At 74.1% G+C, this 115343-nt stretch carries 102 protein-coding genes, 4 tRNA genes and 2 riboswitches (2 of these 108 cut by a window edge); of the genes, 42 read left to right on the top strand and 64 right to left on the bottom strand.

The window, feature by feature from the left end:
- A protein-coding gene (locus tag QWY28_RS07160) for a winged helix DNA-binding domain-containing protein (protein WP_300951631.1) crosses the window boundary here: on the bottom strand, positions 1-1006 show its 5' portion. It extends 146 nt beyond the left edge of the window; the window shows 1006 of its 1152 coding nt (coding positions 1-1006); it begins with the start codon at positions 1004-1006; the stop codon falls past the left edge of the window.
- An 18-nt stretch (positions 1007-1024) separates the two neighbouring features.
- Between QWY28_RS07160 and QWY28_RS07155 the strand changes: the two genes are divergently transcribed.
- The 4 genes from QWY28_RS07155 to QWY28_RS07140 all read left to right on the top strand — a co-directional run bounded on the left by QWY28_RS07155 (position 1025) and on the right by QWY28_RS07140 (position 5817).
- Positions 1025-2029 carry an endonuclease/exonuclease/phosphatase family protein gene (locus QWY28_RS07155; RefSeq protein ID WP_300951630.1) on the top strand — a complete coding sequence of 335 codons (1005 nt, stop codon included), beginning with the start codon at positions 1025-1027 and terminating at the stop codon, positions 2027-2029.
- The gene (locus tag QWY28_RS07150) at positions 2026-3222 is read left to right on the top strand and encodes an MFS transporter (RefSeq protein ID WP_300951629.1); all 1197 of its coding nucleotides are present in this window, start codon (positions 2026-2028) and stop codon (positions 3220-3222) included. Before QWY28_RS07155 ends, QWY28_RS07150 begins: the two co-directional genes overlap by 4 nt.
- A 17-nt stretch (positions 3223-3239) precedes the next feature.
- A complete protein-coding gene (locus tag QWY28_RS07145) occupies positions 3240-4400 on the top strand; it encodes a sensor histidine kinase (RefSeq protein WP_300951628.1) in 1161 nt (386 codons plus the stop codon).
- 73 nt (positions 4401-4473) lie between these two features.
- On the top strand, positions 4474-5817 hold the full coding sequence (locus QWY28_RS07140; RefSeq protein WP_300951627.1) for a glycoside hydrolase domain-containing protein: 1344 nt from the start codon (positions 4474-4476) through the stop codon (positions 5815-5817).
- An 18-nt stretch (positions 5818-5835) separates the two neighbouring features.
- Here QWY28_RS07140 and QWY28_RS07135 read toward each other — a convergent pair whose 3' ends face one another.
- The 3 genes from QWY28_RS07135 to QWY28_RS07125 form a co-directional block, all read right to left on the bottom strand.
- On the bottom strand, positions 5836-6483 hold the full coding sequence (locus QWY28_RS07135) for a hypothetical protein (protein WP_300951626.1): 648 nt from the start codon (positions 6481-6483) through the stop codon (positions 5836-5838).
- Positions 6484-6494: 11 nt separating this feature from the next.
- Positions 6495-7022 (bottom strand): hypothetical protein, encoded by a 528-nt coding sequence (locus tag QWY28_RS07130; protein ID WP_300951625.1) that lies wholly within the window; start codon positions 7020-7022, stop codon positions 6495-6497.
- Positions 7023-7119: 97 nt separating this feature from the next.
- The gene (locus tag QWY28_RS07125) at positions 7120-9132 is read right to left on the bottom strand and encodes a TIGR03960 family B12-binding radical SAM protein (protein WP_300951624.1); all 2013 of its coding nucleotides are present in this window, start codon (positions 9130-9132) and stop codon (positions 7120-7122) included.
- 68 nt (positions 9133-9200) lie between these two features.
- Here QWY28_RS07125 and QWY28_RS07120 point away from each other — a divergent pair, with 68 nt between their 5' ends.
- The gene (locus QWY28_RS07120; protein ID WP_300951623.1) at positions 9201-10322 is read left to right on the top strand and encodes a calcium:cation antiporter; all 1122 of its coding nucleotides are present in this window, start codon (positions 9201-9203) and stop codon (positions 10320-10322) included.
- Positions 10323-10356: 34 nt separating this feature from the next.
- Here QWY28_RS07120 and QWY28_RS07115 read toward each other — a convergent pair whose 3' ends face one another.
- The 12 genes from QWY28_RS07115 to folC form a co-directional block, all read right to left on the bottom strand.
- Entirely contained in the window at positions 10357-11649 is a 1293-nt protein-coding gene (locus QWY28_RS07115; RefSeq protein ID WP_300951622.1) for an FtsX-like permease family protein, read from the bottom strand.
- Complete coding sequence (locus QWY28_RS07110; protein WP_300951621.1) at positions 11646-12359, bottom strand: ABC transporter ATP-binding protein; 714 nt, start codon at positions 12357-12359, stop codon at positions 11646-11648. The genes QWY28_RS07115 and QWY28_RS07110 overlap by 4 nt, the downstream gene beginning before the upstream one ends.
- Entirely contained in the window at positions 12356-12892 is a 537-nt protein-coding gene (locus QWY28_RS07105; protein WP_300951620.1) for a PadR family transcriptional regulator, read from the bottom strand. Before QWY28_RS07105 ends, QWY28_RS07110 begins: the two co-directional genes overlap by 4 nt.
- 75 nt (positions 12893-12967) lie before the next feature.
- Entirely contained in the window at positions 12968-14206 is a 1239-nt protein-coding gene (gene rodA, locus QWY28_RS07100) for a rod shape-determining protein RodA (protein ID WP_300951619.1), read from the bottom strand.
- Positions 14203-16338 (bottom strand): penicillin-binding protein 2, encoded by a 2136-nt coding sequence (gene mrdA, locus QWY28_RS07095; RefSeq protein ID WP_300951618.1) that lies wholly within the window; start codon positions 16336-16338, stop codon positions 14203-14205. Before mrdA ends, rodA begins: the two co-directional genes overlap by 4 nt.
- On the bottom strand, positions 16335-16847 hold the full coding sequence (mreD, locus tag QWY28_RS07090; protein ID WP_300951617.1) for a rod shape-determining protein MreD: 513 nt from the start codon (positions 16845-16847) through the stop codon (positions 16335-16337). The genes mrdA and mreD overlap by 4 nt, the downstream gene beginning before the upstream one ends.
- Positions 16844-17839 carry a rod shape-determining protein MreC gene (gene mreC, locus QWY28_RS07085; protein ID WP_300951616.1) on the bottom strand — a complete coding sequence of 332 codons (996 nt, stop codon included), beginning with the start codon at positions 17837-17839 and terminating at the stop codon, positions 16844-16846. Before mreC ends, mreD begins: the two co-directional genes overlap by 4 nt.
- Positions 17839-18867: a rod shape-determining protein gene (locus QWY28_RS07080; RefSeq protein WP_300951615.1), complete on the bottom strand. Its 1029-nt coding sequence runs from the start codon at positions 18865-18867 to the stop codon at positions 17839-17841. The genes mreC and QWY28_RS07080 overlap by 1 nt, the downstream gene beginning before the upstream one ends.
- A 274-nt stretch (positions 18868-19141) precedes the next feature.
- Positions 19142-19555, bottom strand: a complete 414-nt coding sequence (gene ndk, locus QWY28_RS07075; RefSeq protein ID WP_300951614.1) for a nucleoside-diphosphate kinase — start codon at positions 19553-19555, stop codon at positions 19142-19144.
- Positions 19556-19565: 10 nt separating this feature from the next.
- Positions 19566-20252 (bottom strand): pyridoxamine 5'-phosphate oxidase family protein, encoded by a 687-nt coding sequence (locus QWY28_RS07070; RefSeq protein WP_300951613.1) that lies wholly within the window; start codon positions 20250-20252, stop codon positions 19566-19568.
- A gap of 20 nt (positions 20253-20272) precedes the next feature.
- A complete protein-coding gene (locus tag QWY28_RS07065) occupies positions 20273-20650 on the bottom strand; it encodes a DUF4233 domain-containing protein (RefSeq protein WP_300951612.1) in 378 nt (125 codons plus the stop codon).
- Positions 20647-22035, bottom strand: a complete 1389-nt coding sequence (gene folC / locus QWY28_RS07060; protein WP_300951611.1) for a bifunctional tetrahydrofolate synthase/dihydrofolate synthase — start codon at positions 22033-22035, stop codon at positions 20647-20649. Before folC ends, QWY28_RS07065 begins: the two co-directional genes overlap by 4 nt.
- Positions 22036-22100: 65 nt before the next feature.
- Here folC and QWY28_RS07055 point away from each other — a divergent pair, with 65 nt between their 5' ends.
- Complete coding sequence (locus tag QWY28_RS07055) at positions 22101-23198, top strand: NAD(P)-dependent alcohol dehydrogenase (RefSeq protein ID WP_300951610.1); 1098 nt, start codon at positions 22101-22103, stop codon at positions 23196-23198.
- Here the strand turns inward: QWY28_RS07055 and QWY28_RS07050 are convergent.
- A complete protein-coding gene (locus tag QWY28_RS07050; protein WP_300951609.1) occupies positions 23176-24105 on the bottom strand; it encodes a GNAT family N-acetyltransferase in 930 nt (309 codons plus the stop codon). The two genes, QWY28_RS07055 and QWY28_RS07050, sit on opposite strands and share 23 nt — an antisense overlap.
- 79 nt (positions 24106-24184) lie before the next feature.
- Between QWY28_RS07050 and valS the strand changes: the two genes are divergently transcribed.
- Positions 24185-26818 carry a valine--tRNA ligase gene (valS, locus tag QWY28_RS07045; RefSeq protein WP_300951608.1) on the top strand — a complete coding sequence of 878 codons (2634 nt, stop codon included), beginning with the start codon at positions 24185-24187 and terminating at the stop codon, positions 26816-26818.
- A 7-nt stretch (positions 26819-26825) separates the two neighbouring features.
- On the opposite strand, the gene QWY28_RS07040 is transcribed toward valS, so the two are convergent.
- The 11 genes from QWY28_RS07040 to QWY28_RS06990 form a co-directional block, all read right to left on the bottom strand.
- Complete coding sequence (locus tag QWY28_RS07040; RefSeq protein WP_300951607.1) at positions 26826-27422, bottom strand: hypothetical protein; 597 nt, start codon at positions 27420-27422, stop codon at positions 26826-26828.
- Positions 27423-27530: 108 nt separating this feature from the next.
- Positions 27531-28112, bottom strand: a complete 582-nt coding sequence (locus tag QWY28_RS07035) for a hypothetical protein (protein ID WP_300951606.1) — start codon at positions 28110-28112, stop codon at positions 27531-27533.
- A gap of 167 nt (positions 28113-28279) precedes the next feature.
- The gene (clpX, locus tag QWY28_RS07030) at positions 28280-29563 is read right to left on the bottom strand and encodes an ATP-dependent Clp protease ATP-binding subunit ClpX (protein ID WP_300951605.1); all 1284 of its coding nucleotides are present in this window, start codon (positions 29561-29563) and stop codon (positions 28280-28282) included.
- 87 nt (positions 29564-29650) lie between these two features.
- On the bottom strand, positions 29651-30265 hold the full coding sequence (locus QWY28_RS07025) for an ATP-dependent Clp protease proteolytic subunit (protein WP_300951604.1): 615 nt from the start codon (positions 30263-30265) through the stop codon (positions 29651-29653).
- A 3-nt stretch (positions 30266-30268) separates the two neighbouring features.
- On the bottom strand, positions 30269-30874 hold the full coding sequence (locus QWY28_RS07020; RefSeq protein WP_300952283.1) for an ATP-dependent Clp protease proteolytic subunit: 606 nt from the start codon (positions 30872-30874) through the stop codon (positions 30269-30271).
- A gap of 153 nt (positions 30875-31027) precedes the next feature.
- Positions 31028-31522 carry an SRPBCC family protein gene (locus QWY28_RS07015; protein ID WP_300951603.1) on the bottom strand — a complete coding sequence of 165 codons (495 nt, stop codon included), beginning with the start codon at positions 31520-31522 and terminating at the stop codon, positions 31028-31030.
- On the bottom strand, positions 31519-32688 hold the full coding sequence (locus tag QWY28_RS07010; protein ID WP_300951602.1) for a lipase family alpha/beta hydrolase: 1170 nt from the start codon (positions 32686-32688) through the stop codon (positions 31519-31521). The genes QWY28_RS07015 and QWY28_RS07010 overlap by 4 nt, the downstream gene beginning before the upstream one ends.
- A 63-nt stretch (positions 32689-32751) precedes the next feature.
- Positions 32752-34158 carry a trigger factor gene (gene tig / locus QWY28_RS07005; protein ID WP_300951601.1) on the bottom strand — a complete coding sequence of 469 codons (1407 nt, stop codon included), beginning with the start codon at positions 34156-34158 and terminating at the stop codon, positions 32752-32754.
- 57 nt (positions 34159-34215) lie between these two features.
- A tRNA-Pro gene (locus tag QWY28_RS07000) sits at positions 34216-34288 on the bottom strand.
- A 36-nt stretch (positions 34289-34324) separates the two neighbouring features.
- Positions 34325-34395: transfer RNA gene (locus QWY28_RS06995), tRNA-Gly, on the bottom strand.
- Positions 34396-34508: 113 nt separating this feature from the next.
- Positions 34509-36767: a hypothetical protein gene (locus tag QWY28_RS06990; RefSeq protein ID WP_300951600.1), complete on the bottom strand. Its 2259-nt coding sequence runs from the start codon at positions 36765-36767 to the stop codon at positions 34509-34511.
- A 184-nt stretch (positions 36768-36951) separates the two neighbouring features.
- Here QWY28_RS06990 and QWY28_RS06985 point away from each other — a divergent pair, with 184 nt between their 5' ends.
- From QWY28_RS06985 to QWY28_RS06975, 3 genes are read left to right on the top strand one after another with little or no spacing between them, the layout of a single operon-like run.
- Positions 36952-38085 (top strand): glycosyltransferase, encoded by a 1134-nt coding sequence (locus QWY28_RS06985; RefSeq protein WP_300951599.1) that lies wholly within the window; start codon positions 36952-36954, stop codon positions 38083-38085.
- A complete protein-coding gene (locus QWY28_RS06980) occupies positions 38082-39557 on the top strand; it encodes a UbiA family prenyltransferase (protein WP_300951598.1) in 1476 nt (491 codons plus the stop codon). The genes QWY28_RS06985 and QWY28_RS06980 overlap by 4 nt, the downstream gene beginning before the upstream one ends.
- Positions 39475-42012 carry a hypothetical protein gene (locus QWY28_RS06975; RefSeq protein ID WP_300951597.1) on the top strand — a complete coding sequence of 846 codons (2538 nt, stop codon included), beginning with the start codon at positions 39475-39477 and terminating at the stop codon, positions 42010-42012. Before QWY28_RS06980 ends, QWY28_RS06975 begins: the two co-directional genes overlap by 83 nt.
- Positions 42013-42067: 55 nt before the next feature.
- On the opposite strand, the gene QWY28_RS06970 is transcribed toward QWY28_RS06975, so the two are convergent.
- Positions 42068-43234 carry a hypothetical protein gene (locus QWY28_RS06970; protein ID WP_300951596.1) on the bottom strand — a complete coding sequence of 389 codons (1167 nt, stop codon included), beginning with the start codon at positions 43232-43234 and terminating at the stop codon, positions 42068-42070.
- Between the two features lie 228 nt (positions 43235-43462).
- Entirely contained in the window at positions 43463-44005 is a 543-nt protein-coding gene (locus QWY28_RS06965) for a hypothetical protein (RefSeq protein ID WP_300951595.1), read from the bottom strand.
- 300 nt (positions 44006-44305) lie between these two features.
- On the opposite strand from QWY28_RS06965, the gene QWY28_RS06960 reads away from it, so the two are divergent.
- Positions 44306-45031 (top strand): class I SAM-dependent methyltransferase, encoded by a 726-nt coding sequence (locus QWY28_RS06960; RefSeq protein WP_300951594.1) that lies wholly within the window; start codon positions 44306-44308, stop codon positions 45029-45031.
- A gap of 22 nt (positions 45032-45053) precedes the next feature.
- Here QWY28_RS06960 and QWY28_RS06955 read toward each other — a convergent pair whose 3' ends face one another.
- The 7 genes from QWY28_RS06955 to metG form a co-directional block, all read right to left on the bottom strand.
- Complete coding sequence (locus QWY28_RS06955; protein ID WP_300951593.1) at positions 45054-46148, bottom strand: PP2C family protein-serine/threonine phosphatase; 1095 nt, start codon at positions 46146-46148, stop codon at positions 45054-45056.
- 76 nt (positions 46149-46224) lie between these two features.
- Positions 46225-47067, bottom strand: coding sequence for an Fpg/Nei family DNA glycosylase (locus tag QWY28_RS06950; protein WP_300951592.1), 843 nt, complete (start codon positions 47065-47067; stop codon positions 46225-46227).
- Positions 47060-47572 (bottom strand): ribose-5-phosphate isomerase, encoded by a 513-nt coding sequence (locus tag QWY28_RS06945; protein WP_300951591.1) that lies wholly within the window; start codon positions 47570-47572, stop codon positions 47060-47062. The genes QWY28_RS06950 and QWY28_RS06945 overlap by 8 nt, the downstream gene beginning before the upstream one ends.
- A gap of 12 nt (positions 47573-47584) precedes the next feature.
- Positions 47585-48454 carry an alpha/beta hydrolase gene (locus tag QWY28_RS06940; RefSeq protein WP_300951590.1) on the bottom strand — a complete coding sequence of 290 codons (870 nt, stop codon included), beginning with the start codon at positions 48452-48454 and terminating at the stop codon, positions 47585-47587.
- Between the two features lie 11 nt (positions 48455-48465).
- The gene (locus tag QWY28_RS06935; protein WP_300951589.1) at positions 48466-49035 is read right to left on the bottom strand and encodes an LURP-one-related family protein; all 570 of its coding nucleotides are present in this window, start codon (positions 49033-49035) and stop codon (positions 48466-48468) included.
- Between the two features lie 25 nt (positions 49036-49060).
- On the bottom strand, positions 49061-49348 hold the full coding sequence (locus QWY28_RS06930) for a hypothetical protein (protein WP_300951588.1): 288 nt from the start codon (positions 49346-49348) through the stop codon (positions 49061-49063).
- Between the two features lie 19 nt (positions 49349-49367).
- A complete protein-coding gene (gene metG / locus QWY28_RS06925; RefSeq protein WP_300951587.1) occupies positions 49368-51164 on the bottom strand; it encodes a methionine--tRNA ligase in 1797 nt (598 codons plus the stop codon).
- A 74-nt stretch (positions 51165-51238) separates the two neighbouring features.
- On the opposite strand from metG, the gene QWY28_RS06920 reads away from it, so the two are divergent.
- Positions 51239-51913 (top strand): GOLPH3/VPS74 family protein, encoded by a 675-nt coding sequence (locus QWY28_RS06920; protein ID WP_300951586.1) that lies wholly within the window; start codon positions 51239-51241, stop codon positions 51911-51913.
- Positions 51914-51928: 15 nt separating this feature from the next.
- Here QWY28_RS06920 and QWY28_RS06915 read toward each other — a convergent pair whose 3' ends face one another.
- Genes QWY28_RS06915 through QWY28_RS06905 form a run of 3 tightly spaced genes read right to left on the bottom strand, consistent with a single transcriptional unit; the run spans position 51929 to position 55603 of the window.
- The gene (locus QWY28_RS06915; RefSeq protein ID WP_300951585.1) at positions 51929-52543 is read right to left on the bottom strand and encodes a mycothiol-dependent nitroreductase Rv2466c family protein; all 615 of its coding nucleotides are present in this window, start codon (positions 52541-52543) and stop codon (positions 51929-51931) included.
- Between the two features lie 36 nt (positions 52544-52579).
- Positions 52580-53935 (bottom strand): chromate efflux transporter, encoded by a 1356-nt coding sequence (gene chrA / locus QWY28_RS06910; RefSeq protein WP_300951584.1) that lies wholly within the window; start codon positions 53933-53935, stop codon positions 52580-52582.
- Between the two features lie 30 nt (positions 53936-53965).
- Positions 53966-55603, bottom strand: a complete 1638-nt coding sequence (locus QWY28_RS06905) for a CHAP domain-containing protein (RefSeq protein ID WP_300951583.1) — start codon at positions 55601-55603, stop codon at positions 53966-53968.
- 124 nt (positions 55604-55727) lie between these two features.
- On the opposite strand from QWY28_RS06905, the gene pepN reads away from it, so the two are divergent.
- Positions 55728-58283 carry an aminopeptidase N gene (pepN, locus tag QWY28_RS06900; protein ID WP_300951582.1) on the top strand — a complete coding sequence of 852 codons (2556 nt, stop codon included), beginning with the start codon at positions 55728-55730 and terminating at the stop codon, positions 58281-58283.
- A 108-nt stretch (positions 58284-58391) separates the two neighbouring features.
- On the opposite strand, the gene QWY28_RS06895 is transcribed toward pepN, so the two are convergent.
- Positions 58392-58787, bottom strand: a complete 396-nt coding sequence (locus tag QWY28_RS06895; RefSeq protein ID WP_300951581.1) for a DUF5130 family protein — start codon at positions 58785-58787, stop codon at positions 58392-58394.
- The gene (locus QWY28_RS06890) at positions 58774-59136 is read right to left on the bottom strand and encodes a hypothetical protein (RefSeq protein WP_300951580.1); all 363 of its coding nucleotides are present in this window, start codon (positions 59134-59136) and stop codon (positions 58774-58776) included. Before QWY28_RS06890 ends, QWY28_RS06895 begins: the two co-directional genes overlap by 14 nt.
- Before the next feature lie 124 nt (positions 59137-59260).
- On the opposite strand from QWY28_RS06890, the gene QWY28_RS06885 reads away from it, so the two are divergent.
- Positions 59261-60304, top strand: a complete 1044-nt coding sequence (locus QWY28_RS06885) for a mechanosensitive ion channel family protein (protein WP_300951579.1) — start codon at positions 59261-59263, stop codon at positions 60302-60304.
- Positions 60305-60425: 121 nt separating this feature from the next.
- Here the strand turns inward: QWY28_RS06885 and QWY28_RS06880 are convergent, their stop codons facing one another.
- Positions 60426-60854, bottom strand: a complete 429-nt coding sequence (locus QWY28_RS06880) for an OsmC family peroxiredoxin (RefSeq protein WP_300951578.1) — start codon at positions 60852-60854, stop codon at positions 60426-60428.
- A gap of 112 nt (positions 60855-60966) precedes the next feature.
- Between QWY28_RS06880 and QWY28_RS06875 the strand changes: the two genes are divergently transcribed.
- Positions 60967-61359, top strand: coding sequence for a globin (locus QWY28_RS06875; protein ID WP_300951577.1), 393 nt, complete (start codon positions 60967-60969; stop codon positions 61357-61359).
- A gap of 3 nt (positions 61360-61362) precedes the next feature.
- Here QWY28_RS06875 and QWY28_RS06870 read toward each other — a convergent pair whose 3' ends face one another.
- The gene (locus QWY28_RS06870) at positions 61363-62049 is read right to left on the bottom strand and encodes an acyltransferase (RefSeq protein ID WP_300951576.1); all 687 of its coding nucleotides are present in this window, start codon (positions 62047-62049) and stop codon (positions 61363-61365) included.
- Positions 62050-62685: 636 nt separating this feature from the next.
- On the opposite strand from QWY28_RS06870, the gene QWY28_RS06865 reads away from it, so the two are divergent.
- Positions 62686-63555, top strand: coding sequence for a hypothetical protein (locus tag QWY28_RS06865; protein WP_300951575.1), 870 nt, complete (start codon positions 62686-62688; stop codon positions 63553-63555).
- Positions 63534-64142: an RNA polymerase sigma factor gene (locus QWY28_RS06860; RefSeq protein ID WP_300951574.1), complete on the top strand. Its 609-nt coding sequence runs from the start codon at positions 63534-63536 to the stop codon at positions 64140-64142. Before QWY28_RS06865 ends, QWY28_RS06860 begins: the two co-directional genes overlap by 22 nt.
- On the opposite strand, the gene QWY28_RS06855 is transcribed toward QWY28_RS06860, so the two are convergent.
- The gene (locus QWY28_RS06855; protein WP_300951573.1) at positions 64082-64942 is read right to left on the bottom strand and encodes an acyl-CoA thioesterase; all 861 of its coding nucleotides are present in this window, start codon (positions 64940-64942) and stop codon (positions 64082-64084) included. The genes QWY28_RS06860 and QWY28_RS06855 overlap by 61 nt on opposite strands.
- A gap of 68 nt (positions 64943-65010) precedes the next feature.
- Here QWY28_RS06855 and QWY28_RS06850 point away from each other — a divergent pair, with 68 nt between their 5' ends.
- Together QWY28_RS06850 and QWY28_RS06845 are read left to right on the top strand one after the other, a co-directional pair.
- Positions 65011-66225 (top strand): acetyl-CoA C-acetyltransferase, encoded by a 1215-nt coding sequence (locus QWY28_RS06850; protein WP_300951572.1) that lies wholly within the window; start codon positions 65011-65013, stop codon positions 66223-66225.
- Positions 66226-66353: 128 nt separating this feature from the next.
- Entirely contained in the window at positions 66354-66845 is a 492-nt protein-coding gene (locus QWY28_RS06845; RefSeq protein ID WP_439117233.1) for a MarR family winged helix-turn-helix transcriptional regulator, read from the top strand.
- A gap of 19 nt (positions 66846-66864) precedes the next feature.
- Here QWY28_RS06845 and QWY28_RS06840 read toward each other — a convergent pair whose 3' ends face one another.
- The 6 genes from QWY28_RS06840 to QWY28_RS06815 form a co-directional block, all read right to left on the bottom strand.
- Positions 66865-67668 carry an alpha/beta hydrolase family protein gene (locus QWY28_RS06840; protein WP_300951571.1) on the bottom strand — a complete coding sequence of 268 codons (804 nt, stop codon included), beginning with the start codon at positions 67666-67668 and terminating at the stop codon, positions 66865-66867.
- A 128-nt stretch (positions 67669-67796) separates the two neighbouring features.
- Complete coding sequence (ettA, locus tag QWY28_RS06835; protein WP_300951570.1) at positions 67797-69479, bottom strand: energy-dependent translational throttle protein EttA; 1683 nt, start codon at positions 69477-69479, stop codon at positions 67797-67799.
- 87 nt (positions 69480-69566) lie between these two features.
- Positions 69567-69989: a single-stranded DNA-binding protein gene (locus QWY28_RS06830; RefSeq protein WP_300951569.1), complete on the bottom strand. Its 423-nt coding sequence runs from the start codon at positions 69987-69989 to the stop codon at positions 69567-69569.
- A 171-nt stretch (positions 69990-70160) separates the two neighbouring features.
- The gene (locus QWY28_RS06825) at positions 70161-71810 is read right to left on the bottom strand and encodes a GTPase (RefSeq protein WP_300951568.1); all 1650 of its coding nucleotides are present in this window, start codon (positions 71808-71810) and stop codon (positions 70161-70163) included.
- A gap of 57 nt (positions 71811-71867) precedes the next feature.
- Positions 71868-73667 (bottom strand): dynamin family protein, encoded by a 1800-nt coding sequence (locus QWY28_RS06820; RefSeq protein WP_300951567.1) that lies wholly within the window; start codon positions 73665-73667, stop codon positions 71868-71870.
- Positions 73664-74785 (bottom strand): PrsW family intramembrane metalloprotease, encoded by a 1122-nt coding sequence (locus QWY28_RS06815; protein WP_300951566.1) that lies wholly within the window; start codon positions 74783-74785, stop codon positions 73664-73666. The genes QWY28_RS06820 and QWY28_RS06815 overlap by 4 nt, the downstream gene beginning before the upstream one ends.
- 90 nt (positions 74786-74875) lie before the next feature.
- Between QWY28_RS06815 and QWY28_RS06810 the strand changes: the two genes are divergently transcribed.
- Entirely contained in the window at positions 74876-76342 is a 1467-nt protein-coding gene (locus QWY28_RS06810) for an aminopeptidase P family protein (RefSeq protein ID WP_300951565.1), read from the top strand.
- A 112-nt stretch (positions 76343-76454) separates the two neighbouring features.
- Here the strand turns inward: QWY28_RS06810 and QWY28_RS06805 are convergent, their stop codons facing one another.
- Together QWY28_RS06805 and QWY28_RS06800 are read right to left on the bottom strand one after the other, a co-directional pair.
- Positions 76455-77882: a hypothetical protein gene (locus QWY28_RS06805; RefSeq protein WP_300951564.1), complete on the bottom strand. Its 1428-nt coding sequence runs from the start codon at positions 77880-77882 to the stop codon at positions 76455-76457.
- Entirely contained in the window at positions 77882-78313 is a 432-nt protein-coding gene (locus tag QWY28_RS06800; RefSeq protein ID WP_300951563.1) for a hypothetical protein, read from the bottom strand. The genes QWY28_RS06805 and QWY28_RS06800 overlap by 1 nt, the downstream gene beginning before the upstream one ends.
- A 138-nt stretch (positions 78314-78451) precedes the next feature.
- Between QWY28_RS06800 and QWY28_RS06795 the strand changes: the two genes are divergently transcribed.
- The gene (locus tag QWY28_RS06795; RefSeq protein WP_300951562.1) at positions 78452-79087 is read left to right on the top strand and encodes a hypothetical protein; all 636 of its coding nucleotides are present in this window, start codon (positions 78452-78454) and stop codon (positions 79085-79087) included.
- A gap of 196 nt (positions 79088-79283) precedes the next feature.
- Here the strand turns inward: QWY28_RS06795 and QWY28_RS06790 are convergent, their stop codons facing one another.
- Positions 79284-80438 carry an MFS transporter gene (locus QWY28_RS06790; RefSeq protein WP_300951561.1) on the bottom strand — a complete coding sequence of 385 codons (1155 nt, stop codon included), beginning with the start codon at positions 80436-80438 and terminating at the stop codon, positions 79284-79286.
- A 68-nt stretch (positions 80439-80506) separates the two neighbouring features.
- Here QWY28_RS06790 and QWY28_RS06785 point away from each other — a divergent pair, with 68 nt between their 5' ends.
- A complete protein-coding gene (locus QWY28_RS06785) occupies positions 80507-81088 on the top strand; it encodes a TetR/AcrR family transcriptional regulator (protein WP_300951560.1) in 582 nt (193 codons plus the stop codon).
- A gap of 22 nt (positions 81089-81110) precedes the next feature.
- On the opposite strand, the gene QWY28_RS06780 is transcribed toward QWY28_RS06785, so the two are convergent.
- Positions 81111-81533: a winged helix-turn-helix transcriptional regulator gene (locus QWY28_RS06780; RefSeq protein WP_300951559.1), complete on the bottom strand. Its 423-nt coding sequence runs from the start codon at positions 81531-81533 to the stop codon at positions 81111-81113.
- A gap of 120 nt (positions 81534-81653) precedes the next feature.
- Here QWY28_RS06780 and QWY28_RS06775 point away from each other — a divergent pair, with 120 nt between their 5' ends.
- Both QWY28_RS06775 and QWY28_RS06770 read left to right on the top strand, forming a co-directional pair.
- Positions 81654-82526: an aldo/keto reductase family oxidoreductase gene (locus tag QWY28_RS06775; protein WP_300951558.1), complete on the top strand. Its 873-nt coding sequence runs from the start codon at positions 81654-81656 to the stop codon at positions 82524-82526.
- Between the two features lie 74 nt (positions 82527-82600).
- Positions 82601-82677: transfer RNA gene (locus QWY28_RS06770), tRNA-Arg, on the top strand.
- Between the two features lie 64 nt (positions 82678-82741).
- Here QWY28_RS06770 and QWY28_RS06765 read toward each other — a convergent pair.
- Positions 82742-83086: a transglycosylase family protein gene (locus tag QWY28_RS06765; RefSeq protein ID WP_300951557.1), complete on the bottom strand. Its 345-nt coding sequence runs from the start codon at positions 83084-83086 to the stop codon at positions 82742-82744.
- Positions 83087-83418: 332 nt separating this feature from the next.
- Here QWY28_RS06765 and QWY28_RS06760 point away from each other — a divergent pair, with 332 nt between their 5' ends.
- The 3 genes from QWY28_RS06760 to QWY28_RS06750 all read left to right on the top strand — a co-directional run bounded on the left by QWY28_RS06760 (position 83419) and on the right by QWY28_RS06750 (position 88598).
- Positions 83419-83793: an STAS domain-containing protein gene (locus tag QWY28_RS06760; protein WP_300951556.1), complete on the top strand. Its 375-nt coding sequence runs from the start codon at positions 83419-83421 to the stop codon at positions 83791-83793.
- Between the two features lie 43 nt (positions 83794-83836).
- Positions 83837-87667, top strand: coding sequence for a SpoIIE family protein phosphatase (locus QWY28_RS06755; protein ID WP_300951555.1), 3831 nt, complete (start codon positions 83837-83839; stop codon positions 87665-87667).
- Between the two features lie 121 nt (positions 87668-87788).
- Complete coding sequence (locus tag QWY28_RS06750; protein WP_300951554.1) at positions 87789-88598, top strand: sigma-70 family RNA polymerase sigma factor; 810 nt, start codon at positions 87789-87791, stop codon at positions 88596-88598.
- Here the strand turns inward: QWY28_RS06750 and QWY28_RS06745 are convergent.
- The 5 genes from QWY28_RS06745 to QWY28_RS06725 are packed head-to-tail and all read right to left on the bottom strand — an operon-like array spanning position 88537 to position 92863.
- A complete protein-coding gene (locus tag QWY28_RS06745) occupies positions 88537-89781 on the bottom strand; it encodes a cytochrome P450 (RefSeq protein WP_300951553.1) in 1245 nt (414 codons plus the stop codon). The genes QWY28_RS06750 and QWY28_RS06745 overlap by 62 nt on opposite strands.
- A gap of 28 nt (positions 89782-89809) precedes the next feature.
- Entirely contained in the window at positions 89810-90544 is a 735-nt protein-coding gene (locus QWY28_RS06740) for a helix-turn-helix transcriptional regulator (RefSeq protein WP_300951552.1), read from the bottom strand.
- 26 nt (positions 90545-90570) lie between these two features.
- The gene (locus QWY28_RS06735; RefSeq protein ID WP_300951551.1) at positions 90571-91614 is read right to left on the bottom strand and encodes an adenosine deaminase; all 1044 of its coding nucleotides are present in this window, start codon (positions 91612-91614) and stop codon (positions 90571-90573) included.
- 15 nt (positions 91615-91629) lie between these two features.
- A complete protein-coding gene (locus QWY28_RS06730) occupies positions 91630-92367 on the bottom strand; it encodes a DsbA family protein (RefSeq protein WP_300951550.1) in 738 nt (245 codons plus the stop codon).
- A gap of 1 nt (position 92368) precedes the next feature.
- Positions 92369-92863, bottom strand: coding sequence for a MauE/DoxX family redox-associated membrane protein (locus tag QWY28_RS06725; protein ID WP_300951549.1), 495 nt, complete (start codon positions 92861-92863; stop codon positions 92369-92371).
- A gap of 101 nt (positions 92864-92964) precedes the next feature.
- Between QWY28_RS06725 and orn the strand changes: the two genes are divergently transcribed.
- The 14 genes from orn (at position 92965) to QWY28_RS06655 (ending at position 108507) form a co-directional block, all read left to right on the top strand.
- A complete protein-coding gene (orn, locus tag QWY28_RS06720; RefSeq protein WP_300951548.1) occupies positions 92965-93621 on the top strand; it encodes an oligoribonuclease in 657 nt (218 codons plus the stop codon).
- 44 nt (positions 93622-93665) lie between these two features.
- Positions 93666-93741: transfer RNA gene (locus QWY28_RS06715), tRNA-His, on the top strand.
- 157 nt (positions 93742-93898) lie between these two features.
- Positions 93899-93969, top strand: a riboswitch (cobalamin riboswitch).
- Between the two features lie 57 nt (positions 93970-94026).
- Complete coding sequence (gene cobN / locus QWY28_RS06710) at positions 94027-97647, top strand: cobaltochelatase subunit CobN (protein ID WP_300951547.1); 3621 nt, start codon at positions 94027-94029, stop codon at positions 97645-97647.
- Complete coding sequence (gene cobF / locus QWY28_RS06705) at positions 97644-98375, top strand: precorrin-6A synthase (deacetylating) (protein ID WP_300951546.1); 732 nt, start codon at positions 97644-97646, stop codon at positions 98373-98375. The genes cobN and cobF overlap by 4 nt, the downstream gene beginning before the upstream one ends.
- Entirely contained in the window at positions 98372-99853 is a 1482-nt protein-coding gene (locus QWY28_RS06700) for a cobyric acid synthase (protein WP_300951545.1), read from the top strand. Before cobF ends, QWY28_RS06700 begins: the two co-directional genes overlap by 4 nt.
- Complete coding sequence (locus QWY28_RS06695) at positions 99850-100599, top strand: cobalt-precorrin-6A reductase (protein WP_300951544.1); 750 nt, start codon at positions 99850-99852, stop codon at positions 100597-100599. Before QWY28_RS06700 ends, QWY28_RS06695 begins: the two co-directional genes overlap by 4 nt.
- 8 nt (positions 100600-100607) lie before the next feature.
- Positions 100608-100795, top strand: a riboswitch (cobalamin riboswitch).
- Positions 100796-100823: 28 nt separating this feature from the next.
- Positions 100824-101825 (top strand): ABC transporter substrate-binding protein, encoded by a 1002-nt coding sequence (locus QWY28_RS06690; protein ID WP_300951543.1) that lies wholly within the window; start codon positions 100824-100826, stop codon positions 101823-101825.
- Positions 101822-102871, top strand: coding sequence for a FecCD family ABC transporter permease (locus QWY28_RS06685; protein WP_300951542.1), 1050 nt, complete (start codon positions 101822-101824; stop codon positions 102869-102871). Before QWY28_RS06690 ends, QWY28_RS06685 begins: the two co-directional genes overlap by 4 nt.
- Positions 102868-103698, top strand: a complete 831-nt coding sequence (locus QWY28_RS06680; RefSeq protein WP_300951541.1) for an ABC transporter ATP-binding protein — start codon at positions 102868-102870, stop codon at positions 103696-103698. Before QWY28_RS06685 ends, QWY28_RS06680 begins: the two co-directional genes overlap by 4 nt.
- Positions 103695-104444, top strand: a complete 750-nt coding sequence (locus tag QWY28_RS06675; protein ID WP_300951540.1) for a (2Fe-2S) ferredoxin domain-containing protein — start codon at positions 103695-103697, stop codon at positions 104442-104444. The genes QWY28_RS06680 and QWY28_RS06675 overlap by 4 nt, the downstream gene beginning before the upstream one ends.
- On the top strand, positions 104437-105150 hold the full coding sequence (locus tag QWY28_RS06670) for a Crp/Fnr family transcriptional regulator (protein ID WP_300951539.1): 714 nt from the start codon (positions 104437-104439) through the stop codon (positions 105148-105150). Before QWY28_RS06675 ends, QWY28_RS06670 begins: the two co-directional genes overlap by 8 nt.
- Before the next feature lie 161 nt (positions 105151-105311).
- Positions 105312-106502, top strand: a complete 1191-nt coding sequence (locus QWY28_RS06665) for a glycosyltransferase (protein ID WP_300951538.1) — start codon at positions 105312-105314, stop codon at positions 106500-106502.
- Positions 106503-106518: 16 nt separating this feature from the next.
- Positions 106519-107727: a glycosyltransferase 87 family protein gene (locus QWY28_RS06660; protein WP_300951537.1), complete on the top strand. Its 1209-nt coding sequence runs from the start codon at positions 106519-106521 to the stop codon at positions 107725-107727.
- A gap of 249 nt (positions 107728-107976) precedes the next feature.
- Positions 107977-108507, top strand: coding sequence for a 4'-phosphopantetheinyl transferase family protein (locus tag QWY28_RS06655; RefSeq protein ID WP_300951536.1), 531 nt, complete (start codon positions 107977-107979; stop codon positions 108505-108507).
- On the opposite strand, the gene QWY28_RS06650 is transcribed toward QWY28_RS06655, so the two are convergent.
- The 3 genes from QWY28_RS06650 to QWY28_RS06640 form a co-directional block, all read right to left on the bottom strand.
- A complete protein-coding gene (locus tag QWY28_RS06650; RefSeq protein ID WP_300951535.1) occupies positions 108410-109771 on the bottom strand; it encodes a M1 family metallopeptidase in 1362 nt (453 codons plus the stop codon). The genes QWY28_RS06655 and QWY28_RS06650 overlap by 98 nt on opposite strands.
- On the bottom strand, positions 109768-113634 hold the full coding sequence (locus QWY28_RS06645; RefSeq protein WP_300951534.1) for a Pls/PosA family non-ribosomal peptide synthetase: 3867 nt from the start codon (positions 113632-113634) through the stop codon (positions 109768-109770). The genes QWY28_RS06650 and QWY28_RS06645 overlap by 4 nt, the downstream gene beginning before the upstream one ends.
- 237 nt (positions 113635-113871) lie before the next feature.
- On the bottom strand, positions 113872-114537 hold the full coding sequence (locus QWY28_RS06640; RefSeq protein ID WP_300951533.1) for a GntR family transcriptional regulator: 666 nt from the start codon (positions 114535-114537) through the stop codon (positions 113872-113874).
- A gap of 41 nt (positions 114538-114578) precedes the next feature.
- Between QWY28_RS06640 and QWY28_RS06635 the strand changes: the two genes are divergently transcribed.
- Positions 114579-115343: the 5' portion of an MFS transporter gene (locus tag QWY28_RS06635; RefSeq protein ID WP_300951532.1), read on the top strand. 504 nt of this gene lie beyond the right edge of the window; only the first 765 of its 1269 coding nucleotides appear in the window; the start codon lies at positions 114579-114581; its stop codon lies off the right edge, out of view.

The raw sequence follows: 115343 nt of genomic DNA, 5'->3' as shown, positions 1-115343 counted from the left end.
CGGCGACGGCGCCGGTGGCGTCCTGGACCCAGCAGCCGACGACCCGGCCGTTCCACCAGGCGGTGGTGCCGGCGTTGCCGTTGCGGTCGAACAGGGCGGGCGCGTGCGGACCGAGGTACCAGCCGCGCTCCTTCCACCCCATCACCGTGGCGTCCAGCACGGGCAGCAGGGCGACCCAGTCCTCCGGGCCCACGACCGGGTCGAGGTCCTCGGGCAGCAGCCAGCCGGCGCCACCGCCGTCGAGCCCCACCGGGACCGCACCGACGGCGGCGAGCGCCGCGCGGACCGCGCCCTTCGTCGCGCCCAGCCACCAGACCAGGTCGGCCTCGGTGCCGGGGCCGAAGGACCACAGCCAGCGCCGCACCAGAGCGGCGTACCCCTCGGCCGGCGGGAGCGGCGCCGGCACCTCGTCCAGCCAGTGCTCCAGCAGTGTCCAGCGCGGCCGGGAGACCCGCCAGTGCTGGGTGTTCGTCCCCCGGACCACCCGGGCCTCCGCGCCGAGGCCGGTGAGCACCCGCCCGGTGAACAGTGAGCCGCCGAGGGCGGGCACGGCAGCGCGGAGCTCGGCCGCGGTCAGCCCGGCGGGGTGCTCGGCCAGCAGCGCCAGGACGTCGGCGCGCACCGCCGCCCACCAGGCCTCGCCGTCGGCGGCGAGCCCCTCGACCACGACGTCCTTGACCACCCGGGACCGCTCGGTGGCCGCCACCCGCGCCGAGGCGCTCCCCCACGCCGCCGGGAGCAGCTCGCGCGGGTGGAGGAAGAGCGTGCGGCGCATCGCCAGCTGCTTGACCAGGGTCCGGTCGACCTCGACCGCCCGGTCGAGGTCGGCGCGCACGAAGCCGTCGACGCGCGCCCAGGCCGAGAGGTACGGCGTCGCCGGCTCGGTCGCGTGCAGGACCGTCATCGCCGAGGTCGCCGCCGCGACGTCGGCCGCCCGCGCTCCCGGCACCAGCCCGTGACGGACCGCGAGCCGCGCCCGGCGCTCGTCGTCGGTCACGTGGCGCACGGCGCCTATCCTGCACGAGTGCATCGCTGGGTCCACGGGCTCTTCGCGCTCGTCGCCCTCGCGACGATCGTCGCGCTCGTCGCGCTCTGGCCGCGGCCCGACGACGTGCCCGGCGGCCCCGGTCGACCGAGCGGCCTGCCCCAGCCCACCGGACCGACCGTCCCCAGCCCCACCGGCGGGCCCGGCGACCCCTCCGGCCCGCCCACCGGACCGGCCTCGCCCGGCGGCCCGACGCTCCCCACGGAGCCGACCCAGACCTGCGTCGACCCCGCGCCCGAGGAGCTCGCCGTCCTCACCTTCAACATCCACGGGGCCCTCGGCGGTGGCGGGCTGGACCTGGAGCGGATCGCCCAGGAGATCGAGGCCTGGGACGCCGACGTGGTGCTGCTGCAGGAGGTCGACCGCTACCGCGCCCGGTCGCGCTTCGTCGACGAGCCGACCTGGCTGGGGACCCGGCTCGACATGAACGTCGTCTTCGGCCGCAACGTCGTCCGCGCGCCCGAGCGCCGGGGCGCGCCACGCTCGGAGTACGGCACCGCCGTGCTCAGCCGCCTGCCGGTGCGCCGGTGGGAGAACCGGATGCTCCCCCGCCAGCCGGGCCAGGAGCAGCGCGGCCTGCTGCGCGTGACGCTCGACCTCGGCGGCCGGGCCCTCGACGTCTACGGCACCCACCTGCAGCACACCCGCGGCGCCATCCGGATCATCCAGCTCCGGGCGGTACGCCGCATGGTCGTCGCCCGCTCGGGCAGGACCACGCCGTTCCTGCTCGGGGGCGACCTCAACGCGACCCCGGACTCCCCGGCGATGGCCGTGGCCCGCTCGTTCGCGCTCGACCCGTGGCCCGCCGTCGGCCGTGGGGAGGGGCTGACGGTCCCGCCGCGGGTGCCGAGGCGGAGGGTCGACTACGTGCTGCACTCCCCCCACCTGCTCCCGACGAGCGCCCAGGTGCTGCGGTCCGCGATCAGCGACCACCGCGCCGTGCGCGTCACCTTCGACGTCCCCCGCCCCGGGTGCGGGCGGTGACCGCCGCGACCACCCGGCGTACCGCGCTCCTCCTGCTCGCCGGCGTCCTGCTGCTCTCGCTCAACCTCCGACCGGCGGCCGTCAGCGTCGGACCCGTGCTCGACGAGGTCCGCGACGCGTTCGGCATGTCCGGCGCGACCGCCGGCCTGCTCACCTCGCTGCCGGTGCTCGCGTTCGCGTTCTTCGGCGCGCTCGCCCCGAGCGTCGGCCGGGCCGTGGGGCTGCACCGGGTCACCCTGCTGGCGCTGGTCGCGGTCGGCGGCGGGCTGCTCGGCCGCGCCGTCACCGGGAGCGAGCCGGTCTTCCTGCTCCTGTCGCTGGTGGCGGTCGCCGGCATGGCGATGGCCAACGTGCTGCTCCCCTCGCTGGTCAAGCTGCACTTCCCGGACCGGATCGGGGCGATGACCGCGGCGTACACCACCGCGCTCGCCGTCGGCCTGACCGCCTCGCTCGCCCTCACCGTGCCCGTCGCCGACGCGTTCGGGGGCTGGCGCACCGGGCTGGGGCTGTGGGCGGTGCTGGCGCTCGTGGCGGCGCTGCCGTGGGTCGGCCTGGTCGTCCACGACCGCCGGCCCGAGGACGAGGAGCCGGCCCGCGTCGTGCGGTTCCTCGAGGTCGCACGGACCCCGCTGGGCCTGGCGATGGCGCTGTTCTTCGGGCTCCAGTCGCTGCAGGCGTACGCCGTGTTCGGCTGGTTCGCGCAGCTGTGGCGCGACAGCGGCTGGTCGCCGGCGGCGGCCGGCCTCCTGGTCGGCCTGGTCGCGGCGGTCAGCATCCCGCTCTCGCTGTGGCTGCCGCGGCTGCTCGCGGCGCAGGCACGACCTCTCGTCGTGCTGCTGGCGGTGATCGGCTGCTACCCCGTGGGCTACCTCGGCCTGCTCGTCGCGCCGTACTCCCTCGCGCCCCTGTGGGCGGTCCTCGTCGGCACCGGCTGCTGCACCTTCCCCCTGGTGCTGACGCTGGTCGGCCTGCGCTCGCGCACGCCCGCCGGCACCGCGGCGCTGTCGGCGTTCACCCAGTCCGCGGGCTACCTGATCGGGGCGACCGGCCCGTTCGCGGTCGGCCTGGTCCACGACGCGACCGGCGGCTGGGACTGGCCGGTCGCGCTGCTGCTCGTGCTCAGCCTGCCGCTGGCCCTCGTCGCGGCGTACGTGGCAAAGCCTCGTGCGATCGAGGACCAGCTGCACCGGTGACCCGGCACCATGGCCGCGTGCCCCGAACACCGGACCTGCGTCAGTACGACACCCTCGACCGGCCGCCCCGCGAGGACCTGGTCAGCGTCGCCGAGCTCGCCGCGTCGATCTGCGGCACCCCGATGGCCTCGGTCAACCTGATCACCGGCGGCGTCCACCACCAGGTGGCGACCGTCGGCATGGACCCCGGCGTGTGCCGGCTCGAGGACTCCATGTGCGGGGCGGTGCTCAAGGACGACCCGCCGGTGCTGGTCTCCAACACCCTGGAGGACCCGCGGTTCGCCCAGAACCCGTTCGTCAACGGCCAGCTCGGCGCGATCCGGTTCTACGCCTCGCACCGGATCACCGCCCCGGGCGGCGCGACGATCGGGACGCTCTGCGTCTTCGACCTGGAGCCTCGGACCCTCGACGGGCGCCAGCTCACCGCCCTCGGCACGCTCGCCGACCGGGTCGTCGACGTGCTCGAGCTCTCCGCGCGCAACCACCAGCTCGAGACCGTCTCGACCCGGCTGCGCGAGTCCAACGAGCGGCTCGCCGCGTTCGCCGGCCAGATCAGCCACGACCTGCGCACGCCGCTCACCGGCATCAGCATGGCCCTCGAGCTGCTCGACGAGGAGCTCGAGCAGCACCCCTCCTCGACGAACGCCGGACGCCTGGTCGCCCGCGCCCACTCCTCGGCCGGCCGGATGGGCGCGCTGCTCGCCGACGTGCTGCGCTTCGCCACGCTCGGCGGGGGCCTGGACACCGCGCCGGTCGATCTCGGCGCGCTGCTCGACGAGGTCCTCGCCGACCTCGAGCCCCTCGGCGACGCCGTCGTCGAGCACGGCGCGCTGCCGACGGTCCCCGCCGACGCCGCGCAGCTGCGGGCGGTGCTGCAGAACCTCGTGGGCAACGCCCTGAAGTACCGCCACCCCGACCGGCCGCCCCGGGTCTGCGTGACCGCCCACCGCGACGGCTCGGACGTCCGGCTGGAGGTCGCGGACAACGGCCGCGGCGTCCCCGCCGGGCAGACCGACCGGGTCTTCGAGCCGCTGGCCCGCGCCGACGCCTCGGTCGCGGGCCACGGCATCGGGCTGGCGACGTGCCGCCGGATCGTCGAGGCCCACGGCGGCTCGATCGGGCTCGACTCGGTCGAGGGCGAGGGCACCACCGTGTGGGTGCGCCTGCCGGCCTCCTGAGACCCACCTCACGTCGTAGGGTGGCGCCCAGGCCGTCGGGACCCGCACGACGCCGCACGCTCGGGAGGCGTCCATGACCGATCCGCTCCGGCCCCGGCTGCCCGCCGCACTCGCCCTCCTGGCCGCCCTCGTCGCCGGCCTGCTGCCGCTGGGCGCCGCACCCGCCTCCGCGGCGGCCGACCGCCCGGACCCCGGCGCGTTCACCGGCCACGCCTTCGACGCCCGGTGCGCGCCGACGCAGGAGGAGATGGACGCCTGGCTCACCTCCTCGCCGTTCTGGGCCGTCGGCATCTACCTCGGCGGCTCGACCATGGCGTGCCGGACCGATCCCGCGGACCCCGCCTCCGGGCAGCCGCACCTCGACGCGACGTGGGTGTCGCGCCAGCGCGCCGCCGGCTGGCGCCTGCTGCCGCTGTGGGTGGGCCCGCAGGCGTCGTGCAGCGGCTACGCCGACCGGATCGACCCCTCGTCCGAGGGTGAGTACGCCGCGGCCGGGGCGCAGGGTCGCGTCGAGGCCGCCGCCGCGGCCGGCCGCGCCCGCGACCTGGGGATCCCCGCGGGGAGCACGCTCTGGTACGACCTCGAGGACTTCGACGTGCGGGGCGACCACTGCCGCCGCTCCGCGCTGCGGTTCCTCTCGGGGTGGACCGAGACGCTGCACGACCTCGGCCACCGGTCCGGGGTGTACTCCAGCGTCGCGGCCGGCATCCACGCCCTCGACAACGCCGACAAGCTCTCGCCCGGCTCCTACGTAATGCCGGACCAGGTGTGGTTCGCCTGGGCCAACGGCCGGGCCGACACCGCCATCGACCCGCGCTGGGTCCGCGCCGGCAGCTGGGCCGGGGAGCGGGTTCACCAGTACGCGCTCGACGTCCGGGCGACGTACGGCGGGGTCACGCTCGACATCGACGCCAACGTCGTGCAGGTCGGCGGCGGCTCGGTCGCCCCGCCCGCGCGGCGTGCCTGCGGCGGGGTCCGGCTCGACCGGGCCGACTACCCCGCTGCCGGCAAGGGCACGCGCGGCGACGTCGTCCGGACCGCCCAGTGCCTGCTGAAGCAGCGCGGCGCCTACCGCGGGCGGGTCGACGGCCGCTTCGACCGGGACGTCGCCGCGGCCGTGCGCCGCCACCAGCGCACCGCCGCGCTGCCGGTCACCGGCCGGGTCGACCGGGGCACGTGGACGACCCTGCTCGCCGCTGGTTCCTCGCCCCTGCTCAAGCAGGGATCGGCCGAGGACGCCGTCCGCCGCCTGCAGCGCGCACTGAACGTCGCCACCGCCGCCGACCTGCGCGTGACCGGCGTCCTCGACGGCTCGACCGCCCGGTGGGTCTCGACCTACCAGCGGCAGACCGGTCTCGCCGACACCGGCGTCGTCGCGTCCGACACCTGGGCGGCGCTGCGCCGCGGGCGGGTCTGAGCCCCACCGCCGACCGGCTCAGTCCTGCGTGCGCTCGTCCCGCTTGGCGTCCACGAGGTCGTCGAGGCGGTCGGCGTCCTGACGGGCCTGGAGCGCCGCCTTCTTCGCGGCGCTGGCCTCGTCGATCTCCGACCTGACCTCGCGCTGGGCCGAGCGCTTCTCGGCCTCCGCGACCTCCTCGGCGGCCTGCTTGCGCTGCTCGGCGGTGGCGGCGCGTCGGGCGGCGCGCTCGTCGGCCGCCGCCTTCTTGGTCGCGGCGGCCTGCGCGGCCCGCGTGGCCGCCTCCTGCTTGCGGCGGGCCTCGGTGGCGTCGGCCTCCTCGAGGCCCGACTCGGCGCGCTCCTCGGCGGCCCGGCGCGCACGCTCGGCCTCCTGCGCCCCGGCCGCCGCGGTCCGCTGGGCCTCGGCCCGGCGCTCGGCGGCCTCGCTCTCGAGCTGCTCGGCGGTCAGCAGCTTGGCGGAGCGCTCCAGCCGCTCGGTGCCCCGGCGGGCGAGCACGCTGTTGTGCAGCACCGCGCCGGCGATCCGGTCGGCGGAGCCGATCGTCCGGTCGAGCGCGACCCGGGGCGCCGAGGTCTCCGGCAGCCGGCCGGCCAGGGTGCTGTCGACGACGGCCAGCGGGAGCCGCGCGATCTCGTAGGGAAGGGAGATGAGCCTGGTCAACATCGGTTGCTCCTTCACTCGGCCTCGGCGCGGAGCCGGGCTGCTTCCTGCTCGGCGGCGTCGGCCTCGCGCTGCAGCCGCTCGCTCTCGGTCTCGGCCCGGCGCTCGGTGGCGTCGGCGGAGGCGGCGATGCCGTCGGCCTCGCGCAGCCGCTGGTCGGCGACCCGGTCGGCCTCCTGCTCGGCCGCCTCGCGTCCCGCCTCGGCGAGCCGCTGGGACTCACGCGCGGCGGCGGCGTGCTCGGTGGCGCGCTGCTGCTCGGCGACGGCCTCCTCGCGGGCGGCCTGCGCCTGCGCCTGGCCCTTCTCGGCGGCTGCCTCGCGGCCGGCCTCGCGCAGCTGCGCGGCGGCCTCCTCCCGCTTGGCGTCCGCCACGGCCTCGTCGGCGACCGCCTGCTTGCGGTTGCGGGCCTCCTCCTGCTGGAGCTGGCCCTCCTCCACGAGGTCGTCGCGGCCGGCGACGGCGCCGGCTACCTCCTTGGCCTTGCCCGCGACACTGTCGAACAGTCCCTCGCGGGCCTCTGCTGCCTTGTCGTTGATCATGGTCGTCCGGTTCCCGGTCGCCAAGGCGACACGCCGGAGCGCGGGTGTGACCTGTGACATCCCGCCCGGCCGCCCCAGGACCGCCGGCGCGGGTCGTTCAGACGACGCTGAGCGGCAGCAGCTGGCGGCCGGTGGGGCCGATCTGGATCTCGGTGCCCATCTCCGGGCACACGCCGCAGTCGTAGCACGGCGTCCAGCGGCAGTCCTCGACCTCGACGTCGGAGGACCCGTCGGCGACGGCCAGGGCGTCCTCCCAGTCGGCCCAGAGCCAGTCCTTGTCCAGCCCGGAGTCGAGGTGGTCCCAGGGCAGGACCTCGTCGTAGCCGCGCTCGCGGGTGGTGTACCAGTCCAGGTCGACGACGCCACCGCCCTCGACGGGGGCCAGCGCACCGAGTGCCTGCTCGCACGCCGCGACCCAGCGGTCGTAGGAGAAGTGCTCGCTCCAGCCGTCGAAGCGGCCGCCGTCGCGCCAGACCTGCTCGATGACCCGGCCGACGCGGCGGTCGCCGCGGGAGAGGAGTCCCTCGATGATCCCGGGCTTGCCGTCGTGGTAGCGGAAGCCGATCGCGCGACCGTACTTCTTGTCCTCGCGGACGGTGTCGCGCAGCTTGCGCAGCCGCTCGTCGGTGGTCTCGTGGTCCAGCTGCGCCGCCCACTGGAACGGGGTGTGCGGCTTGGGCACGAACCCGCCGATGGAGACCGTGCAGCGCACGTCGTTGCGCCCGGAGACCTCGCGGCCCTTGGCGATGACGCGCTTGGCGAGGTCCGCGATCTGCAGCACGTCCTCGTCGGTCTCGGTGGGGAGGCCGCACATGAAGTAGAGCTTCACCTGCCGCCAGCCGTGGGAGTACGCCGCCGCGACGGTGCGGATGAGGTCCTCCTCGGTGACCATCTTGTTGATCACCTTCCGCATCCGCTCCGAGCCGCCCTCGGGGGCGAAGGTCAGGCCCGAGCGGCGACCGTTGCGGGAGAACTCGTTGGCCAGGTTGATGTTGAACGCGTCGACCCGGGTCGAGGGCAGCGAGAGCGAGACGTTCTGGCCCTCGTAGCGGTCGGCGAGCCCCTTGGCGACCTCGCCGATCTCGGTGTGGTCGGCGCTGGAGAGCGAGAGCAGCCCGACCTCCTCGAAGCCGGACTTGCGGATGCCGTTCTCGACCATCGCACCGATGGTCTCGATGGAGCGCTCGCGCACCGGACGGGTGATCATGCCGGCCTGGCAGAACCGGCAGCCGCGGGTGCAGCCGCGGAAGATCTCGACGCTGAACCGCTCGTGGACGGTCTCGGCGAGCGGCACCAGCGGCTTGGCCGGGTAGGGCCACGCGTCGAGGTCCATCAGCGTGTGCTTGGTGACCCGGAACGGCACGCCCGGGACGTTCGGCACCACCGACGAGATCGCGCCGTCGGCGCCGTAGGAGACGTCGTAGAACTTCGGCACGTAGACGCCGCCGCTGACCGCCAGCCGGCGCAGCAGCTCGTCGCGCGGGCTCGGCATGTCGCCGGCGGGACGGCCCTGGGCCTTCCACTCCCGGACCACCTCGGAGATCGCGAGCACGACCTCCTCGCCGTCGCCGAGGACGGCCGCGTCGAGGAAGTCGGCGATCGGCTCGGGGTTGAACGCCGCGTGGCCGCCGGCCAGCACGACCGGGTCGTCCCCGGTGCGGTCGGCCGCGTGCAGCGGGATGCCGGCGAGGTCGAGGGCGTTGAGCATGTTGGTGTAGCCGAGCTCGGTGGAGAAGCTCAGGCCCAGCACGTCGAACGCGCGCACCGGGCGGTGGCCGTCGACGGTGAACTGCGGGATCGGGCCGTGCTCGTCGCCCTCCCGCAGCACGCGCTCCATGTCCGGCCACACGGCGTACGTGCGCTCGGCGAGGATCCACTCGCGCTCGTTGAGCACCTCGTAGAGGATCTGGACGCCCTGGTTGGGCAGGCCGACCTCGTAGGCGTCGGGGTACATCAGCGCCCAGCGGACCGTCTCGCCGGCCTCCGTGCCGGCGCCGCAGTCCCAGTCCTTGACCGTGGAGTTGAGCTCGCCGCCGACGTACTGGATCGGCTTGGAGACCGAGGGCAGGCGGTGCTCGAGCCGCGGGAAGACGGACTCAGGGGCGGACATGGGTGACCTCTCGCAGGGCGGTTCCGGACCGGTCAAGCCTACGTGGGTGGACCGATAGGTTCGTAGTCGTGAGCTCCCCTGCCGTCCGTGGTCCCTTCCAGTGGTCGGTCGTCGTGCCCGTCGTCGCCCTCGTCGTCCTCGTCGCGACGTGGGTCAGCCACGAGCACTGGGCCGTCCTCGTGCTCATCGGCGCCGCGCTGGTCGGTGCCGTCCTGGCCGCCGTGCACCACGCGGAGGTCGTGGCCCACAAGGTCGGCGAGCCGTTCGGGTCGCTGATCCTCGCGGTCGCGGTCACCGTCATCGAGGTCGGGCTGATCGTGATGCTGATGACCAGCGGCGGCGAGGGCACCAGCACCTACGCCCGCGACACCGTCTTCGCGGCCGTGATGATCACCCTGAACGGCATCGTCGGCATCGCGCTGCTGGTGGGCGCCGTCAAGCACCACCTGGTCAGCTTCAACCCCTCCGGCACCGGCACGGCGCTCACGACGGTGATCGCCCTGGCCAGCCTGACGATGGTGCTGCCGAGCTTCACCACCTCCGGTGACGGCCGGGAGTTCTCCCCCTCCCAGCTGGCCTTCGCCGCCGTCGCCTCGATCGTGCTGTACGCCGGCTTCGTCTTCACCCAGACCGTGCGACACCGCGACTTCTTCGTGCCGGTCACCAGCGACGAGTACGGCCGGATCACCGGCCTGCTCGACGAGGACGGCGACGACCACGCCGACCCGCCGTCGGCCCGCGAGACAGCGCTCAGCCTGGTCATGCTCGTCGTCGCGCTGGTCTCGGTCGTCGGCCTGGCCAAGCTGCTCTCCCCCACCATCGAGGACGGCGTGACCAGCCTCGGCGCGCCGTACGCCGTCGTGGGCGTCGTCATCGCCCTGCTCGTGCTCGCGCCGGAGTCCATCGCGGCCGTCCGCAACGCCTCGCGCGACCGGGTCCAGGTCAGCCTCAACCTCGGCTACGGCTCCGCGATGGCCTCGATCGGGCTCACGGTGCCCACCATCGCGGTCGCCTCGATCTGGCTCGACGGGCCGCTCGTGCTCGGGCTGGAGACCACGCAGCTGGTGCTGCTCGCGATCACCGTCGTCGTCTCCGCCCTCACCGTCGCCCAGGGCCGCGCGAAGTCCCAGCAGGGACTGGTGCACCTGGTGCTGTTCGGCGCGTTCCTCTTCCTGTCCGTCGTGCCCTGACCCCCGCCGCCCGCGGGAACGGTCGGTCGCAGGGTCAGGCGGTCCGGAGGTGCTCCGGGTCCACGGCGTCGCGGACCCAGGGCCGCAGCGCCGTCGTCGCCAGCCAGGAGGCGAGCGCGCTGACGGCCGCGGTGGCCACGACCGCCACCGCGACCGGCCCGGGCGACCGGTCCAGCGAGACCGTCAGCCAGGCGTACCCGGTCGAGCCGACGACCGCGCCCAGCACCGCCAGCGGCACGGTCACCGCCAGGCACTCGACCCGCTGGGAGTCGCTGACCACGCGCGGCGGGACGCCGGTGGCGACGAGGGTGGCCATCTCCCGGCGCCGCTCGAGCACGGTCTCGGTCGAGTGGACCGCGAGCGACGCCGCGATCACCGCCAGCGCCAGCAGCGCGCAGCCGCCGGCGACCAGTGCGGGCACCTCGTAGTAGTCGCGGTCGCTGCCGACGTAGGTGTCGCGCAGGTCGACGAGGAAGACGGGGACGACGCCGAGCGTGAGGCCGACCGCCCCGACGGCAGCGGCGGCGCGACCGGCCGGGCCGGGGTCCGCGGCGAGGCGGCGGCCGGCGAGCAGCGCGGGCACCGAGCCGGCGCGGCGGACGAGCAGCCGCGCGACCAGGCCGGCGGCCGTCGGTGCGAGCAGGCCCAGCAGCGCGACGAGCAGGACGACCACCGCGAACACGCCGAGGTCGGAGTCGAACAGGTCGTCCCAGGACCACAGGGCGACGAGCAGGGCGAGCGGCACGAGCCACCACGGGCGTCGCCTCCGCGGCTCGGAGCGACCGGCGCCGGCCGGGCGCCGAGCCCCGACGAGGGCGCCGTACGCCGCCACGGCGGCCAGCACGAGGAGGGTCCACCACCCGGGGCCGGCTCCCTCGGGCAGGAGCGCGCCGCGGTCGCCCCGCCCCGCGCGGAGCGCCGCGTGGAGGACCAGCCAGCACGGGAGCCCGAGCAGCGCGCCGACCGCCGCGGGCGCCCCGACCTCGAGCGAGCCCCAGCGGCGCAGGTCGCCCCCGGTCGCGCCGGCCACGCGCAGCGCCTCGGTGCGACGCAGCCGCGAGGTCGACCCGAGGCGCACCGCCTGGTCGAGCAGGAGCAGCAGGGGGACGGTCATCAGCAGCAGCGCGAGCACGACGCCGGGTCGCGTGCCGGGGTCGGCGACCACGCCGATCGCTCCGCCGCGGCCGGTGCCGAGGTGGGTGCGCGGCAGCTCGACGACCGACGCAGCCGCGAGGAGCAGCGCCGTCGTCGCGGCCGTCGCGCCGACGACCAGCGCGAGCCGGCCGCGACCGCCGGCCAGCAGCAGGACGAGCCCGAGCCGCCTCACCTCCGCACCTCCGCCGCAGCGGTGGCGCCGTCGCGCAGCTCGACCTCGCGGTGGGCCGCCGCGGCGACCCGGTTGTCATGGGTGACCAGCACCAAGGCGCAGCCGTTCTCCTCGACGGCCCCCACGAGGGCGGCGAGCGCCTGCTCGCCCGCCAGCGTGTCGAGCGCCCCGGTGGGCTCGTCGGCGAAGACCACGGCCGGCTCGGTCACCAGCGCGCGGGCGATCGCCACGCGCTGCGCCTGGCCGCCCGACATCTCGGTCGGCCGCGACCCCGCCACCTCGGCCACGCCGAGCCGCTCGAGCCGGTCGAGCGCGGCCGCCTGCGCCTCCGCCCGGCCGCGCTTGTCGAGCAGGAGCGGCAGCGCGACGTTCTCCAGCGCGGTGAGCTCCGGCACGAGCTGGCCGAACTGGAGCACCAGGCCGACCTCCCGCCGACGCAGCCGCGTGCGTGCGTCGGTGGAGAGGTCGGAGAGCCGGTGGTCGCGGTAGGTGACGGTGCCGGCGTCCGGGGCGATGACCCCGGCCAGGCAGTGCAGCAGCGTCGACTTGCCGCTGCCCGACGGGCCGGTCACCGCGACGATCTCGCCCGCGGCGACGTCGAGGGATGCCCCGCGCAGGGCGACGGTGCGCCCGAAGGACCGGTGCAGGTCGCGGCCGCTGACGAGAGGGGTGGCGGTGGCGCTCGTGCCGGTCGGGTCGGTGTCGGTCATGGGGCGCTCCTGGGGGTCGGGCGGGTCGCCTGCTCGACGCGCGCCCTTGCGTCGTCGAGCCAGCGCAGGTCGGCGTCGAGGTGGGCGATGGTGTGGTCCAGGGCGATCCGGGCGCCGACGTCGGGGGCGGCGTCCCGCTCGCGCACGAGCACCCGCATCGCGTCCATGTGGGCGGCGCGCTGGCGGCCGAGCACCGCGCCGGCGTCGACGCCGGCGTGCAGGGCGGTCACCGTCTTGCGGACCAGCTCGTCGGCGGCGTACGGCCCGGGCTGCTCGACCTGCTCCAGCCAGGCGGCGAGCGCCTCACGGCCGGCGGCGGTCAGGGCGTACGTCGTGCGGTCGGGCCCGCTGCCCCGCTCGGTGCCCGCCGTCTCGACGAGGCCGTCGCGCTCGAGCCGCGCGAGCGTGGCGTAGACCTGGCCGTAGGCCAGCGGGCGGGCGGAGGGGAAGCGCTCGTCGTGCCCGCGCTTGAGGTCGTAGCCGTGCGCGGGACCGTCAGCGAGGACGCCGAGCAGGACCGTGGCCAGGGACATGGGTCATGTCTACACCAGGTGTATACACCGTGTGAATAGCCACCGACGACGAGATCGCCCGACTGCGCCGGGGCGTCAGCGGCCGAGCAGGCTGGCGCGCGTGGCGGCGGGCGCGGTGGCGCGCAGGTGGATGTTCTGCAGCAGGCCCACGGCGAGCAGGCTGGCGAACATCGAGGACCCGCCGTAGGACACGAACGGCAGCGGGACGCCGGTGACCGGCATGATCCCCAGGCACATGCCGATGTTCTGGAACGCCTGGAACCCGAACCAGCAGGCGATGCCGGCGGCGGCGACGCGGCCGAAGACGTCGTCGGTGCGGGCCGCGATGACGAGCGCCCGCCAGAGCACCACGACGAGCAGGCCGATGAGCACGCCGGCGCCGAGCAGGCCGAGCTCCTCGCCGGCGACGGTGAAGATGAAGTCGGTGTGCTGCTCGGGCACGAACCCCGAGCGGGTCTGGGAGCCGTCGAAGAGCCCCTGGCCGAACAGCCCGCCGTTGCCGACCGCGATCCGCGCCTGCTCGACGTTGTAGCCGGCGCCGCGGGGGTCGAGGTCGGGGTTGACGAAGGCGAAGAACCGGTCGAGCTGGTACTGCTTGAGCGCACCCGCAGCAACTGCCGCGACCGCCGCGGTCACGCCGCCGCCGACGAGCAGCACCAGCCAGCGGCGCGGCGCGCCGGAGACCGCGAGCACGCCGAAGACGGTGGCCGAGAGGACGAGCATCGTGCCGAGGTCGGGCTGCAGCATGATCAGCGCCGCCGGCACCGCGGCGATCGCCAGCATGCCGACCACCTCGCCCGCGCCGACCCGGGCCCGCCACCGCCCCTCCGCGCGCTCGGCGACGACGAGCGCCATGCCGATCACCACGGCCAGCTTGGCGAACTCCGAGGGCTGGATGGACATGCCCCCGAGGTCGATCCACGACCGCGAGCCGTTGATCGTCGACCCGAGCGGCGAGAGCACCAGCCCCAGGCCGACCACCGAGCCGAGGTAGACCAGCGGCGCGACGATCCGCACCCACCGGTGGTCGGTGGCCATCACCAGCACCATCAGCACGACGCCGATGGCCAGGTTGGTCACCTGCTTGGAGAGGTACGCCGTGGAGTCGCCGCCCGTGAGCGAGTCACGCGCCGAGGTGGCCGACCAGACGAGCAGCGTGCCGAGCACGAGGAGCGCGGCGACCGCGCCGGCGAGCCACCAGTCCAGGCCGGGCGCGCGGACGGTCGTGCCGAGCCGGGAGCCGGCGCCGGTGCGGGCCGCTGCCCGGGTCGCGGGCCGGACGGGCACGCGCGGGCTCAGGCGGGTGACGGTCACCGGTCCTCCTGCTCTCCACGGCCGGGCGGCAGGATCGAGCCGTCGGCGGTGAACGTGGGCAGCCCGGCGGGCGGCTCGGTGCCGGGGATGTAGGCCTTGCGCGGGTCGACGGTGGAGCCCTCGACGCCGTACAACGCCTCGTAGATGCGGCGGATCGAGTCGCCGTTGCGACCCGAGCCGGTGCCGCCCTGGCTGACCATCATCACCACGACGTAGTCGTCGGTGTAGGACGCGACCCAGGAGGTCGACTGCTTGCCGTAGACCTCCGCGGAGCCGGTCTTGGACCGGATCGTCACCTGCTCGAGCGGGAAGCCGGGCAGCTTCCAGGCCATGGTCCCGCGGCTGCTGACGCCCTGGAGGGCGGTGTCGATGTAGGACAGGACGGACTTCGGCAGGTCCACCGAGCCGACCTTCTTGGGCTCGATCTCGCGGATGGTCCGGCCGCTCGGGTCGACGATCGCCTTGCCGACGCGGGGCGCCCACAGCGTGCCGCCGTTGGCCAGCGCGGCGTACGCCCGGGCCAGCTGGAGCGGCGTGACGATGGTGTCGCCCTGGCCGATGGCGAAGTTGACCGCGTCGCCGGCGCGGTAGGCGAACCCCTCGATGCAGAACTCGCGGGCGAACCGGTAGACGAAGTCGGAGGTCTCGGCGTCCTGCGGCGCGTCGGCGATGCCGCAGTAGTAGTCCTTCATCGACTCGTAGTAGGCGCGCTTCCACGTCCGGTCCGCGATCCGGCCCGGCGCCTCGCCGGGGAGGTCGATGCCGGTCTCGTCGCCGAAGCCGAAGACCTTCGCCTCCTCGACCAGCGGGTCGCGCGCGTCGACGTCGTCGACGTCGGACCCGAGCCGGCGCCAGTAGTCGTAGCCGATCCGGTAGAAGAAGGTGTTGCAGGAGACCTCGAGCGCCTTGTCGAAGCCGATGTAGCCGTAGGCGCCGGACTCGTAGTTCTTGAACACGCGGTTGCCGACCTGGAAGCCCGACGAGCAGGCCAGGCGGGTGTCCTGGCTGTAGCCGTTGGTCAGCGCGCCGGCCGTCATGAACGGCTTCCACGTCGAGCCGGGGGCGAACTGGCCCTGCGTCGCGCGGCCGAGCAGCGGCGTGCCCGCGGCCTCGGAGTAGAGGTGGGCGAGCTGCTTCTTGGTGATGCCGCCCACCCACACGCCCGGGTCGTACGTCGGCTGGCTGGCCATCGCCACGACCCGGCCGGTGTCGGCCTCCAGCACCACGACCGCGCCCGAGTCGGCCTCGTAGCGGCGGCCCGTGACGGTGTCGACCTCGGTCCGCGCCTGCTGCAGCGTGGTGGCCAGCTCCTTCTCCACCAGGCCCTGGACGCGGGCGTCGATGGAGGTCACCAGGGTGGCGCCCGGCGTGGCCTCGACCTCGCCGTCGTCGCCGAGCACCCGGCCCATCGAGTCGACCGCGACGCTGCGGTAGCCGGGCATGCCGCGCAGCCACGCGTCGTACTGCTTCTCCACGCCGGCGCGACCGACCGACGACGCGCCGTTGACCGACTCGTCGCCGTCCTCCTCGGCCGACTCCAGCTCGTCCTCGGTGATCGGGCTGAGGTAGCCCAGCACGTGGGCGAGGTTCACGCCGTAGGGGCGCGGGTAGTTGCGGACCGTCTGCTGCTCGGCGATGACCGCCGGGAAGTCCTCGGGCTGCTCGAGGATGCGCAGCGCGACCGCCTGCTCGACGTCGGTGGCGACCGGCACCGGCTGGTAGGGCGAGCCGTTCCAGCACGCGCCGGTGACGCTGCCCTCCTCGCCGCAGGTGACCAGGCGCTTGCGGACCATCGCGAGCCGCACGCCGGTGACCTGGGCGACCCGCTCGACGAGCTTGTCCTGCTGGCCGGCGTCCATCTTCGCGAGCATGCTCCGGTCGACCGAGACCACCCAGGCCGTGCGGTTGGTGACCAGCGGGCGGCCCATGTCGTCGACGATCAGGCCGCGTTGCGGCTGGACCACGATGTCGCGGACCGACTGGTTGGCCGCCTGCGCGGTGTACTCCTCCCCGCTGACCACCTGCAGGTAGTACAGCCGCGCGAACAGCGTCGCGAACAGCGAGAACACCAGGGCCTGCACCACGACCAGTCGCAGCCGGCTGCGACGACTGGCCGCCTCCGCAGCGCTCATGCGGTGGCCCGGGCCGGCTCGAGGCGGCGGAAGGCGCCCATGACCACCGGCAGCACGAAGGGGGTGAGCACGACGTCCCAGAGCACGCCGATCGCGATCACCTGCAGCACCTCGCCGACGCCGAGGGCGGGGTCGCGCAGGACGATCCCGGTCAGCGCGAAGACGGAGGTGCCGACGAAGGACGAGGCCGCGACGGTGGCGACGACCGACCCGACGGTGGGCCGGACGTCCTGGCGCACCCGCCCGGCGACGTACCCCACGACGACGAGGGCCAGCGCCCAGCGGCCCGCGACGTGGTCGGCGGGCGGCGCGAGGTCGAGGAGGACGCCGGCGACGAAGCCGAGCAGCATCGCCGGCTGGGCGCCGCGGACCAGGCCGGTCGCGACCACCACGAGCAGCACGAGGTTGGGGACGACGCCCTCCCAGGCGACGTGGGGGAAGACGCTGACCTGCAGCACGAGCGCGACGGCGACGGCCGCGACGGTGAGGGCGGCGCGCGCGGGGTTCACCGCACGCTCCCGTCGGCCTCGATGACCGCGCGGTCGCTGGCGGTGCCCGAGGGCACGACGACGCCGACGACGTCGAGGGCGGCGAAGTCGACGTACGGCTCGATCACCGCGCGCTGGGCGGTCTCCCGCAGGCTGGAGTAGACGGCGGTGACCCGGCCGATGGGGACCCCGGAGACGTACGGCGCGCCGCCCTCGCTCCCCCAGGTGACGACGGCGTCGTCCTGGCGCGGCACGTCGGACTCGTCGATGAGCTCGAGGTCCAGGCGGCCGGTCGAGCCGAGCTGGCCACGGCCCCTGACCGAGCCGAGCTCCATCGAGGAGCCCACGCGGCCGCCGACGACCGAGTCGGGGTCGACGATGAGCAGGACGGTCGCGGTGGTGCGCGTGACGCGGACGACGCGGCCGACGAGGCCGTCGTTGTTGAGGACCGTCATGTCCGGGCGCAGGCCCGACTGGGAGCCGGCGTCGATGGTGACGGTGCTCGAGAAGGACTGGGCCGGGCCGAGCCCGACCACCCGCGCGGGCACCAGCGAGTAGCCCAGGTCGCCGGCCGCGGCCGTCAGCCCGTCGTACTCCGCGAGCCGGTTGCGGTCGTAGTCGGCACTGTTGACCTCGGCACGCAGCCGCGCGTTCTCCGCCTCCAGCTCGCCGATGTCCCCGCGCAGGTCACCGTGGGTGCGGAACCAGTCGGGCACCGCGACGAAGGGGCGTACGACGGCGGCCGCGCCGACCTCGACCGGGCCGAACACCTCGCCGACGACCCGGCGCACCGGCTCGACCGGCGAGTCCTCGCCCGTGGCGGAGTCCAGCGTGATCAGGCTCAGGCAGGCCAGCACCAGCGCCACCACCAGCGAGCGCGACGGCCGGCCGCGCTCCTCCAGCCGCTCGGTGACCCGCCAGCGGCGCTCGCGCGGGCGGTTGCCCCGGCCCGGCTGACCGGGCCCGGTGCCGGGCTGCTGGCGCGTCGGCCGCTCGAAGAGCTGGACCGCCATCAGAACCGCCTCGGCTCGGTGACCAGCACCTGCTGCAGCGCCTCGAACTCCTCCACGCACTTGCCGGCGCCGAGCGCGACCGAGGTCAGCGGCTCCTCGGCGACGTGCACGGGCATGCCGGTCTCGTGGCGGATCCGCTCGTCGAGGCCGCGCAGCAGGGCGCCGCCGCCGGTGAGCACGATGCCTCGGTCCATGATGTCGCCCGCGAGCTCCGGCGGGGTCTGGTCGAGGGTCGCGCGGACCGCGTCGACGATCGCGTGCAGCGGCTCCTCGAGCGCCTGGCGGATCTCGGAGCTGGACACCACGACGGTGCGCGGGAGGCCCGAGATCATGTCGCGGCCGCGGATCTCCGCCTCCGGCTCCTGCGACATCGGGAAGGCCGAGCCGAGGGTCGTCTTGACCTCCTCGGCGGTGCGCTCCCCCAGCATGAGGGAGTACTCCTTCTTCATCCACGCCACGATCGCGGCGTCGAGGTCGTCACCGGCGGTGCGGACGCTCAGGCTCGTGACGATGCCGCCGAGCGAGATGACCGCGACCTCGGTGGTGCCGCCGCCCACGTCGACCACCATGTTCCCGGTGGCCTGGTGCACCGGCAGGCCCGCGCCGATCGCCGCCGCCATCGGCTCCTCGACGATGTAGACCCGCCGGGCGCCCGCCTGGTAGCCGGCCTCCTTGACCGCCCGCTGCTCCACGGCGGTGATGCCGCTGGGCACGCAGATGACCATGCGCGGCTTGGCGAAGTACCGGCGCTTGTGGACCTGCTGGATGAAGAACCGCAGCATCTGCTCGGTCGCCTCGAAGTCGGCGATCACGCCGTCCTTCAGCGGGCGGATCGCGGCGATCCCGTCCGGGGTGCGGCCGATCATGCGCTTGGCCTCGTGGCCGACCGCCAGCACCTCGCCGGTCGAGACATTCATCGCGACCACGCTGGGCTCGTCGAGCAGCACCCCCTTGCCCCGCACGTAGACGAGGGTGTTGGCGGTGCCGAGGTCCACGGCCATGTCGCGGCCGATGAAGCTGTTCGCCATGCCTGGTGCCTCGCAGGTCCGTCGCGTCCGGGGAAGTCCGGGCGCCCGGCGTACCTCATCCGCTTGCGTGAAGCCTGCCGCTGCGCCCACCGGGAGCGTAAGGACACCACGCCGCCCTCTCCGGGAGGCACGCCGCGAGCCGGTGTGTCACCTGTGGTTCGTGGGGCTGGCGTGGCGACGTTCGTCCCACTCCGCGGCCATCCCTGACGACTCGCGGCCATCGCAACGGCCGCGAGGCTTCAACATCCCAAGTCAACTTGGGATCTTGCGAGGCTCAGAGAGCCAGCTGCGGGAACCAGATGGCGATCTCCCGGGCGGCGGACTCGGGCGAGTCGGAGCCGTGGACGAGGTTCTCGCGGTTGGAGAGCGAGTGGTCGCCGCGGATGGTGCCGGGGGCGGCCTTGCGGCCGTCGGTGGCGCCGTTGAGGGCGCGGACGACCTCGATCGCCTCGTCGCCCTCGAGCACGAGCGCGACGAGCGGGCCGCTGGTGACGAAGTCGCGCAGCGGCGGGTAGAAGTCGCGCTCGACGTGCTCGGCGTAGTGCTCGTCGGCCTTGGCGCCGTCGATGTGGCGCAGCTCCATGGCCACGATCGAGAGCCCCTTGGCCTCGAAGCGGGAGAGGACCTCGCCGACCAGGCCGCGGCGGACGGTGTCGGGCTTGAGGAGGACGAGGGTGCGCTGCGTCATGGCCCGGACCCTACCCAGCCGCGAGCGCCGCGGCACGCGCGGCCACGTCCGCCGGCACCGGCCCGGTCGCCTCGGGCGCGGGCACGACGTCGGCGGCGACCCGCCGCAGCGGCACGTGCCCACCCCACGTCCCGGCGGCGACGTCCTCGGGCTCGTCGCCCGGACCGCCGGCGCGGGCCTTCATCGACGCCTCGTGGAGCGGTACGGCGAGCACGGCGGTCGCCGCGAGCTCCTTGCGCGTGCTGGGGCGCAGGGTCGCGGACCGGCCGGGCACCATCTGGTCGACGACCAGGTCGAGGGCACGGGCCCGCTCGGCCTCGTCCTCGACGAGCCGCGCCCGGCCGACCACGACCGCGGAGCGGTAGTTCATCGAGTGGTTGAACGCCGACCGCGCGGCCACCAGCCCGTCGAGCTCGGTGACGGTCACGCAGACGGTCGAGCCGACGGCGTGCCGCAGCCACACCGACGCGACCGAGCCGTGGACGTAGAGCGAGCCGCCCTCGTCGGGACCGTCGAGGTCGACGGCGTACGCACACGGCAGGACGACCGGGTGGTCGCCCACCACGACGCCGACGTGCGCCACCAGCGCCTCGGCGAGGAAGCGGTGCAGCTCCGCGCGGTCCTCGACCACGCGGTACTTGCCGCGCTGGACGGTCGTGCGGTCGGTCGGGGACAGGGGCGGCAGGTCCGTGCTCACGCCCCCATCCTCCCGCGGGCTCAGGCCTCGCGCTCGGCGGCGTACGCCGCGTACGCCGCCGCCCGCTCGCGCTCGATCTTGCGCCCGAGGAGGTCGGCCGTTCCCCACAACAGCGCGAAGATCCCGCCCAGCAGGAACATGAGCGGCACGACGAACCCCAGCGCGATCGCCGCGACCTGGACGACCCAGCCCGCGGTGTAGGCCCACGGCGCACGGAGCATGCCGGCCAGCAGCAGGCACACGACCATCAGCCCGAGGCCGATGCCGAGCGCGACGGCCGTGTCGACGTCGGCGACCGCGATCATCACCGGCGCGGTCAGCCCCAGGGCGATCGCCTCCAGGCACAGGATCGCGGCGCACATGCCCCGGCGGGGCGAGCGCTGCTCGGGGTTGCTCATCGGGGACCTCCCAGCAGGGTGCGGGCCTCGCCCACGGTGACGACCGAGCCGGTGACCATGACCGCGCCTGAGCCCAGCGGGCTGCCGACCGCCTCGCCGGCCTCCGCGAGCGCGGCCGCGGCGTCGATGGCGTCGGCCAGGCGGGGCTCGACGCTGACCCGGTCCTCGCCGTAGATCCCGCGGGCGACCTCGGCCAGCTCCTCGGCCGGCATGGCGCGGGCCGTGCTGTTCTGGGTGCAGACCACATGGGCGAAGGACGGCTCGAAGGCGGCGAGCAGGCCCTCGACGTCCTTGTCGGCCATGACGCCGACCACGCCGACGAGGGGCGAGAACGTGAAGGAGTCCTCGAGCGCGGCGGCGACCGCCTCGGCGCCGGCCGGGTTGTGGGCGGCGTCGAGCACGATGCTCGGCGAGCGGCGGACCACCTCGAGGCGGCCGGGCGAGGTGACCTCGGCGAAGGCGGCGCGGACCAGGTCCTCGTCGAGCGCCTCGCCCTGGTCGCCGCCGGCGAGGAACGCCTCGACCGCGGCCAGGGCGACCGCGGCGTTCTGCGCCTGGTGGGCGCCGTGGAGGGGCAGGAAGACCTCGTCGTACCGCCCGCGGAGGCCCTGCAGGGAGACCAGCTGCCCGCCCACGCCCGGCACCCGGGAGACGACCCCGAAGTCCAGCCCCTCGCGCACCACCGTCGCGCCGACCTCGGCCGCGCGCTCGAGCAGCACCACGGCCGCCTCGGGCGGCTGCTGGGCGAGGACCACCTGGGCGCCGGGCTTGATGATGCCAGCCTTCTCCTGCGCGATCGCCGCGACGGTCTCGCCGAGGTAGCGGGCGTGGTCGACCGCGATCGGCGTGACCACCGCGACGGCGCCATCGGCGACGTTGGTGGCGTCCCACGAGCCGCCCATGCCGACCTCGACCACGGCGACGTCGACCGGGGCGTCGGCGAAGGCGGCGTACGCCATGCCCACCACGGTCTCGAAGAACGACAGCGGGTGCGGCTGGTCCTCGTCGACGAGGTGGGTGTACGGCGCGACATCGTTGAAGGCGCGCACGAAGGCCTCGTCGTCCAGCGGCTCGCCGTCGACGCTGATCCGCTCGCTCATCCGCTCGACGTGCGGGCTGGTGAACCGCCCGGTCCGCAGCTCGAGGGTGCGCACCAGCGCGTCGATCATCCGGGAGGTCGACGTCTTGCCGTTGGTGCCGGTCAGGTGCACCACCGGGTAGGCGGTCTGGGGGTCGCCGAGCAGCTCGGTGAAGGCGCGGATCCGGTCGAGCGAGGGCTCGAGCCGGGTCTCGGGCCAGCGGGACAGCAGCGCGTCCTCGACCTCGGCGAAGGTCGCCGCGAGGCGGGGTCCTGCCGGGGAGGTGGGGTCGGTGGGCTCGGTCATCGTGCCCCGAGTCTAGGGAGCGGCTTTCGCGGGACAGGACCTGGAACACGTTCTAGGTTGGCGCCATGGAGACCACGGTGGCCGTCGTCAACGGCCCAGGCGAGCAGTTCACCCTCGAGCAGGTCGAGCTGGAGGGGCCCCGCGCCGACGAGGTGCTCGTCCGGATCGTCGCGACCGGCCTGTGCCACACCGACGTGACGATGGCCTCGATGCTGCCGGCCGAGATGTACCCCAACGTCTTCGGCCACGAGGGCGCCGGCGTCGTGGAGGCCGTTGGTCCCGACGTCGACGGCATCGAGGTCGGGGACCACGTGGTGCTGAGCTTCCGCTCGTGCCGCGAGTGCGCGCGGTGCCGCGCCGGCGAGGTCGGCTACTGCGACACCTCGCTGCTCCTCAACTACATGGGCATGCGGATGGACGGCTCGACCGCCTACTCCCGCGCGTCCGGGCCGGTGTTCTCCAACTTCTTCGGCCAGTCGTCCTTCTCCCGGCACGCCCTGGCGTACGCCGACAACTGCGTCGTCGTGGACAAGGAGCTCGACCTGACCCGGGTCGCGCCCTACGGCTGCGGCTTCCAGACCGGCGCCGGCACCGTGCTGAACGTCCTGCAGCCCGGTCCGCAGGACAGCCTGGTCGTGTGGGGCGTCGGTGCCGTCGGGCTGGCGGCGGTCGCGGCCGCGGCGACGACCGGCACCGGGACGGTCGTCGCGGTCGACCTGATGGGCAGCCGGCTCGACCAGGCGGCCGCCCTCGGCGCGGTCACCGTCGACCCCGGCGCGCTCGGCGACCAGTCGGTCGTCGACCGGGTCAAGGAGTTGACCGGTGGCGGGGCGACGTACGGCATCGACACCACGGCGGTGCCGGCGGTCGTCAAGCAGGCCCAGCAGGCACTGGGGATCCGTGGCGAGCTCGTCGTGCTCGGGCTCGGGGCCGAGGAGTACCAGCTCGACGCGATCGACATGCTCCAGAACGGCAAGGTCGTCAAGGGCTCCATCGAGGGCGACTCCGACCCGCAGGAGATGGTGCCGCGGTTGCTCGCGATGAACGCCGCGGGCAGCTTCCCGGTCGACGACTGGCTGCGCACCTACTCCTTCGAGGACATCAACACCGCCGTGCGGGACCTCCACGACGGCACGGTCGTCAAGGCCGTGCTGGTCTGGTGACGAGCAGGTTCGCGGTCTCCGCGACGGTCCGGTAGCCGATCGCGGCGTAGACCTTGTTCGACGTGGGGTTCTCGCGGTCGGTGTAGAGGCAGGCCCGGTCCCCCGCCTCGAGGACGCGGCGCGTCACCTGCGCGACCGCGGCGCTGGCGTAGCCGCGCCCGCGACGCTCCCGCGGGGTGTAGACCGGGCCGACCCGGACGACGCCGAAGGCCGGCTCGCTGTGGGCGGTCAGGTGCACGACCTCGCCCTCGGGCGACTCCCACAGCCAGACCAGCCCGCGCTCCACGCGCCGGGCCATCCCCACCTCGGTCTCCAGGTCCATCGGGTGCGCGCCCTCCCGGCCGCCCTGCTCGGCGGCGTCGACCGCGAAGGCGGCCCACCACTCGACGCACCGCGGCACGTCGGCCGGACCGGCCACCCGGAGCCGGCCCGGGGCGTCGTGGTCGACCAGCCCGTCGAGCCCGGGCAGCTCCCAGAGGTGGAGGTGCTCGTCGACCACGACCGCGCCGGCCACCAGGGCCGCCGTCTCCTCGGCGACCACCCGCGCGGCCGGCAGCGCCCCGTTGACGCCGCGCAGGCGCTCCCCGCTCCCGTGGACGGCCCGCGCGAGCGCGCGGGCCGCCTCGTCCGGCATCGGCAGGACGTACGCCGGGAACGGCTCGAACGGCGCGGTGCGCATGGCCGCGCCGACGATCGCACCGGTGCCGTCCCGCACGACCGCCCACCAGCGGGGGTGGGCCGGCAGCGCACGCCCCGCCGCGTCGTCGTCGGCCGCCCGCCGGGTCACCGTGGCCACCACCGTCGTGACGACCGGGTCGGCCGCGAGGTGCTCACCGGCCTCGGCGAGGAACGCGGCGGGGTCGGTCGTGAGCGCGACGTCGTACGTGCTCACCGGCGGGGTCGGCATGCCGCGCAGGGTATGGCGCGGACGGTCCCGAGTGGCAACCGGTTTCCGCAGGTCGGAGCGGCCGAACTAGGCTTCGGCCATGACCCAGACCCCGCAGCAGCAGGCCCCCGACACGCCGAGCGCCCCGGCCGCGCTCGCCGTACCGGAGAAGCCCGCGCTGGAGGGCCTCGAGCAGAAGTGGGCGGAGCGCTGGAAGTCCGAGCGCACCTACGCCTTCGACCGCACCCAGCCGCGCGCGAACGTCTTCTCCATCGACACGCCGCCGCCCACGGTGAGCGGCAGCCTGCACGTCGGCCACGTCTTCTCCTACACCCACACCGACGTCGTCGCCCGCTTCCAGCGGATGCGGGGCAAGTCGGTCTTCTACCCCATGGGCTGGGACGACAACGGCCTGCCGACCGAGCGCCGGGTGCAGAACTACTTCGGCGTCCGCTGCGACCCCTCGCTCCCCTACGACGCCGACTTCACGCCGCCGGCGAAGCCGGACCCGAAGAAGCAGGTCCCGATCAGCCGGCCCAACTTCGTCGAGCTGTGCGAGCGCCTCGTCGAGGAGGACGAGCAGGTCTTCGAGTCGCTGTGGCGCACGCTCGGTCTCTCCGTCGACTGGGACCAGCACTACACGACCATCGGCCCGAAGGCGCAGACAGCCAGCCAGCGCGCGTTCCTGCGCAACTTCGCCCGCGGCGAGGCCTACCTCCAGGAGGCGCCCACCCTCTGGGACGTCACCTTCCAGACCGCGGTCGCCCAGGCCGAGCTCGAGGCGCGGGAGTACGCCGGCGCCTACCACCGCGTCGCCTTCCACGGCGCGGACGGCTCCCCCGTCCACATCGAGACCACCCGCCCCGAGCTGATCCCCGCCGTGGTCGCCCTCATCGCGCACCCCGACGACGAGCGCTACCAGCCCCTGTTCGGCACGACCGTCGCCTCGCCGGTCTTCGGCGTCCAGGTCCCGGTCCTCCCCCACCCGGCCGCCGAGATGGACAAGGGCGCCGGCATCGCCATGTGCTGCACGTTCGGCGACCTGACCGACGTCACCTGGTGGCGCGAGCTCCAGCTGCCCGTCCGCACCGTGATCGGCCGCGACGGCCGCCTGCTCCGCGAGACGCCCGAGTGGCTCGCGGCCCCGCCCGCCGCGGCGGCGTACGAGCGCCTCGCCGGCAAGACGACGTTCTCCGCGCGCGAGGAGATGGTCACCATGCTCCGCGAGAGCGGAGACCTCGACGGCGAGCCGAAGCCCACGCAGCGGATGACGAACTTCTTCGAGAAGGGCGACAAGCCGCTCGAGATCGTCGCGACCCGGCAGTGGTACATCCGCAACGGCGGACGCGACACCGGCCTGCGCGACGAGCTGGTCGCCCGGGGCTCGGAGATCACCTGGGTGCCGACCCACATGAAGCACCGGTACGACAACTGGGTCGGCGGCCTCAACGGTGACTGGCTGATCTCCCGCCAGCGCTTCTTCGGCATCCCGTTCCCCGTCTGGTACCCGCTCGACGACCAGGGCGAGCCGGACTACGACCACCCCCTCCTGCCCTCCGAGGCCGAGCTCCCGGTCGACCCCTCGACCGACGCCCCGCGCGGCTACTCCGAGGACCAGCGCGGGCGCGCCGGCGGCTTCATCGGCGACCCCGACGTCATGGACACCTGGGCGACCTCGTCGCTGACGCCGCAGATCGCCGGTGGTTGGGAGAGCGACCCCGATCTCTTCGAGCGGGTCTTCCCGATGGACCTGGCGACCCAGGCCCACGACATCATCCGCACCTGGCTGTTCTCCCGCGTCGTGCGCGCGCACTTCGAGCAGGGCGTCACGCCGTGGAGCCACGCGCTGATCTCCGGCTTCGTGGTCGACCCCGACCGCAAGAAGATGTCGAAGTCCAAGGGCAACGTCGTCGTCCCGACCGAGATCCTCGACAAGTTCGGCGCGGACGCCGTCCGCTGGCGCGCCGCCATGTCGCGCCCCGGCCTGGACTCGCCGTTCGACGAGAGCCAGATGAAGGTCGGCCGCCGGCTGGCGATGAAGGTCCTCAACGCCTCCAAGTTCGTCCTCGGCGGCGTCGGGGCGACCGAGCTGAACGCCTTCGAGGTCTCCGCGCCGATCGACTGCGCCCTCCTCGGGCGGCTGGCGAACGTCGTCACCCGCGCCACCGAGGCGTTCGAGGCCTACGACTACACGACGGCGCTCGAGGCCGTCGAGAAGTTCTTCTGGGAGTTCTGCGACGACTACCTCGAGCTCGTCAAGGAGCGCGCGTACGACGCCGACGGCGGCGCCGCGACCGCATCGGCCCGCGCCACGCTGGCCATCGCGCTCGAGGTCCAGCTGCGGCTGCTCGCGCCGTTCCTGCCCTACGTGACCGAAGAGGTCTGGTCCTGGTGGCACCCGCGCGGTGCCGAGCAGGGCTCGATCCACCACGCCCCGTGGCCCACCGAGCTCGACCTGGGCGCGGCGGCAGCTGCCGACGCGAGCACGGTCGATTCCGTCGCGGCCGCCCTCGCCGGCATCCGCGGGGCCAAGTCGCAGGCGAAGGTCTCCATGCGCGCCGAGCTGTCCCGCGTCGAGGTCACCGGGCCGGAGGCGCTCGTCCGCGCCGCCGAGGTCGCGGCCGACGACCTGCGCCGCAGCGGCAAGGTCGTGGGCGAGCTGGTCTTCACCGTCGACGGCTCGGCCACCGAGCTCACCGTCTCCGCCGAGCTGGCACCCGTCACCGAGGGCTGAGCCCGCCTCAGGGGGCCGGCGCCGCCGTCGGGCCGTTCGTCGGGGTCGGCGTCGCCCCGGCCGGGCGCTCGGCGTCCGCCGACGGCGTGGTCGAGGGCGAGCCGCCCGGGGTGCTGCTGGGCGACCCCGACGGGCTGCCGCTCGGGGTCCCGGTCGGCGACGGCGTACCGCTCGGGGACGGGGCCGGGCTCGGCCCGGGCGACGGCTCCGCCGTGCTGCCCAGGTCGATGGTGGGGTCGTCCTCGACCGGCTCGAAGGACGGCTCGCCGCCACCGCCGCTCCCCTCGAGGAACCCGGCCAGGCCGGGGATCGCGTCGATCAAGCCTGCCGGCAGGGCGCTCGGCCGGTCGCTGGGAAGCTCCCCGGCCGACGGCACGTCGAGGCCGGGCGCCGCGGCGGCGGAGGGCCGGCTCGTCGACGGCGCGGACCCCGGCGGCTGCGGGGCGACCTCGCGCGGCACCTGCGGGGAGGCCGTGGACGACGCGGCCACCGTGTCCTCCACCCGCACCCGGTCGCCGCCGTGCAGTGACTGCGCGGCGACGCCACCGGCGACCATCGTCACGAGGACGAAGGCCGCGAGCGGCGCTCGGTGCTGGGTGCCCACAGGCCGTTCCCCTTCCTGCCCGATCCAGGAGTGGTGCGGTTGACGACTCGAGTCTCCCCCACGACGAGCGTGCGCGCCGCATCGTCGGGGCGCAATGGCCCGATCGGACTAGGAGCGTCCCCCGTGGCCCTTCGCACGGCCCTTGCCCTTGCCGTGGCCCTCGCCGTGGCCCTCGCCGTGGCCCCTCCCGTGGCCCCTCCCGTGGCCGGCCCGGTGCTCGTGGCCGGCCCGGGGGCCCTGGCCCGCGCGCTGGCCGTGCCCGCGTCCGTGGCCCCTCTCCCCGTCCCGGTCGCGGTGACCCCCACGGTCCGCGGAGTGCCCGGGGCCGTCCGGGCGCCGGTGGCCGCCGGCGGCGTGTCCCCGGTCGCCGAGGCGCCCGGGCGGGCGGGCCTCGGCCCGGCGCGACGCCGCGGGCCGGGTCGCGGGGCGGGCCGGCGGCCGTGGGCGGTCGGCGGCGTGCAGCGGGTCGACGCGCCCGACGACCCGCGGGGTCTCCGAGGTCGCCGGGCCGGCCACCGCCTCGACCACCGGGTCCGGCACCAGCCGGACACCGCCGGCGACGACGTACGCCGTCGCAGCCCGCACGACGGACCGCGCCGCGTCGCTGCGCGCACCGGTCGCCACCACCCCGGCCGCGACCAGCAGCACGGCGACGAACGCCGCCAGCTGTCTCTTGTGGTCGATCTGCACCTGTCGTCCCTCGTCCGCGTCCAGCTCCGGGGCAGGCTCCCGCTGCCCCCTCCGTTCCTCAACGACCGGGCACGTCGCCGGAGATGGCCCGAACGGACCGACCCGCATGGCCCGTTCGGGCCATGCGGGTCGGGATCGTGCTCGGTGGCCGTCCGGGGCCACTCAGGTCAGGCGGACTTCTTCTTCTTCGTCTCGAGCTCGCGCGGGACGAGGGTCGGCGGCTGCACGCCCTCGACGACCTCGCGGTTGATGATCACCTTGGCGACGTCACCACGCGAGGGCACGTCGTACATCACGTGGAGGAGCACCTCCTCGATGATCGCGCGCAAGCCGCGCGCGCCGGTGCCACGCTCGAGCGCGTTGTCGGCGATCGCCGCGATGGCGTCATCGGTGAACTCCAGCTCGACGCCGTCGAGCTCGAACAGCTTCTGGTACTGCTTGACCAGCGCGTTGCGCGGCTCGGTCAGGATCTGGACCAGCGCCTCCTGGTCGAGCTTGCTGACGCTCGCGATCAGCGGCAGGCGGCCGATGAACTCGGGGATGAGGCCGAACTTGGTGAGGTCCTCGGGACGCACGTGCTGGAGCAGGTCCTCGGCCTCCCGCTCGGCCTGGCCCCGGACGTCCGCGGTGAAGCCCAGCGTCTTCTTGCCCACCCGCTGCTCGATGATGCCTTCGAGGCCGGCGAAGGCCCCGCCCACCACGAACAGGATGTTCGTGGTGTCGATCTGGATGAACTCCTGGTGCGGGTGCTTGCGGCCGCCCTGCGGCGGGACCGAGGCGGTGGTGCCCTCGATGATCTTCAGCAGCGCCTGCTGCACGCCCTCGCCGGAGACGTCGCGCGTGATCGAGGGGTTCTCCGCCTTGCGGGCGACCTTGTCGATCTCGTCGATGTAGATGATGCCCGTCTCGGCCTTCTTGACGTCGTAGTCGGCGGCCTGGATGAGCTTGAGCAGGATGTTCTCGACGTCCTCGCCGACGTAGCCGGCCTCGGTCAGCGCCGTGGCATCGGCGATCGCGAAGGGCACGTTGAGCATCCGCGCGAGGGTCTGGGCGAGGTAGGTCTTGCCGCAGCCGGTCGGTCCGATCACGAGGATGTTGGACTTCGCGACCTCGACGACCTCCTCCTTGCTGTGCTTGCCCGCCACGGGCTGGAGGCCGGCCTGCACCCGCTTGTAGTGGTTGTAGACCGCCACGGCGAGGGACTTCTTGGCCTGCTCCTGCCCGATCACGTACGAGTTCAGGAACTCGAAGATCTCGCGCGGCTTCGGCAGCTCCTCGAGGCTGACCTCAGCGCCTTCGCTGAGCTCCTCCTCGATGATCTCGTTGCACAGGTCGATGCACTCGTCGCAGATGTAGACCCCGGGGCCCGCGATGAGCTTCTTGACCTGCTTCTGGCTCTTTCCGCAGAAGGAACACTTCAGCAGGTCACCACCGTCACCGATTCGCGCCACGGCCGGTCATCCTCCTCAACAGTGCTGAAACTCAGGAGACGGTACCCCGTGCCGGCCCCGGGAGGGGGCCGGACACGGGGTCGCGCGTCAGGACCTCGCGAGCGCCGGCGTGCCCTTGCGGGACTCGACGACGGAGTCGATCAGGCCGTACTCGACCGCCTGGTCGGCGGTGAGGATCTTGTCGCGCTCGATGTCGCGGCTGACCTGCTCGATGTCGCGGCCGGAGTGGGTGCTGATCATCTTCTCGAGCAGCTCGCGCATCCGCAGGATCTCGTTGGCCTGGATCTCGATGTCGGAGGTCTGGCCGAAGGTGCCCTCGGTGTAGGGCTGGTGGATCAGGATGCGGCTGTTGGGCAGCGCGAGCCGCTTGCCGGCCGCACCGGCGCCGAGCAGGATCGCGGCGGCCGAGGCGGCCTGCCCGATGCAGACGGTCTGGACGTCGGGCTTGATGAAGTTCATCGTGTCGTAGATCGCCGTCAGCGCCGTGAACGAGCCACCGGGGCTGTTGATGTAGATCTGGATGTCCTGGTCGGGGTTCATCGACTCCAGGCACATGAGCTGGGCGATGACCGCGTTCGCGACGTCGTCGGAGATCGGCGTGCCGAGGTAGATGATGCGGTCCTCGAACAGCTTGGCGTAGGGGTCGATGCGGCGGAACCCGTAGGAGGTCCGCTCTTCCCACTGCGGGATGTAGTAGTTCATGCGTCAGTCCTTCTGGTGGGCCGGGCGGCCGTCGTCGGCTGCCTCGCGGGCGGACTTGATGACCTGGTCGACGAGGCCGTACTCCTTGGCCTGGTCGGCGGTGAACCAGCGGTCGCGGTCGGCGTCGGTCTCGACCTGCTCGCGGGACTGGCCGGTGTGCTCGGCGATGAGGTCGAGCAGGACCTGCTTGATGTGCAGCGACTGCTGGGCCTGGATCTTGATGTCCGAGGCGGAGCCGCCCATGCCCGAGGAGGGCTGGTGCATCATGATCCGCGCGTGCGGCAGGGCGTAGCGCTTGCCCTTGGTGCCGGCGCAGAGCAGGAACTGACCCATCGAGGCGGCCAGGCCCATGCCGACGGTCGCGACGTCGTTGGGGATGTAGTTCATGGTGTCGTAGATCGCCATGCCGGCGTCGACGGAGCCACCCGGGCTGTTGATGTGCAGGAAGATGTCGGCCTCGGGGTCCTCGGCCGAGAGCAGCAGCAGCTGGGCGCAGATCGCGTTGGCGTTCTGGTCGCGGACCTCCGAGCCGAGGAACACGATCCGCTCGCGCAGCAGACGCTGGTAGATGTGGTCGTCGAGGACGTTCAGGCCTGCGCCGCCGTTCATCTCAGGGGCGCCGGAGAGGCTGGGGTTCTGGGTCACGTCGACGACCCTAGCCCGCTGCGCCGACACTTCCACGGGTTGTCCCCCACTGTTCGCCGACAGCGGATTTCGCCGCTCCGGCCGGGGTTCCCCGCCGCGCGGGAGGCGTCCGGCGGGTCAGGCCTCCGCGGCCGCCTTGAGCCGCTCGACGGTCCGCGCCATCCCCTGCTCCAGCTCGTCGGCGTGGGCGGCGGAGCCGCCGAGCGCGAGCGGCGCGAAGACCTTGCTGACCGCGGTGAGCCGCCGCGGCACCGGGCGTCGGTGCACCACGGCGGTCAGGCGACCCTCGGGCCCCGACGGGGCGAGCTCCCAGACCCAGCGCGCGCCGCTGGAGGTCGTCAGCCAGCCGAGCCTGCTGCCCGGGACCAGCTCGTCGACGACGTTGCGGGTCGGCCAGACCGCCGGGCCCCGCCGGTTGACGCCGAGGTACCACTGGCCCACCCGCAGGCCGCCGCGCTTCAGCGGCACCATGCGCACCAGCTCCGGGCTCCACGCGGGCATCTGCGAGAAGTCGGTCAGCAGCGCCCACACGTGCGCGGGCGGGGCCGAGACGACGGCCTCGGCGCGCAGTTCCCGGTCGGGCCCGGTCCTGGCATCGGTCGGCTCGGTCACGGCAGCCATCGTTCCATGGCGCGGTGCACCTCGGGGTGGTTGAGGAGGCCGAAGTGGTCGGTGCGCCCCACGTGGAGCACCTCGCCCCCGGGGAACAGCGTGCGTCCGCTCCGGTCGCGCCCGTACGCCGAGCGGGGCCGCACCAGCAGGTCGCCGACGACGTGGCCCACGGGGTGGCGCTGGGAGCGGGTCAGTGTGGCGGCGACCAGCCGGTAGCCCGCGTGCGGCAGCGGCGGAACGTCCTCGGCGAGGCCGGCCACGAGGTCGTGGACGCCGACCGAGCGCCAGTCGAGGATCCGGCCGAACGCCGCCGTCTCCGGGACCATCCCGAGGCCGCGGCTGCCGTGCCCGATCCCCCACGCGATCGGCGCGCCGAGGTGCGGGGTCCCCAGCGTGATCACCTCCGCCACCCGGTCGGTCCAGGGGCGCTCCTCCTCGGTCGCCACGGCCCCGGCGGCCCGCACGACCAGCCCGCCCAGCGAGTGCCCGACCAGGGCGATCCGGTCCACCTCCACCGGCCAGGCGTCGACGAGCCGCTGCATCAGCGCGGAGAGCGCGACGCCGTTCTCCCGCAGGCCCAGCCCGGTGTTCGCGCGCAGGAAGACCGGCGTCCAGCCGCGGGCCGCCAGCGCCTCGCCGTACGTCGTCCCGGTCCGCTCGCGCCAGCGGTTCCAGTACGACTCGTTCTCGCAGAGCCCGTGCAGGAACACCACGACCTTGGGCGTGGCGTCGGGGAAGGCCCCACCCAGCTCGTCGAGGGGTACGTCGCGTCCACCGCTGCGCACGGCCATGGGGATCGCCATCTGCGGCCGCTCGCGGAGCAGCCGGTCCCCGATCAGCCCGTTGACCGCCGAGCTGACGAACCGGCCGCGCGGGCCGTCCTCGAGCCGCGGGCCGACGCCGGTCGCCGCGGCCCTGTCCAGCCCGACCGACGCGGCACGCAGGCCGGCCGAGACCCCGGCGTACACGGCGCCGGCGATACCGCGGTGGAGCCGGTCGGGCACGACGGACGCGCCGCCGGTCGCGCGACGCGTGAGCGCGCCGACGCGCTCGGCCCACGCGACGTGGGTGTCGCGGACGCTGCGCACGACCAGCTCGTCGGCGACCTGGCTGAGCAGCGAGAACGCGTCGAGGTAGGTGGGGCCGGACGCCGTGGTGGAGGCCATGCAAATGCACGATACCCGTTTGAGTGCACGGTTGTGCACCCAAACGGGAATCGGGACGTCGGGTCAGTCCTCCTTCGAGGACTCCTCCTCGGCGGGCGTCCCCTCGGCGGCCGGCTCGTCGCCGGTCTCCTCGGTGACCTCCATGATGGTGCCGTCGGGCTGGAGGTTCTTCAGCTCGACGACGTTGCCCGAGGCGTCCTTGACGACCGCGGACTCCACGATCGTCGCGAGCGCCTTGCCGCGCAGGATCTCCTGCACGAGCTCGGGGATGTGGTTGTGCTCGAACATGTGGTTGGCGAACTCCTGCGGGTTCTGCCCGGACTGCTGGGCGCGCCGCACGAGGTGCTGGGAGAGCTCGTTCTGGTCGATGCCGAGCTCCTCCTTCTTGGCGATCTCGTCGAGGAGGAACTGCGCGGCGACGGCGTCGCGGACCCGGCGGTCGAGGTCGGCCTCGAACTCCTCCTGGGTCTGGCCCTCGTCCTCGAGGTACTTCTCCATGGTGATGCCGGCGAAGGCGAGCTGCTGCTCGATGTTCTGGCGGCGGGCGTTGAGCTCGTCGGTCACGATGCCCTCGGGCAGCGGCACCTCGACCTTCTCCAGCAGCGCCTCGAGGACGGCGTCGCGGGCCTCGGCGGCCTGCTCGAGGCGCTTGCCCCGGCCGAGCCGCTCGCGCACGTCGGCGGTCAGCTCGTCGATGGTGTCGAACTCCGAGGCGAGCTGCGCGAAGTCGTCGTCGTACTCCGGGAGCTCCTGCTCCTGGACCTGGGACACCTTGACCTGGACCTCGACCTCCTGGCCGACGAGGTCGCCCCCGACGAGCTGGGTCGTGAAGGTCTTCTCGTCGCCGGCGGCCATGCCCTCGAGGGCCTCGTCGAGACCGTCGATCATGCCGCCGCGGCCGACCTGGTAGCTCATGCCGCTGACCTCGGCGCCGTCGACGACCTCGCCGTCGCGGGTCGCGCGCAGGTCGAGCACGACGAAGTCGTCCTTGGCCGCGGGGCGCTCGACGTCGGCCAGGGTGGCGAAGCGCTCGCGCAGCGCCTTGACCTGCTCCTCGACGTCCTCGTCGCTGACCTCGACGTCGTCCACGGAGGCCTCGAGACCCTCGTAGGAGGGGAGGTCGATCTGCGGGCGGATGTCGACCTCGGCGGTGAACTCGAGGACCTCGTTGTCCTCGAACTTGGTGACCTCGATCTCCGGCTGCGCCAGCGGGCTCAGCGAGTTCTCCTCGAGCGCAGCGACGTACTGCTTGGGCAGCACGTCGTTGATCGCCTCGTCCAGGACGGCGCCGCGGCCGACCTGGCGGTCGATGACCATCGGGGGCACCTTGCCGCGGCGAAAGCCGGGGACGTTGATCTGCTGGGCGATCTTCTTGTACGCCGCGTCGAGGCTCGGCTTGAGCTCCTCGAAGGGCACCTCGACGGTCAGCTTGGCCCGGGTCGGGCTCAAGGTCTCGACGGCGCTCTTCACAGGTTGTCTCCTGTCAATCGTTGTCTCGGTCACCGGTCGGTGAGGGTGGGTCGTGCGTCGGGGCGACAGGACTCGAACCTGCGGTCTCCTGCTCCCAAAGCAGGCGCGCTAGCCACTACGCTACGCCCCGCCAAGAGGCCCACCGGAGGTCCGCCGGGCTCCTGAGAGCGGATGACGGGAATCGAACCCGCGTAGCCAGTTTGGAAGACTGGGGCTCTACCATTGAGCTACATCCGCGCGCCGTCATCAGGGCATGCGAGCACGCCTGAGTCCTGCTCTGGTCATCGTGCCACACCGCCGCGGACCCCTCCCAAACGGCCTCGGCGCCGCCGTCGCTCCCCCGGAGCCCTTCAGGGACCGCGGAGGACCGTGACGTTGCGGTCGTAGCCGTCCATCATGTCCGCGTCGTCGTCGGCGAGGCAGAACGTCGCAAGCCCGGGGTCCACGCGCTCGAGGACCCCCGCGCGCCCGGCGTCGTCGAGGACCAGCGGCAGCGCGGACGTCCCCGAGCGACGCGCCTCGGCGGTGAGGGTGAGGGTCATGATGGCGCTGCGGAACCGCGGCGCGCGGAACGACTGCACGTTCCAGCCGTCCACCGTCCGCGGCCGGCCGACCGGCTCGAGGCGCCGTCCGTCGACGTCGACGTCGAGGTTGGCGCGGACGCTGCGCCCGGCGCGGCTGGAGAGCGTGAACGTCGCCGGCGCGGTGGAGCCGCGCACGAGCAGCAGCTGGGCGAAGTCGCGTGCACACGGGAAGCCGCGCATGTAGGTCGTGCGCCCCCAGAAGTACGTCGGTTGGAACGGCGTGAGGATCGAGCCGGTCGGTCCGAGCTCGACGAGCCGGTAGCGCTCGTTCTCCTCCAGCACCGTGACGTCGCCGGAGGTCTCGGCCCCGGCGCCGAGAAGGTAGTAGCGGTCCGGCTCCCGGTCCCACCGCGGGAAGCTGCCGAGGTAGATCGCCGGGAGCACGGGATAGGCGACTTCGGCGTGCTCGCGCAGGCCCAGCGCGAGCCAGACCAGGTCGGTGAAGCGAGGGACGAGCACCGCCACGTCGGCGGCGTCGACCTCCTCGACCCAGCCGAGGGCCTCGTCGAGCTGCGCCGCGTCGACGTGCTGGACCTCCGCGCGCTCGCGAGGCAGGTGCGAGGCAGCGGTGGCGAGGTTGACCGACGCGAACGCCACGGCGACCGCGACCACCGAAGCCGCCGCCGCCCGCCCCGACCGGGGGCGCCCCTCGAGCAGCCTCAGGAGGGCCTGCCACCCGACGACCGCCAGCAGCAGCACGAAGGCCCAGCCGAGCTGGGCGGTGCGGTACTGGAGGTTGCCCGCCCCCGAGCGGTACGCCGACAGCTCGAGCCAGCCGAGCACGAGGACCAGTCCGATGGCAGCGCCACGGGCCGGGCTGCGCAGCCCGACGAGCACCAGCCCGGCGAGGATCGCCACGGCGCAGACGACCGCGGCGACCGAGAAGACCACCACGACGACGCGGCCCCCGATCGGCTGGGCGCCCATCACCGACCGGAGCAGGTCGAGGCCCGAGCGCCCCTCGAACGGCGTGGCGCCGTCGGAGAACCGGCCTCCGATCCGGGCGCTCTCGGCCAGCCAGATCCACGCCCACGGGGTCAGCACCGCGCCGAGCGCCCAGGACGCTGCCACGACGTTGAGCCGTGCAAGCAGCTGACGGCGCGACCCGAGCAGGGCCACCAGTGCGACCGCCGGGACCAGCACGAGCACCAGCTCGGCGTACACCGACGCCAGCCCGGCGACCGACACCGTCAACGGCCACCAGTAGGCCGTGCTCCGCGTCACCGCGTACGACAGGCCGAGGGCCAGCAGCGCCAGCGACACCCCCAACAGGCCGTCGTTCTTGCCCTCGAGCGCCTGCGTCGTCACGTAGAGCGAGCTGGTCACCAGGGGCACGGCCAGGAGCGCCCACCGAAGCCGGACGCCGAGCAGGACCGCGACGACGAACGCCGCGCCACCCATCACCACCACCCAGGTGATCGACAGGGGCGTCACCGTGTCCGACGGCTCCTGGCGCAACAGAAAGGACAGCGCGGACGCCACGGCCGACTGGCCGTACCGGAGGCGGTTGCTGATCACGTCGACCACGGGGCCGTAGCTCGGCGGTGCGCTGCCGACCCAGTCCGCAGGGTTCCAGTAGGGGCCGGGCAGGAGGGGGTGGTCGGTCAGGTACGTCGCGTTGGACGCGAAGTAGAACTGGTCGACCACGACGGTCCCTGCCACCGGCCGGTTGTCCCCCGCCCAGATCGTGGGCAGCGCGACGGCCAGCGCGGCCGGGACGGTCAGCAGCGGGCACAGCAGGACGAGCGGCCCGGTGCTCCGGTCGACCCGCCAGGGCGCTGTCCGCCGCCACACGCCGACCGCGACGCAGGCAGCCACCAGGACCCCCACGAGGGGCAACGTCTGGGGCACCGTCAGCCACCGCGTCGCCGTGCTTGAGACCCCTGCCAGGAGCGCCACCCCGAAGAGCGGCGCGGCCGGCAGCAGGCGTGCGCGGACCTCTGGGGCGACCGGCGCGAGGACCAGCCAGCCGACGGCTCCCAGGACGAGGTACGACCCGACGATGACGAGCAGGGTGACGGTCACGGCTTGTCTCGCCCGAAAGGATGGGGCGCCTCTCGGAGGGTGGTGGTCAGCACGCGCGGCCCCCTCTGCCATGTGAACGGACGAACCGCGCTGGCGGCCCAGTGCATGGTTCCATAGCGGCGGCGCGACCGGTCGCGTCCGCCCCGTCAGCCGACCAGGGGTGTGCGAGATGGGAGCCCGCCGCATGACCACGTCGCACGAGCCCGACGTCGACCTGGTCGTCGCACTGAACTACTACGCCCCCTACGTCTCCGGTGTCACCGAGACCGCGAGGGTCGTGGCCGAGGGCCTGGCCTCGCGAGGGTGGCGTGTCCTGGTGATCTGCGGGCAGCACGATCCCGCGACCCCGAGACGGGAGACGCTCAACGGCGTCGAGGTGCTCCGGACACCGGTCGCCCTGACCATCGGCAAGGGGATCGTCAGCCCGACCTTCGTCCCCACCGTCGCCCGGTGGTCACGCCGAGCCCGGGTCGTCCACGTGCATGCACCGATGCTCGAGGCAGGTGCCGTCGCCGCGGCCGTTCGTCGCCGCGTCCCGCTGGTCATGACCTATCACTGTGACGTCAACCTCCCGGCATCCCGTCTCAACGACGTGCAGGTCCGTGCGCTGGACTTCTCCCACCGCCGAGCGGCGAACATGGCCCGCGCGGTCATCGTCACGAGCACGGACTACGCCTCCAGGAGCCGCCTGTCGGCCCACCTGGAGCGCTCCGCCGAGATCCCGCCGCCTTCTCTCATCCGTCCCGCGGGTCGACCGACGTACCGCGACGGCCCGGGACTGCACGTCGGCTTCCTGGGCCGCATCGTCGAGGAGAAGGGTCTCGAGTACCTCGTGGCCGGCTTCCGTGGTCTGGGCCCGGACGCGCGCCTGCTGATAGGCGGCGACTTCGCGAAGGTGGCGGGTGGCAGCGTCGTCGACCGCGTCCGAGCAGCCATCGGCGGGGACCGCCGTGTGCGCATGCTCGGCTTCGTGCCCGACGCGGCGATCCCGGACTTCTACGCGTCGCTCGACGTCTTCGCCCTCCCCTCGATCAACTCGCTCGAGGCGTTCGGGATCGTGCAGGCCGAGGCGATGATGCTGGGGATCCCGGCCGTCGCCAGCGACCTCCCCGGCGTGCGCGTGCCCGTGCAGCGAACGGGTTTCGGCGCCCTCGTGCCGCCCCGGGACGCAGAGGCGCTGACAGCAGCCTTCCGCAGCCTCGAGTCAGGCCGGCTGGACCGTGCCGCCGGTGCGATCGCAGCTCGTGCCCTCTTCTCGTCCGACAGCGTCGTCGCGAGCCATGCCGAACTGTTCGCAAAGGTGATGGGGCCCGCATGAGCCAGCCCTTCGATCCGCTCACGGCGCCCGGTGAGCCGGCGGGGCGCCTCGACATCCCTCTGGTCGTCGACCTGGACGGCACCCTGATGGCGAACGACATGCTGTGGGAGACCGCGTCACGGTTCCTCAGCCAGCACCCGGGACGCGCCCACTGGCTCGTCCGCTGGGCCGCGCAGGGCAAGGCCCATCTCAAGAAGGAGCTGTGGGCCGCCGCGCCGGTCCGGGTGGAGCGCCTGAAGTACCACGCGGAGCTCGTCGACTGGCTGCGGGAGGAGCGAGCGAGAGGCCGCACCCTCGTGCTCGCCAGTGCGAGCCACGGCGACGCCGCTCGAGCCGTGGCCGACCACCTCGATCTCTTCGACGTCGTCCTCGGCTCCGACGGACGACGGAACCTCAGGTCGGACGTGAAGGCGCAGGCGCTCCTCGACCTCTTCGACGGCGGACCGTTCGAGTACGTCGGCAACAGCCGCCACGACCTGGACGTCTGGCGGCACGCCACGACGGCGCACCTCGTCTCCGCCCGACGGTCGCTGGCGGCCAGAGCCGCCTCGTCCTCGACAGTGGGACGCACCTTCCCCACGCCGCCTGGTCTCGTCCGCAACTGGGTCCGGGCCTTGCGGCCCCACCAGTGGGTGAAGAACCTCCTGGTCTTCCTGCCCCTGCTGGCGTCGCACCGCGTTGGCGAGCCCGCCGCACTCGCGTCCACGGTCATGGCGTTCGTGGCGTTCTGCATGGCCGCCTCGAGCGTGTACCTGCTCAACGACATCGCCGACGTGGAGCACGACCGGATCCACCCCACGAAGCGCGCACGTCCCTTCGCAGCCGGCACCATCGGCCTTGGCTCGGGATGGATCGTCTGGCCCCTCCTGGCCCTGGCGGGGCTCGCCCTCGGGCTCGCTGTCTCGGTGCCGTTCTGCTTGGTGCTCCTCGTCTATCTCCTGGTGACCGCGGCCTACAGCTTCGCTCTCAAGAGGCAGCCGGTGGTCGACGTGCTGACGCTGGCGGGCCTCTACACGATCAGGATCGTCGCGGGGGGCGCAGCCGTCGGGGTCGAGCTGTCCGTGTGGCTCCTCGGCTTCTCGGGCTTCTTCTTCCTCAGCCTGGCGCTGGTCAAGCGCGTGTCGGAGCTGTACAAGACCAGGGAGAGCCAGCTGGCGCCCAACGGTCGCGGCTACGAGTCGCAGGACCTGGAGCTGTTGTCGTCCTACGGCGTGGCGACGAGCGTCGCCTCGGTCCTGGTGTTCACGCTGTTCGTCGACGACCCGGGCACCGCCCAGCTGTACCGGCACCCGCAACTGCTCTGGTTCGCCGTGCCGGTCCTGCTGTGGTGGCTCATGAGGGTCTGGTTGCTGGCACACCGGGGCCAGATGGACGAGGACCCCATCCTCTTTGCCATCAAGGACCGCCGGAGCGTCATCTGCGCTGGTTCGATCGTCGCGATCTTCCTCGTCGCGACTCTTTACCCTGGTTGAGGCTTCCCCGATACGCTTCCGTCGTTTCTCCCGCCGACTGAAGCCTTCAGCCAAGAGATGTGGTCGCCACGTTGAGGAACTTCCTGCACCGCGCACACGCAGCCGGTCACCTCGATCCCGTCGCCACACCGTCGGTCGTAGCCTTCGCGTCCAGGAAGCGGGCGGGACTCGGGTGATCGCCACGGTGCTCATCGTCGTCGCGTTGCTGGCCATCCTGCTCGTCCTGGGCCTCGCCGTCCTCGCCCCGGTGCGGCCGGAGATCCGCGAGAAGCTCCTGCCGGCAGCGCCAGTCCTCGGCGCAGTCCTCATCGCGGTGGTGACGAACTGGAGCTGCCGGTGGCTCTCGATCCGGGAGGCTCTGCCGGTCCTGGCTCTCGTCGTGATCGCGCTGGTGGTCGTGGGAATCCGCCGCAAGACGCGGCCCTTCCACGTCACGCGGCGTGCCTTGGGCGGTCTCGGCCTGGGCGTCGCCATGAGCCTGGGCGGGCTCACCCTCGCCGCCGCGCCGGCAGCCATGGTCGGAGACACCAACGTCGTCTCGCCCACCCAGTACTTCGACCAGTTCTACTACGCCGGGGTGAGCACGTACATCACCGATCATCCACTCCTGCCGGGGCCGGACGTCTGGTCGACGGACGAGTCCGCCGACTCACCGGCCGTCGCGCCCGCTGCCGACACGGTCAACCACCGGTTGCGGTTCGGCCAGTCCGCGGCGGGGGCGGTGCTCAGCGTGCTCGTCGGTCAGGAGGCCTTCAACACGGTGACCGCTCTGGGACTGGTGTGGCTCGTCCTGCTGGGCTTGTCCGCAGCCGTTGCTGCAACCATCCTCGGGCTCAGGACGCGCTGGTCGATGCTGGCCGCAGCCCTGGTCACCAGTTCTTTCTACGTCGTGACGGTGCCCTTGCACGGGAGGAGCGACGGACTTCTCGGCGGCTCGATCGCGTTGCTGGCGATCGCCCTGTCGGTGGCCACCGCGAACCGGCACGGATACTCCTGGCCCCTCGTCCTGGTCGCAGCTGGCCTGGTCTCGACGTACTCCGAGCTCTTCATCGTCGTGGTGCCGACCGTTGCCGGGTTCGTCCTCATCGGTCCGCGCGCGACCCTGCTGCACCGCGCGAACCGGGTCGCCGCCTGCTGGGCACTGTCCTTCATCCTCGCACCCTGGGCCTGGATCTGGATGGCACAGAGCTTCAAGACCACCAACCGACTGACTGCGGGAGCCGCGCCGTTCATCGACAAGGACGGCTGGGCCCTGCTCCGCACGTACCTCGGCATGCCTTCCTTCACGGAGCTCGGCCTGGCCAACGCCGCGGTGTCGGTGTTAGCGGTGGTCGTGCTGGCCGCAGCGGTCATCGGGCTCGCCGGCGCACTCCGGGACCTCGACACCCGGGGGCTCGCGGTCGGGTTCGTGGTGGTCTTCGTCGGCCTCGAGGCGCGAGCCGTGGTCACCAGCGCGACCTACTTCCAGGACCGGGTCATGCAGCTGTGCATGCCGTTCCTCCTCGTGCTCGTCGTGGTAGGTCTCACGCGCTGTCGCCCCGAGCTCATGGCGCCCAGGCTTCGCCGGGTGGTCGGTCGGCACGGAACGTGGTCGATCGGAGTCGTCGCCGGGCTCTTCATCGTCAGCAACCTGAGCACCGTGGCTCTGACCACCTCAGCGGCACGGGTCCGGGACCAGCACGTGCCCGCCGCCTTCACCAGCCAGCTGGTGGATGTCGTCGAGGACGTGGGCGCCGAGAACGTCTCCGTGCTCGCGCCGGCTCTCAACGACACGCAGACGATCGCCATGGTCCTGCGTCGCTTCCCCGAGGTCGACTTCCCCGTCTTCCCCTGGGTGCCGTCGTTCCTCGGCAGCGCATCTCGCTGGGACGGCGAGGCAGACGAGTACTACGTCGTCGGCCCGGGAGCCTGGGTGCTGGGCGATGTCGAGGTGCTGGTCGAGCAGGGCGAGTACAAGGTCGTCAGGCTGACCGAGTCATCGATGGTCGCCGCACCCTTCTTGCCGACGAACTGGTCGCGTCTGCTGTGGAGACGCGGATTCCCCTGCGCCTACGACCACTCCCGAGTAGTGGTCATCCGGGGCAGCAAGCGGCAGGAAGAGATTCGTGTCGGATCCGCCGTCGGACGACCCGGAGGCGCAGGCCTCAAGGTCCATGACGACCGCGGACGTCGGCTGCGCATCGCGGGCAGGACCCGACAGGCAGGCATGTGGACCGTCCAGGCGTTCGAGCTCCCGCGACGTCGCGCAGCCGTGCTGAGCCTGCGTCGCGTCGTCAGGGACCCCGACGCGCTCACGGGCACCTTCCCCGTCGTCGTCGGGGACGGCGCGCTGGACGGGACGCGGCTGCTCCCGCCCGATGCCGGCGCCGCCGACTCCTGCCTCCGCGACACCGCCGGGGCCGACGGCATGGACGGCTACGACCGGGACATCGCCCTGATGCGGACCGCCTGGTGAGTGCCGCGCCGCCGGCACCGCTGTCCTCGCTGGCGGGCCGAGCACCCGCCCACCGCTAGGAGAGCGGGTGGGGACCGCCGGCCCGACGCTCGGAGCGGACACCGCGCGCCCCGAGGACGGTGAGCAGCAGGGCGATCGCCGAGCCGATCGCGATGGGAGTGACGGCTCGAGCGTCGCCGGCGGGGAGGAGGGGGACGGCTACGACGGCCGCGGTCACGCCTGTCAGCCACGACAGGCCGGAGAACCGGTGCGCGCCCCAAGCGACCGCGAGGTCGTTGGCCACGATCGCCAGCAGGAACACCGCGACGCCACCCCCGACAGCCAGGCACAGCCTCGCGCCCACCACGAAGTCCGCCCCGTAGAGCAGCTCGACCAACCAGGGACCCAGAGCCGCTGCGCCGACCGCAGTGGCCAGGGCGAGCGCCATCGTGCCGACGGCCACGACCGCAGTCATGTGGACCGCACGAACGTCCCGTCGGGCGACGTGCCCGGCGATCGGAGCGACGTACGCCGCCTGGCCGGCCTGCATCACGAAGACCGACGTGCGCACGAGGGAGGAGATGGCCAGCAGCGCACCGGCTGACGTGCCTGCGGAAGGCTGGTCTGGGGCGAGGAGGACGGGGCTGTTCAGCAGCAGCTGCATCCCGAACATCGCCGGAACGAGGCTCAGCGCCTCCAGCGACAGCGAGCCCGGGCGCAGGTGCGGTGCAGCGTTCCCCGGGGCCGGGTCCGCCTGTCGACCCAGTCCGCGCGAGCCGAGCAGGACGCTGCCCCAGCACCCCAGCGCGATCGCGCCGGCGTACGCCTCCACCCGGTCGACCCCGGCGACGACGAGCATCCCGCACAGCCCCGTGCGCAAGATCCCGTCCGTGCTCGTCATCAGGGCGTAGACGTCCAACCGACCAGAGCCGGCGGCGAAGCCACGCAGCATCGACTGCCACGTCGTCGCCACCAGGTTCACCGCGAGGACGGCCGTCAGCCCCCAGGGGCCGCGCCCGTCGCGGTCGGCCACAGCCATCACGAGCACGAAGGCAAGCGTCCCTGCTGCGGCGGTGCACAGACCCCATCTGACGGCCCAGGCCGCCAGGACCGGCGGTGTGGCCCCTCCCGCGCGACGTCGCGCGACGATCTGCTCCAGTGGGAGGAAGCCGCCGACCACCACGACCAGCTGGACGGCCCAGTAGAGCGAGAAGTCGTCGAAGGCAGCCGTGCCCAAGCCCATGGCAGCCAGGACCAGCAGCGCATACGTCGTCAGTCCGCCCACAGCAGCGCCGAGGGCGACCCAGCTGGGCGCGGCGGGACTCGCGGGCTTGCGGATGGGCCACCTCGAGACGGACAGCGACAGGGGTCGTGCCGCTCGGGTGAGCGGCACGACCCCTGTCGTGTGAAGCGTGCGATCAGGTCACAGGCGACGTTGCCTCACGACCCCCGGACCCAGGCTACGAGACCGTCAGCGGATGCCCTTGGTGACCGTACGGCCCCACTTGGTGTCCTCGCTGCGCTCGATCACCGCGTAGTAACGGGTCTTCTTGTCACCGTTCAGGTCGGCGCGCTTGAACTGGGCGAAGCCCGAGTTGTTGAGGAACTTGCTCTTGACCCGCTTCGCCTCGCCGTTCTTCACGCGAAAGAGCTTGACGCGGGCGCCGTCGGCCTTGGGGGCCCGGATCTGGACGAGGTTGTAGCCGAAGAGCGAGTCGCGGTCCTTGGCGTTGAACAGCTTGATGCTGGGGCTGATGGGCGTCCGGACCGGGTCGGTCGGGCCGCCCGGGCCGGTGCCCGTGCCCGTGCCCGTGGACGTGCCGGTGGCGGTACCGGTCGACGTGCCCGTGGAGGTACCGGTCGACGTGCCCGTGGAGGTACCGGTCGACGTGCCCGTGGAGGTACCCGTCGACGTGCCGGTGGAGGTACCGGTGGCAGTGCCGGTCGCCGTCCCCGTCTCGGTACCGGCAAGCAGGTTGGCGGGGCTTGCGGTGGTCGCGTAGACCGTTCCCACGCCCGATCCCACCAGTACGAGTGCTACGAGTCCGCCTACGTTGCGTAGCCGCGCGGACCTTCGAGTGGCCTGGTTCATTCAGATCTCCTCTAGATGCTGCGGCACTACGCCGAGCCGATCAGTGCACCTTCACTATTGCACAGCAATTCATCACGAAACCACTTGAACAAATTTCGTGTGGTAGACGGGCGAAATTCACCCCTCGGAATGGGAACGACCCGTGATTGCCGCCACAGAACCCATGAGGCGGCATCCGCTGAAAGGCTGGACCGCACGCTCGAAGCCCTTACTGTGGTGGCCGTGGATGGACCCCTCGCCGACGTCGCCCGCCGCTGGACCGCCCTGGGCGCGTCCGACCCGATGTGGGCGGCGCTCACCGACTCAGGCCGCGGCGGACAGTGGGACGCCGGGGAGTTCCTGCGGACCGGGAGGGCCGAGATCGACGCGGTGCTGGACCTGCTGCGCCGACGCGGCTGCACGCCCGTCCTCGGCACGGCGCTCGACTTCGGCTGCGGGCCCGGACGGCTCACCGCCGGTCTGGCGGCGGCCGGGTTCGAGCGCGTGATCGGCGTCGACGTCTCCCCCACCATGCTGGAGAAAGCACGCGAGGTGCTCCCCACGGAGCTCGCGGACCGCTGCGAGTTCGTGCTGAACACCGCCACCGACCTCAGCGTCGTGCCGACCGACTCGGTCGACCTCGTGTACACCTGCCGGGTCCTGCAGCACATGCCGCCGACGTTGTTCCGCGGCTACCTGCGGGAGTTCATGCGCATCGTGCGGCCCGGCGGCCTCGCGGTCTTCCAGGTGCCGGCCGGCCCCGCACCCGGACTCGCCGGCGCACCTGTCCGCCTCCTGCCCGCCCCGGTCCTCACGCGGCTGCGGGAGGGGATGCAGATGCACAGCGCCTCACCGGCCGAGGTCTCCCGACTCATCGCCGACGCGGGCGGGGTGACCGTCGCCATCGAGGAGGACCGGAGCGCCGGGCCTCGGTGGAGCAGCCACCTCTACGTCACGCAGGCCCGCTGACGGACACTGCGCGCGGACGCGCTCAACGGCGGTTGACGACCACCATCGCGCGGTCGTCGTCGCGGGAGCCGAGGGCCGCGACGAGCCGGTCGGCGGCGCCGCGGAAGTCGCCGCGCAGCAGCCCCTCGGCCTCGCCGAGCATCCGGTCGATGCCGAGCTCGATGTCGCGCCGGGGCTCCTCGACCATGCCGTCGGTGTAGAGCAGCAGGGCGTCGCCGGGCTGGAGGCGGCCGGCCGACGCGGTGTACGCCGCCTCGTCGATCAGCCCCAGGATCGGCCCGTCACTGGTGAGCACCGACCATCGGCCGCTGCCGGCCGCGCGGACGACGGCCGGCGGGTGGCCCGCGGTGCGGACGGCGTACTCCCCCGTGACGAGATCGAGGGAGAGGTGCACGGCGGTGGCGAACCCCTCCTCCCAGTCCTGCTGCAGGAGGTAGGCGTTGGCCGCGGGGAGGAACCGGTCGGGCGCCAGCGCGCCGAGGAGGCCGCCGAACGCGCCGGAGAGCAGCAGCGCGCGGGTGCCGGCCTGCTCGCCCTTGCCGGAGACGTCGACGACGACGACCTCCAGCCGGTCGGTGCCGTGCGGGCGCATCGCGACGACGAAGTCGCCGGCGAAGGGCGTGCCGCCGGCGGAGCGCAGCGCCGTCTCCACCTGCCACCCCTCGGGCAGCGCGGGCACGCCGCCCTGGTTGAGGATCCGGTCGCGCAGGTCCACGAGCATCGACTCGCCGAGCACGTTCGCGACGCCGAGGCGGGACCGGCGGAACGACGTGAGCAGCACGATGAAGCCCATGACGAACTGGATGCTGACCGCCCCGACGACCCGGGGGGTGATCGAGTCCTGCACGGCCAACGAGATCGTCAGCAGCAGCATCAGGACGATGACGAACCACGGCAGCGTCCGCGGGCCCAGGACCAGGCTGCCGAGCAGGAGCGGGACCATCTGCGCGGTCAGCGGCATGTCGTCGGGGTAGAGCGCGACCAGCACCGTCGCGAGCAGGCCGAGGCCGATCAGCCCCGCGGCCCAGCGGGTCTCGAGCGGCAACCGCCGCCGCAGGACGGAGGCGTACCCGCGCCGGCGCGCCGAGAGGCGCCGTACGTCGGGGGCAGCCGTCATGGTCGCCTCGCAGGGAGTCGTCGTGGGGGCCGGGCGGACCGGCCGCGGTCCACCGTCCGCCCAGGTGGGGGCGGGTTCACTGTACGGCGCGCGAGCGGAACGTCGGCTGGCAACGCGGACACCAGAACAGGTTGCGTCCCTGCAGCACCTCGGTGCGGACCTTCGACCCGCAGACCAGGCAGGGCTGCCCGTGGCGGCGGTAGACGTAGACCTCGCCGCCGTGGTCGTCCTTGCGCGGCGGGCGCCCCATCGCCTCGGGGGTGTGCTCGGGCCGGACGGTGTCGATGCGGCCGGTGCGCACGCCCTCGGCCATGAGGACGACGAGGTCGTCCCACATCGCCTGCCACTGGCCCCGGCGCAGCGTGGTGCCCGGGCGGAGCGGATGCATCCGGTGCCGGAAGAGGACCTCGGCGCGGTAGACGTTGCCGACGCCGGCGAGCACGGTCTGGTCCATGAGCAGCCCGCCGATCGGCGCCCGGCTGCGGCGGATCCGCCCCCAGGCGCGGTCGGGGTCGGCGTCGGGGCGGATCGGGTCGGGTCCGGAGCGCTCGACCACCTGGTCGCGCTGCGCGGCGGTGACCAGCTCACAGGTCGTCGCGCCGCGGAGGTCGGCGTACGCCGTCCCGTCGCCGCGCACGATGCGCATCCGCACCTGCCCCACGGGGTCGGGGACGTCCACGACGCCGGTGTGGACGTCGAGCTTGCCGTAGAGCCCGAGGTGGACGTGGACGAAGCGCTCGGCGGGGAACTCGACGAACAGGTGCTTGCCCCACGCCTCGGCGCCCTCGAGCAGCTGCCCGTCGACGAGCGCCGCGGACTCGGCGAAGCGCCCCTGCGGGCTGCCGACGCGGACGACGTGGCCGGCGAAGGCCTCGGAGAGGTCCAGCGCGAGCCGGTGGAGGGTGTGCCCCTCAGGCATCGCTGCTCTCGTGGCCCCGGGCGGACTCCGGCAGCGGCGGGAGCACGCGGGTGGTCTCGTACGACGCCAGCTGGCCGATCCGGCGCACGTGCCGCTCGTCACCGGTGAAGTCGGTGCCGAGGAACACCTCGACGAACCGCGTCATCTCCTCGAGGGAGTGCATCCGGCCACCGACCGAGACGACGTTGGCGTCGTTGTGCTCGCGGGCCAGCACCGCGGTCTCCTCCGACCACACGAGCGCGCAGCGGACGCCGAGCACCTTGTTGGCCGCCATCTGCTCACCGTTGCCCGAGCCACCGATCACCACGCCGAGCGCGTCGCGCCCCGCGGCCTGGTCGGCGGCGACGCCCTCGGCCGCGCGGAGGCAGAAGACCGGGTAGTCGTCGAGCGCGTCGTGGACGAACGGTCCGTGGTCGACCGGCTCGTGCCCCTGCTCGCGCAGCCAGGCCACCAGGTGGTCCTTGAGCTCGAGGCCGGCATGGTCGGAACCGAGGTGCACGCGCATGCCCCGATCCTCTCAGGGCACGTGCTGGCGGACGAAGCCGGCCACCTGGCCCATCAGCGGCTCGGCGGCCGGGAAGACCGACGGGTGTCGCCAGAAGCCGTGGAGCTGGCCCTGGTACCGGGTCGAGACGACCTCGACGCCCTCCTCGGCGAGGCGGAGCGCCAGGTGCTCGCCCTCGTCGCGCAGCGGGTCGTGCTCGGCGGTCACCACGAGGGTGGGCGGCAGCGTGCCGAACCGGTCCGAGCGCAGCGGCGCCAGGTCGGGGTGCTCGAGGTCGGCCGGCGTGGCGGCGTACTGCTGCCAGTACCAGGCGGCCTCGCGCGGGTCGAAGCCGTCGGCCGCGGTCCGGTAGGACTCGAAGCCGGCGGTCGGGTCGAGGAACGGGTAGACGAGCACCGCCGCGGCGAGGACGCCGGGGTGGCGCAGCGCGGCGACGAGCGCCAGGTTGCCGCCGGCGCTGTCGCCGTGCGCGACGTACGGCCCCGGCTCGTGCGCCTGCAGCCAGCCGAGCGCCGTCGAGACGTCGTCGGGCGCGGCGGGGAACGGGTCCTCGGGAGGGCGCCGGTAGTCCACGCTCAGGACGGACAGGCCCGTCCGGTTGGCGAGCCGGCGCGCCGAGGCGTCGTGCACCTCGACGTCGTGGAAGACGAAGCCGCCGCCGTGCAGGTGGACGACCACGCCGGGCCGGGCGCCCGCGGGCCGGTAGAGGCGGCAGGGGACGCCGTCGGCGTCGACGTCGCGGACCTCCGCGACGTCCTCGCGCGGCTCGGCCAGCGCGGCGGCGCGTGCCTGCGCGCGCTCGGCGTCGATGTCGTGCTCCTCGGACCACACCGGCGGGCCGGCGGGCTGCTCGAGGGCGCGCCGCGACTCGGGGAACAGCACCGGCGCCGTCCTCAGCGCTGCATCAGCGCGTCGAGGCCCACCGCGATCGCGGCGGCGACCCGGAAGTCCACCCGCTGGTCCGGGACGTTCACGGTGTACTTGTCCCGCATCGAGACCTGCCGCTCGACGCTCATCAGCGGCTGCCCGTCGCTGCCCACGAAGTCGAAGTGGATGGGCAGGAACGGGATGTCGGTGAAGCGGCGGATGAGCGCGACCGCCTGGCTGCGCTCCTGGCCGGTGGCCTGGTAGCCGGGGCCCTCGACGTGGAACGTCGAGCGCAGGAGGCTGGCGCCGAAGTCCTTGCGGAAGAAGCCGATCTGCTGGCCGGCCTCGTCGGTGATGTCGTAGCCGGCGTTGAGGTCGAGCTTGCGGCGTGCCTTGAACGCGAACACCGGGCGGCTCTTGCTGGCGTCGCTGAAGAAGGTGACCTGCTCCTTGAACGCCAGCCGCTTCTGCTCGGCCAGGCCGTACATCTGCCCGAACGAGCCGTCCGGGTTCGCGGCGTACAGCTCGTAGCGGTTGGTCGTCATGGCGATCTTCTGCTTGACGAAGAAGGTCGGCAGGTACATCTGGGCGCTCATGGCCGCAGCCTAGGGCGCCGGACGCTCAGGCGCCGCCGTTGTCCCCGCCGAGGGAGCCCGGCGTCGTCGGCTCCACGTCCGCAGGCGCGTCGCCGCCCACCTCCGCGAAGCTAATCGGGTGCCCGGAGCGGACGGCCTGGGCCACCTCGCGGACCCAGGCGTCGTCGTCCAGCGCCATGCCGGCCTGCGCCATCTCGCGGCGCAGGGTGTCCTCCACGTCGATGTCGGCGTCGGCGGTGTACGCCGTCGCCGTGGCGTCGACCGCGCGCTGGGTGGCCGCGCGGACCTCTGCCTCGTCAGGAACCTCGCTCATGCGCACCCGGTACCCCGCTTCAGGCCTCGGCGAGCCGCGCGAGCTCCTCCTCGACCACCGCGACGTCCAGCTTGGTGAAGACCGGGGTCGGCTTGGCGACCGGCGTGCCGACGACCACGGGCCGGCGCTCCCACCGCGGCGCGGTGGTGTAGTCGCCGGTGATGACCGGGTAGCCGGCCCCGCCGTCGAGGTCCTCGGCCTCCTCCAGCCGCGGCATCGGCGCGACGTCGCCCGCGCCACCGAGCGCGGCGTCGACGAGGTTCGCCGAGAACGGCAGGAACGGCGCCAGCACCAGGTTCAGGTCGGCCACGCACTGCGCGACGACGTGCAGGATCGTCCCGAGCCGCTCGCGCTGGTCCTCGCCCTTGAGCTTCCACGGCTCGGTGTCGGAGACGTACTTGTTGACCTCGCCGACCGCACGCATCGCCTCGCCGATCGCCTGCTTCTGGCGGTGCCGGCCGATGAGCTCCCCGACGGTCGCGAAGGCGCCCTCGGCGACGGCCAGGACGGCCTCGTCCTCGGGGGCCAGCGGACCGGCGGGCGGGATCTCGCCGAAGTTCTTGGCGATCAGCGTGGCGGTGCGGTTGACCAGGTTGCCCCAGCCCGCGACCAGCTCGTCGTTGGTGCGCCGGACGAACTCCGACCAGGTGAAGTCGGCGTCCTGGTTCTCCGGGCCGGCCGCGGCGACGAAGTAGCGGAACGCGTCGGGCTGGTAGCGGCTGAGCAGGTCGCGCACGTAGATGACGACCTTCTTGGAGGAGGAGAACTTCTTGCCCTCCATGGTGAGGAACTCCGAGGAGACGACCTCGGTGGGCAGGTTGAGCACGCCGTACTCCCGCGGCTCCCCGCCCCTGGCGCCCTTGCCGGCGTAGGCGAGCAGCTCGGCCGGCCAGATCTGGGAGTGGAAGGTGATGTTGTCCTTGCCCATGAAGTAGTACGACAGGGCCTCGGGGTCGTTCCACCACCGGCGCCACGCCTCGGGGTCGCCACTGCGCCGCGCCCACTCGATCGACGCCGAGAGGTAGCCGATGACGGCGTCGAACCAGACGTAGAGCTTCTTGGTCGGGTTCTCGCGCCAGCCGTCGAGCGGGACCGCGATGCCCCAGTCGATGTCGCGCGTCATCGCACGCGGCCGGATCTCCTTGAGGATGTTCTGGCTGAACCGGATGACGTTGGGCCGCCAGAGGCCGGTCGCCTCGCGCTCGTCGAGCCACTCCCCCAGCGCGTCGGCCAGGGCGGGCAGGTCGAGGAAGAAGTGCTGGGTCTCGACGAACTCCGGGGTCTCGCCGTTGATGCGCGACACCGGGTTCTTCAGGTCCGCGGGGTCCAGCTGGTTGCCGCAGTTGTCGCACTGGTCGCCCCGCGCCCCGTCGTACCCGCAGATCGGGCAGGTGCCCTCGATGTAGCGGTCGGGCAGGGTGCGGCCGGTGGACGGCGAGATGGCGCCGTACGTCGTCTGCTCGACGAAGTAGCCGTTCTGGTGGACGCCGAGGAACAGCTCCTGCACGACCGCGTGGTGGTTGCGCGTGGTCGTGCGCGTGTAGAGGTCGTAGGAGACCCCGAGCGCCGCGAGGTCCTCGGCGATGATCCGGTGGTTGCGGTCGGCGAGCTCCTGCGGGGTCAGGCCTGCCTCGTCCGCGGCGATGAGGATCGGGGTGCCGTGCTCGTCGGTGCCCGACACCATGAGGACGTCGTGCCCGGCCATCCGCATGTAGCGGCTGAAGACGTCGGAGGGCACGCCGAAACCGGCGACGTGGCCGATGTGGCGCGGGCCGTTGGCGTACGGCCAGGCGACGGCGGACAGGACGGTGCTCATGCGCCCGATCCTAGGGTCGGTCGCGCGCCCGTCGTGCCTCCGGCCCGCGCCGCGCGACGGCTAGCGTGATCCGCATGACGCTCATCGCCGAGGACCTCCTCCTCCTGCTGCTCGACGACGAGAAGGGGACGGTCGCCGCGAGCAGCTACCTGCAGGCCGCGCTCGGCGGTGCGCTGCTCGTGGAGCTGGCGCTCGCCGGGTCCGTCGAGGTCGAGGAGAAGCGCGGGTTCTGGCACTCCGCGAAGGTCCGCACCACCGCGGCCGCCGCGCCGCAGGAGCCGGTGCTGGCGGCGGCCCTGGCGACGGTGGCCGAGAAGGAGCGCGGCGCCCAGGACCTGGTCGGCCGGCTCGGCAAGGGCGTCAAGGACGACCTGTTCGCGAGCCTCGAGCGGCGCGGCATGGTCGAGCAGCGCCGGGACAAGGTCCTGGGGCTGTTCCCGCGGACCACCTGGCCCGCGGTCGACTCCACCCACGAGGACGCCGTACGCCGTGCGCTCACCGCGGCGCTCGTCTCCGGCGCCGAGCCCGACGAGCGGACCCGCGCGCTGGTCGCCCTGCTCGACGCGCTCGGCCGCGCGCACCGGACGGTGGAGCACCAGGGCATGTCGGCCGGCGAGGTCCGGCGGCGCGCGAAGGCGCTGGCCGACGGCGACTGGGCGGCGAAGGCGGTCAAGGACGCCATCGCCGCCTCGACGGCGGCGATGACCGCGGCGGTCGCGGCCGGTGCCGCGGCCGCCGGGTCGTCGTGATGCCCTCCCGACGCCCTAGCTGAAGTCGAGCTCGGCGGTGCGCGAGCGCTTGAGCTCGAAGAAGTACGGGTAGCCGGCGAGCAGGACCGCGCCGTCCCAGACCTTGCCGGCCTCCTCGCCCTTGGGGATGGAGGAGAGGACGGGGCCGAAGAAGGCGGTGCCCTCGATGGCGATGGTCGGGGTGCCGACCTCGTCGCCCACCTGGTCCATGCCGAGGTGGTGGGACTTCTTGATCGCCTCGTCGTAGGAGGCGTCGTCCATCGCGTCGGCCAGCGACGTCGGCAGGCCGGCCTCCTGGAGCGCCTCCTCGATCACCTCGCGGGTGAAGTCCTGACCCTCGTTGTGCCGGCGGGTGCCCAGTGCGGTGTAGAGCGGCAGCAGGGCGTCCTTGCCGTGGGCCTGCTCGGCGGCCATGACGACCCGGACCGGCTGCCAGGCGGTCGCGAGGAGGTCGCGGTACTCCTGGGGGATGTCCTTGTCCTGGTTGAGGTAGGCCAGCGACATCAGGTGCCAGGTGACCGAGATGTCGCGGACCTTCTCGACCTCGAGGATCCAGCGGGAGGTGATCCAGGCGAAGGGGCAGGCGGGGTCGAACCAGAAGTCGGCGTTCGTGGTCGTGGCTGCAGTCATGGTTGCAGTCAACACCCGGCGCCCGAGCGGTGTTCCTCAGGTCGTCAGCAGGTGCAGCGCCAGCCCGAGGAGCGCGCACACACCGAGCGTCCGCAGCACCGACCAGCCCAGCCGCAGCACCAGCACGGCGGCGACGCCCGCGACCACCACCGCCGGCCAGGACCACGACGACCAGACCGGCAGCTCGAGGCCGAGGTGGTCCCAGCCGACGTGCCGGGTGTCGGCGAAGAGCGTGTGGACGGCGAAGAACAGCGCCAGGTTCGCGATCACCCCGACGACGGCCGCGGTGACGCCTGCCAGCGCCGCCGAGAGCGGGGCGCTCCCCCGCAGCCGCTCGACGTACGGCGCGCCGAGGTAGATGAACAGGAAGCTCGGCACGAACGTCACCCACACCGTCAGCAGCGACGCGAGCACCGCGGCCAGCCACGGGTCGAGACCGCCCGGGTCGCGGTGGGCGCCGAGGAACGCCACGAACTGGACGACCATGATGAGCGGCCCGGGCGTCGACTCGGCGAGCGCGAGCCCGCGGGCCATCTCGCCGGCGCCCAGCCACCCGTAGGTCTCGACCGCCGCCTGGGCGACGTAGGACAGCACGGCGTACGCGCCGCCGAAGGTCACCAGCGCCATGCCGCCGAAGAACAGCCCCTGGTCGGTGTAGACGCTCGACCGCCCGCCGGCGAGCAGCCAGGCGACGACGACCGGCGCGGCCCACAGCACGACGCCGACGACGAGGACCAGCGCGTTGCGCCGCCACGACGGCGGCGCGGTGTGGAGCGCGTCGTCCGGCACGAGCGGCGGCGGTCCGTCGTCGGGAGCGAGCTCCTTGGGCTTCGCGAGGCCGGGCACGCGGCGGCCGACCAGCCAGCCGACCAGGCCCGCGCCGAGCACGACCGCCGGGAACGGCACGTCGAGGACCGCCAGGCAGAGGAACGCGGCGACCGCGAGGGCCACCAGCGCCGGGTGCCGCAGGGAGCGGCCGCCGATCCGCAGGACCGCCTGGAGGACCACCGCCACGACGGCCGGCGCCAGCCCGAGGAACAGCCCGGTGACCACGACGCTGTCGCCCTGCGCGACGTAGAGCCAGGACAGGGCCAGCAGCGCGACGACGCCGGGCAGCACGAAGAGGACGCCTGCGACCAGCCCGCCGAGCCACCCGTTGAGCAGCCAGCCGGTGTAGACCGCCAGCTGCTGCGCCTCGGGACCCGGCAGGAGCATGCAGTAGCTGAGCGCGTGGAGGAAGCGCCGCTCCCCGAGCCACCGGCGCTCGTCGACCAGCTCGCGCTGCATGACCGCGATCTGCCCGGCCGGCCCGCCGAAGGTCTGCAGGGAGATGCGGAACCACGCGGCGGTCGCCTCGCGGAGGGGTACGACCTGGGTCTCGCGTCGGCTCACGGCGGGATCGTGGCAGATCGACGGGCTGCGTCAGCGCACGACCACGGTGGTGGTCGCCCGGCTGCTGCGGACCAGGTCGGTGCCGGCGTACACGACGGTCACCGGGTGGGTGCCCGCCTTCAGCCTCGGCACCACCACGCGCGCGTGGCCGTCCGCGACGGTCGCGGTCACCACGCGCCCGCCGACCTTGACCTTCACCGGCCCGGACGGCGCGCTCACGCCGGGCGCCGACACGTCGACCAGGACGACGGCCCGGCCCTCCTTGCCGTTGGCGCGGACCGCGAGCGAGGAGGTCGTGGCGACCCGCTCCTCGGTGCGGACCGTGCTGCTCGCGCTGCGGTAGTGCGGCGCGGCGAGGTCGACCTGGAGCGAGATCCGGTGCCCGGCGTCCTCGGGGACGAGCGCGTACGACGGGCCGCTGGCGACCGGCGTCCCGTCGCGCAGCCAGGTGTGGGTGACCTCGGCGTCGGCCGGGGTGTAGTCGCCGGTGACCGCGGTCAGCGTGCGGCCGACCCGCGCGACGCCGCGGACGGCGAAGGCACGGGTGACCTCGATCGTCCCGGCGATGACGCGGGCGGTGGGCGCCGCCTCGACGACGGCCTTCTGGTAGCCGGCCGAGCGGGCGGTCACGCGGGCCGAGACGACGGTCCCGATCTGCTCCTGCCCGAGCACCAGCTTCCAGCCGGTCGCGCCGGTGATCGGCTGCCCGTCGGCCAGCCACTGGACCTTGAGGACCTCCGCGGCGGGCGTGAAGGTCGGCTTGGCCACCGTCAGCGCCTGGTCGACCTCGGCGGTGCCGGAGATCGTGGGCTCGCCGCTCCGCTCGAGGACGCCCGGGGCGACCGCGGGCGCGACCGGCGAGGTGGCCGACGCGGCGGCGTACCCCTTGCGCTGGGCGGTGACCCGGACCGCGAGCCGCTGGCCCTTGAGCTCCGGCGTGGGGGTGAACGTGGCCGCGGTGGCACCCGCGACGGGCTGGCCGGCGGCCAGCCACTGGTAGCTGAACGTCGCGCTCGGCTGCCAGGCGCCCGGCTCGGCGCTGACGGGCTGCCCGACGACCGGCGTCCCGACGACGGCCGGCGGCGCGTCGTTGACCACGACCCGGTCGTTGAAGTGGATGAAGCCGCTCGGCCAGCTGTCCCCGGTCTTGGTGATCCGGCGCCAGTGGAAGTCCCCGCCCCAGCTGTCCTCGGACACGAGGATCTCGGTCGGGGAGACGACCTGCTCGACGTAGGCCACGTGCCCGGCCGAGCCGGCGCCGCCGACGTTCTGCTTCCACCACGCGACCGCGCCCACCATCGGCGTCATGTCCGTGATCGACGACATCGCGCGGCCCCAGTTCTCGGCGTTCCCGCTGCCGGCCCAGGGGCGCTCCTCGGACATGCCGCTGGCCACCATGCGGTAGGCGACGTAGTTGGTGCAGTTGTGGCCGGCGTACATCCGCCAGAACATCTGCTTGCTGACGGCCTGGTAGCCGCTGTTGGAGTAGCCGGCGTCCCGACAGCCCTGGTAGCCGGTGCACAGGTACGTCGAGGCGGCCTGAGCCGGCGCGACCGGCACCGCGACGAGGCCCGCGCACAGGGTGCCGAGCAGCAGCACGAGGGCCGCGAGAGGGCACGCCGACCGGGTCGGTCGGGGCGCACGGGACGGCTGTGACTGCTGAGGCACGGGGGAACTGTAGTGAATGAATGTCAAGCACCGACACGCCGCCGGAGAACTTCAATGTTGTAATTTTCGCGCCGGCCTCGGGTGACTGCAGAACGGCCACCGGCGCGGTGGCAGGATGCGCCGCATGCCTGGAACCAACCTCACCCGGGACGAGGCCGCCACCCGCGCCGCCCTCCTGGACGTCACGTCGTACACCATCGACCTCGACCTCACCGGCGCCACCGCGACCGACGCCCGCACCTTCGGCTCGACCACGACGATCGAGTTCACCTGCCGGGAGCCCGGCGCGGAGACCTTCGTCGACCTCGTCGACGCGACCGTCCACGAGATCACCCTGAACGGCGAGAGCCTCGACCCCGCCACGGCGTACGCCGACAGCCGGATCGCCCTGTCCGGGCTGCAGGCGCAGAACACGCTCGTCGTGCGCGCCGACTGCACCTACTCCCACACCGGCGAGGGCCTGCACCGCTTCGTCGACCCGGCCGACGACCGGGTCTACCTCTACTCCCAGTTCGAGGTGCCCGACGCCCGCCGGGTGTTCACCACCTTCGAGCAGCCCGACCTCAAGGCGCCCTTCACCTTCCGGGTGGCCGCGCCGGCGCATTGGGCCGTCGTGTCCAACTCCCCCACCCCCGAGCCGCGGCCGCTGGCCGAGGGCACCGCGGTGTGGGAGTTCGAGCCGACCAAGCCGATGTCGACCTACATCACCGCGATCGTCGCCGGCGAGTACCACGCCGAGCACGACGTCTACGAGGGCAAGCACGGCTCGATCCCGCTGGGGCACTACTGCCGCCAGTCGCTCGTCGAGCACATGGACACCGACGAGCTGGTCAAGCTCACCAAGCAGAGCTTCGCCTTCTTCGAGGAGAAGTTCGACTACCCCTACCCGTTCGGCAAGTACGACCAGCTCTACGTGCCGGAGTACAACATGGGCGCGATGGAGAACGCCGGCTGCGTGACGCTGCGTGACGAGTACCTCCCGCGCAGCCGCCAGCCGCGTTCGTTCTACGAGTTCCGCACCTCCGTCATCACCCACGAGATGGCCCACATGTGGTTCGGCGACCTGGTGACCATGAAGTGGTGGGACGACCTCTGGCTCAACGAGTCGTTCGCCGAGTGGGCCTGCTACTGGTGCGAGGCCGAGGCCACCGACTTCACCGACGCGTGGACCGGCTTCGCCAACGCCCGCAAGCAGACCGGCTACCGCGCCGACCAGCTCCCGTCGACCCACCCGATCGCGGCCGACAACGTCGACCTGCACGCGGTCGAGGTCAACTTCGACATGATCACCTACGCCAAGGGCGCGTCGGTGCTCAAGCAGCTCGTCGCCTGGGTCGGGCTCGACCCGTTCGTGGCCGGCCTGCGGCAGTACTTCAAGGACCACGAGTTCTCCAACGCGACCTTCGCCGACCTGCTGTCGGCGCTGGAGAAGTCGTCCGGCCGCGAGCTCGGCGGCTGGGCGCAGGAGTGGCTGCAGACCGCCGGCGTCAACACCCTCGCCCCGTCCTTCGAGCTCGACGACCAGGGCCGCTACACGTCGTTCTCCGTCGAGCAGTCGGCTCACCCCGACTGGCCGACGCTGCGCCGCCACCGGCTCGGCATCGGCCTGTACGACGAGGTGGACGGCCGCCTCGTGCGGCGCGACTACCTCGAGGTCGACGTCGAGGGCGCCTCGACCGTGGTCGAGGCCCTGGCCGGGGTCGAGCAGCCCGCGCTGCTGCTGCTCAACGACGAGGACCACGCCTACGCCAAGATCCGCCTCGACGAACGCTCGCTGCAGACCGTCATCGGCGGGCTCTCGAAGCTCGAGGACTCGCTGCCCCGCGCGGTCGTGTGGACCGCCGCCTGGGACATGACCCGCGACGGCGAGCTGTCGGCGACCGACTGGGTGCGCCTGGTGCTCGCCAACATCGGCCAGGAGACCGACGCCTGGGGCGTCACGCGGATCCCCGCGTCGACCGCGCTGGCCGTCGAGCTCTACTCCGCCCCGGCCGGGCGCACCGCCCTGCAGGAGGAGTGGGAGACCGGCCTGCGCCGGCTGCTGCTGGACGCCGAGGCCGGCAGCGACCACCAGCTGACCTTCGCCCGGTCCTACGCGCTCGCCGCCCGGTCCGAGCAGGCGGTGGCCGACCTGCGGGGCCTGCTCGACGGCTCGTTCACCGTCGAGGGGCTCAGCGTCGACCAGGACCTGCGCTGGGCGCTCGTCACCCACCTCGCGCGCCTCGGGGTCTACACCGACGCCGACATCGACGCCGAGCTGGACCGCGACCCGACCAGCGCCGGTCGCGAGAAGGCCGCCGCCGCTCGTGTCGCGCAGCCGACCGTCGCCGCGAAGGAGGCCGGCTGGGCCGCGATCATGGACCCCGCCACGCCGAACGAGACCTCGCGCGAGATGGTCTTCTCGATCTTCCGGTTCAACCAGGAGGAGGTGGCGGCGCCGTACCTGGAGAAGTACCTCGAGGCCGCGGAGACCGCCATCGACAGCCTCGGCTTCCACAAGGGCTCGGTCGTCCTCGAGCACGGCTTCCCGCGCCTGCTCGCCTCGCAGGAGACCGTCGCGCGCCTCGACGCCTGGCTGGCTGACAACAACGCGCCGAAGGGCGCGCAGCGGTACGTCGGCGAGGCCCGCGCCGAGCTGGCCCGCGCGCTGACCGCCCAGGAGCGCGACGCCCGCGGCTGACCGGTCCCGGACACGACGAACGGCCGGCCTCCCCTCGGGGAGGCCGGCCGTTCGTCGTTGCTGGGCCGTCGGTGAGCCGTCGGTGGCCCGTCGGTGGGCCCGCGCGGGTCAGGCGTCGGGCGCGTGCGAGTGCAGCGTCTGCGGCGGCCGGGCGTGGTCGGCGAGCATGTGGACCCCGCGGACGAGGCCGCCGACGAGGTCGCCCTCGGCGAAGGCCTGCTGCATGTGCAGCGCGGCCAGCTCGACCTCACGGTCGGAGAGCGTCCGGCGGACCCAGCCGCCGGTGACGATCTCGAGCGCACGGGCGGTGCGGTCGACCATCACCAGGATGCTGCGCGAGGGCGCGACCAGGGAGTTGTGCAGCTGCGTGGCGAACGCGCGCGGGTCGCCCTCCGCCGTACCGATGAAGACGGAGAACTCCACCCGCGCGTGACGCTCGGCCGTGCGGATCGCCTCGTCGAGGCGGGCCCGCTCGGCCTCGGTCAGGGGTTCACCAGCGGGCACTGGCTCCACCCGCCTGCGACTGCTCGCCGTCGGGGCCGGCCAGCTCGGCCGTGCTCTTGCGCGGGCCACCGATCCACTGGTTCTCGGGGGTGGCCGTGCCCGGCGCGACCCGCTCGCCGCGGGCGAGCGCCGGGACGTAGACCGCGAGCGCGATCAGCACGAAGAGCAGCAGCGGGACGCCGCCGAGGAGCAGCAGCGCGTGCAGGGTGTTCACCGGGTCCGGGTCCGACCAGCCCTCGGGCACGTCGGCGCTGGCCGGGGCGGCCAGCACGACACCGGAGGTCAGGACGACGGAGAGGCCGGTGAGCAGGGCGGCGGCCCGACGAACGGGGCGGATCGAGGCGGTCACGCGTGCAGGATATCGGTACCCCGCACGCGCCCCGTGCCCCGTCCCCGCCCGGTCCGGTCGGATGGGTCACACCGCCGCGCGGAGCCTTCGGCAGCACCTCGCCCACCTGTTAGACATGGTCCCCATGTTCTCCGCCACCACCGACCCCTGCGAGGACGGCGAGCAGACCTGCGACCTCGCCTACAGCTGGTTCGGCAACGACACCGTCGCCGAGGTGGCCGACGTGATCATCGGCAAGCCGCTGGCGATCACCGGCCTCGCGCTGCTCGGCCTCGTCATCCGCTGGGCGCTGCACAAGCTCGTCGACCGGCTCGTGGCGAGCGCCGAGGACGGCGTGCTGCCCGACAAGGTGACCCGCCTCCCCCGCCGCGGCAAGGCCGTCCACGCCGTCGCCGCCCGGGACGCGGCGACCCAGACCCGCCGCGTGCAGCGCGCCAAGACGATGGGCGACCTGCTCAAGAGCATCATCACCGGCATCCTCGTGGCGATCATCGGCACGATGGTCCTCAGCGAGCTCGGCGTCAACATCGCCCCGATCATCGCCAGCGCCGGGATCGTCGGCGTCGCGCTCGGCTTCGGCGCCCAGTCGCTGGTCAAGGACTTCCTGTCCGGCATCTTCATGATCTTCGAGGACCAGTACGGCGTCGGCGACGTCGTCGACGTGGGCGAGGCGACCGGCACGATCGAGGCGGTGAGCCTGCGGGTGACGCGGCTGCGCGACCTCAACGGAACCGTCTGGTACGTCCCCAACGGCGAGATCCTCCGCGTCGGCAACATGAGCCAGAACTGGTCCCGCGCGGTCGTCGACGTCAACGTCGCCTACGGCGAGGACCTGGTCCGCGTGCAGGACGTGCTGCGCGACGTGAGCCACGGGCTCTGGGAGGACGAGGACTTCCGCAACGTCGTCATCGAGGAGCCGGAGGTCACCGGCGTCGAGATGCTGGCCGCCGACTCCATCACGCTGCGGGTGATGGTCAAGACCGCGCCGATGGAGCAGTGGGGCGTCGCCCGGGAGCTGCGCCAGCGGATCAAGGCGCGCTTCGACCACGAGGGCATCGAGATCCCCTTCGCCCAGCGGGTGGTCTGGCACCGCGAGGACGCCCGGCACCCGGCGGCGGACCCCCCGGCTGACCGGGCGCCGGCCGGGGCGCCTGACCGGGACGCCTGAGCGGGCGCCTGACCGGGCGCCTGACCGGGGCGCCTGGGCCCGGCGACGTACGACAGCGGCCCGCCCGGATGATCCGGGCGGGCCGTTGTGCGTCGTACGGCGGGACGTGCCCGCCGGCGGGTCAGCTCTTCAGCGAGGCGTCGAGCGTGATGGTGGTGCCGGCCAGCGCCTTGCTGACCGGGCAGTTCTCCTTGGCGCCGTTGGCGGCGTCGACGAACTGCTCCTCCGAGACACCGTCGACCGTGCCGACGACGGTCAGCTTGATGCCGGTGATGCCCGTGCCGGGGGTCAGCTCGACCTCGGCGCTGGTCTCCAGGGTGGTCGGCGGGGTGCCGGCCTTGGACAGCGCCGCGGAGAGCGCCATGGAGAAGCAGGAGGAGTGCGCGGCGGCGATGAGCTCCTCGGGGCTGGTCTTCCCGTTCGCCGACTCGGCGCGGGAGGGCCAGGAGACGTCGAAGGTGCCCACGCCGGAGGACTGGAGCTCCACGGAGCCGGAGCCCTCCTGGAGCGAGCCCTGCCAGGTGGTCTGCGCGGTGCGCGTCGTTGCCATGCGTCGATCACTCCTGTGACTGGTTGCGGCCGGTTGCAGCCGTGAGGTCTGGTCCGTCGCGAGTCTGGCACGCGGATTCAACGGGCTGGACAGGCGTCGGCAGAATGGACGGGTGACCACCTTCTACGAGGAGATCGGCGGCTTCGAGACGTTCCGCCGCATCGTCGCGACGTTCTACGAGGGTGTGGCCACCGACGAGGTGCTGCGGCCGATGTACCCCGAGGAGGACCTCGGCCCCGCCGAGGAGCGCTTCCTGCTGTTCCTCGTGCAGTACTGGGGCGGCCCGACGACGTACTCCGAGAACCGCGGGCACCCCCGCCTGCGCATGCGGCACGCGCCGTTCCAGGTGACGCCGGAGTCGCGCGACCACTGGTTGAAGCACTTCCGCGCCGGCCTCGACGCGGTCGACCTCACCCCCGAGCAGGACGCGCAGTTCTGGGACTACGTCACCCACGCCGCACAGTTTATGGTCAACACGCTCGACGAGCCGCCGGCGGCGACCTGAGGGTCAGCCCCTGACGGCCTCGCCGAGGAAGTCGAGGTCGTCGGCCAGCACGGGGCGTACGTCGCCGCGCGACCCGATCCACCCCACGCCCGGCTCGTAGCGGCGCACCACCCGCGCCGGGTTGCCCGCCACCACCGCGTGGTCCTCCACGACCCCGCGCACGATCGAGCCGGCGGCGACCACCACGTTGCGGCCGAGCCGGGTGCCCGGCAGCAGCACCGCGTGGTGCCCGATCCAGGAGCCCGCACCGACCACCACCGGGTCGGACGCGCCGAACTGGGCTCCGACCGGCCGGTCCGGCACCTGGTAGCCGTGGCTGGCGTCGGTGATGAACACGCCTTGCCCGCAGAACACGTCGTCGCCGATCTCGATCGACTCGTGCGCGGTGATGCTCGTCCGTGCGCCGATGACGCACCGGTCGCCCACGACGAGCGCGCGGGGCGGCAGCACCTGCTCGCCCGTCCCCCACCCGACCGACAGGGTGACCTGCCGGCCGACCAGCGTCCGGGCGCCCAGGTGGATCGAGGACGCCCCCAGGATCGTCGCCGGCGGGAAGTCGATGCACGACCCCTCCCCGAAGCCGCCGAACTCCTCGGCCGGCCGCGTCCCCGGCACGATCTCCCCCGCCCGGTCCACCCACCGCCACCCGGCGTGGACGGCACGGTTCACCAGGCGTGGGATCAGGCGCACGGCCGGACCCTAGCCGTTGGGCGACGTCCGCCGGCGAGCATGGCCGGCTGGTCGACGAGCTCGCGCGAGGCGACCACGCGCTGTTCGAGCAGCGAGCGCCAGCGAGCGTGTCGAAACCCGGTGAGCCGAAGGCGGCCTCTGGGCCGCGGGTGGTTGCAGTCCACGGCCGGCCTCCGCTGGTTGAGCAGCGAGCGCCAGCGAGCGCTGTCGAAACCCCTGGCAGCCGAGCTTCGGCCTGGCACCGCGGGTGGTTGCGGTGAGTGGCAGCTACGGGAGCAGGTACGTCGTGAGTTGCGGTCCGCTGCCGGGCTTCCGCTGGTTGCGCAGCGAGCGCCAGCGAGCGTTGTCGAAACCCCTGGCAGCCAAGCTCCGGCCTGGCACCGCGGGGTGGTCGCGCAAGATCCGTCAGGAATGGCTGCACTAGCCACCCCGCCCCACACCCCGCCGGAGCCACCAGCCGGCGGGACACCAGCACGTTCCTGTGCAGTCTGATCGGCGATCGAGGTAACGCAACGAGGCTCCTGCGACAGGTACCGGGGAGGAGCACGGGGCCTCAGCCTTCCCAGGCAAGGCGGTCGTGCACCAGCGGTAGCGCGACTCGGGGCGCTACCGTTCGACCGGACGGAGGCACTGGACATGGCACGACCCAGCACGGAACGACTGAGGGTGGACCCGCCCGAGGTGACGCCCGACGACGCCTTCGTCGCCCGCCTCGCAGCGATGGCCGCCGCGTCCGCCCCGCCCGTCCGCGCCCGGCGGCCGGCGCGCATCCGCACCGGCCTGGCGGTCGGCACCGTCGTGGCGCTCGCCGGCAGCGGCGCCGCCATCGCGGCGGTGGTGGAGCGCGAGCTGTCCGCGCCGCCGAAGCCCCAGCCGACCCACACCCCCAGCCAGGTCCCCGAGCGGTCGCCCGGCGAGCCGAGCGCACCCGGCGGGGCCACCTCGGGACCGGCGTCCACGGACGGCGTCTCGCCGTCGGGTCGGCCCACGTCCGGCCCCTCCTCCCCCGGCGGCACCGGGCGGCCAGGGACGCCCGGGTCCTCCGTGAACGCCCCGGGCTCACCGGCAGGCACTCCCGGCGTCCCCGTCCCGCCCACCCCCGGTACGAACGGGAACGGCCAAGGCAACGCCAACGGCCACACCAACAGCAACGGCAACGGCAACGGCAACGGCAACGGCCAGGGCAACGGTCCCGGCAGCAACCCCGGACTCGGCCAGGGCCAGGGCGGCGGCCAGACCAACGGCCAGGGGCCGGGCACCGGCAACCCCGCGAACAACGGCAACGGTCCCGGCACCACGCCCGGCAACGGCAACAGCAACGGCCCCGGCGCCACGCCCGGCGGCCAGGGCAACGGCAACGGCCAGGGGAACGGTCAGCCGAACGGCGGCGCGCCGAACCAGGACGACCAGGACGAGCCGGGCGACACCGGGAACAACCAGGGCGGCAAGGACGGCAAGGGCGCATCGACCAGCGGGGACCGTGGTTGGACGCCGACGACGAGCTGATCGCACGCGCCAAGGGGGGCGACCAGGATGCGTGGCGACAGCTGTACGCCGAGCACGCCGGTCGCCTCGTCGTCTGGCTGCAGGTCCGACCCTCCGGCGACTCGGCCATGGCGGCCGACGACGTCGCCTCGGAGGCGTGGCTGACCGCAGCGACCAAGATCCACGAGTTCACCGGGACCGGGGAGCAGTTCGCGGGCTGGCTCTTCGGCATCGCCCGCAACGTCGGCATGAACGCGCGCCGCAAGACCGACCGGCGACGTACGGACCCCGTCGGCGAGGAGCACGCGCACGAGCAGGTCGAGGCGCCGGAGACCTACCTGGTCGGCAAGGACTGGGTCCGTCAGGTGCTCGCTCAGCTGCCTCCGCGCGAGCGGGACGTCATCGGGTGCTTGGAGGTGGTCGGCCTCGACGTGGAGGCGACCGCGCGGGCGCTGGACATCAGCGCGGTGGCGGTCCGCGTCGCGCGGCACCGCGGCCTGCGCCGGCTCCGGGGCCTCGGCGCGCTCGGCGACGAGGTCGACGCCCGTCAGGGCAGCGCGGCGAGCAGCGCCTCGCGGAACGCGGGGTCCGGCGGCGTCGGCCGCTGAGCCTCGCGGTCGACGACCACCGCGGTGGTGTGCGCGCGCGCCAGCACGGTGTCGCCGTCGCACAGCTCGGACTGGACGTCGAACGACGTGGTCCCGACGCGCGAGATCCATGACCACGCGTCGTACGGCTCGGGGCGGTGCAGCACCGGCACCCGGTAGTCGACCGCCTTGCGGGCGATCACCAGCACCGGCCGAGCCACGTCCACCGACGGGCCCCGGCCCAGCTGCTCGAAGTAGCTGATCCGCGCCTCCTGGAAGTACTCGAAGTACGTCACGTTGTTGACGTGGCGGTAGACGTCCACGTCGGAGAACCGGACCCGCACGGGGTAGTGGCCGGCGGCCGCGGGCCGCGGCGTGAACGGCGGCCGCTCGGCCGCCTCGACCGGCTCGAGGTACGCCGCCAGGCCCTCGCGCTCCTCGGGGGTGAGCCGGCGCGGCCGCTCGTCGGCGAAGACGTACGGCGTCAGCACGGTCGACGCCTGCAGGTAGACCTTGCGCGAGCCGTCGGGACGCACGTGGAACACCTCGTAGGCCAGCGTGAAGGTCGCCGCCCGGACCTCGGTGACCCAGCACTCCACGAGCACCGACCGGAAGTCGAAGAACAGCGGCGCCCGGTAGCCGACGTCGGTCTGCACGACCACCACGCCCTCGGCCAGCTCCTCGGCCTGGCGGGAGCGTCCATGGGTGCGCAGCATGTCGACCCGCGCCTCCTGGAGGTAGTCGACGTAGACGACGTTGTTGACGTGACCCAGCGGGTCCTGGTCGGCCCAGCGGACCGGGCACTCGTAGACGTGACGCACGTCCCGATCCTGTCAGCCGGCACTGATCTAGGCTGAGCCGGCACATCACCCGAGATCGGAGTACCTGCATGCCCGAAGCCGTCATCGTCTCCGCGACGCGTTCCCCCATCGGCCGCGCGAACAAGGGGTCGCTGAAGGACCTGCGTCCCGACGACCTCACCGCGACCATCGTCCAGGCGGCGCTCGACAAGATCCCCGAGCTCGACCCCACCACCATCGACGACCACTACCTCGGTTGTGGCCTGCCTGGCGGCGAGTCCGGCAACAACATGGCGCGGATCGTCAACGTCCTCATGGGCTACGACCAGATCCCCGGCGCCACCATCACCCGCTACTGCTCCTCCTCGGTGCAGACCAGCCGGATGGCGTTCCACGCGATCAAGGCCGGTGAGGGCGACGTCTTCATCTCCGCCGGCGTCGAGACCGTCTCGCGCTTCGCGAAGGGCACCTCGGACCACTGGCCCGACACCCACAACCCGAAGTTCGCCGAGGCGCAGGAGCGCACCAAGAAGACCGCCGAGGGCGGCGTCGGCTGGCACGACCCCCGCGAGGACGGCGTGCTGCCCGACATCTACATCGCGATGGGCCAGACGGCCGAGAACGTCGCCAAGCAGCGCGGCCTCTCCCGCCAGGAGCTCGACGAGTTCGGCGTCCGCTCGCAGAACCTCGCCGAGAAGGCCATCAACGACGGCTTCTGGGCCCGCGAGATCACCGCGGTCACGACCCCCGACGGCACCGTCGTCTCCACCGACGACGGCCCGCGCGCGGGCGTGACGTACGACGCGGTGAAGGACCTCAAGCCGGTCTTCCGCCCCGACGGCGTGGTCACCGCCGCGAACTGCTGCGCCCTCAACGACGGCGCCGCCGCGGTCGTCATCATGTCCGACACCAAGGCCGCCGAGCTGGGCATCACCCCGCTCGCGCGGATCGTCTCCACCGGCGTCTCGGGCCTCTCCCCCGAGATCATGGGCATGGGTCCCGTCGAGGCGACGAGGAACGCGCTCAAGAACGCCGGCATGACCATCGGCGACATCGACCTGGTCGAGATCAACGAGGCGTTCGCCGCGCAGGTCGTGCCGTCCTACCAGGACCTCGGCATCGACATCGACCGGCTCAACGTCAACGGCGGCGCGATCGCGGTCGGCCACCCGTTCGGCATGACCGGTGCTCGCCTGCAGAACACCATGCTCAACTCGCTCGACTGGCACGACAAGACGACCGGCCTGATCACCATGTGCGTCGGTGGCGGCCAGGGCATGGCGATGATCCTCGAGCGGATCTGACCCCCACCCGTCGACGAACCCCGCGAACGCCTGGCCACGAACGTGGCCAGGCGTTCTGCATCCCGTCCGGAGGCCGGTCACGGCCCGGCGCTGCCCGATCGCGGCGCGCCCGGCTCTAGAGTGGCCGCGTGGCACAGGTAGGCGAACCCCGCTGGCTCGACGCCGGACAGCAATGGTCGTGGCGCTCCCTGGTCATGGGCACCACCCTGCTCTTCGACCGGCTTGACGACGACCTGCGCCGGTCCTTCGACATCTCCCTGGTGGAGTACGAGATCCTCGTGCGGCTCTCCGAGCGCGACGGCCAGATGCGGATGGCCCAGCTGGCCGACGCGCTGGCGCACAGCCGCAGCCGGGTCACCCACACCGTCGGCCGGATGGAGAAGGCGGGCCTGGTCCAGCGGACCAGCTCGCCGGAGGACGGCCGGGGCATCGTGGCCGCCCTCACCGACCGCGGCATGGACCTGCTGCGCCGCGCGGCGCCCGTGCACGTCCAGGGCGTGCGCGACCACCTGGTCGACCTGGCCACCGACGAGGACTTCGCCGCCCTCGGCCGGGTCATGGGCGCCGTCAGCGACCACCTGGTGCCCGCGCACCCCGAGATGGAGATCCGCCAGCGCTAGTGCGCCGGCGGCCCGTGCCTCAGGCGCCCTCGCCCGCGCAGGAGTCGGCGTAGGCGACCAGGTCGCGCGCGTTCCAGTGCGACGGGTCGGCGTGGCCGCCCTTGACGTCCAGGAGCGTGATGTCGGCGCCGCGGGCCTCGAGCTGCTGCACCAGCGGCTGGGTGTTCTCCTGGTAGGCCACCCACTCGTCCTGCTGCGAGGAGACGACCCGGTAGCGGGTGTCGGCCGGCAGCCGGTCGACGTTGCGGATCGGGTTGCGGTCCGCCGGGACGGGCTGGCCCTCGTACGCGCGACGGATGTACCCGGGGCCGCCCGGCACCTGGTCCATCTGGGTCAGGTCGAGGGCCGGCTTCACGCCGTACCAGCAGGCGGGCGCCTCGACGCCGTGGGTGAGCGCGTTGAGCGCGATCGAGGCGCCCATCGAGCCGGAGACCCACAGCCGGGCCTTCGTGCCGGCCTGCTCCTCGGCCCACTCGACCAGGAGCCGCGTGTCCTTGGTGGAGGCCGCGTTGCCCCACGACTGGGAGTGGAACTCCGAGGACGCGACCGCCCAGCCGTCGCGGCGCAGCGCGTCCAGCCACGGGCCGTCGACGCGGTCGTTGACGTTGCCCCCCTGGCCGTGGAACCAGATGACCAGTCCCTTCGGCTCGGGCCCGGGCATGGACAGCCGGACGGCCTGGCCGGCCAGCGTCCCACGGACGGTCGTCGGCCCCTGGTCACCGCCGTTGGCGCCGGTGCTGAGCAACGGTGCCACGACGAGCGCGGCCGCGACTCCCAGCACGACCACCACGGCAGCGACGACGGCAGAACGTCGGATCCTCATGGTTCCTCCCCCCAAGGCCCCCCTCCGGGGCCTGTCGAGGTGGCCAACGACCGCGCGACCCACGGGTTATGAGCGTCGCGGTGTGGCCTGCCTCAACGTGCCCCGGCGGGGTGCCGGCGCGCCGGGGGTCAGTCGCGCGTGAGCCGGCGGTGCGTGACGCGGTGCGGCCGGGCGGCCTCGACGCCGAGGCGCTCGACCTTGTTCTCCTCGTACGCCGCGAAGTTGCCCTCGAACCAGAACCACTTCGCCTGGTCCTCGTCGTCGCCCTCCCACGCCAGGATGTGCGTGGCGACGCGGTCGAGGAACCACCGGTCGTGGGAGGTGACCACGGCGCAGCCGGGGAAGTCGAGCAGCGCGTCCTCGAGCGAGGACAGGGTCTCGACGTCCAGGTCGTTGGTGGGCTCGTCGAGCAGCAGCAGGTTGCCGCCCATCTTCAGCGTCAGCGCGAGGTTGAGCCGGTTGCGCTCGCCGCCGGAGAGGACACCGGCCTTCTTCTGCTGGTCGGGCCCCTTGAAGCCGAACGACGCGACGTACGCGCGGGAGTTCATCTCGAAGTTGGCGACCTTGATGAAGTCCAGGCCGTCGGAGACGACCTCCCAGACGTTCTTCTTCGGGTCCAGCCCACCGCGGCTCTGGTCGACGTAGGAGATCTTCACCGTCTGGCCGACGTTGAGCTCGCCGGCGTCGGGCTGCTCGCCGCCGGTGATCATCCGGAACAGCGTGGTCTTGCCGACGCCGTTGGGGCCGATGACACCGACGATGCCGGCGCGCGGCAGCGAGAAGGACAGGTCGTGGATCAGCGTGCGGTCCTCGAAGCCCTTGGTCAGGCCCTTGGCCTCCAGCACCACGTCACCGAGGCGCGGACCGGCCGGGATGTTGATCTCGGAGGTGTCGATCTTGCGCATCCGGTCCGCCTCGGCGGCCATCTCCTCGTAGCGGGCGAGGCGGGACTTGCTCTTCGCCTGGCGGGCCTTGGGGTTGGAGCGGACCCACTCCAGCTCCTTCTCCAGCATCTTGGCCCGCTTGGCGTCCTTCTGGCCCTCGATCTTGAGGCGGTCCTTCTTGGTCTCGAGGTACGTCGAGTAGTTGCCCTCGTAGCCGTGGATCGAGCCGCGGTCGACCTCGGCGATCCACTCGGCGACGTTGTCGAGGAAGTACCGGTCGTGCGTCACCGCGAGCACGGCGCCCGGGTAGGTCTTGAGGTGGCCCTCGAGCCACTGCACCGACTCGGCGTCGAGGTGGTTGGTGGGCTCGTCGAGCAGCAGCAGGTCGGGCTGCTGGAGCAGCAGCTTGCACAGCGCCACCCGGCGGCGCTCACCACCGGAGAGGTGGTCGACCAGCGCGTCGGCCGGCGGGCACCGCAGCGCGTCCATCGCCTGGTCCAGGCGGGAGTCGAGGTCCCACGCGTTGGCGTGGTCCAGGTCGGTCTGCAGGTCGCCCATCTCGGCGAGCAGCGTGTCGAAGTCCGCGTCGGGGTTCGCCATCTCCTCGCTGATCGCGTTGTAGCGGTCCAGCTTGGCCTTGACGTCGCCGACGGCCTCCTGGACGTTCTCCAGCACCGTCTTGCCCTCGGTGAGCGGCGGCTCCTGCTGGAGCATGCCGACCGTCGCCTCGGGGTCGAGGATCGCGTCGCCGTTGTTGGGCTGGTCGAGCCCGGCCATGATCTTGAGCAGCGACGACTTGCCGGCGCCGTTCGGCCCGACCACGCCGATCTTCGCCCCGTGCAGGAACGAGAGGGTCACGTTGTCGAGGACGACCTTGTCGCCGTGGGCCTTGCGCACGTTGCGCAGGGTGAAGACATATTCCGCCATGGTCCCCGAGCGTAGTTGGGAACGGCCGCGAACACCCGTCCGGGGTGAACGGGGCGGCCCGCGGGCCGCCCCGTCGCCCGCCGGTCCTCAGGCAGCCACCGACGCCGCCGCGTCCGCGGGCACCTGGTCCGTGGCGCCCTGGTTCTGCCGCGGCGTCTTGGTGAACGTGCTGGTCCCCCGGCCGAGGTCGTGCCCCACGAAGGTCGCCTCGACCTCGAAGGAGGTCACCTCGACCCCTGCCTGGCTCACCCAGGTGCTCACGTTGAGCCGGCCGTGGACGACCACCGGGTCGCCCCGCCGCACCGACGCGGCGACGTTGTCGCCCAGCGCACGCCAGGCGTTGACGGTGTACCACTGCGTCTCGCCGTCCACCCAGTCCCCCGTCCTGCGGGAGAACCGGCGCGGCGTCGCGCCCACCCGGAAGCTGGCCACCTGGGCGTCCCCGGCCTGTCGCAGGGTCACGTCGCCGCCGACCCAGCCCTGCAGCGTCACGGTCGTCTCGTTGCTCACGATGTCTCTCCTCGTCTCGCACCGGGCCGGGCCTCGGGTCGGCCGTCCTCGGTCGTGGTCACGAGGCTCCGCGCGGGCGCCGACGACGGCGCGAGGACGGGGACGGCCCTGGGGACAGCGGCGCTCGGGCGCGCCGTGTGGAGAGGCCCTGGGCCGCCGGACGGTCCAGCCTCAGGCGAGGGCGGCGACCAGGCCGTTGCGGACGATGGTGTAGGCCTGCAGCTCGGCCTCGACCGGCTGCACCACCAGCTCCTGGGCGACCTCGTGCACCGCGCCCCGCAGCCGCTTGTCGGCGACGGCCGCCCGGCGCCGGGCGGTCGCCGCGACGAGGAAGCGGCACACCAGCGCGAGGAGGAGACCGAGGGCCACCCCGCCGAGCAGCAGCACCAGCGGCAGCGCGATGCCCGCGAGCCTCGGCGTCGAGTCGTCGCCGAGCGTGCCGGACACGACCAGCAGCACGGTCCACACCAGGCCGGCGGCGGCCGCGAGGACCAGCAGCCACTGCAGCACGCGCACCAGGCCGGCCCACGCCGGGATCCGGTCGACCCCGAGGTCGGTCCGGGAGAGCGTCAGGTCCAGGCGGTCGTGCAGGTCGTCGAGCCGGGCGGTCGAGGCGCGGCGTACCGCCTCCTGCCAGGGGCGCGCGAGACCCTCGGAGACGTCGTCGGCGAGCCGCCGGACCTCGGTGTCGACGCGGGCGCGCTGCACCGGGGTGGCCGTGGGCACCGAGGATCGGGCCTGGCCGGTGAGCTCCTTGCCGGCCGAGCCGAGGTCGAGGTGGAGCCGCTTGAGCGGGTCGGGCTTGAGGCCCGACAGCCAGGAGACCACCGGCCAGCCGGTCGCCCGACCGGCCCGCAGCCGGGTCGAGCGCTCGACGGCGTCCACGACGGTGGGCACCCCGGCGGCGTCGGCCAGGGCGGACTCGAGGTCGGCCACGCGGGTGTCGGCGAGGGCACGGGTGCGGCCCGTCCCGCTGGCCTCCTGGACCTTCTCGGCAGCGCCGCGCAGGTCGGCCTCCAGCCGCGTGCGGGTCATCTTCTTCGCCTTGACCCGGCCGGCGATCTCGGAGCGGAGGTCGTCGAGGCCGATGCCGTGGCGCGCGCTCACCGGGATGACGGGCACACCCGGGAGCCCGTCGGCGTCGAGCAGGCGGCGTACGTCGGCGACCATCGCGTCCCGGCGCTCCTCCGGCACCGTGTCGATGTGGTTCAGCACCACCACCATCACGTCGGCGTGGGTCTGCAGCGGGGCGAGGTAGCGGTCGTGGATGGCCGCGTCGGCGTACTTCTGCGGGTCGAGGACCCACACCAGCATGTCGGCGAGCTGGACCAGCCGGTCGACCTCGAGGTGGTGGGACACCTCGGTCGAGTCGTGGTCGGGCAGGTCGAGCAGGACCACGCCCTCCATCGCCGCGTCCTCGCGGCGGCTGTCGAGCAGCGAGTCGCGGGTGGTCTGGTGCCGCGGCGGGATGCCGAGCCACTCCAGCAGCTCGGCGGCGCCGTCGGTGCCCCACACGCAGGCGCTGGCCCACGAGGTGGTGGGCCGGCGCACCCCGACCGCGGACAGCTCCAGGCCGGTGAGCGCGTTGAACGTCGAGGACTTGCCCGAGCCGGTCGCGCCGGCGATGCCGACCACCGTGTGGTCGGCGGAGAGGCGCAGCCGCCCGGCCGCGCGCTCGGCGACGGTGTGGGCCTCGTCGAGCAGCTGGTCGTCGAGGCGGCCCCGCCCGGCCTGCACGGCGGCCTCGAGGCCCTCGATCCGGGCGCCGATGTCGGTACCCCGGGTGACCAGCTTCTTGGCCCCCTCGAGCAAGGACGTCATGGTCTCCCTACCAGCAGCTCGGACGATCGGTTCGGACACACCCTAGGCGTCCCGGGCTCAGGACCCGGTGCTGGTGTCCTCGCCGGCCCCCGCGCCGGAGCCGCCGCGGTTCGCCGCGAACCGTACGTCGTCGACGCGGCGCGAGGCCTGGCGCAGCTGCTCCGGCGCCTCCGCCGAGAGCCCGAGGCCGTCGAGCACCTCGGTGTAGCGGCGGCGCTCCTGCTCCAGCAGGGCACCGACCCGGACGTCCAGCGCGCGGCGGGCCCGGTCGGCCAGCGAGCGGACGGCCTGATCGCCGAAGACGGCCTCCAGCAGCTTCTGGCCGAGCACGGCGCTCCCACCGGCGATCCCCACCTCTGCACCGACGAGCGCGCCGCCGGTGCTCGCGAAGACCACGACCATGAGCGCGACCGAGAGCCCGTTGACGCCGTAGGCGAGGAACCGGGCGGTCGTGCGCTTGTCGGCGCCCTCGCTGCGGACCATCTCGAGCACCTCCTGCTGCCACTCGCGCACCGCCCGCTCGACCTGGCGCCGCAGGTCGCGGGACGCCCGGCCCAGGTCCTGGCCGGCGCCGGCGAGCAGCGCCTGCCCGGCGGCGTACTGCTGCCAGGCGGCCTCGGCCCGTTCGGCGGCGGCCTCGGCGTGCTCGAGCACGAGCGTCTCCAGACCCGACTCGACCGCGACGGTCACCCGCTCGGCCTGCTGGGGCTTGCCCTTGACCGCGTTGACGACGCGGTCGCGCAGCCAGCCGACCCGGTTCTCCAGGGACTTCAGCAGCTCGCCGGTGCCGACGAACTCCTGCCAGCGCGCCAGCACCTCGCCGCGCAGCAGGGTGCCGTCCGCGCACGCGTCGCGCACCTGCTCGGCCGCGGCGTCGTAGGCGCGGTCGGCGTCCTCGCGGAGGCGGCGGGCGGCCTCGACCTGCTCGTCGGCGGCCGCGGCGACTCGGAACGACCGGCCGGTGAGGGTCCGGATCGCGCCCTCGAGGGTCTGCTTCACGACCGCCGCACGCGCGTCGGCGTCGGCGGCGAGCGACTCCAGCCAGCCGCGGATGTCGGCGACGTGCTGCGGCGGGAGCAGGCCCTCCTCGTCGACCTTGCCCTCGGTGACGGTGAACAGCGGCGAGTCCTTGAGGCCGCGGCTGGCCAGCATCCGCGCCAGGTGCGCGGCGACGGTCTCGATGGCGTCGTCGGGCGTGCGGTCCAGGACGACCGCCACCGCGGTCGACCGCTCCGCGGCCTGCTTGAGGAAGCCCCACGGCACCTGGTCGGCGTAGCGGGCGGCCGAGGTGACGAACAGCCACAGGTCGGCCGCCGCCAGCAGCTGGGCCGCGAGGAGCCGGTTGCGCTCCTCGACCGAGTCCACGTCCGGGGCGTCGAGGATCGCCAGGCCGCGCGGGACCGTCGGCGAGGCGACGAGCTGGAGCGCGTCGGGGTCGTTCGTCGAGTGCTGGACGCGCTCGAGGTCGGGCAGCAGCCGGTCCTGCCCGAACCACTCGGCGTCCTCGGGGTGGTGGACCAGCACCGGCGACCGGGTCGTCGGGCGGAGCACCCCGGGCGTGGTGACGCGCGTGCCGACCAGGGAGTTGACCAGCGTCGACTTGCCGGCGCCGGTGGAGCCGCCGACGACCGCGAGGAGCGGCGCGTCGACGGTCATCAGCCGCGGGATGACGTAGTCCTCGAGCTGGTCGACCATCTCCTGGCGCGCCGTGCGCTGCTCCTCGGCACCCGCCAGGTCGAGCGGCAGCGCCGCCGCCTGCAGGGCGCTGCGCAGCCGGACCAGGGCGGTCAGCATGCGGCTGTCGCCGCCCGCCGGCGGGGTCTGGGGAGAGGTCGACTCGGGGGAGGTCGGCGTCATCGGGTGGGTACCACCTGTCCGGGGAAGGCGATGGACGGGCGCACGGCGCCGATCCTCGCGACGTACTCCTGGCCACGCGCGGCGAAGTCCGGCGGCGGCGTACCACGCAGGTAGCGGTGGTGGAGGAAGCCGAGCTCGACGGCGGCCTGCTGGTAGTCCCGCATCGCGCGCTCGGCCCGGGGGCCGCCGAACGCGCGGGCATGGGCACGGGCTCGGCGGCGGGCGCGGAGGTCGGTCACCCAGCCGATGTCGGTGGCCGGCACCAGTCCGCGCCGGGCGGCGTCGGACAGCGCGGCGGTGAGCATCCGGCGCTCGCTGCGCCGGGCCCACACCGCCAGGCAGGCGACCGCGACGAGGGCGGGGGCCATCAGCACGACGTAGACGAGGACGAAGCTGCCCATCCCGTAGACCGTCGAGCCGTTCCAGAGTCCGTGCGCGGCCACGGCCAGGACGTACCCGGCGAGCGGCGCGAGGAGACGCACCGCCCCCGAGCGCGACGCGACCGCGATGCCCACCCCGATGCCGATGAAGGTCGTGAAGAACGGGTGCGCGAACGGGCTGAACAGGCAGCGGACGACGAACGTCGCCGTCAGCGCCTCGGTGCCGCCCGGGCCCGTGCCGTCGGTGCCGTTGTAGGCGGCCGCGAGGTAGAGGATGTTCTCGGTGAACGCGAACCCGACGCCGACCATGCCGGCGTAGACGATCCCGTCGAGGATGCCGTCGAGCTCCGCGCGGCGCCACCACAGCAGGAGCAGCAGGAACAGCCCCTTGCTGGCCTCCTCGGTGACCGGGGCGACCACGGCCAGGCTGGCCTGCTCGGTGACCCCGACGGCCAGCCCGCCCACGCCCTGCACCACGATCGCGGCCGCGGTCGCCACGAAGGCACCCCAGAGCAGTCCGCTGGCCAGCAGCCGCTTCGGCTCGGGCTCGTAGCGGTCCAGCCACAGGTAGCAGGCCACCACCGGCCCGACCGGCAGCGCGGCGAGCACCGTCGCCAGGAGCAGGGTGCCCGGGGCGCCGGACAGGGCGATGACCAGCAGCATCAGCGCAGCACACAGCACCACCAGCACGGTCACGACGACCGTGAAGGCGAGGCTGTCCCTGCGCGGTGCCGACACAGGGCGCAGCCTATCCGGGCGGCACCGGCCCACCCGCGTCGCGACCTGCGCGGACCCGCGCGGACCCGTCGGGCGACCTACAGTGGGACCGTGAGCGAGCAGACCACCCCGGAAGTCCCCGCCCAGCCGAAGAACGAGCCGGCGACGGCGCCCCGGACGGAGTCCCACGACCCGGCCGTGCCCGCGGCGTACTCCTCCTTCATGCGCACCGGCTGGGGCGACCGCGAGCTCGACCTCCCCGCCCACGCGGTCGCGCCCTGGGCGGCCCGCCGTCGCGAGCGCCTCGCCGCGGCGTTCCCCGGCGAGCGGCTGGTGCTCCCGGCCGGCACCTACAAGGTCCGCTCCAACGACACCGACTACCGGTTCCGGCCCGACACCGCCCACACGTACTTCTCCGGGAACCAGACCAGCGACGCCGTGCTGGTCCTCGAGGCCGACGGCAGCTCGGTCCTCTACGCCCGGCCGCGGTCCTCGCGCGAGACCGACGAGTTCTTCCGCGACCGCCAGTACGGCGAGCTGTGGGCCGGCCGCCGCCCCTCGCTGCACGAGATCTCCTCCTCCCTCGGCCTCGAGGTGCGCCACATCGACCGGCTCGAGGCGGACCTGGGCGGCTCCGCGCCGGCCAAGACCCGGGTGCACCGCGGCGTGTCGGCCACCGTCGACGGGCTGCTGCCCGGTGACGCCGGGCTCGACCGCGACCTCGCCCGGGTCGTCTCCGAGATGCGCCTGGTCAAGGACGAGTGGGAGGTCGGCGAGCTCCAGGCGGCGTGCGACGCCACGACGCTCGGCTTCGAGGACTCGGTGCGCGAGTGGGACAACGTGCTGCGGTACGGCGAGCGCTGGATCGAGGGCACGTTCTTCCGCCGTGCCCGCACGATGGGCAACGACATCGGCTACGACTCGATCGTCGCCGGCGGCAAGCACGCCACGACCCTGCACTGGATCGAGAACTCCGGCGCGATCACCCCCGGCGAGCTCGTGCTGCTCGACATGGGCGTCGAGGGCCACAACCTCTACACCGCGGACGTGACCCGCACCCTGCCGGTCGACGGCACCTGGACGGCCCGCCAGCGCGAGCTGTACGACGTCGTGCTGGCCGCGCAGCAGGCCGGGATCGACGCCGTCCGACCGGGTGTGCCGTTCACCGCCGCGCACGAGGCGGCGATGTCGGTGCTGGCGCACGCCCTGGACGACATGGGGCTGCTCCCCGTGACGGCCGAGGAGGCGCTGGACCCCGACAGCAAGGTCTACGCGCGCTGGACGCTCCACGGCACGAGCCACATGCTCGGCATGGACGTCCACGACTGCGGCGAGGCCGCTCCCGAGGCGTACGCCAAGGGCACCCTCGCCGAGGGCATGGTGCTCACGGTCGAGCCGGGCCTGTACTTCCAGGAGGACGACCTGCTGGTTCCCGAGGAGCTGCGCGGCGTCGGCATCCGCATCGAGGACGACGTCCTCGTCACGACCGACGGCTCGCGGAACCTCTCGGCCTCGCTCCCCCGCTCCGCCGACGACATCGAGGCGTGGATGGCCGCCCGGGTGCCGCTCCGCGGCTGAGGGGTACGCCGCCGGCTCGTCGTCCGACGCGAACGGCCCGGCCCCGTGCGGACGAACCGCACGGGGCCGGGCCGTTCCTCGTCGCGGCCGCTGCCCGGCCGGACGAGTCGGATCAGTCGAGCACCTCCGGCGCGACCTGGTCCTCGCCGAGCCAGTCCCAGCCGTCCTCGTAGTGCTCGTGGTCCACGGCGTTCTCGCGATCGCGGCCGCGGCCCTTGCCGGCCGCCGCGCCCGCCGCACCGGCAGCCCCGCGAGCACCGCCGGCTCCACGACCGGCGGCGCCTCGTCCACCGGCTCCCGCAGCGCCCGCGCCGCGACCGCCCGCGGAGCGGCCACCCGCACCGGCGGCGCCGGAACGGGATCCCGCACCAGCGGCGCCGGCCCGGCCGGCAGCTGCCGCTCCTGCTCCGCGCCCCGCCGCGCGCCCGCTCGCACCGGCAGCGCCCGCGCGAGTGGTCGGGCTGCCGGCGCCGGCGGCCCGCCCGAGCGCACCCGCCGACCCGCTGCGGCTCGAGCTGCCGATCGGACGGGTCTGGCCTGCCGCCGCGGCGGCTCCGGGCACGGCGCCACCGCGGACGCCGCCGAGCGCGCCCTGGCTGAGGCCACCGGCCAGGAGGCCGCCGGCCGCCATGCCACCGGCGATCCCACCGGCCGCGCCACCCGCACCGACCCCGATGGAGCCGGCGGGCGACCCGCCGGCGCCGGGGACCGGGCCGAGCGGCGCGGTGCCCGCTCCGGGGCCCTGGGGTGCGCCGATGCCGGGACCCGTTCCAGGGCCGGTGCCCGGGTCGACCCCGGGCGTGAGGCCCGGGCCCTCCGGCACGACGACCTCGGGCGGCGGGGTCTGGGTGGGCGTCGGGGTCGGGTTGTAGGTGGTGGTCGGGGGGTCCACGGGGTGCACCGTGTAGATCGGGTCCTTCGTGCCGTTGTCGCCCGGCGTCCGTCCGCTCGGGGTGCGCGCAGGGACACCACCGGCCTCGGGGCCACCGGAGTACCCCGGCGGCGGCTGGGGCGGGTCCGGGATGCCGTGCACGGCCTTCATCGTCTGGGTCGACGCGGCGAAGGTGGTGTCCATCTCCTGGGTGGCTGCCCGGGCCACGGACTCGTTGTGCGCGTAGTCCGCCCAGTAGTTGCCCATCGCCGTGTCGTAGTCCTTCTGGGCCTGGACGTCGGCGTCGGTGGCCGGCCCGGGCGAGGACGTGGGCGCCGTCGGCATCGACAGGGGCCGCATCTTCGCCATCGCCTTCCGGCCGTTCTCGATCGCACCGGCGGCGTCCTGGAGCGCGCCGGCGGCGAGCTGCAGGTCGGTGCGCTTCTCACCCATCGACGTGGCGGAGACCTGGAAGGCGGACTGGATCTGCTCGCCGGTCTCGCCGCGGATCCCCTCCTCGGCTCGGGGGCTCACCTCGGTCAGGATGCGCGTGGCGAGCACGCCGAGGTCGCTCCCGACGGCGTTCCACTTCTGCTGCGCGTCGGTGACGTCGGCCTCCGAGGCCGCGCCCATCGTCGTCTCGAGCTTGATCTGCTCCGGACCCTTCATCAGGCGTCACTCCCCCCGGGCGCGACGCACTGCGCGGCGGTCGGGTCGTTCTGCGCCGGCACGTCGCCGGTGACGCAGGCGATGCCCACCTCGAGCGGCGCGATGTTCTCGCTCGCGACGAGCCCGTCGGTCCCGAACTGGTCGTTGCGGTAGGCGTTGACGTTGTCGGCGTAGACCTGCAGGCCGGCCTTGAGGTCCACGAGGGACTCGATGATGGTCTGGCGCGCCAGCTCGGTGTGGTGGGCCAGCGTCGAGGCCGATGCGAGCGTGCCGAAGGACGTCTCCCCCACGGCGAGGAGTCGGTCCTCGCGGATGTCGCCGATCGTCTCGTCGAGCATGCTGATGACCTCGGCTGCGGACGCCGCGTCGACGACGACCTCCTGCGCCGCGGTCATCACGGCGCCCAGCGCGCCGCTGATGTCAAGGAACACCCCGGTCTCCTCTCGTGCGTGCCGACCGCGCCATCGGTCGGCCCCACCCGGTCTACCCGGGGACACCCGGGTCAAACCCCCGAGTCCGAGAAGGACCGTAGTCTGCTCCACGAGCCCTCACCTACCTCGGGAGAACGAGTGCACCGACCCCGCCGAACCGCCGCCGCGACGACGGCGCTCCTGGCCGCGCTGGCCCTCACCGGGTGCTCGGGCGACGAGCCCGCAGCCGGGCAGGACCCGTCGGGAGCGGCCTCCGCCTCCTCGGACGCCGGAGCCACGCCCGCCGACCCGAGCAGCGGCACCTCGGAGCCGACAACTGCTCCCCCGGCGTCCGCCGACGGGGAGCCGGGCGTCGTCCCGGCCTCCGGACCGGTGCTGTCGAGCGACGCCGGGACCCTGCGGGTCCCGAAGGGGTGGGGGTCGATCGACGAGAGCGGCCTGTCGGTGTCGGCCCGCGCCCCGAAGGGGCTCACCATCGTCGGGTTCGGCTCGGTCCCCGCGGCCGACGTGGCCACCCTGGACACCCTGGAGAACGCCGCGAAGGTGACCAGCTTCAAGGCCGAGGAGGTGCGGATCCAGCCGCGACGCGAGGTGCAGGGCGTGGAGCTCTACCACCTCGTCGGCCCGGAGCTCGTCGGTGGACGGCTCGACCAGTTCGGCACCATCCACGAGGGCCAGCAGGTGACGATCACCGTCGTCACTCCCTACTCCACGCCCCGGGCGCGCCGCGAGGCGCTCATCGACTCCGTGCTCGCGAGCCTCGAGTGGGCCTGAGGGACCGGACAGGGGTCACCGGACCTCGTTGATCCGCAACAGGTTGTCGGTGCGATCGCGTCGGTCGCCAGGGTGAGCGCGGCGCCGTGACTGACCTTGCGGGGCAGACCTCGGTCACGCTGAGGTCGCCGCGGCGCAGCAGCGTGGTCGCGGTCGGTCCGGAGCCCTCCTCAGCCGCCCCGCGTCGGCACGGAGATCATCGTGGCACGGCGGCGTCGCGCGCCTCGGCCCGTTCCTCGGCCGGCGCGCGTGGCGACCTCAGGCCGGACGCCGCGGCCACGACCGTCACGGCCGCGGCGCCGAGGAAGGCCGCCCCGAGACCGGCGCCTTCGGCCACCGCGCCCGCCACCGCCGAGCCGGCGGCCTGGCCGAGCACGAGCGCGACGAACGCGGCGGCGGTCCCCTCGGCGGCCCGGTCGGGCGCCAGGTCGGCGGTCCAGGCGATGAGCGCCGACGTCGCCGCGACGAACGCCCACCCGAAGACGGCGCACGCGGCCACCGCCGCCGGGAGCGGGCCGGGCCCGGCGAGCACCGCGACCGACGCCGCCACGACGACGGTCGTCAGCGTCCAGGCCCGCGTCGGCGGCAGCGCGCCGAGCCGGCCCGCCGTCAGCACGGTCGCCGTGCCGCCCACCCCGAGGGCGATCCAGGCGATGACCGAGCCGACCTCGCTCGCGCCGGAGGAGACCAGGTGCGAGCGGCCGTAGGTCCAGACCGTCGCGGACGCGGCCCCCAGCAGGAACGCGCCGACGACCGGCCGGACCAGGAGCGCCGGCCGGCCGCGGTCGCCCGGCGGCGTACCCGTCGGTGGGGTGGTCGGCGGGATCCCGGCGCGCGGGCGGTCGAGCAGCAGGACGCCGAGCCCGGCGGCGGCGGTGAGGACGGCGCTGACGGCGAACCCCACCCGCCAGTCGGGGAGCACGAGCGCGAGGACGCCGGCGGCCACGAGCCCCGGGCCGGTGCCGGAGTTCACCCGGGCCTGGGCGGCGCCGACCCGCTCCGGTTGGAGCGTGCGGGCGACGACCGCGACCATCGCGGGCGAGGCGAGACCCGCGCCGGCCGAGGCCAGCACCACCGCGGGCACCAGGACGGCGGTGCCGGGCGCGAGCGCCATGCCGAGCGAGCCGGCGGCGGCGGTGGTGAGGGCGCCGGCGACGAGGAGGCGGGGCCGGCCCGCGAGGACGAGGCCCGCGAGGGCGCCCAGGCAGTACGACGCCGACGCGCCCGACGACACGTAGCCCGCGACCGCCGAGCTCATCGACACCGACGCCTGGATGTCGGGCAGGAACAGGCCGTAGGCGAGCCGGACGAGTCCGTAGGTCCCCGCGACGAGACAGGTGCCGACCACCACCAGCGCACTCTCTCGAGCCAGACAGAACGATAACGATCGTTTCACTTTGTCAGCCTAGACTCCGCCCGGTGAACACCCGAGACAGCACCCGGACCCGGCTGCTGGACGCGACCGACGAGGTCGTCTTCGCGGCCGGGGACGCCACCGCGCCCGTCGACCGGATCCTCGACCGCGCGGGCGTCTCCCCCGCGACGCTCTACCGCGCCTACGGCAGCAAGGAGGCCCTCGTCGCCGCCGCGCTGGAGCGGCGGCACGGCGAGTGGCTCGAGGCGTGGGACGCCGCCGTGGCCCGGGCGGGCACGGACCGCGACCGGCTGCTCGCGGTCTTCGACGCGCTCGAGGACTTCCAGGCCCGGCCGACGGGCGCCCGCTGGTGCGCCTTCCTCGGCACCGCGGCGGCGTACGCCGACCCGCCGCCGGTCCTCGCCGCGGCCGTGCAGCAGGAGACCGGGACCCTGCGGACCCGCCTGCGCGAGCTGGCCGGACCGGTGGCGGGCGAGCGCGCGGCTGCCCTGGCCGACGCCCTCGCGCTGGTGTACTCCGGGCAGCTCGCGATGCGGCTGCGCGCGGGGGCTGCCGACCTCCCCGCCTCGGCCGCGCGGGCCGTCGCCGCCACGCTCGTCGACCACGCCGAGCGGCTCGACGGCTGACGCGGGGCCGGCCGGTCCGGGGTCAGGCCCGCTCGTCGTGCTCAGCGCGGGCGGCGAGGACCTCGTCCATGTGGTCCTGGGCCCAGGCGCGCATGCCGCGGGCCAGCCCGTTCAGGGACAGCCCGAGGTCGGTCAGCTCGTAGGTGACCGTCACCGGCACCGTCGGGGTGACCGTGCGGGTGAGCAGGCCGTCGCGCTCGAGGGACCGGAGTGTCTGGGTCAGCATCTTCTGGCTCACGCCGGCCAGGCGCCGGGCCAGCTCGGAGTAGCGCAGCGCCCGCGCGCCGCCCTCGGGGCCGCCCTCGACACCACCCAGGGCGCAGAGCACCAGCACGACCCACTTGTCGGAGATCCGGTCCAGCAGCTGTCGGCTGGGACAGACCGCGAGGAACGCGTCGTACGCCGCCTTCGCCTGCTCCCGCTGCGCGGCTCGCGTCGTCGCCATCGGCCGCCCCCTCACGGTGCGCTACGCACTTCGAAGTGCCTACTTCCCCATGGAGAGTAGCAGCGAGATCGTGGAGCCAGCCGGCACCACCGCCGGCGCGACCGGAAGGAAACAGCTCTCGTGACCCCCTCCACCACGCTCCCCGGCGGCACCGCGACCCTGGGGGACCTCACCGTCTCCCGCGTCGGGTACGGCGCGATGCAGCTCGCCGGCCCCGGGGTGATGGGACCGCCCGCCGACCCGGAGTCCGCCGTGGCCGTCCTCCGCGAGGCCGTCGCACTCGGCATCACCCACATCGACACGAGCGAGGCCTACGGACCGCGGACGACGAACCAGGTCGTCCGCGAGGCGCTGCACCCCTACCCCGACGAGCTGGTCGTCGCGACCAAGGTCGGGGCCGACCGGGACGCCGCGGGCGGGTGGCCGCCGGCGCGGCGGCCCGAGGACCTGCGCCGCCAGGTGCACGAGAACCTCCGGTCCCTGGGGGTCGAGCACCTCGACCTGGTCAACATGCGGATGGGGGACGCGACCGGGCAGAAGGAGGGCTCGATCGCCGAGGCGTACGGCGTGCTCGTCGACCTGCAGCGCGAGGGGCTCGTCCGGCACCTCGGCGTCAGCAACGTCACCGCCGAGCAGGTCGCGGAGGCTCGCGCGATCGCGCCGGTCGTGTGCGTGCAGAACATGTACAACCTGGCGGTGCGGCACGACGACGCGCTCGTCGACCAGCTCGCCGCCGACGGGATCGCCTACGTCCCGTTCTTCCCGCTCGGCGGGTTCAGCCCGTTGCAGTCCGCGGCGCTCGGTGCCGTGGCCGCCCGGCACGACGCGACCCCGATGTCGGTCGCGCTGGCGTGGCTGCTGCAGCGCTCGCCGAACATCCTGCTCATCCCGGGCACCTCGAAGGTGGCGCACCTGCGGGAGAACGTCGCCGGCGCCGGGCTCGCCCTGTCCGCCGACGACCTCGCCGAGCTGGACACCATCGGCGGCGCCTGAGGACCCGGCGTGGGGCATACTTGCTGCCGGATCGGTGCGGCCGGACGAGCACCCGGCCGGCGTCCCGGTCCCCCGCCTCCGTAGCTCAGCTGGATAGAGCAGCGGCCTTCTAATCCGCCGGTCGCAGGTTCGAATCCTGCCGGGGGCGCCAGCACCGCCCGAGGTCACGGTCGCCGCGTACGCCGCGGGGCCGGCGGCGGCACCGCGCCGGGGCGTCAGCGCAGGCCGACCTCCTCCGAGCAGGCCGGCCAGGCGCCCCAGCCCTGGGCGTCCTGGATCCGCTCGGCGACGCGAATCTGCTCGGCCTTCGACGCGCCGTGCGGGAAGGGTGCGAGCCGCCGGCCGCCGAAGCCGTCCCAGGTCTGCTTGCTGATCTGCAGTCCCCCGTAGTAGCCGTTGCCGGTGTCGAGGTGCCACCGGCCGCCGGACTCGCACTGGGCGAGCCGGTCCCAGGTGCGCTCGGGCGCCGCCTGGGCCGGCGCCTGGGCGACGGGGGCGAGGACGGGGACGACGGTCGCCGCGGCGAGGGCGGCGGTGGAGACGAGGGTGCGGACGCGCATGGAGGTACCTCCGAGCCGCCGGCGGCGCCGAGCCGGCAGGTGCCGGGCTGGCGCTCGCCCCGCCCGGTACGTCGCGTTCGACCCCCAACGCCGGGCAGGTGCGGCGGACGTGGGCGGACGCCCCGGTCACCGGGACCCCACGACCGTAGGACGAGCCCCCCGGGTCGGTTCAAGCCGGCGTGGGGGCGCTTGGCAGGATGGTGGCGCCGCGAGACCTCACCCCTTCAGGCAATTCGGCCGGAAATGCGCCCCGGGCGCCCGCGTTGCCTGAGACTGTGCCTCGTCCCGCGGGCCCACCCGCCCCGGCCCCCTCTCGGAGAGCAGACCGCCGCATGACGTCCGACGAAGCCTTCGCCGACGAGCAGCTGAGCCTGCACGTCGACCACGTGGGGGACGTCGCCGTCGTCGTCGCGCGCGGGGAGATCGACCTGGCGACGGTCGGCGGGTTCCGCACGGTGCTCAACGACCTCATGGTCGACGGGCACGTCGACGTGGTCGTGGACCTCAGCGACGTGCCCTTCGTCGACTCCTCCGCCCTCGGGGCGCTCGTCGCCGCCCACCGCCGCGCCCGCGGGCTCGGCGGTGCGCTGTCCGTGGCCGGCATCCAGGCGCCGGTCGCGCGGATCCTCGAGCTCACCGGCCTCGACCGCGTGCTCGCCTCCTACCCGACCGCACGCGACGCGGTCGGGCGGGTGGACCAGGGATGAGGCCGGGGACCAGCCCAGGGACGAGCCCGGGGACGAGGGCGGGGTGAGCGCCGAGACCTCGATGAGCGACGTGCTGCGGTCCGCCGGCCCGGTGGGCAGGGACCTGCTCGAGGTGGACTGGTCGATCACGTCGGTCGGCGAGCCGGACACCTGGCCGCTGAGCCTGCGCAACGCGGTGCGGATCCTGCTCAGCTCGAAGTTCTCGATGTGGATGGCGTGGGGCGAGGACCTGACGTTCTTCTGCAACGACGCCTACCGCCGCGACACGCTCGGCTCGAAGTACCCCTGGGCCCTCGCCCGGCCCGCCTCGGAGGTCTGGCGGGAGATCTGGCCCGACATCGGCCCCCGCATCGAGCGGGTGATGGCGACCGGCGAGGCGACGTGGGACGAGAAGCTGCTGCTGTTCCTGGAGCGCAGCGGCTACGTCGAGGAGACGTACCACACCTTCTCCTACAGCCCGCTCGCCGGCGACGACGGCGTCATCGCGGGGATGCTGTGCGTGGTCACCGAGGACACCGAGGAGGTGGTCTCGACCCGCCGGATGACGACGCTGCGCGACCTCGGCATCCGGGTGGGCGCGGCCGGCAGCGAGGCGGCCGCGGTGGCCGCCGCCTGCGAGCAGCTCGCCGACAACGGCCACTCCCTGCCCTTCGTGGTCGTCTACCTGTTCTCCGAGGACGGGACCCTCGCCCACCGCCGCGGGCAGGCCGGGATCTCCCCCGAGCACTCCGCCGCGCCGCCGGTCGTCGAGGTCGGCGCCCCCGACGCCGTGTGGCCGCTGCACAGCGCCTGGCGCGGCGAGGACGTCGTCGTCTCCGCGATCGACGAGCTCTTCCCCGACCTGCCGACCGGCGCGTGGACCGAGCCGCCCACCCGTGCCTACGTCACCCCGCTGCTGCAGCCCGGCCAGACGACGCCGTACGGCGCGCTCGTGGTCGGCCTCAACCGCTACCGCCCCTTCGACGGCGGGTACCGCGACTTCCTCGAGCTGCTCGCCGGCCACCTGTCCGCGGCCATCGGGGACGCTCGGGCGATCGAGCAGGAGAAGAACCGCGCCGAGGAGCTGGCGCGGATCGACAAGGTGAAGACCGACTTCTTCGCCAACGTCAGCCACGAGCTGCGGACCCCGCTGACCCTGCTGCTGGCGCCCGCGGAGGACGCGCTCGCCGACGCCTCGGCTCCGTTGGCGGACCCGCAGCGCCGCCGGCTGGAGATCATCGCCCGCAACGGCCAGCGGATGCTGCAGCTGGTCAACACGCTGCTGGACTTCTCCCGGCTCGAGGCCGGCCACGACCGCGCCGACTTCGTGGCGACCGACCTGTGTGCCTACACCGCCGAGCTGGTGGCGATGTTCGAGTCGGCCGCCGAGCGGGGCGGCCTGCGGCTGGAGGTCGACTGCGACGCCGCCGTGATGGCCTACGTCGACCGCGAGTCGTGGGCCAAGGTCGTGCTGAACCTGGTCTCCAACGCCCTGAAGTTCACCTTCGAGGGCCAGATCACCGTGCGGCTGGCCGCCGAGGACGGGCGGGCGGTCCTCACCGTCACCGACACCGGCGTCGGCATCCCCACCGCCGAGCTGCCCCGGCTCTTCGAGCGCTTCCACCGCGTCTCCGGCATCCGCTCGCGCACCCACGAGGGCACCGGCATCGGGCTGGCGCTCGTGCGCGAGCTGGTCGAGGCCCACGGCGGCCGGGTCGGCGCGACCAGCCGCACCGACGGGCCCGACCACGGCACGACCTTCGCGATCTCCCTCCCGCTGGGCTGGGCCCACCTGCCCGCGGACCGGGTCCGGCACACCGTCGAGGAGCCGCTGGACCCCGCATCCGGGCGCCGGGCCCGCGCGTTCGTCGAGCAGAGCATCCGGTGGATGCCGGACGACGAGCCCGACGGCACCGACGCCGACGGACCGGGCGCCGCGACCCGGGCCCCCGCCCCCGTCGTGACCGGGGTGGACGGCGAGGACGACCGCCGCGGGCGGGTGCTCGTGGTCGACGACAACGACGACATGCGGCGCTACATCCACGACCTGCTGGACCCGGCGTACGACGTGCGCACCGCGGTCGACGGGCTCGACGCCCTGGCGCAGATGGCGCAGGACGTGCCGGACCTGGTGCTGACCGACGTGATGATGCCCGAGCTCGACGGCTTCGGGCTGCTGCGCCGCATGCAGGCCGACCCGGCCCTCATCTCGGTGCCGGTGATCATGCTGTCGGCCCGGGCGGGCGAGGAGGGCACGCTCGAGGGGCTCGAGGCCGGCGCGAACGACTACCTCGTCAAGCCGTTCTCGGCGCGCGAGCTGCTGGCCCGCGTGCGCGTCAACCTCGAGCTGGACCAGGCACACCGGGTGCGGGTCGCGCTCGAGCGCAGCCGCGAGCTGCTGGACCAGGCGCAGCGCCTCGCGCGGGTCGGCAGCTGGGAGGTCGACCTCGCCCGGGACACGATCACCGGCTCGCGGACGTTCTTCGACATGCTCGGCATCAGCCGGGAGGACGCCGAGGAGCGCGGCGCCCGGGCGGTCATCAACCAGCTGGTGCACCCCGAGGACCACGAGCACGTGAGCGAGCGGCTCCAGGCCGCCACGGCCGGGCAGACGATCGTCTACGAGGTGCGGATCGTGACGCCGTCGGGCGAGGTCCGGCTCTTCCAGTCCTTCGGCGAGCCGGCGACCGGCCCCGACGGGAGCCGGCTCGTGCGCGGCTCCTTCCAGGACATCACCGACCAGCGGGCGCTGCAGCAGCGGCTCGTGACCGCGGAGGCCGAGCGCGAGGTCGTCGAGCGCGAGCGCCAGATCGGGCGCGACCTCCAGTCCAGCCTGCTCCCACGCACCGACCCGGACGTCGCGGGCCTCGAGGTGGCGACGTACTACCGCGCCGGCGTCGTCGGGACCCAGGTCGGCGGCGACTGGTACGACGTCATCGACCTCGGTGCCGGTCGCACCGCCGTCGTCATCGGCGACGTCATGGGCCGGGGCGTCCGGGCGGCGGCCGTCATGGGGCAGCTGCGGGCCGCGACCCGCGCCTTCGCCAAGCTCGACCTGTCCCCCACCGACGTCCTCGAGCACCTCGACCCGCTCGTCCAGGACCTCGCCGGCGACCAGATCGTCACCTGCGTGTACGCCGTGTTCGACGCCTCCGACCACACGCTGACCTACGCCAACGCCGGCCACCTCCCGCCGGTCCACGCGCGCGCCGACGGCCAGCTCTCGCTCCTGCGCGAGGTCGGCCCGCCGCTGGGCGCCGGGCACTACGGCCTGGAGCCCACCACGGTGCAGCTCGACCCCGCGGACGTGCTGGTGCTCTACACCGACGGCCTCGTGGAGCGCCGCGGCGAGGACCTCCAGCTCGGCCTGGAGCGGCTGAGCTCGGCCGTGGCGCCGCGGGCCACGCTGCCCTCGGCGCAGCTGCTGGACGAGGTGGTCACCGCGCTGACCGGGTCCGGCGTGGACGACGACGTCGCGATGGTCGTGGCCCGCGCCCAGGCCGACCCGCCGGGCGGCGTGGCCGGCTTCGAGGTCACCACGGTCGCCGAGGCGGGCGCCGTGCGCCGGGCCGTGGCCGAGCAGCTCGCCCGGTGGGCGGTGCCGGAACGGCGGGTGGCCGATGCCGTGCAGGTCGTCGACGCGCTGGTCACCAACGTGCTCGTGCACGCCGAGCCGCCCGCGACCGTCCAGCTGCGACGTCTCGACGAGGCCGTGCTCGTGGAGGTCCGCGACCCCGTGCTGGTGCGGCCGCGCCGGCGGCGTACCTCTGAGGAGGACGAGTCGGGACGCGGGCTCAACCTGGTCGCGGTGCTCGCCGACGACTGGGGCAGCCGGCCCACCGACGACGGCAAGACGGTGTGGGCGCTGCTCGGCTGGGGCGACGGGCGGCGCTGACCCTCCCGGCGAAGACACCCCAACGGGTGGTGGTGGACCAGACCAGTCTGGGGCAACGTCGAGTGCGTGCCCGAACGGGCTCGCGGATCGCACCCCCCACTCGGAAGGAGGCGGACCGCCCATGCACGGACCCACCCCCGCCCTCGGCGACGATCACCGCACGATGTCGCGGGAGGAACGTTCCCGCCGCACCGCAGAGCTGCTCGGCCGCGCCCAGGAGGCGACCGGCCCTGAGCGCGACGACCTCCTCGCCGAGGTCGTCCTCGTCAACCGACGCGTCGCCGACGCCGTCGCCAACCGCTACCGCCGCCGGGGCATCCCGCTGGAAGACCTGCAGCAGGTCGCCTACGAGGGCCTGGTCAAGGCGGTCAGCCGCTTCGACCCGACGGTCCGCGACGACCTGCTGACCTACGCCGTCCCCACCATCCGGGGGGAGATCCAGCGGCACTTCCGCGACCAGGGCTGGATGGTCCGCCCGCCACGTCGCGTGCAGGAGCTCCAGCGCGACCTGACGATGGCCACCGACCGGCTCGAGCAGGAGCTCGGCCGCGAGCCCACCGACGAGGAGGTCGAGCGCGAGCTCGGCATCACCCCCGAGGAGCACCGCGAGGCGCTCCAGGGACTCGGCTGCTTCCAGCCCACCTCCCTGGACCAGCCCGTCGGGAACGACGCCGGCACCAGCCTCGGCGAGGTGCTGCCGCAGGAGCCGGACGAGGGCGCGGCCGAGGCGCGCGCCATGCTCGCCCCGGTGATGCGCGGCCTGTCCGAGCGCGACAAGCGCGTGCTCTACCTGCGGTTCTACGAGGACCAGACGCAACGCGAGATCGGCGACGAGCTCGGCGTCAGCCAGGTGCAGGTCTCCCGGGTGCTCACGCGGATCCTGGAGACGATGCGTGAGCAGATCGGGGCCGAGCACCCGCCGGCACCCTGACCCGCAGGCCGTCACGAGGGGTGGTGGGCATCCGGGTCAGGTCGACCGAGGGGTCCACCACCTCGTAGGGCACGCCCGCCAGCACGCGCAGCGTCGCCTCGAGCACCCGCAGCGTCAGCGACTCCCCGGGGCACCGGTGACCCGAAGGGTGGCCGCCGCCCTGGGGCACGAGGTCGAACGCGCCCGGCGCGTGGTCGAGGAACCGCTCGGGCCGGAACTCCCCCGGCGCCTCCCAGCGGGCGGGGTCGTGGTCGATCCCCATGATGTCGAGGACGAGCCGGTCCCCGCGGCGCACGCGCACGCCGTCGATCGTCGCCGGCCGCGTGGCGCGGGCGGCCAGCACCGGGGCGAACGGCGTCGTGCGGCGTACCTCCTGGGCGAAGGCCATCCGGGCGAGCTCCTCCCCTGGGTCCGCGAGGCGCTCGCGCCAGTCCGGGCGCCCCGCCAGGCGCATCGCCGCGAAGGAGCCCAGCCAGGCCACGGCGACGGTCGGCCGCAGGATGTTGCCCAGCTCCACGCCGGCGGTGCGGTCGTCGGCGTCGATGCCGCCGACCACGCGGGCCGCCGGCGCGTCCGCCGGGACCTGTGAGCGGCCGGCGCGGATGTCGGCGGCCAGTCGCGTGGCGTACCGGTTCCACCACAGCCGCGACGCCCAGCCGCGGGCGTACGCCGGCCCGGCGAAGCCGAAGCCGTCGACCTGCTGGGAGAGCCGGTGCGCGATCGTGTCGGCCCGCTCGTCGGTGAGCGGCAGGCCGGCCCAGCGCAGCACGGCCCGGCCGTAGACCGAGACGAGCGCCGGGTGGACGCTCACCTCCCGGCCCGGCCAGGTCGCGACGGCGGAGCCGAGCTCGCTGCCGACGTCGGTCACGAGCGGGCCGAGGCCGTCGGCGGAGAGCACGTCGACCATGGTCCGCTTGCGGTCGCGGTGGGCGTCGCCGTCCAGGCCGTGCAGCGCGCCGCGGCCGAAGAGCAGCCAGGCGAGCGGCGGCGGCACGACGCCCTTCCGCTCCGCCGCGGACTCGTCGTAGAAGAACCGGGCGCCCGGCTCGCTGCGCACCACCACGGCGCGCCGCCCGGCGAGGCGGCTGGCGTGCGTGCCGGCGTCGGGGGCGACGCCCCGGGCGGCGCGGTCGGCGGCGACGGCGTCGTACCCGTGCCGCAGGAGTCGCAGGGTGAGGTCCATGCGGGCCCGGTGTCCCGTCGGACCGGGCTCAGTCCGCGAGCCGCCGGCGCGACCGGTCCGGCGCGAACCCGTGGGACATGCCCCAGGCGACCGCCTGCGAGCGCCGGGTGACCCCGATCTTGCGGTAGGCGGTGCGGATGTAGGTCTTGACCGAGTTGATCGAGAGGTAGGTCCGCTCCGCGATCTCCTGGTTCGACAGGCCGCGGGTGATGAGCGCGAGGATCTCGGACTCGCGCGGGCTCAGGCCATCGCCCTGGCCGGGCCACGCACCTCCGCCCTGGTCGGCCTCGCCGGCGGACCCCGTGCCGTCGAGCGCGCCGCGGTTCCCGCTGCCGTTCCCGCTGCCGTTCCCGCTGCCGGACCCGGGCCCGTCCGGGAGGCCGTCGGGGGTGCCGTCGGGGCGGACCACGCCCCCGGCTCGGACCTTCTCGACCGCGGCCACGATCTCCTCGGCGCCCACCGCCTTGTGCAGGTAGCCGGCGGCGCCGCGCTCCAGCGCGCTGTCCACGAGCCGCGGGTCGGTGTGCCAGCTGTAGACGACGACCTTGGCGCAGTCCTCGCGGACCAGGTCGTCGAGGTCGGGACCCTCGCCCTGGGCGAAGTCGTCGAAGAGCACCACGTCCACGTCGCTCGCCACCGGTACGCCGCTGGCGAGCTCGACCAGCTCGACCTGCTCGCTGAACGGTGCGAGCATCGCGGCGACACCGGCGACGACGAGCTCGTAGTCGTTCACCACCGCGAGGCGGATCGGCTGCACGGACATGCCCCGATGATAGGGCCGGGACCCGATCAGGCGGGATCCTTCCCTGCCGCGACGTACGCGTCGATCTCGCCGAGCACGCGCGCCCGGACGTCCTCGGGGGCGAAGGAGACCCGCACGGCGGTCCGCGCGAGGTCGGCCACCCCGTCGGCGTCGAGGTCGAGCAGGTCGGCGGCGATCTCGTACTCGCGGTTCAGCGAGGTCCCGAACATCGGCGGGTCGTCGGAGGCGACCGTCACGGTGACCCCGGCGTCGCGGAACGCCCGGATCGGGTGGTCCTCGAGCCGCGCGACCGCACGGGTGGCGATGTTGGAGGAGGGGCACACCTCGAGCGGCACGCCGGTCGCGGCCAGGTGGGCCAGCAGCTCGGGGTTCTGGGCGGCCGAGGTGCCGTGGCCGATCCGCTCGGCACCCAGCAGCCGCAGGGCGTCCCAGACCGTCTCCGGGCCGGTGGTCTCCCCGGCGTGCGGCACCGAGCGGAGACCGGCGGCGCGGGCGGCGTCGAAGTGCGGCTGGAACTGCGCGCGCGGGACGCCGATCTCGGGCCCGCCGAGCCCGAAGCCGACCAGGCCCTCGGGCCGGTGGTGGAGCGCGAAGTCCACGGTCGCGTCGGCGCTGGGCAGGCCGGCCTCGCCGGGGATGTCGTAGACCCAGCGGAGCACCAGCCCGAAGTCGCGCTCGGCGGCCACCCGGGCGTCCTCGATCGCCTCGGTGTAGGCCTCGATCGGCATGCCGGGCTCCGGGTCGTGCGGGCGCACCGAGGTGTACGGCGTGCACGTCAGCTCGGCGTACCGCAGCGACTGGCCCTCGGCCATCTCGCGGGCGACCTCGTAGGTCAGGTAGCGGATGTCCTCGGGCGTGCGCACCAGGTCGACGACCGCGAGGTAGACCTCGATGAAGTGCGCGAAGTCGCGGAACTCGTAGAAGCGGCGCAGCTCCTCGAGGTCGCTCGGCACGGTGCCGGGGTGGCGGGCGGCCAGCTCGGCGACCATCCGCGGCGAGGCGGACCCGACGTGGTGGACGTGCAGCTCGGCCTTGGGCAGGCCCGCGATGAACTCCGGCGTGACGCGCATGCCGGGATCATCGGCTCACTCGACGGCGGCCACCAAGTTGTCGGCCAGCTCCTCGACCGTGTCGCCGTCGGTGAACTGCTCGCCGTCCACCAGCACCGTCGGCGTCCCGCTCACGCCCGCCCGCGACGCGGCGTCGGTGGCGTTCTGCACCCACTGCGCGAACGCGCCGTCCTCGATCGGGCCGCGGACCTCCGCCTCCGTGGCGCCGGCCTCCACCGCGAGGTCGACCAGGTCCGCGTCGGTCGGGAACGGTCCGGACTCCCCCGGCTGCTGCTCGAAGAGCAGGTCGTGGAAGTCCTTGGCGACCCGCGGCCCGGCGACGTCGAGCACGGCGGCGAAGGCGTTGGTGGCGCGCGCCGAGTAGTCGCCGTACCGGCTGAGCAGGTCGAAGGGGCGGTACTCGACGTACACGCGGCCGTCGGCGGCGAGCCGCTCGAGGTCCTCGCGGGTCTCGCCCTCCAGCGCGCCGCAGAAGGGGCACAGGAAGTCCTCGTAGACCACGACGTGGTGGGGCGCGTCCGCGTCGCCGATCGCCAGCGAGTAGTCGCCGGTGGCGCCCGCGGGCGCAGCGGCCGCCGCACCGGTGGTGTCGCGGCCGCCCTGGACGAGGACGCCGACGAGCACGACCAGCCCGAGCAGGCCGGCCACCGCGCCGACCACGAGGCCCCGCCGACGGCGCTCGCGGGCCTCCTGCTCGCGGATCGCGGTGGCGGCGCGCTCGGCGCGCGACTGCTGGCGGTTCTTCGTGGACACCTCAGGCCTCTCGGGTCGTGGGGCTGCCCGCCGTGCGGCGGAACAGCGCGCCGTCCAGCGCGAACCGCGTCGAGCGGCACCACACCAGGTACAGCGACAGGGCGAGGAGACCGATGTCGCGGGCGATCTCCCCGGGGTACTGCGCGGACGCGCCGGCCTCGTAGCCGCCGCCGCCGAAGCAGCCGCAGTCGATCTGCAGGCCCCGCGCCCACGCCGAGGCGATGCCGACGACGAACGCGAGGAACAGCAGCGAGGACACGACGGCCGCGCCGCGGGTGAGCAGGCCGGCCAGCAGGGCGAGGCCGACGACCACCTCGAGGACCGGCAGCAGGTGCCCGACGGTCGGGACGACCGCCTCGGGCAGCAGGTCGTAGGCGCGGACCGCCCGCACGCTCTCGTAGGGGTCGGGCAGCTTGAGTGCGCCGGCGACCAGCCAGACGCCGCCGGTCACCAGTCGGGCGACCAGCCCCACCCACTCCTGCACGCGCCTGCTCACGCCGCGGACGCTAGGCAGCCCACCTGAGCCGAGGCTGAGGTCTCCGGCAGCGCCGGCTGAGAACCCTCGGGGACGAGCCGGGACCCGTAGGGTTGCGCCTCGTGAACGACCGACTCGTCTGGATCGACTGTGAGATGACCGGCCTCGACCTGCGCGCCGACGCGCTGATCGAGGTGGCGGCGCTCGTCACCGACTTCGACCTCAACGTCCTGGGCGACGGGGTCGACATCGTGATCCGGCCGCCGGACGAGGCGCTGGAGCAGATGGGCGACTTCGTGCGCAGCATGCACGAGAGCTCCGGCCTGCTCGCCGAGCTCGAGGGCGGCGTGACGCTGGCCGAGGCCGAGGAGCGGACGCTCGCCTACCTGCGCGAGCACTGCCCCGCCGGCAGCCGGCCGCCGCTGGCCGGCAACACCGTGGGCACCGACCGGGCGTTCATCTCGCGCGACATGGGCGAGCTCGAGGGCTTCCTGCACTACCGGATCGTCGACGTCAGCTCGATCAAGGAGCTCTCCCGCCGGTGGTACCCCCGGGCCTACCACCAGGCGCCGGCCAAGCGCGGCAACCACCGCGCGCTCGCCGACATCCGGGAGAGCATCGAGGAGCTGCGCTACTACCGCGAGGCGGTCTTCGTCCCGCAGCCCGGCCCCGACTCCGACACGGCCCGCCGGATCGCCGCCCGGCACGCCGGCGCCCTCACCACGCCCGCCGCGGACCCGGGTCCGGGGTCCGGTCCGGATTCCACGCCCGGGGACTGAGTCGCCTATAGTTCCTTCCGGCCCCGACCTCGGTGGGGACCGTGGTGGGTATAGCTCAGCTGGTAGAGCGCTGCGTTGTGGTCGCAGATGTCGCGGGTTCAAGTCCCGTTACTCACCCCACGCGAACGAGCCCCCGACCTGGACGTCCAGGTCGGGGGCTCGTTGCGTCGCACGGCTCGTGTCTCGTGATGCCGAGCGTGCGCTCCGGCGCACTCCTGGCATCACGAGGCGGTGGGCGGGGGTGGGCCGCGGTAGGGTCCGGGCACGCCCGCGGCGCAGGAACCCGGTGAGACTCCGGGGCGGTTCCGCCACTGTGACGCGGCCCTCCGGGGCCGCCAGCCAGACACTCACCGGGGGCGATCCCACCGTTCGACGGGGCGAGAACCCCGGAGGAGGACCCCGGCCATGGCCGCGCCCGCCCGCATCTGCCTGCTCTCCACGTCCGACACCGACCTGCTCTCCGCGCAGGCCTCCGGCGCCGACTACGGCCTCGCCAACCCGGCCCGGCCCGCCCACCAGGCGATGGCGGCGGCCATCGAGGGCGCCGACCTGGTCGTCGCCCGGATCCTCGGCGGCCCCCAGGACCTGTGCGGCGGCTTCCGGCGCATCCGCGAGACCGGCATGCCGATGGTGGTGCTGGGGGGCGAGCAGGAGCCGAACGCCGAGCTGATGGAGCTGTCCTCGGTGCCCGTCGGCGTCGCGGCGCAGGCCCACCGCTACCTGGCCGAGGGCGGCCCGGAGAACCTCGCGCAGCTGCACGCGTTCCTCTCCGACACCGTGCTGCTGACCGGCGAGGGGTTCGATCCGCCGGCGGCGGTCCCCGCCTGGGGCGTGGCCGAGCGGCCGCAGCCGCACGGGCTGCCGGGCGCCCCGGACCTGCCCCGGGTCGGGATCCTCTACTACCGGGCCCACCACAGCAGCGGGAACACCGGCTTCGTGCACGCACTGGCCGACGCCGTCGACGCGACCGGAGCGGCCGTCGGCGTACCCGTCTTCGCCGGGTCGCTGCGCAGCGCGCCCGACGAGCTGTTCGCGACGCTGGCGACCTTCGACGCGCTGGTCGTCACCGTGCTGGCCGCCGGCGGGAGCGTGCCGGCCTCGGCGAGCGCGGGCGGGGACGACGAGGCGTGGGACGTCGAGCGGATCGCGGCGCTCGACGTGCCGGTGCTGCAGGGGCTGTGCCTCACCAGCAGCCGCGCGGAGTGGGAGGCCAACGACGACGGCGTCACGCCGCTCGACTCGGCCAACCAGGTGGCGATCCCGGAGTTCGACGGCCGGATCATCACGGTGCCGTTCTCCTTCAAGGAGGTCGACCCCGACGGCCTCCCCCGCTACGTCGCCGACCCCGAGCGCTGCCGGCGGGTGGCCGGCCTCGCGGTCAACCACGCCCGGCTGCGGCGGGTGCCGAACGCGCGGAAGAAGGTGGCGCTCGTCCTGTCGGCGTACCCCACCAAGCACGCGCGGATCGGCAACGCCGTCGGCCTCGACACCCCGGTCTCGACGGTCCGGCTGCTGCGCCGGCTGCGGGACGCGGGCTACGACCTGGGCGGGCCGGGCGCCGTCCCGGGGCTGGACCTGGCGGACGACACCGCTGCCGGGGACGCGCTCATCCACGCGATGATCGCGGCCGGCGGGCAGGACGAGGAGTGGCTGACCTCGGACCAGCTGAGCGACGCGCACGTGCGCGTGAGCGCCGAGCAGTACGCCGCGTGGACGGCGCACCTGCCGCAGGAGCTGCGCGCGGGGATGACCGAGGCCTGGGGCGAGGCGCCGGGCTCGGTGTTCGTCAACGAGGCCGGCGAGATCGTGCTCGCGACCCTGGTGGCCGGCAACGTCGTGCTGATGATCCAGCCGCCGCGCGGGTTCGGCGAGAACCCGGTCGCGATCTACCACGACCCCGACCTGGCCCCGACGCACCACTACCTGGCGGCGTACCGCTGGCTGGCCGCGCCGGAGGCCGAGGGCGGCTTCGGGGCGCACGCGGTGGTGCACCTCGGCAAGCACGGCTCGCTGGAGTGGCTGCCGGGGAAGAACGCCGCGCTCTCGGCGGCCTGCGGCCCCGACGCGGTGCTCGGCGACCTGCCGCTGTTCTACCCGTTCCTCGTCAACGACCCCGGCGAGGGCGCGCAGGCCAAGCGGCGCGCGCACGCGACGATCGTCGACCACCTGGTCCCGCCGATGGCGCGGGCGGAGTCCTACGGCGACATCGCGCGGCTCGAGCAGCTGCTCGACGAGCACGGCAACATCGCCGCGATGGACCCGGCCAAGCTGCCGGCGATCCGCGGCGAGATCTGGTCGCTCATGCGCGCCGCCGAGCTGCACCGCGACCTCGGCCTGGAGGAGCGGCCCGAGGACGACGACTTCGACGACTTCCTGCTGCACGTCGACGGCTGGCTGTGCGAGATCAAGGACGTCCAGATCCGCGACGGGCTGCACGTCCTGGGCCAACCGCCGACCGGCGAGGCGCTGGTCAACCTGGTCCTGGCCATCCTGCGCGCCGCCCAGGTCTGGGGCGGCGTCGGGCACGCGGTGCCAGGGCTGCGGGCCGCCCTCGGGCTCACCGACGGCGCGCCGACCACCGAGGTGGACGCCGTCGAGGAGCAGGCGCGGGCGCTGGTCACCGCACTGGCCCACGCCGACTGGGACCCGGCCGCCGTCGACGGCCTGCACGACGACGCCGACGTGCGCGCCGCCCTGCGGTTCGCCGCGACCGAGGTGGTCCCCCGCCTGGCCGCCACCACCGACGAGCTCGACGCGCTGCTCCACGCCCTCGACGGGGGGTACGTCGCCGCGGGACCGTCGGGGTCGCCGCTGCGGGGCCTGGTCAACGTGCTGCCGACGGGCCGCAACTTCTACACCGTCGACCCGCGGGCCGTGCCGTCGCGGCTGGCGTGGCAGACCGGCCAGGCGATGGCGGAGTCGCTGGTGCGGCGCTACCTCGAGGAGACCGGCGAGCACCCCACCTCGGTGGGCCTCTCGGTGTGGGGCACCAGCGCCATGCGGACCTCGGGCGACGACGTGGCCGAGGTGCTGGCGCTGCTCGGCGTGCGGCCGGTCTGGGACGAGATGTCGCGGCGGGTCACCGAGCTCGCGGTGATCGACCTCGAGGAGCTCGGTCGCCCGCGCATCGACGTGACGGTCCGGATCTCCGGGTTCTTCCGCGACGCCTTCCCGCACACGGTCGCGATGCTCGACGACGCGGTGCGGCTGGTGGCCGGGCTGGACGAGCCCGACGACGTCAACTTCGTCCGCGCGCACGTCCAGACCGACCTCGCCGAGCACGGGGACGAGCGCCGGGCGACGACGAGGGTCTTCGGCTCGAAGCCGGGCTCCTACGGCGCCGGCATCCTGCAGCTGGTCGAGTCGGGCACCTGGCGCGACGACGCCGACCTGGCGGAGGTCTACACGACCTGGGGCGGCTTCGCCTACGGCCGCGGCCTCGACGGTGCGCCCGCCGCGGACGACATGCGGGCGGCGTACCGCCGGATCAAGGTGGCCGCCAAGAACGTCGACAGCCTCGAGCACGACATCGCCGACTCCGACGACTACTTCCAGTACCACGGCGGCATGGTCGCCACCGTCCGCGCGCTCACCGGCGCCGACCCGAAGGCGTACGTCGGGGACTCCACGACCCCCGACGCGGTGCGCACGCGCAGCCTGCAGGAGGAGACCACCCGGGTCTTCCGGGCGCGCGTGGTCAACCCGCGGTGGATCGCCGCGATGCAGCGGCACGGCTACAAGGGGGCCTTCGAGCTCGCCGCCACGGTGGACTACCTGTTCGGCTTCGACGCGACCGCAGGCGTGGTGCACGACTGGATGTACGAGTCGCTCGCCGCCTCCTACGTCCTCGACGAGACCAACCAGGAGTTCCTGCGGCGCTCCAACCCGTGGGCGCTGCGGGGCATCGTCGAGCGGCTGCACGAGGCGGCCGACCGCGGGCTGTGGGCGGAGCCGGACGCGGAGACGCTCGCGTCGCTGCAGAAGGTCTACCTGGAGGTCGAGGGCGACCTCGAGGACGAGCGGTGACGCACGTCCACGTCGTTGGTCTCGGCATGGGGCCGCACCACCTCACCGCCGAGGGCGCGGCGGCGCTCGCGGGCTCCGACTACGTCGTCGCGGTCCGCAAGCGCGGCGACGACGAGCTGCTGGAGGTACGTCGCCGGGTGGCCGCCGACCACGGGCTGGGCCTCGTGGAGGTGGTCGACCCGGAGCGGGACCGCGACGACCCGGCCGACTACCCGGGCGCGGTAGCCGCGTGGCACGACGCCCGCGCGGACGCCTGGGCCCGGGTGCTGACCGGCCGCGGCGGCACGGCGACGTACCTCGTCTGGGGCGACCCGTCGCTCTACGACTCCACGCTGCGGGTGCTCGAGCGGGCGGCCGCCCGCGTGGAGCTGACCTGGGACGTGGTGCCCGGCATCAGCGCCCCGCAGGTGCTGGCCGCCCGGCACCGCGTCGTGCTGCACGAGGTGGGCCAGCCGGTGCACCTGACGACCGCGCGGCGGCTCGCCGAGGACCTCGCGGCCGGTCAGGAGAACCTGCTCGTGATGCTCGGCTCCGCCGCGAGCCTGGACGGGCTGGTCGCCCTGGCCGACTGGCGGATCTGGTGGGGCGCGAACCTCGGCGCGGCCGGCGAGCGGCTCGTCGCCGGTCGGGTCGGCGAGGTCCTCGACGAGGTGCGGGCCGCCCGTGCGGCCGCCCGGGACGAGGCCGGCTGGGTGATGGACTGCTACCTGCTCCGGGCGCCGCGGTGAGCGGCCTGCTGGTGGCCGGCACGACCTCCGACGCCGGCAAGTCGGTGGTCACGACGGGCCTGTGCCGCGCCTTCGCGCGCCGGGGCGTCTCGGTGGCGCCGTACAAGGCGCAGAACATGTCGAACAACTCGATGGTCTGCCTCGACCGCGACGGCACGCCGGCCGAGATCGGCCGGGCCCAGTGGGTGCAGGCGCGGGCCGCCCGGGTGGAGCCGGAGCCGGCCATGAACCCGGTGCTGCTCAAGCCCGGCTCGGACCGCCGCAGCCACGTCGTGCTGATGGGGCGGCCGGCCGGCGCGGTGTCGGCGACCGACTTCGCGACCGGCCGGCGGCACCTCGCGGCGGCCGCGCACGCGGCGTACGACGACCTGGCGGCGCGGTTCGACGTCGTCGTCGCGGAGGGGGCCGGGAGCCCGGCGGAGGTGAACCTGCGCGCGAGCGACTACGTCAACCTCGGCCTCGCGCGCCACGGCGACCTGCCGGTCGTGGTCGTCGGCGACATCGACCGCGGGGGCGTCCTCGCCGCCATGGTGGGCACGCTCGCGCTGCTCGAGCCGGCCGACCAGGCGCTGGTGGCGGGGTTCGTGGTGAACAAGTTCCGCGGCGACCTCGGCCTGCTCCGCCCCGGGCTGGAGCGGCTCGAGGAGCTGACCGGCCGCCCGGTCCACGGCGTCCTCCCCTGGCACCCCGACGTGTGGCTGGACGCCGAGGACGCCCTCGACCTCGAGGGGCGCCGCGCGGGCGACGGTGCCCGCAGGCGGGTCGCGGTGGTGCGGCTGCCGCGGATCAGCAACTACACCGACGTCGACGCGCTCGGCCTCGAGCCGGACCTGGACGTCGTCTTCGTCTCCGACCCCCGCGACCTGGCCGACGCCGACCTGGTCGTGCTGCCCGGCACCCGCGCGACCATCGCCGACCTCGGCTGGCTGCGCGGCCGCGGCCTCGACGTCGCCATCGAGCGGCACGCCCGCGCCGGCCGGCCGGTGCTCGGCATCTGCGGCGGCTTCCAGATGCTCGGCACCGAGGTCCGCGACCCCGACGGCGTCGAGGGCCCGCCCGGGGCGTGCGCCCCTGGGCTCGGCCTGCTGCCGGTGACCACGACGTTCGGTCCCGACAAGGTCCTGCGGCTGCCGTCGGGCGAGGCGCTCGGCGCGCCGACGAGCGGCTACGAGGTCCACCACGGCCGGGTCAGCCGGACCGCGGGCGTCGAGGACTTCCTCGGCGGGGCCCGCGTCGGACCGGTCGCGGGGACGATGTGGCACGGCAGCCTCGAGGGCGACGCGTTCCGGGCGGCCTACCTCGCCGACGCGGTGGGGCTCGCGCCGTCCGGGGTCTCGTTCCCCGCGGCCCGCGAGCGGCGGCTCGAGCTGCTGGCCGACCTCGTCGAGGAGCACCTCGACGTCGACGCACTCCTCGGGCTGGCCCGCGACGGTGCGCCCGCCGGCCTGCCCACGCTCGAGCTGGGGCTGGCCCGGTGAGGGTCCTGCTGCTCGGCGGCACGGCGGAGGCGCGCGAGCTCGCGCGGCTGCTCGTCGATGCCGGTGTCGACGTCACCTCGTCCCTGGCCGGCCGGGTCGCGCGGCCGCGGCTGCCGGTCGGGCGGGTGCGGATCGGCGGCTTCGGCGGGGTGGCCGGCCTGCGCGCCGACCTGGCGTCGTACGACCTGGTGGTCGACGCGACCCATCCCTTCGCCCGCGGGATCAGCGCGAACGCCGCCGCCGCCTGCACCGCCGAGGGCGTCCCGCTGCTGCGGCTCGAGCGGCCGGGATGGGAGCCCGACCCGACCTGGACGTACGCCGACACCCACGCCGAGGCCGCGGCGCTGACCGCGTCCCTGGGTCGGCGGCCGTTCCTCACCGTCGGGCGGCAGGAGCTGGCCGCGTTCGTGCCCGACCTGGGCGGACTGCCGGTGCTGGCCCGCGTGGTCGACCCGCCGGACCTCGAGCTGCCGGCGGCGTGGGAGCTGCTCACCGGCCGCGGGCCGTACACGCTGGCGGGCGAGCTGGCCGTGCTGCGCCGGCACCGCGCCGACGTGCTCGTCACCAAGGACTCCGGCGGCACCCACACCTGGCCGAAGATGCAGGCGGCCGCGGAGCTCGGCGTGCCGGTCGTGGTGGTCTCCCGGCCCGCGCCGGACCCCTCGACGCCGGTCGTCGACGGTCCCGGCCCCGCGTCGGCGTGGGTGCTCGGCCACCGCCCTCCCACCGAGCCCCCGGCCGGGTGAGCGCGGTGGTACGTTCCGCGTGCCGTGGTGAACGGGAAGCCGGTGCGAGACCGGCGCGGCCCTCGCCACTGTGAGCGCGGAGTCCCGCGACCTCACTGACACCCAGGTGTCAGGACCACTGGGCGCGAGCCTGGGAAGGTCGGTCGTCGGACGTCGATGCGCGAGCCAGGAGACCGGCCACGGCGCTTCACCTCCACGAGGGTTCCTGGAAGAGAGCACCACCGATGATCCGTCGTACCGTCCTGCGCCCTGCCCTGCTGGCCGCGGCCCTGCTCACCCCCGGGCTGCTGTCCGCCTGCGCGGGGGCCCCGGCCGCCGAGTCGGCCCCACCCGGCCCCACCGACAGCTCCGTCACCGTCACCAGCTGCGGCCACGAGGTCACCGTCGACGAGCCGCCGAGCGAGGTGGTGACCCTCAACCAGGGCGCCACCGAAGTCGTCCTCGCCCTCGGCCTCGCCGACCAGCTCGCGGGGACCGCCTACCTCGACGACGCCGTGCCGCCGCGGTGGCAGGCGGCGTACGACGCCGTGCCGGTCCTCTCGGCGGAGTACCCGACCAACGAGCAGCTGCTGGCCGCCCGCCCCGACTTCGTCTACGCCTCCTACGCCAGCGCCTTCGAGCCGGCCGTCGCCGGCACGCAGGAGGACCTCGCGGCCGCGGGCGTCGGCTCCTACCTCTCGCCCTTCGGCTGCCCGGAGGCCGGCGACCGCCCGGGCGCGTCCTTCGAGGCCGTCTGGGGCGAGGTCGCCGACGTCGCAGCCGCCCTGGGCCACCCCGAGGCCGCCGAGCGGCTCCGGGCGGAGCAGGAGGACCGGCTCGCCGACCTCGGGGCGGAGGCAGCCGGCGCGGGGCTCGACGTCCTGTGGTGGGACGGCGGCACCAGGTCCCCCACCGTCGGCGCCGGCGAGGGCGGCCCGCAGCTGGTCCTCGACGCGATCGGCGCGCGCAACGTCTTCGGCGACCTCGACGGCTCCTGGGCCGACGGCAGCTGGGAGGACGTGCTCGCGGCGGACCCCGACGTCATCGTGCTCGTGGACGCCGCCTGGGACCCCGCCGCCGAGAAGCGGGCCCACCTCGAGTCCGACCCGGTGCTGAGCCGGCTGACCGCCGTCCGCGAGCAGAGGTACGCGGTGGTGCCGTTCTCGGAGTCGACCGCCGGCGTTCGGCTGGTCGACGGGGCGGCCTCGCTCGCCGACCAGCTCGGCGAGCTCGGGCTCGGCGGGTGAGCACGCGGGACGCTCGCGGCCGCGCCGGCCGCGGCCTCCTGGCGCTCGGCGCGCTGCTGGTCCTGCTCGCGAGCTGCGCGGTCGCGCTCGGCGTGGGGTCGGTCGACGTGCCGGTCAGCCGCGTGCTGGCGGTGCTGGCCCGACGGGCCGGGCTCGGCGACCACGGCGTGGACCTGCTGGAGGACCAGCTCGTCTGGCAGCTGCGGCTGCCGCGGGTCCTCGGCGCGGTCGCTGTGGGCGCCGTGCTCGCCTCCTGCGGCGCGGTGCTGCAGTCGCTGACGCGCAACGACCTCGCCGACCCGTTCCTCCTCGGCGTCTCCAGCGGCGCCGGGGTCGGGGCGGTCAGCGTGATCGTGCTCGGCGTGGGCCTCGGCGGCCTCGCCGGGGAGGCCGTGCTCCCGGTCGCGGCGTTCGCCGGCGCGCTCGCCGCGCTCGCGGCCGTCCTCCTCGTCGCCTCGGCCGGGGGCGGCGCGCTGCGCCCGCACCGCACGGTCCTGGCCGGTGTGGCGGTCGCGCACCTGTGCGGCGCCTACACCTCGGTGGTCGTGATCATGCACGGCCAGGGGGACGCCGCCCGCCGGGTGCTCGCGTGGACACTCGGCTCGCTGGCGGGCCTGCGCTGGGGCAGCGCGCTGGTGCTCGCCGCGGCCGCGGTCGTGGCGCTGGTGTGGTTCCTGGCGTACGCCGAGCGGCTCGACGCCTTCGCCTTCGGGGAGACGTCCGCGCGCTCGCTGGGCGTCCCCGTCGCCGCCACCCGGTGGGTGCTGATGGTGGCCACGGCGCTGGTCACGGCCACCACGGTGGCGTACGCCGGGGCGATCGGCTTCGTGGGGCTCGTCGTGCCCCACCTGGTCCGGCCGCTGGTCGGGTCGCGGCACCGCGCCCTGCTCCCGGCCTCGGCGGTCGCCGGCGCGGTGCTCCTGGTCTGGGCCGACACCGCCGCCCGGTCGCTCGTCGACGGCCAGGAGGTGCCGATCGGCGCGCTCACCGCGCTCATCGGCGTGCCCGTCCTGGTCTGGCTGATGGCGCGGAGGACCGCCTCATGAGCCACCGCGAGCACTGCGTCCACCGCGGCGCGCACGACGACCTGCCCGACCTCACCGCCGAGGGCGTCACGGTCCGCCTCGGCGACCGCACCGTCCTCGACGGCGTGGGCGTGCGGGCCGCGGGCGGCCGGGTGACCGGGCTGCTCGGCCCCAACGGCTCGGGCAAGACCACCCTGCTCCACGTGCTGGCCGGACTGCGGCGCCCCGACGCGGGCGCCGTCCGGGTCGGGAGCACCGACCTCCGCGGGCTCGGCGACCGCCGGCGCGCCCGCACCGTCGCGCTGGTGGAGCAGCACGCCGCCACCACCGTCGACCTGACCGTCCGCGAGGTCGTCGCCCTCGGCCGGCTCCCGCACCGCGGCCGGCTGGGTGGCGCGCGGCACGACCCGCGCGGCGACGCCGTGGTCGAGGAGGTCCTCGGCATGGTGGGGCTCTCGGACCTCGCGGAGCGCACGTGGGGCACCCTCTCGGGCGGGGAGCGCCAGCGCGCGCACCTGGCCCGCACGCTCGCCCAGGAGCCGGAGGTGCTCCTGCTCGACGAGCCCACCAACCACCTCGACCTGGGCCAGCAGCTGCGGTTCCTCTCCCTGGTCCGCGAGCTCGGCCTCACCGCCGTCGCCGCCCTGCACGACCTGGAGCTGGCCGCCGCCTTCTGCGACGACGTGGTGGTGCTCGACGGCGGCCGGGTGCGCGGCCACGGCCCGGTCGGGGCGGCGCTCACCACCCCGCTGCTGGGCGAGGTGTACGGCGTCGAGGCGTCGCTCGCACCGCACCCCCGCCTGTCCCGCCCGCACCTGGTGTGGGACGGCCCCGTGGAGGCGCCGTGACCGCGCACGTCCTCGTCGGCACGACCCCCGCGGACCCCGCGCGCCGCGGGGAGCTCCTCGCCCTCGCGCGTCGCGTCGGCGCCGACCTCGCCTTCCTCCAGCTCGGCTCCCCCGGCCTGGGCACCGTGCTCACCCGGCTCGCCGACGACGGCGCCACCCGGGTCGTGCTCGTCGGGGTCGGCGGTGGCGTCGGCGGTGGCGTCGGCGGGGCGGCCGGGCCCGGGGTGTCGTGGCTGCGCCGGGTCGCGGCGCACTGGTGGGCGACGTACGGCGCCGGGGCCCCCGAGCTGTTGACCGCGCCGGCGTACCTCAACCTCACCGACGAGACCGCCTGGGACGACCTCGTCGCGCGCGCCCGGCCGGTCACCGGCCCCGGCCCCGGTCTGCGCTCCGCGGCGTGGGGGGACGTGCCGCGCCACCGCCACCAGGTCCTCGTCTGCCGCGGGCCACGCTGCACCGCCGCGGGAGCCGAGGAGACCGCCGCCGCGCTCGTCCTGGAGCTGGCCCGGCACGACCTCGGCGACGACGACGTGCTGCTCACCCAGACCGGCTGCCAGTTCCCGTGCAACCGGGCTCCCGTGGTCACGGTGCACCCGGACGACGTCTGGTACGGCGGCGTCGACCCCGCCGGCGCGGCCGCGGTCGTCGCCGAGCACCTCGTGACGGGCACCACGGTCGAACGGCTCCGGCTTCGGCGAGTGGCACCCGCGGCGACCACCGACAGGGGACGATGGACCCGTGACTGAACGGCATGCAGGCGTCCACCCCGCGGTCGCCGCGGCACTGAACCCGAGCCTGGGTGCGGCGCTGGGCCTGGACGAGGAGGTCCTGGCCGACGTGCTCGCCGCGTTCGAGGTGCGCGAGGTCCCCCGCCAGGCGCGGCTCTTCGAGCAGGGCGAGCCGGGGCGCAGCCTGTACCTGGTGCGCGAGGGCAGCCTGAAGCTGACCCGGACGACGGCGAGCGGCCGGCCGAGCATCCTGGCGGTGCTGGGGCCCGGTGACACGGTCGGCGAGATGTCCCTGCTCGACGGCAGCGCCCGGACCGCCACCGCGACCGCGCTCACCCCCGCGGTGGTGCTGGAGCTGTCCCAGGCCCGCTTCGACCGCTGGCTGGCCGACCAGCCGGCCGCCGCGCCGCTGCTGCTGCGCCACCTCGGCCGCCGGCTGCGCGCCTCGAACGACGTCATCGCGGACCTGGTCTTCGCCGACGTGCCCACGCGCGTCGCGCGGCTGGTCCTCAAGCTGGCCGACCAGTTCGGTCTCGAGGACGAGCGCGGCGTCGTGATGATCGAGCACCAGCTCACCCAGGAGGAGCTGGCCCAGCTCGTCGGCTCCGCCCGCGAGACCGTCAACAAGGCCCTCGCGAGCTTCGCCGGCCGTGGCTGGATCGAGCTGGGCCGCCGCTCGATCGCGGTCCTCGACGGCGAGCGGCTCGCCCGCTTCGCCCGCTGAGGATCCGCCGAGCACCTGCTGACGACCGGTCGCGGGCGGCGTCACCTGACCGACGCCGGCCCTTCATCCTCCGCTCACCGCAGGACGCCCCTCGTCCACCCCGGGGGCGCCTAGGTTCGCGCCACCGACGACAGGGGTGGTGCATGGCGAGGGTGGCGAGGGTGTCCGGTCCCCACAGCGGGACGCGGGTGCTGTCGGTCTACGAGGGGTTCTTCGCCGGGGGTGCGCGGATCCAGCACACCTCGATGGTGGCGGGCCTGCACGCCGCGACGGACCAGCGGCACAGCGTGCTGGGCCTCGCGAGCAGCACGGACCGCGAGGGCACCGTCCAGCGCGCGGACCGCGACGGCAGCTGGCGGCGGCTGGCCGCCGCCGGCGTCGCCGTCGACGCGCTCGACCGGTCGTCGACCGGCGCCCTGGGCCGGGCGCACCTCGCCCGTCTCGAGCGGGCCGTCGCGGACGCCGACCTGGTCCTGTCGCTGAAGGAGCAGCCGCTCGCGGCGCTGCGGCGGGTGGACACCGGCGGCACCCCGGTCCTCGTCTCCCTGCACCGGTCCGACCCCGAGCACCACGGGTCCGCGGTGGCCGACCTCGTCGAGCTCGTCGACCGCGGGGTGGTCACGTCGGCGGTCTGCTGCGCGCGGTCGACCCAGCGGGCCTACCACGCGGCGACCGGCATCGCGCTGAGCCGGCTGCCGGTGGTGCACAACGGCGTGGACCTGCGGCGCTACCGCCCCTCGGCCGCCGAGCGCCGCGACGTACGCCGCGAGCTCGGCGTCCCGGACGCCGCACCCGTCGTCCTCCTCTCGGCCCGCTTCGACCCGATGAAGGACGTCCCGCTCTTCCTGCGGGCCGCCGCCGTCCTCGCGCGCCGGCGCCCCGATGCGCACGTCGTGCTCTGCGGAGCCGGCATGTCGCCGGGCAACGGCGAGCTCGCGGACCTCGTCGCGACGACGCTGCGGGGCTGGTCCGGCGCGCAGGAGCGGGTCCACCTGCTCGGGATCCGGGCGGACATGCCGCGCCTCTACAACGCCGCCGACCTCGTCGCGCTGACCAGCGCCTACGGCGAGGCGGCGCCGCTGTCGCTGCTCGAGGCGATGGCCAGCGGCACCGTGCCGGTCACCACCGACGTCGGCGACGCCGCGGAGATGGTCGGCGACCCCCGGCTGGTCACGGGCCGTGAGCCGGACGACGTCGCGCTCGCGTGGGAGGCCGCGCTCGAGGCCCGGGAGGGGCACCGGGCGCGGATCCTCGGCCAGCGGCACCGCCTCTCCGAGCGGCACTGCGTCGAGGCCTACGCCGCCCTCGTCGAGCAGCACGCGGCGTACGACGCCCTGCGCCCCGCGGTCTGACCCGGGGCCCGCGGACGTGGTGCGACCGGACCGCCGGCAGGCGGTCGTGCTGGGGCTCGCCGCGGTCGCGGCCGTCGTCGCGGCGGCCGTGGAGGCGACCTCGGCGCCGGCGTTCGTCGACCTGTCGGTCTACCGGTTCGGCGCCGGGCAGGTGGTCCGCGGCGAGGAGGTGTACGCCGGCACCGACCCGGCGAGCGGGCTGCCGTTCACCTACCCGCCGTTCGCGGCGCTGCTGTTCCTGCCGCTCGCGGTGCTCCCCTCGCCGCTGGCGGCCGGCCTGCTCGCGGGAGCCTCGGTCGCCGCGCTGGGCTGGACGGTCCGCCTGCTCGCCCCGACGACGGGACCCACGGCCCTCGGGCTGGTCCTCGCGGGGCTCGTCGTGCTGGAGCCGGTCGAGCAGACCCTGTCGTTCGGGCAGGTCAACCTCCTGCTCCTGGGACTCGTCACCGCGGCGGTGCTGCAGCCGGACCGGGCCCGCAGCCCGTGGCTGCTCGGGGTCGCCGCCGGCCTCAAGCTCACGCCGCTGGTCTTCGTCGTGCTCCTCGCCCTGGTCGGCCGCGGGGGCCAGGCGGGGCGGGCGCTGGCGGTCTTCGGCGGCACGGTCCTGCTCGGCGCGGCCGTGCTCCCCCGCGACGCCGAGGCGTACTGGACCGCGGCGGTCTGGGACCCCGACCGGGTCGGCGGCGTCGCCTTCGTCAGCAACCAGTCCGTCAACGGGCTGCTGGCCCGCCTCGGCGACGGGCACCCGTCCACCGCGTCGTGGCTGGTCGTGGCCGGGGCGACGTCCCTCGCGGCCCTCGCGAGCGGCGTCGCGTGGTACCGGCGCGGGCACCGCGACCTCGGCCTGGCGCTCGCCGGCGCGGCGATGCTCCTGGCGTCGCCGGTCTCGTGGAGCCACCACTGGGTGTGGGTGGTCGTGGCCGTGCTGGCCCTGCCCCGGACCGCGCCGGTCGTCGTGGCCGTCTTCGCCACCCGGCTGCTCTGGTGGCCGCCGCACCGCGAGGACCGCGAACTGGACTGGGGCCCCGTCGAGCACCTGGCCGGCGGCTCCTACCTACTGCTCGCGCTGATCCTCGTGCTGGGCTCGGCCGCGGCGCTGGTGCGGGCCGGCCGGCGCCCGACGTCAGCGCCAGAGCCGGAGGACGGCCCAGACCCAGAACACGACGACGGCGGCACCGAGGACCGTCACCGTGACGACGCTGCCGCTCACGGCACCCCACCCTGACCGCGGCCGGCCACCGCCGCTCCACCGGCGGGAGGACCACAGGCGCACAGCCGGCGAACACCCGCCGGACCGGCCGCGGGGACCGGCCTGCACCGAGCGCCTGGCTGGGTAGTCACGGACGTTTTCGTCCGTGACCATCCCCGTGAAGGACGTTTGCGTCCGTGACTACCCCGGCGGCGGTCCCGCCCGAGCCCGTGGTCGCGGGCCTGGTGCCCGTCGAGCCGCGGCGAGCGGCCTATCGTCGGCGCCGTGCGGACGGAGGGGACGGACGGGTCGGTGGGGTCGGGACGGGAGGCCCTGCGCGCGCTGGCCGAGCGGCTCCTGCTCGAGCACACCGGCGCGACGGGGGTCGTCCGGCTCTGCCCGCGCTGCGGCGGCGCCGACCACGGCCGGCCGCTGCTGACCGGCGCCGGACCGCTGCCCCACGTCTCCCTCGCGTACGCCGACGGGCTGGTCGCGCTGGCCTGGAGCCACGACGGCCCGGTCGGCGTCGACGTCGAGCGCGAGGGCCCTCCGGTCGGGACGTACGGCGACCGCGAGGCGTGGACGCGGGCCGAGGCGCTGCTCAAGCACGCCGGCACCGGCCTGGCCCACGACCCGCGCGACGGCCTCCCGGACGACGTGCCCACCCACGACCTGGGTGCGCCCGACGGCTACGTCGGGACGGTCGCGGGCCGGGGCGTCAGCTGGCGCCTGGCCGGTCCGGCAGCGCCGGGAGGTCGGGCAGCGCCGGTTCGTCGAGCCACGCCCGGAACAGGCCGCCCAGGTCCTGCCCGGTGACCTCGCCGGCCAGCGCGACCAGCTCGGTGGTGGTGACCGACCCGCCGCGGTGCCGCTCGCACCAGGTGCGGAGCAGCGCGAAGAACGCCTCGTCGCCCACGGTCAGCCGCAGGGCGTGCAGCGTGAGCGCGCCGCGCTTGTAGACCCGGTCGTCGAACATCGTCCCCGGACCCGGGTCGGCGAGCACGAGGTCCTGGTCCAGGCCGGCGAGGCGCTCGTGGTGGGACCGGGCGTGCACGTCGGCGGGGTCGCCGCCGGAGCGCTCGGACCACAGCCACTCGGCGTAGCAGGCGAACCCCTCGTGCAGCCAGATGTCGCGCCAGCGCGCGAGCGTCACCGCGTTGCCGAACCACTGGTGCGCGAGCTCGTGGGCGACCAGCCGCACCGAGCGCCAGTCGGGGTCGAGGAAGTTGGCGCCGAAGGTGGAGAGCCCCTGCGCCTCGAGCGGGATCTCCAGGTCGTCGGCGGTGACCACGGAGGTGTACGCCGCGAACGGGTAGGGGCCGAACAGCTCCTCGAAGACCGCGACCATCTCCGCCTGCCGGCCGAACCCCGCGGTGAACGCCTCGTCGGCGACGTCGGTGCCCTCCGGCACCGCGGCGCGGACCGGCACCCGGGCGCCGTCGAGCTCGTGGACGTCGTACCGCCCGACCTGGACGGTGGCGAGGTACGTCGCCATCGGCTCGCGCTGCTCGTGCACCCACCGCAGGCTGCTGCCCTGCCGCACCCGCTCGGTGCGCTCGCCGTTCGCGACCACGACGTACCCGGGCTCGGTCGTCACCGTGATGCGGTACGTCGCCTTGTCGTCGGGCCGGTCGTTGCAGGGGAACCACGTGGGGGCGCCGTGCGGCTGGCCCGCGACGATCACGCCGTCCTCCAGCTCCTCCCAGCCGGCGTCGCCGTGGACGTCGTCGACGAGCGGCCGCGGCGTGCCGGCGTACTTCACGACGAGCCGGAAGCCGGTCCCGGCCGCGAGCGGCGCGGCCAGCGAGACCACCAGCCGGCTGCCGCGGGTGGTCCACCGCTTCGGGCTGCGGCCGTCGACGGTGACCTTGTCGGCCTCCAGCCCGGCGAGGTCGAGGACCACCCGGTCGAGGTCCTCGGCCACCGCGACGGCGTCGATGGTGGCACGGCCGCGGAGCCGGTTGGGCTCGAGGTCGTAGTCGAGCTCGAGGTCGTAGTGGCGGGCGCTCCAGGCGGGGTCGCCGTGCCCCGGGAGGTAGTCGTCGGCGGTGGGCAGGCCCTGCTGTCCGGGCAGCTTCACCGCTCCGCCGTCCACGGGCCGATGGGGTTGCCGATCCAGGTGGTCTTGTCCGGCACGGACTCGCCCCTCATCACCAACGACACGGGGCCGACCGTAGCGTGGCGGCCCAGGGTCGCCGCGGGGAGGATGACGCTGTTCGGGCCCAGCGTCGCGCCCCGCAGGAGGGTCACGGTGTCGGTGCTGAGCATCCGGTCGTGGAACAGGTGGGTCTGCACCACGCTGCCCGCGTTGACGGTGGCGCCGTCGCGCAGGTCGACCAGGTCGGCCTCGGGCAGCCAGTAGGTCTCGCACCACACGCCCCGGCCGATCCGGGCGCCCATCGTGCGGAACCACGCGGTCAGCAGCGGGGTGCCGACCGCGGCGCGGGCGAACCACGGCGCCGCGAGCACCTCGACGAAGGTGTCGGCCAGCTCGTTGCGCCACACGAACCAGCTCCACAGCGGGTGGGCGCCGGGCCGGGCCCGGCCGACGAGCAGCCACTTCGCGGCGGTCGTGACCGCGGCGGCGACCAGGCCGCCGAGCGCGAGCAGCGGGCCGGCGAGCAGCACCGCCACGAGGGTGCCCCACCGGTCCAGCAGCGCGACCAGCACCACCGCGACCACCAGGGTCAGCGCGACGGCGAGCACGACGGGGACCAGGCGGCACAGCTCGACCAGGGCCCGCGCCACGAGCAGCCGCGTCGGCGGGTCGTAGGTGCGGCCGCCGTCGGTGTCCTGGGCGACCCGGCGCAGCGGCGCCGGCGGGCTGCCGAGCCAGGACCCGCCGGACCGCGCGCGGGCGCGCCGCGGGGCGGCCGAGAGCACGGCGACCAGCGACGCCTTGGGCACCTTGCGGCCCGGCGCCGCCATGCCGGAGTTGCCGACGAAGGCGCGCTTGCCGATCTTGACCCGCTCGACCCGCAACCAGCCGCCGCCGAGCTCGTAGCCGCCGATGAGCGTGTCGTCGGCGAGGAACGCCTGGTCGTTGACCTGGGTCAGCGACGGCACGAGCAGCACGGTCGAGGCCTCGACGCGGCGGCCGACCCGCGCGCCGAGCGCCCGGAGCCAGACCGGCGTGAGCAGCGAGGAGTAGAGCGGGAACAGCCAGGTCCGCGCCTCGTCGAGCACCCGCATGGTCGTCCACACCGCGAGCGCCGGGCCGCTGCGCACCGGGTGGACCCCGGGCCGGACGCCGAGCGCGGCCAGCCGGACCACCACCCACACCAGGGCGGCCAGGACGAGCAGGCCGACCAGCGTGGCGAGCGGCAGCCAGGGCAGCAGGCCCGTGAGCGCGTCCCGCGCGCCGTCGTACGCCGTCGGGCCGAGCGCCAGCAGCACGGCCCCGCCCGCGGCGACCGCGGCGACCGGCAGCAGCGCCAGCAGCGCGGCCACGAGGGCGTACGCCGCGACCCAGGCGCGCGAGGTCGCCGGACGGCCCGACCACGGGCCGCGCGCCGCCTCGCTGACCCGCGTGGCGGGCGCGCCGGACCAGAACTCCCCGTCGGGGACCCGGCCGAGGACCGCCGACCCGGGGGCCACCTCGGCGTCGCGGCCCACCTCGGCGCCGGGGCACAGCATCGAGCGGGCGCCCACCTTGGCGCGGGCGCCGACGGAGACCGGGCCGAGGTGGACGACGTCGCCGTCGACCCACCAGCCGCGCAGGTCCACCTCGGGCTCGACCGAGCAGCCCTTCCCGAGCCGGAGCAGGCCGGTCACCGGCGGGAGGGAGTGCAGGTCGACGTCGCGGCCGACCTCGGCGCCGAGCAGCCGGGCGTACCACGTCATCGCCGGGGCGCCGGCCAGCCCGGTCGCGCCCAGCTCGTCGGCGGCACGCTCGGCCAGCCACAGCCGCAGGTGCACCTTGCCGCCACGCGGGTGGTCGCCCGGGCCCACCCCGGCCAGCACGAGCCGCGCGGTGCCGGCCGCGAGCAGCATCCGGCCGGGCGGGCTGAGGAACACCAGCCAGCCGAGCAGCACCAGCGGCCACGCCGGCCGGGGCAGGCCGTCGACGCCGAGCAGGGCCGCCGCGTGGCAGCCGATCGCCGCCCAGGTCACCCAGCGGGGGCTGGCGAGCATCCGCAGCGCGACCGTCGCGACGACCTGGCCGGCCTGGGTCTTCAGCGGCACCGCGGGCACGGTGCGGTCGCTGGTGGCGCCCGGCGCCGCGAGCCCGTCGAGGTAGGCGGCGAGCTCCCCGAGGGTCGGCCGCTCGTAGATGTCGCCGACCGCGACCTCCGGGTGCCGCACCCGCAGGCGCGAGACCATCTGCGCGGCGGTGAGGCTGCCGCCGCCGAGGTCGAAGAAGTCGTCCGTGCGGCCGGTCGCGCCCGCCCCGAGCACCTCCACCCACAGCCCGGCCACCCACGACTCGGTCGCGGTCAGCCCGGCGGTCGGCGCCTCGGCCGCGGCGGGCAGCGGCCAGGGCAGCGCGTCGCGGTCGACCTTGCCCGACGTGCGGGTGGGCAGGGTGTCGACGACCGCGAGGCGCGGGACGAGCGCGGCCGGGAGCGCCCGGCGCAGGCGGTCCAGGGCGGCGGCCTGGTCGAAGGTGGCGTCGACGGCGACGTACCCCACGAGCAGCTGGTTGCCGGCGGAGGTACGCCGCACCGCGGCCGCCGCGCCGGAGACGCCGGGCAGCCCCAGCAGCGCGCTGTCGACCTCGCCGAGCTCGATCCGCCGCCCGCCCAGCTTGACCTGGTCGTCGGCGCGGCCGCCGAAGAGCAGCCCCTCGGGGTCGAAGACGACCAGGTCGCCCGACCGGTAGGCGCGGTCCCAGCCGAGGGTCGGCATCGGGGCGTACTTCTCGGCGTCCTTGGCCGGGTCGAGGTAGCGCGCCAGGCCGACGCCGCCGATGATCAGCTCGCCGGTCTCCCCCGGCGCGACGTGGTGCCCGTCGGCGTCGACGACGGCGAGGTCCCAGCCGGCCAGCGGCAGCCCGATCCGCACCGGCCCCTCCCCGGTCAGCTCGGCACCGCACGCCACGACGGTCGCCTCGGTCGGGCCGTAGGTGTTCCACACCTCCCGGCCCGGCGCGACCAGCCGGGCCGCCAGCTCCGGGGGGCACGCCTCGCCGCCCATGATCAGCAGCCGCACCTGCGCCAGCGCCTCCGCCGGCCAGAGCGCCACCAGCGTCGGCACGGTCGAGACGACGGTGACCCCGTTCGCCACGAGCCACGGCCCGACGTCGACGCCGCTGCGGACCAGCGCGCGCGGCGCCGGCACCAGGCACGCGCCGTACCGCCAGGCCAGCCACATCTCCTCGCAGCTGGCGTCGAAGGCGACCGAGAGGCCCGCCATCACCCGGTCGCCGACACCCAGCGGCGCGTCCTGGAGGAAGAGCGTCGACTCCGCGTCGACGAAGGCCGCCGCGCTGCGGTGGGAAACCGCGACGCCCTTCGGGGTGCCGGTCGAGCCGGAGGTGAAGATGACCCACGCGTCGTCGCCGAGCCCCGGCTCCTCCACCGGGCGCGGCACCTGCGCGTCCAGCGGGCGCCGGGCGACCACCGCCAGCCCGTTGCCGACCACCGCGGCGACGTCGGCCTCGCCGAAGACCAGGCGGGCGCGCTCGTCGGGGTCGTCGGCGTCGACGGGGACGTACGCCGCCCCGGCCAGCAGGACGCCGAGGATGCCGACGTACAGGTCGGTGGTGCCGGAGCTGATCCGCACGCCCACCGTGTCGCCGGGGCCAACACCGAGCTCGGCCAGCCGCGCGGCGAGGGCGTCCGCGGACTCCTCGAGCTCGGCGTAGGTGAGCACCTCGTTGCCGGTGTCGACCGCCGGGTCGTCGGCCGCCTGCGCGACCGTCGCGCGGAAGACGTCGACCAGGGTGCGGGGCGTGGGCGCCTCTGCGCCTCGGCGCAGCGGCAGCGTGGGATCGGTGGGCACGGGCGAACGCTGTCGGGGACAGGTGAACGGGAGGTGTCGGCGTCCACGGGGCGGGTCGTGGTCGTGGCTGCGGCGGCAGGCGTCGGCCGCCGGCCGACGGTTCACCCGATCGGCACCGACGCTCCGCCTCCCTCGCCGCGGTCGCCCGCGCGGAGCTCGCCGCGGCCAGCGGCTGGCGGGGTAGTCACGGACGTTTCTGTCCTCGACTACCCCCGTGACGGACGTTTTCGTCCGTGACTACCCCGGCGGCGGCCCCGCCTCGAGCCCGTGGTTGCGGGCCTGGTGCTCGTCGAGCCGTTCCGCGAACGCCGCCCAGTCACCCGCGGCCGCGTCCTCGGCGAGGCCGCGGTGCTCGGCGAGCACCTGCTGGGGGTCGCCGACGACCTGGTCCGCGCTGCGGATGATCGAGATGTACTGCCGGGCCTGCAGCCGGTCGTAGACGTCGAGCATCACGCCGTTGCCGGACATCTCGACGAACATGCGGTGGAAGGCGGCGGCCAGGCCGGTGAAGGCCCCGACGTCACCGGCCGACAGCGCCCGCTCCTGCTCGGCGACATTGGCGGTGAGCCGGGCGGACAGCGCCTCGCGCAGCCGCGTCTCGCCGCGGCGTACCCCCGCGGACTCCAGCGCGTGGCGCACCTGAGCGGCCTCGCGCACCTCGGTCTCGCTGAGCTCGCGCACGAGCGCGCCCCGCTGGGGGTAGATCGTCACCCAGCCCTCGTCCTGCAGGCGGGCCAGCGCCGCCCGGACGGGGGTCCGGCTCATGCCGAGCTCGGCCGCGAGCCCGTTCTCGCTCAGCATCGTCCCGGGCGCGTGCGCACCGCGCACGATCGCTTCCCGGATCGCGGTGTGGGCGCGCTCGGCGGCCGTCGCGGGCGTCGTGCTGGCGGTGTCGTTGCTCACGGATGCCTCCGTTCCCCTGGGATACAACTAGGATACAAGTCGTGGACGACCACTCCTCCGTGACCGCCGCCGACGAGGCCGAGCGCGCCCGGGTCCAGCGCCGCACCCTCGGTGCGGTGGTGCTGGCGCAGGTGCTCGGCGGTGCCGGGCTCGCCGCCGGCGTCACCGTCGGCGCCCTGCTGGCCCAGGACATGCTCGGCAGCGAGGGCCTGGCCGGCCTGCCGACGGCGCTGTTCACGCTCGGCTCGGCGCTGACGGCGTACCTCGTCGGCCGGGTCAGCCAGCGCTCCGGGCGCCGCGTGGGCCTGGGGCTCGGGTTCCTCGCCGGTGGCGTCGGCGCGGTCGGCGTGGTCGTCGCGGCGGCCGCCGACAGCGTGCCGCTGCTGTTCCTCGCGCTGTTCGTGTACGGCGCCGGGTCGGCGACCAACCTGCAGGCGCGGTACGCCGGCACCGACCTCGCCGCGCCGGCCGCCCGCGGGCGCGCGATCAGCGTCGCGCTGGTGTCCACGACGCTCGGCGCGGTCGCCGGGCCCAACCTGGTCGACCCGCTCGGCGACCTGGCCGTCGGCCTCGGCCTCCCGGCGCTCTCCGGGCCGTTCCTGCTGGCCGCCGTCGCCTACCTGGCCGCCGGTGTGGCGCTGTTCGCGCTGCTGCGGCCCGACCCGCTGCTGCTCGCCCGGCGGCTGGACGCGGCCACCGGCCCGGCCGCGGCGGCCGACGGCACGGACTCGCCCGTGGCACGCGTCCGGCCGGCGCGGGCGGCGTACGTCGGCGCGACCGTGATGGTGCTGACCCAGGTCACGATG

It is taken from the genome of Nocardioides oceani (assembly GCF_030412965.1).
Taxonomy (GTDB): Bacteria; Actinomycetota; Actinomycetes; order Propionibacteriales; family Nocardioidaceae; genus Nocardioides; species Nocardioides oceani.
The sequence above is the reverse complement of the archived record's forward strand: the minus strand, read 5'-3'. Positions and strand labels throughout refer to the sequence as shown.

What these genes read in the sequence shown, in the direction of transcription:
- QWY28_RS06955 (WP_300951593.1), bottom strand. Translation starts at nt 46,148, where the DNA reads ATGACGGCTGCCCCCGACGTACGGCGCCTCTCGGCGCGCCGGCGCGGG.
- QWY28_RS07055 (WP_300951610.1), top strand. Translation starts at nt 22,101, where the DNA reads ATGGAGACCACGGTGGCCGTCGTCAACGGCCCAGGCGAGCAGTTCACC.
- QWY28_RS06915 (WP_300951585.1), bottom strand. Translation starts at nt 52,543, where the DNA reads ATGACTGCAGCCACGACCACGAACGCCGACTTCTGGTTCGACCCCGCC.
- QWY28_RS07110 (WP_300951621.1), bottom strand. Translation starts at nt 12,359, where the DNA reads ATGACCGACACCGACCCGACCGGCACGAGCGCCACCGCCACCCCTCTC.
- QWY28_RS07130 (WP_300951625.1), bottom strand. Translation starts at nt 7,022, where the DNA reads ATGATCAACGACAAGGCAGCAGAGGCCCGCGAGGGACTGTTCGACAGT.
- QWY28_RS06690 (WP_300951543.1), top strand. Translation starts at nt 100,824, where the DNA reads ATGATCCGTCGTACCGTCCTGCGCCCTGCCCTGCTGGCCGCGGCCCTG.
- QWY28_RS06840 (WP_300951571.1), bottom strand. Translation starts at nt 67,668, where the DNA reads ATGAGGATCCGACGTTCTGCCGTCGTCGCTGCCGTGGTGGTCGTGCTG.
- QWY28_RS06930 (WP_300951588.1), bottom strand. Translation starts at nt 49,348, where the DNA reads ATGAGCGAGGTTCCTGACGAGGCAGAGGTCCGCGCGGCCACCCAGCGC.
- QWY28_RS06850 (WP_300951572.1), top strand. Translation starts at nt 65,011, where the DNA reads ATGCCCGAAGCCGTCATCGTCTCCGCGACGCGTTCCCCCATCGGCCGC.
- QWY28_RS06970 (WP_300951596.1), bottom strand. Translation starts at nt 43,234, where the DNA reads ATGGGCTTGGGCACGGCTGCCTTCGACGACTTCTCGCTCTACTGGGCC.
- QWY28_RS06750 (WP_300951554.1), top strand. Translation starts at nt 87,789, where the DNA reads ATGCACGGACCCACCCCCGCCCTCGGCGACGATCACCGCACGATGTCG.
- mreC (WP_300951616.1), bottom strand. Translation starts at nt 17,839, where the DNA reads ATGGCGGTCCAGCTCTTCGAGCGGCCGACGCGCCAGCAGCCCGGCACC.
- folC (WP_300951611.1), bottom strand. Translation starts at nt 22,035, where the DNA reads ATGACCGAGCCCACCGACCCCACCTCCCCGGCAGGACCCCGCCTCGCG.
- QWY28_RS07080 (WP_300951615.1), bottom strand. Translation starts at nt 18,867, where the DNA reads ATGGCGAACAGCTTCATCGGCCGCGACATGGCCGTGGACCTCGGCACC.
- ndk (WP_300951614.1), bottom strand. Translation starts at nt 19,555, where the DNA reads ATGACGCAGCGCACCCTCGTCCTCCTCAAGCCCGACACCGTCCGCCGC.
- QWY28_RS06820 (WP_300951567.1), bottom strand. Translation starts at nt 73,667, where the DNA reads ATGACGCCGACCTCCCCCGAGTCGACCTCTCCCCAGACCCCGCCGGCG.
- pepN (WP_300951582.1), top strand. Translation starts at nt 55,728, where the DNA reads ATGCCTGGAACCAACCTCACCCGGGACGAGGCCGCCACCCGCGCCGCC.
- valS (WP_300951608.1), top strand. Translation starts at nt 24,185, where the DNA reads ATGACCCAGACCCCGCAGCAGCAGGCCCCCGACACGCCGAGCGCCCCG.
- QWY28_RS07140 (WP_300951627.1), top strand. Translation starts at nt 4,474, where the DNA reads ATGACCGATCCGCTCCGGCCCCGGCTGCCCGCCGCACTCGCCCTCCTG.
- QWY28_RS06950 (WP_300951592.1), bottom strand. Translation starts at nt 47,067, where the DNA reads ATGCCTGAGGGGCACACCCTCCACCGGCTCGCGCTGGACCTCTCCGAG.
- QWY28_RS06865 (WP_300951575.1), top strand. Translation starts at nt 62,686, where the DNA reads ATGGCACGACCCAGCACGGAACGACTGAGGGTGGACCCGCCCGAGGTG.
- QWY28_RS07020 (WP_300952283.1), bottom strand. Translation starts at nt 30,874, where the DNA reads ATGAACGGCGGCGCAGGCCTGAACGTCCTCGACGACCACATCTACCAG.
- QWY28_RS06740 (WP_300951552.1), bottom strand. Translation starts at nt 90,544, where the DNA reads ATGTCCGTGCAGCCGATCCGCCTCGCGGTGGTGAACGACTACGAGCTC.
- ettA (WP_300951570.1), bottom strand. Translation starts at nt 69,479, where the DNA reads ATGGCGGAATATGTCTTCACCCTGCGCAACGTGCGCAAGGCCCACGGC.
- metG (WP_300951587.1), bottom strand. Translation starts at nt 51,164, where the DNA reads ATGAGCACCGTCCTGTCCGCCGTCGCCTGGCCGTACGCCAACGGCCCG.
- QWY28_RS06945 (WP_300951591.1), bottom strand. Translation starts at nt 47,572, where the DNA reads ATGCGCGTGCACCTCGGTTCCGACCATGCCGGCCTCGAGCTCAAGGAC.
- QWY28_RS06760 (WP_300951556.1), top strand. Translation starts at nt 83,419, where the DNA reads ATGACGTCCGACGAAGCCTTCGCCGACGAGCAGCTGAGCCTGCACGTC.
- QWY28_RS07025 (WP_300951604.1), bottom strand. Translation starts at nt 30,265, where the DNA reads ATGAACTACTACATCCCGCAGTGGGAAGAGCGGACCTCCTACGGGTTC.
- QWY28_RS06680 (WP_300951541.1), top strand. Translation starts at nt 102,868, where the DNA reads ATGAGCCACCGCGAGCACTGCGTCCACCGCGGCGCGCACGACGACCTG.
- QWY28_RS07010 (WP_300951602.1), bottom strand. Translation starts at nt 32,688, where the DNA reads ATGGCCTCCACCACGGCGTCCGGCCCCACCTACCTCGACGCGTTCTCG.
- QWY28_RS07135 (WP_300951626.1), bottom strand. Translation starts at nt 6,483, where the DNA reads ATGTTGACCAGGCTCATCTCCCTTCCCTACGAGATCGCGCGGCTCCCG.
- QWY28_RS06885 (WP_300951579.1), top strand. Translation starts at nt 59,261, where the DNA reads ATGTTCTCCGCCACCACCGACCCCTGCGAGGACGGCGAGCAGACCTGC.
- QWY28_RS07105 (WP_300951620.1), bottom strand. Translation starts at nt 12,892, where the DNA reads ATGTCCCTGGCCACGGTCCTGCTCGGCGTCCTCGCTGACGGTCCCGCG.
- QWY28_RS06920 (WP_300951586.1), top strand. Translation starts at nt 51,239, where the DNA reads ATGACGCTCATCGCCGAGGACCTCCTCCTCCTGCTGCTCGACGACGAG.
- cobN (WP_300951547.1), top strand. Translation starts at nt 94,027, where the DNA reads ATGGCCGCGCCCGCCCGCATCTGCCTGCTCTCCACGTCCGACACCGAC.
- QWY28_RS07050 (WP_300951609.1), bottom strand. Translation starts at nt 24,105, where the DNA reads ATGCCGACCCCGCCGGTGAGCACGTACGACGTCGCGCTCACGACCGAC.
- QWY28_RS07125 (WP_300951624.1), bottom strand. Translation starts at nt 9,132, where the DNA reads ATGTCCGCCCCTGAGTCCGTCTTCCCGCGGCTCGAGCACCGCCTGCCC.
- QWY28_RS06745 (WP_300951553.1), bottom strand. Translation starts at nt 89,781, where the DNA reads ATGGACCTCACCCTGCGACTCCTGCGGCACGGGTACGACGCCGTCGCC.
- QWY28_RS06935 (WP_300951589.1), bottom strand. Translation starts at nt 49,035, where the DNA reads ATGAGCGCCCAGATGTACCTGCCGACCTTCTTCGTCAAGCAGAAGATC.
- mrdA (WP_300951618.1), bottom strand. Translation starts at nt 16,338, where the DNA reads ATGAGCGCTGCGGAGGCGGCCAGTCGTCGCAGCCGGCTGCGACTGGTC.
- QWY28_RS06805 (WP_300951564.1), bottom strand. Translation starts at nt 77,882, where the DNA reads ATGAAGGGTCCGGAGCAGATCAAGCTCGAGACGACGATGGGCGCGGCC.
- QWY28_RS06825 (WP_300951568.1), bottom strand. Translation starts at nt 71,810, where the DNA reads ATGACGTCCTTGCTCGAGGGGGCCAAGAAGCTGGTCACCCGGGGTACC.
- QWY28_RS06780 (WP_300951559.1), bottom strand. Translation starts at nt 81,533, where the DNA reads ATGGCGACGACGCGAGCCGCGCAGCGGGAGCAGGCGAAGGCGGCGTAC.
- QWY28_RS06765 (WP_300951557.1), bottom strand. Translation starts at nt 83,086, where the DNA reads ATGCGCGTCCGCACCCTCGTCTCCACCGCCGCCCTCGCCGCGGCGACC.
- QWY28_RS06985 (WP_300951599.1), top strand. Translation starts at nt 36,952, where the DNA reads ATGACCACGTCGCACGAGCCCGACGTCGACCTGGTCGTCGCACTGAAC.
- QWY28_RS06735 (WP_300951551.1), bottom strand. Translation starts at nt 91,614, where the DNA reads ATGCGCGTCACGCCGGAGTTCATCGCGGGCCTGCCCAAGGCCGAGCTG.
- QWY28_RS07065 (WP_300951612.1), bottom strand. Translation starts at nt 20,650, where the DNA reads ATGAGCAACCCCGAGCAGCGCTCGCCCCGCCGGGGCATGTGCGCCGCG.
- QWY28_RS06880 (WP_300951578.1), bottom strand. Translation starts at nt 60,854, where the DNA reads ATGGCAACGACGCGCACCGCGCAGACCACCTGGCAGGGCTCGCTCCAG.
- QWY28_RS06980 (WP_300951598.1), top strand. Translation starts at nt 38,082, where the DNA reads ATGAGCCAGCCCTTCGATCCGCTCACGGCGCCCGGTGAGCCGGCGGGG.